The following is a 111297-nucleotide window of genomic DNA, read 5'->3' as shown; positions in this document are numbered from 1 at the left end:
CCGCGCACAGCTCCACCAGGTGCCCCCGGCACTGCGGGCAGCCGGCGATCCACTGCTCCCCCGCCAGTTCGGCCAGCCCCACCGGACCGCCCCGCCCGGCCAGCGGGTGGCCGGCCGGCAGCAGGCCCACCAGCGGGTCGTCCAGCAGCGGGGTCACCACCAGGTCGGACCAGTCGGTACCGGCCGACAGCTGCTGCGCCTCCAGGTTCGCCTCGGCCCGCGCCTCCCGCGGCGAGCCGTGCGCGGGCCCGGGCGCCGCGGCCGCACCGTCGGACTGCGGGTAGCGGAAGGCCAGGGCGATCTCGCACTCGCCGCCGCGCAGCATCGCCAGCGACTCCGGCGGCTCGGCCTCGACCAGCGACACGCGCACCCCCGGATGGCTGTCCCGCAGGCGGGCGACCGCGGGCGGCACCAGGGTGGAACTCGCGGTCGGGAAGGAGACCAGCCGCACCCGCCCGGCCCGCAGCCCGGCGATCGCGGCGACCTCCTCCTCGGCGGCCGAGAGCCCGGCCAGGATTCCGGTGGCATGCTTGAGCAGGACCCGCCCGGCCTCGCTGAGCTGCATCCCACGGCCCGAGCGGACCACCAGCGGGGTGTCCACCGACTTCTCCAGGGCCTTCATCTGCTGGCTGATGGCAGGCTGCGTACACCCCAGCTCGCGGGCGGCGGCGGAGAAGGAGCCGGTGCGGGCGACGGCACGCAGGACGCGCAGATGGCGGGCCTCGATCATGCCTCAGTTATAAGGCAATCTTTGCATTCTGCAAAATTCTACTGATAGTTGAAGCCTGGAGCACCGCCCCGCACGACCGGAGGCCCGGCCCGCTGCCCCTCGCGGGGTTGCGGACCGGGCCTCCGGTCAGGCGTTCGGCGTCAGTGCGAGTGGCCGTGGCCGCCGTGGGAGTGACCGGCCTCGGCCTCCTCCTCCTTCTTCTCCACCACGAGGGTCTCGGTGGTGAGGAGCAGGGAGGCGATCGAGGCGGCGTTCTCCAGGGCGGAGCGGGTGACCTTGACCGGGTCGATGACGCCGGCCTTCACCAGGTCGCCGTACTCGCCGGTGGCGGCGTTGTAGCCCTGGCCGATCTCCAGCTCGGAGACCTTGGAGGTGATGACGTAGCCCTCCAGGCCGGCGTTCTGGGCGATCCAGCGCAGCGGCTCGTGCAGCGCCTTGCGGACCACGGCGACACCGGTGGCCTCGTCACCCGACAGGCCCAGGCCGTCGTTCAGCACCTTGGCGGCGTGGACCAGGGAGGCGCCACCACCGGCGACGATGCCCTCCTCGACCGCGGCGCGGGTCGCCGAGATGGCGTCCTCCAGGCGGTGCTTGCGCTCCTTCAGCTCCACCTCGGTGGCGGCGCCGACCTTGATGACGCAGACGCCGCCGGCCAGCTTGGCCAGGCGCTCCTGCAGCTTCTCGCGGTCCCAGTCGGAGTCGGTCGCGGCGATCTCGCCCTTGATCTGGGCGACGCGGCCGGCCACGGCCTCGGAGTCACCGGCACCGTCGACGATGGTGGTGTCGTCCTTGGTGATGGTCACGCGGCGGGCGGTGCCCAGCACGTCCAGACCGGCCTGGTCGAGCTTGAGGCCGACCTCCTCGGAGATGACCGTGCCGCCGGTCAGGACGGCCAGGTCGCCGAGGATCGCCTTGCGGCGGTCGCCGAAGCCCGGGGCCTTGACGGCGACGGCGTTGAAGGTGCCGCGGATCTTGTTCACGACCAGGGTCGACAGCGCCTCGCCGTCGACGTCCTCGGCGATGATCAGCAGCGGCTTCGAGGCACCGCTCTGCAGGATCTTCTCCAGCAGCGGCAGCAGCTCCTGGATGGAGGAGATCTTGCCCTGGTTGATCAGGATGTACGGGTCCTCCAGGACCGCTTCCTGACGCTCCGCGTCGGTGACGAAGTACGGCGACAGGTAGCCCTTGTCGAACTGCATGCCCTCGGTGAAGTCCAGCTCCACGCCGAAGGTGTTCGACTCCTCGACGGTGATGACACCGTCCTTGCCGACCTTGTCGATCGCCTCGGCGATCAGCTCGCCGACCTGGGCGTCCTGCGCGGAGAGGGACGCGACGGCGGCGACGTCGTCCTTGCCCTCGATCTCGCGGGCGACGGACAGCAGGTGCTCGGAGACGGCGGCGACGGCCTTGTCGATGCCCTTCTTCAGGGCGGCCGGGCCGGCACCGGCGGCGACGTTGCGCAGACCCTCGTTGACCAGGGCCTGGGCCAGCACGGTGGCGGTGGTGGTGCCGTCACCCGCGACGTCGTTGGTCTTGGTGGCGACCTCCTTGACGAGCTGCGCGCCAAGGTTCTCGTACGGGTCGTCCAGCTCGACCTCACGGGCGATGGTGACACCGTCGTTGGTGATGGTCGGGGCGCCGAACTTCTTGTCGATGACGACGTTGCGGCCCTTGGGGCCGATGGTCACCTTGACGGTGTCGGCCAGCTTGTTGACACCGCGCTCCAGCGAGCGGCGGGCGTCCTCGTCGAACTGCAGGATCTTCGCCATGTTCCCTATTCCCTCGGGGCTGCGGCCGGCCGACCGGCCGCCGAACTACGTGAACCAACAACCACGCCCCGGGCCCCTGTCACTTGGGACACGGATCCGGGGCGGGTCGGAACGTCTTACTTCTCGGTGCTGTTACTTCTCGATGATGGCGAGAACGTCGCGAGCCGAGAGGACGAGGTACTCCTCGCCCTGGTACTTCACCTCGGTGCCGCCGTACTTCGAGTACAGGACGATGTCACCGACGGCGACGTCGAGCGGCAGACGCTGGCCGTCCTCGAAGCGGCCCGGGCCGACGGCCAGGACGACGCCCTCCTGGGGCTTCTCCTTGGCGGTGTCCGGGATAACCAGGCCGGAGGCCGTGGTGGTCTCGGCGTCGAGCGGCTGGACCACGATGCGGTCCTCGAGCGGCTTGATGGCAACCTTGCTGCTGGTGGTCACGTCCGAGCTCCCCTTCGGAGATTACGGGGTTTTCTAACGGGTAGGGGCGAACCTGCGGGCCTGCCGTCGCGGGGGTCAGACACACGTCTTCGCGTTAGCACTCCCCCACTGGGGAGTGCCAAGGACGACCATAGGCTGCCGTTAGCACTCAGTCAACCAGAGTGCCAACGGCGCGCCCGGCGGACTCGGGTCGCGGATGAGTAGCCGTACTCATGTGCGGGGCGCGGGCCCGCGGCAAGACTCCTGACATGACATCGATTCCGCTGCGCGTCGGCCCGTCCCGGCTCAAGGACGTGGCCCTCGCCCTGCTGGCAGTGCCCCTGCTCGGCGTCGTGCTCCCGTTCGCCGTCTTCTACCTCACCGTCTGCCTCGGCAGCGGTGCCGGCTCCGGGGACGACGGGGACGGGCGCATCTGGGCCTTCCTGGGTATCGGGATGATCGCCGCCCCGGTGGCCGCCCTCGTGGCGAGCGTCGTCGTGGCCGTGCGCAGCCGGCGGTCCGGCTACCAGTTCCTGACGGTCACCGCCGCGCTCTCGCCCTTCCTGGTCCCGGCGGTCCTCTCCTCGGGCATCCTGTGGCGGTGAGCCCGGCCGAGGACGCTCCTGCGCGTCCGCGGTTGCCCTGGGCGGTGGACCTGCTGGTGGCCGTGGTGGCGATGGTGTCGCTGGTGGTGGCGGCCGTCCTGGTGGCGCTGGTGACCGGCATCTACATGTGGGGCCACCCCGACCACTCGACGGCCGCCGCCGACACGGCGCTGGCCCTCGTCTTCGCGGTCCCGGCCGGGCTGGGCGGATGGTCGGCGTGGGGCAGCCGACGGCTCGGGTACCGGATCACGCCGGTCGCCGCCCTGGCGACGCCGCCCGCCCTGGCGTTGCTGCTCTGGCTGATCGACTGACCGGCGAGAATGAGCTCGTGGACACCGAGAACCTCCAGCCCCTGCTGACCCCCCAGGGCCAGGCCCTGCTCGCCGAGCTGCGCGAGTTCGCCCCCGAGGAGGAGCTGGCGCTGGCCACCCGGCTGCGGCGGGAGCACCCGGCGGAGCTGGTGTCGGCGGCGTTCGGCCAGGCGCGGCTGCGGCAGCGGGCGCGGGCGAAGTTCGGGGCGGACGCCGACCTGATGTACTTCACGCCCAACGGCGTCGAGCAGTCCACCCGGCGCAGCGTGGCCGAGTGGCGGGCGCGCCGCTTCGCCGGGTTGGGCGTACGGCGGCTGGCGGACCTGTGCTGCGGCATCGGCGGCGACGTGCTGGCGCTGGCCCGGGCCGGGATCGAGGTGCTGGCCGTCGACAGGGATCCGGCGGCCTGCGCCGCCACCGCGGCCAACGCCGCCGCGCTGGGCGTGGCCGACCTGGTCGAGGTGGTCTGCGCGGACGTCGCCGAGGTGGACGTGACCGGCTACGACGCGGTGTTCACCGACCCGGCCCGGCGCACCTCGCGCGGCCGGGTGTTCGACCCGGAGGCGTACGCCCCGCCGCTCTCCTGGGCCATCGAGGCCGGACGGCGGACCCCGATCGGCGCCCTGAAGGTCGCCCCGGGCATCCCTCACGAGGCCGTTCCCGCGGACGCCGAGGCCGAGTGGGTGTCCGACCACGGGGACGTCAAGGAGGCGGTGCTCTGGTTCGGCACCGGGGCGGACCGCCCGCACCGCGCAACGCTGCTGCCGCAGGCCGCCAGCCTGACCGGCGGCGATCTTCCCGACCCCCCGGCCGGCCCGGTCGGGCGGTACCTGTACGAGCCGGACGGCGCGGTGATCCGGGCCCACCTGGTGGCCGAGGTGGCCGAGCAGGTCGGCGGCCGGCTGATCGATCCGAAGATCGCCTACCTGACCTCGGACCGGCTGGTCGCCACCCCGTACGCGCACGCCTTCGAGCTCACCGACGTGCTGCCCTTCCACATCAAGAAGCTGAAGGCGCTGCTGCGCGAGCGCGGGGTCGGCACGGTGGTGATCAAGAAGCGCGGGATGGCGATCACCCCGGAGGAGCTGCGCCGTCAGCTCAAGCCCTCCGGGCCGAACACCGTCACGGTGATCCTCAGCCGCACCGACAACGGGCCGCTGATGATGCTGGGACAGCCGGTGAGGACGCCTCAGGAGGCCGGCGGCTGGATGTAGTCGTCCAGCCGGGCCACCGAGAAGCCCTGCTCCTGGATCCGGGCCAGCAGGTCCGCGAACATCTGGGTCATCGTGGCGCCCTTGAGCTCCTTGGGGCCGCGGAAGTGCGCCAGGATGATGTCGCCGGGCTTCAGCTTCTTGTCGCCCGCCTGGTACTGCATGTCGTGGATCTGCATCGACTCGCGCCAGAGCACGATCGCGCGCGGACCGCACTGCTGCACCGAGGTGTTGAGCGTCGGGGTGTTGGCGCCGTCGCCGAACGGCGGGCGGAACAGCAGCGGGGCGGTGCCGTACTGCTGGGTGAGCGCGGCCTGGTCCTCGCAGATCTCGGACTTCTGCTTGTCCGGCGGAAGCTTGCTCATCACCGGGTGGGTGACGGTGTGGTTCTGGATGTGGTTGCCGAGGGCCTGGAGCGGCTTGAAGTAGCCGTAGTCGTTCTTGACGATGTCCTTGGTCAGGAACATCGTGATCGGCACCTTGAGGTCGGTCAGCATCTCGACGAACTTCGGGTCCTTTTCGGCACCGTCGTCGATGGTGATGAAGACGACCTTGTCGGTGGTCTTCACGTCGCTGAACACCGGTACGGTGCCGGTGCGTTCGAGCTTGATGGGCTTGTCGGCGGGCGGCGCGGGGGCCGGGGCCAGCGGCTTGAGGTTCCACTTCGCCCAGGCCGCGGCGTCGCCCTCGGCCGGTGCCGCGCCGGGCGTGGTGGCCGCGGCGCTCGGCGCGCCGCCACCGCCGGACGGCTGGGGCGCCGCCGACGCGGCCCCGGTCCCGGCCGGTGCGGCGGTGCCGCCCCCGTTGTCGCCGCAGGCGGTGGTGAAGGCCAGCAGCGCCAGCGCCCCCGCCGCGTACGCCCTGGTCCTGGTCCTGCTCCGCCCGTCCCTGTTCACCGCACCGCGCTCCCGGTCCCGTCCAGCTTTCTCTCAGCTATGCACGGTAGCGGCCGTCGCGCGGTTCCCGAGCACGACCTACTCGACGTACTCGCTGGTGAAGGACCAGCGGTGCACCGGGCGGCCCAACAGCTCGGCCGGCGGGTCGGCGACCGGCGCGGGTACGCCCTCCCACCAGGTGATCAGCAGGACCCGCTCGCCGGGCGCGGAGAACAGCTCGGTCCGGGTCAGCCCGGCCGCGCCGCGCAGCGCGGGCAGCGCGGACTCCCGCAGCCAGGCGGCGAGTTCGGCCGCCCGGCCGTCCGCCGCGCGGGCCTCCCACATCGCGGCGACGGTCACGCGGCGCCCCCGCCGAGGGCGTCGTAGGCCTGACCGTGGACATGGGTGTGCGGCACGTGGACGTCGGTGACGGGCAACGAGGAGTCCGCCGACAGGTCGAAGGCGGAGGGGGCGCGGTCCCGCCACACCATCTCGGAGCCCAGCGCCGCCACCATCGCGCCGTTGTCGGTGCACAGGCCCGGCCGGGGCACCCGCAGCCGGATGCCGGCCCGGTCGCAGCGCTGCTGGGCCATCTCGCGCAGCCGGGAGTTGGCCGCGACGCCGCCGCCGATCATCAGGTGGTCGACGCCGTTGTCCTTGCACGCCTTGACGGCCTTGCGGGTGAGCACGTCGGTGACCGCCTCCTGGAAGGAGGCCGCGACGTCCGCGATCGGCACCTCCTCGCCGGCCCGGCGCTTGGCCTCCACCCAGCGGGCCACGGCGGTCTTCAGGCCGGAGAAGGAGAAGTCGTACTCGGGGTCGTTCTTCCCGGTCAGGCCGCGCGGGAAGTTGATCGCCTTCGGGTCGCCCTCGCGGGCCGTCCGGTCGACGATCGGGCCGCCCGGGAAGCCCAGGCCGAGCACCCGGGCGACCTTGTCGAAGGCCTCGCCGGCCGCGTCGTCGATGGTCGCGCCGAGCGGACGGACGTCCGTGGTGATGTCCTCGCTGAGCAGCAGCGAGGAGTGCCCGCCGGAGACCAGCAGGGCCATCGTGGGCGAGGGCAGCCGGCCGTGCTCCAGCTGGTCGACGCAGATGTGCGAGGCGAGGTGGTTGACCCCGTACAGCGGCTTGTCCAGCGCCCAGGCGTACGCCTTGGCCGCGCTGACGCCGACCAGCAGCGCACCCGCCAGGCCGGGGCCGGCGGTGACGGCGATGCCGTCCAGGTCGCCGGCCTTGACCCCGGCGGTGTCCAGGGCGCGCTGGATGGTCGGGACCATCGCCTCCAGGTGGGCGCGGCTGGCGATCTCCGGGACGACGCCGCCGAAGCGGGCGTGGTCGTTGACGCTGGAGGCGACCGCGTCGGCCAGCAGCGTGGTGCCGCGCACGATGCCGACGCCGGTCTCGTCGCAGGAGGTCTCGATGCCGAGGACGAGCGGTTCGTCAGCCATGGGGGGTGTCCTCAATGTCCTTCGGGTCGGTGCTGTCGGTGCTGGGGTGTTCGAGGCGCATCACCAGCGCGTCGATGTCGGCGGGCTGGTAGTAGCCGCGCCGGATGCCCACCGGTTCGAAGCCGTGGCGCTCGTACAGCCGCTGGGCGCGCTGGTTGTCCACCCGCACCTCCAGCAGCAGGTCGGCGCAGCCCCGGCGGGCGGCCTCGTGGATCAGGTCGGTGAGCAGCGCCGTGCCGAGGCCGGCGCCCTGGTGGCGCTCGTCGACCGCGATGGTCTGGACGTCTCCCTCGCCGGCGACGGTCATCAGACCGGCGTAGCCGACGATCGTGCCGTCCGCGGCGGTGGCGACCGAGTAGTGGCGGGTGCCGCCGGGGTGGGCCTCGGCGAGCTCGGACCAGAACATTCCGTGGGACCAGGCGTCCTCGGGGAACAGCCTGCGCTCCAGGTCCATCACCGGCTCGATGTCCCACCAGCGCATCGGGCGCAGGGTGGTGCCGTGGTTCACGCCGGGAGCACCGCCTTGCCCCCCAGAACCGTCTTGTAGCCGACCGGGACCTGGGCGTCCGGGCGGCGCAGGTACAGCGGCACGTTCGGCAGCAGCTCGCGCCCGGCGGCCAGCTCGGCGGCGGCGAAGCCGGCCAGGGCGCCGGCCGAGACGTGCTCGGGGCCGTGCGCGCCCGGGAAGGCCTCGGGGTAGAGCAGCGCGCCGGCGCCGACCGAGCGGGCCGCAGGCGTCAGCTCGGCCGGGCGGTCCACTCCGGGGCCCTCGGTGCGGCCGCCGTCGGCGTCGTACGAGGCCCAGTAGACCTCCTTGCGGCGCGCGTCGGTGGCGACGGTGAACGGCTGCCCCGCCAGGCCCTCGGCGCGGGCCTGGAAGGCGATCGCGTCCAGGGTGCAGACGCCGTGCACCGGCACGCCGAGCGCGTGGCCGAGCGCGGCGGCGGTCACCAGGCCGACCCGCAGGCCGGTGTACGGGCCGGGGCCGACGCCGACCGCGATCCCGGTGAGCCGGTGCTTGTCCGCACCGGCGGCCCGCAGGACCTGGTCGATCGCGGGCAGCAGCAGTTCGCCGTGGCGCCTGGCGTCGACCTGGTGGGTCTCGGCGAGGACCGCCGTGCCGTCGTGGACGGCGGCGGTGACGGCGGGGGTAGCGGTGTCGAACGCGAGCAGCAGCACGGGTCAAGGTTAGACCGACGTTGGGCCGACCGGCCGATCGAGCTGGTGTCCCCCTCCGGAACACACGTGCAAGGGCGCTGCCGACCGGCCGGGGGGACCTGGCACGATTAGGGCGGTACGAACAGCGAACAGCGGCGGGAGCGGGCACGTGGCGAAGATGGGTCCTGGAGTGGTGGTCACGGGGCTGACCCTGGGGGCCCTGGCGGTGGTGAGTCTGCTGGCCTTCCAGGCCAACGGCGCCCAGGACCGCGCGGGCGGAGCCCGTCCGACCGTCGCCTCGACGACCACCGGCCCGGCCGCCTCCGCGACGCCGAGCGCTTCCGCCACCCCGACCGTCCCGCCGCTGCCGGCCTCCTCGGGCAGCGGCACCCGGGTGGTCTACTCGGCCGGCAGCCACTTCGTCTGGCTGGTCGACCCGAAGAAGAACCCGCAGGTCGCGGCCGCCTTCCCGGTCACACCGGGGTCGGTGGAGCCCACCCCGGGCAGCTACTCGGTGTACAGCCGCACCGCGGCCGGCACCGGTACGGACGGCCGGAAGATCGAGCACGTGGTGCGCTTCGCCCAGCAGAACGGCGTGGTGTTCGGCTTCGGCGCGGTCCTGGACGACGCGACCCCGACCGCCGACCCGAAGGCCAAGACCGGTGGCATCCGCAGCAGCCGCGCCGACGGCCAGCTGCTCTGGGACTTCGCGTCGAACGGCACCAAGGTGGTCGTGATCGCCTGAGCCCGGCCCCGCCGCCCGTACGGCGGGCGGCGGGTGGGGCGGGTGCTGCGCGGAGTAGGTGCTACGCGGCCCGGGGCGTCTCCGCCTCGGGCTCCTCGGCCTGCCGGGGCCGCGGTTCGGGCGGGGTGGACACCGCCTCGGCGGCCGCGCAGGCGGCCAGCAGCGCCCGCATCGGCTCACCCGCGGCGCGGTGGGCGGACTCTCCGGCCCCGGTGGTGCGCGCGGCGCGCTCCGGGGCGGGGGTGGTGCTCGACATGGCGCCTCCCTAGTTAGGCAGACCTAACCGCAGCACCCATCCCACCACGCCCGGCACCCCGCTCGCAACACCTTGCCGACAGCCTGTCGGCAAAACGGCGGAACGGTCGACCGGCGCCGGACGCGCCTCAGGCCAGCTTCGCCAGCTCCACGCCCGCCCAGCGCTCCCCGAGGCCGGTCAGCACCACCCGGCGCGGATCGTGGTCCTCCCCGGCGGTGTCGCCGATCGCCCTCTCGATCCGCACCTCCAGCCGGTCCTCGGACAGGCGCTCGACCTTGCCCTCGCCCCACTCGACCACGATCACCGACTCCGGCAGCGAGACGTCCAGGTCGAGGTCCTCCATCTCGTCCAGGTCCCCGCCCAGCCGGTACGCGTCCACGTGCACCAGGGCCGGGCCGCCGACCAGCGAGGGGTGCACCCGGGCGATCACGAAGGTCGGCGAGGTCACCGCCCCGCGGACCTGCAGCCCCTCCCCCAGGCCCCGGGTCAGCGTGGTCTTCCCCGCTCCCAGCTCGCCGGAGAGCAGCACCAGGTCCCCCGGCCGCAGCAGCGCGGCCAGCTCCCGGCCGAGCCGGCCCATCCGCTCCGGGGTGGGGACGGTGAGAGTGGCGTGCGAGCCCATGCGCGTGTCTTGCCCTTCGGTCGTCCGTAACGGCGGGCCGAACACCGGCCGCCACCGCTACCGTGCCACACCGGCGCACCCCGCCGCGGCGGGTGGGGGGCTCAGACGGGGTCGACGGCCGGATCGTGCGCCGCCGCGCCCCCGGCACCGTCCACGGGCGGCTCCTCGGCGAGTGCGAGGACGGCCGGGGACAGCGGCGCGGCGCCGGCGAAGTCGGCGGCCCGGCGCAGCAGCAGCGCCAGCTCGCGGTCGACCGGCTCCGGGCGCTCCAGCAGCACCAGGTGCCCGGCCCCCTCGACCAGCACGAGCTCGGCGCCCGGCAGCCGCTCGACCATCGCCTCGCTGTGCGCCGACGGGGTCAGCAGGTCCTTCGTCCCGGCCAGCACCAGGGCCGGCAGACCGTGCAGGGCCGCCAGCGCCGCGTACTTCTCGTGGGCGCCGAACACCGGGTAGAACTCGGCCACCACGTCGATCGGGGTGGCGTCCAGCAGCTGTTCGGCGAAGCGCACCACGCCGGGATCGACGTCCCGCCCCCCGAAGGAGAACTTCCGGTAGAACACGGCGGCGACGTCCGAACCGATCCGCCGGCTCGCCTCCACCAGCTCGACCTGACGGCCCAGCAGCTTCACCACGCCGGGCGCGACCCTCTTGAACAGCTTGGCCCCGACCGTCGGCAGACCGAGGCTCACCTCGTTCCAGTCCCCCGCCAGGGTGCCCACCAGCGCGACCCCGGCGACGCGCTCCCGGAACAGCTCCGGGTGCTGGTCGGCCAGCGCCATCACCGTCATGCCGCCCATCGAGTGGCCCACCAGCACCAGCGGCCCGGTCGGCGCGACGGCGTCGATCACCGCCTTGAGGTCGCCGCCCAGCTGGTCGATCCCGGCCGGCTCGCCCGCCAGGTAGGAGCGGGAGCGCTCGGAGCGGCCGTGGCTGCGCTGGTCCCAGAAGACCAGCCGCAGGCCCTCGCGCAGCGCCGCGCGCTGGAAGTGCCAGCTGTCCTGGTTGAGGCAGTAGCCGTGGCTGAACACCACGGTCAGCGGCTCGGGGCGGTCACCCGCCGACTCGCCGCCGTCCGACTCGCCGCCGTCCGGCTCGTCCCAGCCCGTGCCGTCCAGCTCGACGTACAGCTCGGTGCCGTCCGGCGCGGCCACCGTCCGCGGGCGCCCGCGCAGCGAGCCGTACGGGGCCGCCGCCTCCAGTTCGGCCCGAGCCCGGCGGCGCATCGCCCGGCCGACCGTCAGCCGCTCCATCGCCACGCCCGCGGCCGCGCCGGCCGCCAGCACACCGACCGAGATCCCGATCAGACCGGCCCGGCTCACCCCGGTGCCGGCCGCGCCGGCCGCCTTGGCCACCGCCGCCACCGGGCTGGTCCCGTCCGGTGCCTCGGTCATACCGTGCGGCTCCCGTCGTGGCTGCCGCCCAGGTAGCGGCGGGGCACCCGGGCGCCGATCCGGGTGATGATCTCGTACGAGATGGAGCCGCTGGCGCGGGCCCAGTCCTCCGCGGTCGGCTCACCGCGTTCACCGTTGCCGAACAGCAGCACCTCGTCGCCGACCCCGGGGGTGTCGCCGCCCAGGTCCACCACGAACTGGTCCATCGCCACCCGGCCGGCCACCGTGCGCCACTTGCCGCCGATCTGCACCGGGCCGGTGCCGCTGGCGTGCCGCGGCACGCCGTCGCCGTAGCCGACCGGGACCAGGCCGAGCGTGGTCGGGCCGGGCGTCACGTAGTGGTGGCCGTAGCTGACCCCGTGGCCGCCGGGCACGTGCTTGACCAGCGCCAGCCGGGCCGTCAGCGCCATCACCGGGCGCAGCCCGAAGTCGGCCGGCGAGCCCGCCTCCGGCACCGGCGACAGCCCGTACGCGGCCAGCCCGGTGCGGACCAGGTCGAAGTGCGACTCGGGCAGCAGCAGGGTGGCCGGGGAGTTCGCGAGGTGCCGGACCTCGGGCCGCAGCCCGGCGGCCTCGGCGTGCGCCAGCGCGGCGCGGTAGGAGTCCAGCTGGGCCCGGATCGACGGGTGGCCGGGCTCGTCGGCGGCGGCGAAGTGCGACCAGACGCCGACGGCCTTCAGCAGCCCCTCGGACTCGGCCCGCCGCACCTCGGCCACCAGCTGCGGCCAGTCGTGCGGCTGGCAGCCGTTGCGGCCGAGGCCGGTGTCGGCCTTCAGGTGCACGCGCGCCGGGATGCCGGTCTCCCGAACGGCCGTCAGCAGCTCCTCCAGCGCCCACTGCCCGCTGACCGAGATGTCCAGGTCCGCGCGCAGCGCCTCGCGCCACGGCCCGCCGGGCGTCCACAGCCAGCACAGGATCCGGGCCTGCTCGGGGCGGATGCCCGCGGCCCGCAGCGCCAGGGCCTCGTCGGGCGTCGCGCAGCCGAGCCAGCCGACCCCGTTCGCGACCGCCTCGCGGGCGCACTCGACCGCGCCGTGGCCATAGGCGTCCGCCTTGACCGCGAGCATCACCGCCGCGCTCCCGACGCGCTCCTGCAGGGTGGCGAGGTTGCCGCGCAGGGCGGCGAGATCGATGGTCGCCTCGGCCCGTACGCCGTCGGTGAGGGTGGCCGTGCCGGTCGTGTTCGCAGTTGTCATCAGGGTCAGTCTCCCAGACGTCCCGGAGTCCTCGCCGAACGGCCCGTCGGCGCGGCGATCGGCACCGCGTCCTCCGCCACCCCGCCGACCTGCGGCAAACGGCCCCTCCGCCCGGGTACGGACGCGGCGGACCGGCGTTCCGGTTCCGCCCGGGGGCTCTCCGGCCGCGCCGGCTACGCCTGGCGAACCGCGCGCCAGACCGCCGGCAGGGCCTCGGCGACCGCGAGGGCCGTCACCGGCGCGCCCGGGTCGCCCGCCGCCTCCCGGGCGGCCAGGCCGTGGAGGTAGGCGGCGAGCGAGGCGGCGTCCAGCGGGGACAGGCCGGTGGCCAGCAGGGAGCCGGCCAGGCCGGCCAGCACGTCGCCGCTGCCCGCGGTGGCGAGCCAGGAGGTGCCGGTGGGGTTCACCCGGACGGCTCCGCCCGGGTCGGCGACCACGGTGGTGGAGCCCTTCAGCAGCACGGTGGCCCGGTAGGCGGCCGCCAGGCGCCGGGCGGTGGCCAGCCGGGCGGCGGCCAGGTCGTCGGCGGCGGGCGGCGCGCCGCCCTCGGCTCCCGCCAGCAGCCGGGCGGCCTCGCCGGTGTGCGGGGTGAGCAGGGTGGGCGCCGTCCGGCCGGCCAGCGCGTCCGGACCGAGCCGGCCCAGCTCGGTCAGCCCGTCCGCGTCCACCAGCACCGGGACGTCGCTCGCCAGCGCCTCGGTCAGCGCCTCCCGCGCCCCCTCGCCGCCACCCGGCCCGACCACCCAGGCCTGCACCCGCCCGGCCCCGGCCGGTCCGCCCTCGGTGACCAGCGTCTCCGGGAAGCGCCGCACCACCTCCTCGGCCGCCGTACCGACGTAGCGGACGGCGCCCGCGCCGCCCCGCAGCGCCCCGGAGACCGCCAGCAGCGCCGCCCCCGGGTACCGCGCCGAACCGGCCGCCACCCCGACCACGCCGCGCCGGTACTTGTCGCTCTCCGCGCCCGGCAGCGGCAGCAGCGCCGCCGCGTCCGCGTGCTGCAGGGCCGTCACCTCCGGCTCGGGCAGCGCCAGCCCGATGTCCACCAGCTGCACGGCGCCCGTGTACTCGGCCCCCGGGTCGATCAGCAGCCCGGGCTTGTAGGTGCCGAAGCAGACCGTGACGTCCGCGCGCAGCGCCTCCCCGGGCACCTCGCCGGTGTCGGCGTCCACCCCGCTGGGCAGGTCCACCGCCACCACGATCCCGCTCCGCCCGGTTCGGGCGTACGGCACGGCCTCCGGGCGCAGCCCGCCCCGGCCGCCGATGCCGACGATCCCGTCCAGCACCAGGTCCGCGCGCGAGAAGTCGGCCAGGCCGACGTCCTGCTCCGCGGTCACCCGTCCGCCCGCCGCCCTCAGCGCGGCCAGCCCGCCCGGGTGCGCCTTCTCCGGCGCGAGCAGCACCGCCGTCACCCGCGCCCCGCGCCGGGCCAGCGCCGCCCCGGCGTACAGGGCGTCACCCCCGTTGTCCCCACTGCCCGCCAGCACCGTCACCCGGCTGCCGTACACCCGCCCCCGACGCCGCGTCAGCAGCCGGGCGCAGGTCGCCGCCAGCCCGGCGGCCGCCCGCTGCATCAGGGTGCCCTCCGGCAACCGGGCCATCAGCGCGGCCTCGGCGGCCCGGACGGTTTCCACAGGGTGTGCATGACGCATGGGGAGAACTCCTTCAGCGGTCGGCTACCGCCGACGCTAGCCCGCGCCACCGCCCCGTGGGAGCCGGGCCTGCGGCACACTTTCGAGTGACAACCACTTCGATCCCCCACCGGTGTCGGTCCGTACGCCTGCTTTGTGGCTCGGCACGGACCCACAGGAGGGAGAAGGGCCATGGTCGCCATGCCAGCTGTCGAGGGCCCGCTGGGCCGGGACAACCTCCTCCAGGCATTCCTGGAGCTGGACACCCCACCTGGCTACAAGGCAGAACTCATCGAAGGGGAAATCTTCGTGACGCCACCGCCGGACGGAGAACACGAGACCGCGTTCTCCCTGCTCGCCAAGCAGTTCTTCCGCAAAGCCGCGATCGACCTGGATCTCTCCGGCAACAAGGGGCTGATCGTGCCGACCGGCCGGTTCATCCCCGACGGAACCGTCAGCCCGGTCGACCACTTCCTGAACGCCGATTCGTGGGCCGACGCTGCCGGCGTATTGCTTGTCTTCGAGGTCACGTCCACCAGCCCGCGCCGGGACCGCGAGCAGAAGCGCCGCGGGTACGCCGCCGCAGGCATTCCGTGCTACCTGCTGGTCGATCGCAGCGCAGGAACGGTAACGCTGTTCACCAAGCCTGAGGACGGCGACTACACGGAGAAGGAACCGGTCCCCTTCGGCAAGTCGATCGACCTCCCCGCCCCGTTCTCGTTCACGCTCGACACGGCGCCCCTGCGGTAGGACGCAGCCACCGCAGGGGCGCCGTGAGAGGCCGGGCGACTACTCGACGGTGACCGACTTCGCCAGGTTGCGCGGCTGGTCGACCTCGTGGCCCTTGGCCGTGGCCAGCTCGCAGGCGAAGACCTGGAGCGGGACGGTGGAGACCAGCGGCTGGAGCAGGGTCGGGGTGACCGGGATGCGGATCAGGTGGTCCGCGTACGGGACGACGGCCTCGTCGCCCTCCTCGGCGATCACGATCGTGCGGGCGCCGCGGGCCCGGATCTCCTGGATGTTGGAGACGATCTTGTCGTGCAGGATCGACCGCCCGCGCGGCGAGGGCACGACCACCACGACCGGCAGCCCCTCCTCGATCAGCGCGATCGGGCCGTGCTTGAGCTCGCCCGCCGCGAAGCCCTCGGCGTGCATGTAGGCGAGCTCCTTGAGCTTGAGCGCACCCTCCAGGGCCACCGGGAAGCCGACGTGGCGGCCGAGGAACAGCACCGAACGGGCGTCGGCCAGCGAGCGGGCCAGCTCGCGCACCGGCTCCATGGTCTCCAGCACCTGCTCCACCTGCTTCGGCGCGTCGCCGAGCTCGCGGATGATGGTGAAGATCTCGTCGCCCCACTTGGTGCCGCGCACCTGGCCCAGGTACAGGGCGACCAGGTAGCAGGCGACCAGCTGGGTCAGGAACGCCTTGGTGGACGCGACCGCGACCTCCGGCCCGGCGTGGGTGTACAGCACCGCGTCGGACTCGCGCGGGATGGTGGAGCCGTTGGTGTTGCAGATCGCCAGCACCTTGGCGCCCTGCTCCCGGGCGTGCCGCAGGGCCATCAGGGTGTCCATGGTCTCGCCCGACTGCGAGATGGCGATGACCAGCGTGCCCGGGCCCATGATCGGGTCGCGGTAGCGGAACTCCGAGGCGACCTCGACCTCGCAGGGGATGCGGGTCCAGTGCTCGATCGCGTACTTGGCGATCATGCCCGCGTGGAACGCGGTGCCGCAGGCGACGATGACGACCTTGTCGACCGAGCGCAGGTCCGCGTCGGAGATCCGCAGCTCGTCGAGGGTGAGCCGGCCGTCGGTGCCGATCCGGCCGAGGAGGGTGTCGGCGACGGCCTTCGGCTGCTCGGCGATCTCCTTGAGCATGAAGTAGTCGTAGCCGCCCTTCTCGGCGGCGGAGGCGTCCCAGTCGACGTGGTACTCGCGCACCTCGGCCGGGGTGCCGTCGAAGTTGGTGACGGTCACGCCCTCCCGGCGCAGCTCGACGACCTGGTCCTGGCCCAGCTCGATCGCCTCGCGGGTGTGCGCGATGAACGCGGCCACGTCCGAGGCCAGGAAGTTCTCGCCCTCGCCGCGGCCGACCACCAGCGGCGAGTTGCGGCGGGCGCCGACCACCACGCCGGGCGCGTCCGCGTGGACGGCGACGAGGGTGAAGGCGCCGTCCAGCCGGCGGCAGACCGTCCGCATGGCCTCGGCCAGGTCACCGTCGTACACCTCGCCGAGCAGGTGGGCGACGACCTCGGTGTCGGTCTCGGAGCGCAGGGTGTGGCCGCGCTCGGCGATCTCCGCGCGCAGCTGGGCGAAGTTCTCGATGATGCCGTTGTGGACCACGGCCACCCGGCGGTCGTCGTCCAGGTGGGGGTGGGCGTTGGCGTCCGTCGGGCCACCGTGGGTGGCCCAGCGGGTGTGGCCGATGCCGGTGGTGCCGCCGGGCAGGGGCGACTCGGCGAGCGACTTCTCCAGGTTGGCGAGCTTTCCGGCCCGCTTGTCCGTGACGAGACCCCACTGCCCCTGGGAGTCCTGCGCCTGCACCGCGACACCGGCCGAGTCGTAGCCCCGGTACTCCAGTCGCTGCAGGCCCGCGATTACTACGTCGAGGGCGGACTGCGCGCCCACGTATCCAACAATTCCGCACATGCGTGCCAGCATAAGGGCCGTTCTGTGGCCCTATTCCCGTCTCGCACGCTCCCCCGCGAACGCTGCGTGACCGACACCACAACCACGGTGAACACCGCTACGGCTCACAATGGAGCATGTGCTGACCGAACTCTGTACGCGGGGCGCTGCCACGCCCGGCCCGTCCCCGTCCCCCTACGTGGACCTCAGCCGGGCCGAGTGGAGCGCGCTGCGCGAGCGTACGCCGCTGCCGCTGACCGCCCAGGAGGTGGAGCAGCTGCGCGGCCTCGGCACGGCCCTCGACCTCGACGAGGTGCGCGACGTCTACCTGCCCCTGTCCCGGCTGCTCAACCTGTACATCCACGCCACGCACGACCTGCGCGGCGCACTGGGCACGTTCCTGGACACCCCGGACACCGAGCGCACCCGCACCCCGTTCATCATCGGCGTGGCGGGCTCCGTCGCCGTCGGCAAGTCCACCACCGCCCGGCTGCTCCAGGCCCTGCTGGCCCGCTGGCCCGAGCACCCCCGGGTCGAGCTGGTCACCACCGACGGCTTCCTGCTGCCCAACGCCGAGCTTCGCCGCCGCGGCCTGATGGCCCGCAAGGGCTTCCCGGAGTCGTACGACCGCCGGGCGCTGATGCGCTTCGTCGCGGACGTGAAGGCGGGCAAGGAGCGGGTCACCGCGCCGGTGTACTCGCACCTGGTGTACGACATCGTGCCCGACGAGCGGCTGACCGTGGAACGCCCGGACATCCTGATCGTCGAGGGCCTGAACGTCCTCCAGCCGGCCCTGCCGGGCACCGACGGCCGCACCCGGCTCGCGGTGGCCGACTACTTCGACTTCTCGATCTACGTCGACGCCCGCACCGACGACATCGAGCACTGGTACCTGGACCGCTTCCGCAAGCTGCGGCAGACCGCCTTCCAGGACCCGAACTCCTACTTCCGCCGCTTCACCGAGGTGCCGGAGGAGGAGGCGATGGAGTACGGCCGCCAGGTCTGGCGCACCATCAACAAGCCCAACCTGCTGGAGAACGTGCTGCCCACCCGCGGGCGGGCGACGCTGATCCTGCAGAAGGGCCCGGACCACAAGGTCCGCCGGGCGCTGCTGCGCAAGCTCTGAGGCACCGTCGGGCCACGCGGCGAAGGGCCCCCGCCCGAGGCGGGGGCCCTTCGGCGTGTCCGGGGCTCAGCCCAGGTGGGTGCGCACCGCCTCGGCCAGTCGCTGGGCGACCGTCTCGGCCTGCGCCGGGTCGGCGGCCTCGACCATCACGCGGACCAGCGGCTCGGTGCCGGAGGGGCGCAGCAGCACCCGGCCGGTGGCGCCCAGCTCGGCCTCGGCCGCGGCGACGGCGGCGGACAGCTCGGTGCTGGTCCGCACCCGGCTCTTGTCCACGCCCTTGACGTTGATCAGCACCTGGGGCAGACGGGTCATCACAGCGGCCAGGTCGGCCAGCGGCTGCTTGGTGGCGGCCAGTCGGGCGCCCAGCATCAGGCCGGTCAGGGTGCCGTCGCCGGTGGTGGCGTGGTCCAGCAGGATGACGTGGCCGGACTGCTCGCCGCCCAGCGCGAAACCGTGCTCCTTCATGGCCTCCAGCACGTAGCGGTCGCCGACGGCGGTCTCCACCAGGTCGATGCCCTCGCGCTCCATCGCCAGCTTGAAGCCGAGGTTGGACATCACGGTGGCCACCGCGGTGTTGCGGCGCAGGGTGCCGGCCTCCTTCATGGCGACGGCGAGGATGGCGATGATCTGGTCGCCGTCCACCTCGTTGCCCTCGGCGTCGGCGGCCAGGCAGCGGTCGGCGTCGCCGTCCAGGGCGATGCCGAGGTCGGCCTGGTACTCCTTCATCGCGGCGCGCAGCCGGTCGAGGTGGGTGGAGCCGACACCGTCGTTGATGTTGAGGCCGGTGGGCTCGGCGCCCAGGGTGTGCACGACCTCGGCGCCGGCCCGGGCGAAGGCCTCGGGGGCGACGTAGGCGGCGGCGCCGTGGGCGCCGTCGATGACGACCTTGATGCCGTCCAGGCGGTTGGGCAGCACGCCGATCAGGTGGGCGACGTACTTGTCGAAGCCCTCGGTGTACTCGCGCACCCGGCCGACGGCCGCGCCGGTCGGGCGGTTCCAGTCCTCGCCGTCGACGGTGTGCTTGCGGTAGTGGGCCTCGATCGCGTCCTCGATCCGGTCGTCCAGCTTGTGGCCGCCGCGGGCGAGGAACTTGATGCCGTTGTCCGGCATGGCGTTGTGGCTGGCGGACAGCATCACGCCGAAGTCGGCGCCGAGCGCGCCGGTGAGGTAGGCGACCGCCGGGGTGGGCAGCACGCCGACCCGCAGGACGTCGACGCCGGAGCTCGCCAGGCCGGCGATGACCGCGGCCTCCAGGAACTCGCCCGAGGCACGGGGGTCACGGCCGACCACCGCGACCGGCCGGTGCCCGTCGAAGGCACCGGCCTCGCCGAGCACGTGGGAGGCCGCGACCGACAGGCCGAGCGCCAGCTCCGCCGTCAGGCCCTCGTTGGCCACACCGCGTACGCCGTCCGTACCGAAGAGTCGTCCCACTGTCCCGTCCTCCATCACCATGCTCGGAACCCACCGATGATCCCGGCCGCCCCACGTTGGCCGGGGAACACGTCGCCCCGGAGTACACGAGGTACTCCGGGGCGACGGTTTGCGCAACCAGGGGGTGCGCCGCCAGGGCGGACCGCACCCCCGGGGACGCGATTAGCGCTTGCTGTACTGCGGCGCCTTGCGGGCCTTCTTCAGACCGGCCTTCTTGCGCTCGACGGCGCGGGCGTCACGGGTCAGGAAGCCGGCCTTCTTGAGGGCGCCGCGGTTGTTGTCCACGTCCGCCTCGTTCAGGGCACGGGCGACGCCGAGGCGCAGCGCGTAGGCCTGGCCGGAGACGCCGCCACCGCTGATGCGGGCGACGACGTCGTAACGGCCGTCCAGCTCAAGGAGCTTGAAGGGCTCGTTCACGGTCTGCTGGTGCACCTTGTTGGGGAAGTAGTCCTCAAGGGTGCGACCGTTGATCTTCCACTGGCCGGTGCCGGGGACGATGCGCACGCGGGCGATCGCCTCCTTGCGACGGCCGAGGCCGGCGCCCGGGGTGGCCTCGCCGAAGCGGCCGGCCAGCGACTCGGAGGTGTAGCTCTCCTCGGAGGTGTACTCGCCCTCGACGACGTTCTCGTCGAAGTCGACCTCAAGGGTTTCAGTGGTCTCGGCCACGGTGTTCCTCAGCTCTTTTCAGTGTTGGGGGGCTTGGTGGCCGAATTACTGCGCGACCTGGGTGATCTCGAACGGCACCGGCTGCTGGGCAGCGTGGGGGTGCTGGTCGCCCGAGTAGACCTTGAGCTTCGAGAGCATCTGGCGGCCCAGGCTGTTCTTGGGGATCATGCCCTTGATGGCCTTCTCGACGGCCTTCTCGGGGTTGTTCGCCAGCAGGTCGTCGTAGCGCACCGAGCGCAGACCGCCCGGGAAGCCCGAGTGGCGGTAGGCCAGCTTCTGGGTCTTCTTGTTACCGGACAGGTGCACCTTGTCGGCGTTGATGATGATGACGAAGTCACCAGTGTCAACGTGCGGCGCGTAGATCGCCTTGTGCTTGCCCCGGAGGAGGTTGGCGGCCTGGGAAGCCAGGCGGCCGAGCACGACGTCGGTCGCGTCGATGACGTGCCACTGACGCTGGACGTCGCCGGGCTTGGGGCTGTACGTACGCACGGTCGTAGCCTTCGCTTTTCAGTGAGTGAGTCCTGACAGGAGCACCCGGACGGAAGAGCAGCCTGGCCAACCTTGGACGCAATTCAAGGGGGACCGCTGGTCGTCGACCTGATGTCTCCGGCGTACCGACCTCTCACGTGAGATAGAGCGAGCCAATACGCACATCAAGCGTCCAGGTTACCGGGCGGGCGGGAAGCGGTCAAAAATCGCCCGGCACCCGCCCTCCCGTCACTCAGCGTTCGCGCTCGACCCGGGTGACGTCCCAGACCGGTTCGGGCGACTCGAAGACCCGCCCGTCCGCGCCGAACACCAGGAAGCGGTCGAAGCTCCTGGCGAACCAGCGGTCGTGGGTGACGCACAGCACCGTGCCCTCGAAGGCCTCCAGCCCGGCCTGCAGCGCCTCGGCGCTCTCCAGGTCCAGGTTGTCGGTCGGCTCGTCGAGCAACAGGGCCGTCACGCCGTCGAGTTCGAGCTTGAGGATCATCAGCCGGGCCTGCTGCCCGCCGGACAGCGACTCGAACTTCTGCTCCTCCTGGCGGTCCAGCTCGTACCGGCGAAGAGCGCCCATCGCGGCGCCGCGGCTGAGCGCGTGCTCCTCCTCGATGATCGACCGGACGGTGCGGCCGAACAGCTCCGGGTGCGCGTGGGTCTGCCGGAAGTGGCCGGGGACGACCCGGGCGCCGAGCTTCCAGTCGCCGGTGTGCTCGACCGTCGTGTCACCGGCCAGCAGCCTCAGCAGGTGGGACTTGCCGGCGCCGTTGGCGCCCAGCACCGCGACCCGCTCGCCGTAGAAGACCTCCAGGTCGAAGGGCTGCATCAGGCCGGTGAGCTCCAGCCGCTCCATGGTGAAGGCGCGCACGCCGGTGCGCCCGCCCTTGAGCCGCATGGTGATGTTCTGCTCGCGCGGCGGCTCCTCCGGGCGCCCGGCCTCCTCGAACTTCTTCAGGCGGGTCTGGGCGGCCGCGTAGCGGGTGGCCAGGGCGTGGCTGACGGCCGCGGCCTGGCGCAGGGTGACGACCAGCTTCTTGAGCTTGGCGTGCTCCTCGTCCCAGCGCCGGCCCAGTTCCTCGAAGCGCGCGAAGCGGTCCTTGCGGGCCTCGTGGAAGGAGTCGAAGCCGCCGCCGTGCACCCAGACGCTGCTGCCGGCCGCACCGGACTCGACGGAGATGATCTTGTCGGCGGTCTTCGACAGCAGTTCACGGTCGTGCGAGATGAACAGCACGGTCTTCGAGGTGGCCTTGATGGCCTCCTCCAGCCAGCGCTTGGCCGGGACGTCCAGGTAGTTGTCCGGCTCGTCGAGCAGCAGCACCTCCTCGGGGCCGCGCAGCAGCGCCTCCAGCACCAGCCGCTTCTGCTCGCCGCCGGAGAGGGTGTTCAGACCGCGCCACTGGGCCTTGTCGAAGGGCACGCCCAGGGCGGCCGTGGTGCAGACGTCCCAGTCGGTCTCGTAGTCGTAGCCGCCGACGTCCGCCCAGTCGGAGAGCGCCTGGGCGTAGGCCATCTGCGTCTTCTCGTCGTCCTGGGCGATCATCGCCAGCTCGGCGGCGTCCACCGCGCGGGCCGCCTTGGCGATCCGCTCGGGGGCGACCGAGACCAGCAGGTCGCGCACCGAGGCGTCGGCCGGCAGCGCGCCCGGGGTGGCGGACCGGTCCTCGCGGCCGGTGGTGCCCACGAACTGGCGCATCACGCCGAGCCCGCCGCTGATCGTCACCGACCCGCCGTGCGGCTGGATGTCCCCCGCGATCATGCGCAGCAGGGTGGTCTTGCCCGCCCCGTTGGCGCCGACCAGGGCGACCGCGGCGCCCTCGCCGACCCGGAAGGACGCGTCGTCGAACAGCACCCGCCCGTCCGGCAGGTAGTACTCCAGGTGCGAAATCTCGACGTGTCCCATGGGAAGGATTGTCCCAAGCCGACGCCCCGGGCCAAAACGGATTACGAGGCGGCGGGCTGCCCGGGCAGGGTGCGCATCCGCCGGGCCTGACGGTTGCGCTCGGCGAGCTGGTCGTCCGGCGGGTAGCCGACCTCCTCCAGGGTGAGCCCGTACGGCCGGATCACGTTGACGGCCGAGTTGCGGACCCCGCCGGCCAGCACCTCGCCGGGGAACTCCACCGGCCGGTGTCCGTCGCCGACCAGCAGCATCGCGCCGACCAGCGCCCGGACCATGTTGTGGCAGAACGCGTCGGCCCGGACGGTGGCCACCGCGAGGGTGCCCTCCTGGCTCGCGTAGGTGTCCACCGGGACGCGGTCCCAGTGCAGCTCCAACAGGGTGCGGATGGTGGTGGCGCCCTCGCGCTTCTTGCAGTAGGCGGCGAAGTCGTGCTCGCCCAGCAGCAGCTTCGCGGCCGCGTTCATCTTCTCCACGTCCAGCGGCCGGTCGTGCCAGAGCACGTGCCCGCGCAGCAGCGGGTCGACCCCGCCGGGGTGGTCGGCGACCCGGTACGCGTACCGGCGCCAGATCGCCGAGAAGCGGGCGTCGAACCCGGCCGGCGCCTCGCCGACCCGGTAGATCCGCACGTCCCCGGGCAGCCGCCCGGCCAGCCGGCGCAGCAGCTTCTCCCGGTGCGCCTCCCACAGCTCGGCCGGCAGGTCGACGTGGGCGACCTGGCCACGGGCGTGGACCCCGGCGTCGGTGCGGCCGGCCACGGTCAGCGGGAACAGCTCCGGGCTGCGGGTGACGATCTGCAGTGCGGTCTCGATCTCCTCCTGGACCGTCCGGCGGCCGCCCTTCTGCCGGGCCCAGCCGGAGAACTCGGCGCCCTGGTAGGCGAGATCGAGCCGGACCCGGACGTACCCGTCCGCCGGGCCGTCCTTCACCGGCGGCTGCTCGGCGCAATCGTTGACCACTGCTTCTCTTCTCCCGGGGACCTCGGAAACAAGGAACGGGCCCGCTCCCCCATCGCTGGGAGAGCGGGCCCGCAACACACCTAGAGGTGTCAGGCCTGCTCGGCGGCCTCGGCCTCGTCGGCCTTGGTGCCCTCGTCGGCCTTGGCGGCGGCAGCGCTCTCGGCGGCAGCCTCCTTCGAGGCGCGCTTGGTGGCGGCCTCGGCCTCGCCGACGGCGGTCTGCGCGACGGTCAGCGCCTCGACCAGCTCGATCACGGCCATCGGGGCGTTGTCGCCACGACGGGGACCGATCTTGGTGATGCGGGTGTAGCCACCCGGGCGGTTCTCGTAGCGCGGCGCGATCTCGGTGAAGAGGGTGTGCAGCACCGACACGTCGGTGATGGTCTTGCGCACCAGGCGACGGTTGTGGATGTCGCCCTTCTTCGCCTTGGTGATCAGCTTCTCCGCCAGCGGGCGCAGGCGGCGGGCCTTGGCCTCGGTGGTGGTGATGCGGCCGTACTGGAACAGCTCACGGGCCAGACCGGCGAGCAGCAGCGGCTCGTGGTGCGGGCCACCGCCCAGACGGGCACCCTTGGTGGGACGCGGCATGGAATTACTCCTTGAATCTCCGACTGCGGCCGTACCAGGTACCGCAGCGGGCGTACGAGCACTGTGCCCGTACGGCTTTCATGACGACGGAGGCGGTTCCGGGGAACCGCCCCCGCGGTCAAGTCTCTCAGTACTGCTCGGTCTCCGCGTAACCCGCGTCGTCCAGGTCGTCGGCGCCGAAGGCGTCGGCGGCGGCGGTCGGGTCGAACCCGGGCGGGCTGTCCTTGAGGGCCAGGCCCATGCCGGCCAGCTTCGCCTTGACCTCGTCGATCGACTTCGCACCGAAGTTGCGGATGTCGAGCAGGTCGGCCTCGGAGCGGGCGACGAGCTCACCCACGGTGTGGATGCCCTCGCGCTTGAGGCAGTTGTAGGAGCGGACCGTGAGCTCCAGCTCCTCGATCGGCAGCGCCAGGTCGGCGGCCAGGGCGGCGTCCGTCGGGGACGGGCCCATGTCGATGCCCTCGGCGTCGATGTTCAGCTCGCGGGCGAGGCCGAACAGCTCCACCAGGGTCTTGCCGGCCGAGGCCATGGCGTCGCGCGGACGCATGGCGGGCTTGGTCTCGACGTCGACGATCAGCTTGTCGAAGTCGGTCCGCTGCTCGACACGGGTGGCCTCGACCTTGTAGGTGACCTTCAGCACGGGGCTGTAGATCGAGTCGACCGGGATGCGGCCGATCTCCTGGCCGGAGGCCTTGTTCTGGACGGCGGAGACGTAGCCGCGACCGCGCTCGACGGTCAGCTCCATCTCCAGCTTGCCCTTGCCGTTCAGGGTGGCGAGGACCAGCTCGGGGTTGTGCACCTCGACACCCGCCGGCGGGGCGATGTCGGCGGCGGTGACGACACCCGGGCCCTGCTTGCGCAGGTACATCACGACCGGCTCGTCGTGCTCCGAGGAGACGACCAGCTGCTTGATGTTGAGGATGAGGTCGGTCACGTCCTCCTTGACGCCCGGCACGGTGGTGAACTCGTGCAGGACGCCGTCGATGCGGATGCTGGTGACAGCGGCACCCGGGATCGACGACAGGAGCGTGCGGCGCAGGGAGTTGCCGAGGGTGTAGCCGAAGCCCGGCTCCAGCGGCTCGATCACGAACCGCGAGCGGAACTCGTCGACGACCTCTTCGGTCAGCGACGGACGCTGAGCGATAAGCATGGGGGGTAATCCTCCAGTTGTCTTCGGCACCCACTATTTGATGCCGACAGGACCAAGCGTACGGGCTCCTGCGCGCGGTGTTGAAATCAACGGCGCAGGAGCCCGTACGAGGTTTGAAGCAGGGACTGCGTGCCCGAAGGCGCTGCGTCAGACGCGGCGGCGCTTCGGCGGACGGCAGCCGTTGTGCGGGGTGGGGGTGACGTCCTGGATCGAGCCGACCTCCAGGCCGGTGGCCTGGAGCGAACGGATCGCGGTCTCGCGGCCGGAGCCCGGACCCTTCACGAAGACGTCAACCTTGCGCATGCCGTGCTCCTGCGCGCGACGGGCAGCGGCCTCGGCGGCCATCTGCGCGGCGAACGGGGTGGACTTGCGCGAGCCCTTGAAGCCGACGTGGCCGGCGGAGGCCCAGGAGATCACGTTGCCCGACGGGTCGGTGATCGAAACGATGGTGTTGTTGAACGTGCTCTTGATGTGCGCGTGGCCGTGAGCGACGTTCTTCTTTTCCTTGCGGCGGATCTTCTTCGCGCCGGCAGCCTGACGACCCTTGGGGGGCATAAGTCTGTTCTCCTACTGAGGTGGTCGGTCCGCTGACCCGCGGGCCGGAGGGATGTCCGGTTACGGGACGGACTACTTCTTGCCCGGCTTCTTCTTACCGGCGATCGCGCGACGCGGGCCCTTGCGGGTACGCGCGTTGGTGTGGGTGCGCTGGCCGCGGACCGGCAGGCCACGGCGGTGACGCAGACCCTCGTAGCAGCCGATCTCGACCTTGCGGCGGATGTCGGCGGCCACCTCACGGCGGAGGTCACCCTCGACCGTGTAGTTGGCGTCGATGTACTGGCTCAGCTTGACCAGGTCTTCCTCGGAGATGTCGCGAACGCGGACATCCGGGTTGACGCCGGTCTCGGCGAGGGTCTGCTGGGCGCGGGTACGGCCGATGCCGTACACGTAGGTGAGGGCGATCTCGATCCGCTTCTCACGGGGGAGATCAACGCCGGCGAGGCGTGCCATTCAAGGCTCCTGTGGTTCTTCAGAGGTCTGGCGTGCCACCTACTCCGACACCTCACGGTGAGGGAGCCCCGGCCTCTGACCGGGGGCGGCAGTCCGTCCCTCACGGGACGGATCGGGTGACCCGCTTATGACGTTTTCGCGTCGCGCGAAGTACTACGAGAAATGCTGGGGAGAGATCAGCCCTGGCGCTGCTTGTGGCGCAGGTTGTCGCAGATCACCATGACCCGGCCGTGGCGGCGGATCACCTTGCACTTGTCGCAGATCTTCTTGACGCTCGGCTTGACCTTCATGTTTCAGGTTCTCCGGGTCTAGATCTGACGTTCTTACTTGTAGCGGTAGACGATCCGGCCGCGCGTGAGGTCGTAGGGGCTGAGCTCCACGACCACCCGGTCGTCCGGCAGGATGCGGATGTAGTGCATGCGCATCTTGCCACTGATGTGCGCGAGGACCTTGTGACCGTTCTGCAGCTCGACCTTGAACATCGCGTTCGGAAGAGACTCGATCACGGTGCCCTCGATCTCAATGGCGCCTTGCTTCTTAGCCATGAACTGCGAGATCCACCTTCCGGGACCGGCTACCGTATGCGGAACGCTCGTGCGAACCTGGGTTCACCCCAGCCCCGAGGGGAAGAGGGCGTGCTGAAGCACGCTACGAGTGAGCCGACGGTCCATCCTACGCCAGCGCGCCCCACGGTCCAAAACGGGGGTACCGGAAGGAGTCCGCCGTCACACCCGGCCGCTCAGACCCCGGTGGTGACGACCAGGGGGTCGACGTGGGCGGTGCAGGCCGAGCAGCGGCGGGCGGCCTGGGGGATCTCGGTCAGGCACTCCGGGCAGGGGCGCATCGGGGCCTTGGGCTTCTTCGGCAGGTAGCGCGCGGTGGCCTTGGTGATCGGCAGCACGACGCAGAAGTACAGCACCGCGGCGGTCAGGAAGAACGCGATCAGCACGTTCAGGAACTGGCCGTACGGGAATTTGACCCCGCCGATGGTGGCCGTGTACGAGCTGAAGTCGCCGGCCGCGCCGACCACCACGCCCACCAGCGGGGTGAGGAACGCGGAAACGAAGCCGGTCACCACCGCGGTGAACGCGGCGCCGATGACCACACCCACGGCCATGTCGACGACGTTGCCGCGCATCATGAAGTCGCGGAATCCCTTGAGCACGTTGCTCTCTCCTGCTCGCTCGTAAGCCATGGACTGCCCTGCCAGCCGACAAAAATAGGACAAAAGCCCTGGAGGTCCAAACCTCCAGGGCTCTGATCCCTTGTCAGGGACGGCAGTTCACGGCCGCTGCGACCGCCGGACAGGTCCTAGGCCAGCGGGTCCGGAGCCGCGGTGATGCCCAGCTTGGCGAGTTCGGCCCTGCCGCCGTCGAAGGCGGTCAGCACCAGGGGGCCCTGCTCGGTGACGGCCACCGAGTGCTCCCAGTGCGAGGCCCAGGTGCCGTCGTTGGTGACGACCGTCCAGTCGTCGTCCAGCACGGTGGTGTGCGGGGTGCCCAGCGAGACCATCGGCTCGATCGCCAGCACGGTGCCGGGGACGAGCTTCGGGCCCTTGCCGCGGCCGCGCTCGACGTAGTTCAGCACGTGCGGCTCCATGTGCATCGCGGTGCCGATGCCGTGGCCGCCGTAGCCCTCGGTGATGCCCCACTTGCCCTTGGGCGGCAGCGGCTGGCGGCGGATGTAGCCCTCGATCGCCTTGGAGACGTCCACCAGGCGGTTGTTCTTCTTCATCTGGGCGATGCCGGCCCACATCGAGCCCTCGGTCACCCGGCTCAGCATCTCGACCTCCGGGCGGACCTCGCCGACCGCCACGGTGATCGCCGAGTCGCCGTGCCAGCCGTCCAGGATGGCGCCGCAGTCGATCGAGATGAGGTCGCCCTCCTGCAGCACCCGGTCGCCGGGGATGCCGTGCACGACCTCGTTGTTCACCGAGGCGCAGATCACCCCGGGGAACCACAGACCACCGTGGTGGGCGCGGAAGTTCGAGGTGGCGCCGTGGTCGGTGATCACCTTGTCGGCGATGTCGTTGAGCTCCTGGGTGGTCACCCCGGGAGCGACCGCCGCGCGGCAGGCCTTCAGCGCCTCGGCGACGACCAGCCCGGCCGCTCGCATCTTCGCGATCTGCTCGGGGGTCTTGATCTCCACCATCAGGGTCACGCCTTCCAAGTCCGGATTACCACTGCCTACCACCGTACGACGCCGAAACGGCCGGGCCGCCCGCTCCACGGGCGACCCGGCCGTACGTCGTACCTCGCTGAGGGACCTCAGCCGTTCTGCTTCAGCGCCTCGATCGCACGCTGGGTGACCTCGTCCACCTTGCCCAGGGCCGGGATGGTCACCAGGAGGCCCTGCTCCTTGTAGTAGCCGATGATCGGCTCGGTCTTGGAGTGGTACTCCTCCAGCCGCACCCGCACGGCCTCCTCGGTGTCGTCCGAGCGCTGGTAGAGCTCGCCACCGCACTCGTCGCAGACGCCCTCCACCTTCGGCGGGTTGTAGGCGACGTGGAAGACGTGGGTGTCGTTCTTGCGGCACAGGCGACGGCCCGCGATCCGCTTGACGACCTCGTCCTCGGGAACCTCCAGGTCCAGCACACCGTCCAGCTTGATGCCCTGCGCGGTGAGGAACCCGTCCAGCGCCTCGGCCTGGCCGAGGTTGCGCGGGAAGCCGTCGAGCAGGAAGCCGTTGGCGGCGTCCTCCTGGAGCATCCGGTCCTCGGCCATCCCGATGGTCACCGAGTCCGGGACCAGCCGGCCGCTGTCGATGTACGACTTCGCCTCAAGCCCCAGCGGGGTGCCCTGGCTGATGTTCGTACGGAACAGGTTGCCGGTGGAGATGTGGGGGATGGACAGGGTCGCGGCGAGCAGGTGCGCCTGAGTACCCTTCCCGGCCCCGGGAGGACCAACGAGGACGATACGCATCAGCGGAGGAACCCTTCGTAATTGCGCTGCTGGAGCTGGCTCTCGATCTGCTTCACAGTTTCGAGTCCGACGCCGACGACGATGAGCACGCTGGTGCCGCCGAACGGGAAGTTGGTCTGCTGTCCGAAGGCGACCAGGGCGATCATCGGGATCAACGCGATCAGGCCCAGGTAGAGCGAACCCGGCCACGTGATTCGGGTCAGCACGTAGTTCAGGTACTCGGCCGTCGGCCGGCCGGCCCGGATGCCCGGGATGAAGCCACCATACTTCTTCATGTTGTCGGCAACTTCTTCGGGGTTGAAGGAGATGGCCACGTAGAAGAAGGCGAAGAAGACGATCAGCAGGAAGTACGTCGCCATGTAGATCGGGTGGTCGCCCTTGACGAAGTTCTGCTTGATCCACACCGCCCAGCCCGCCTGGCTGTTGGTCAGCTGGACCACGAGGGCGGGGATGTACAGCAGCGACGAGGCGAAGATGACCGGGATGACACCGGCCTGGTTCACCTTGAGCGGGATGTAGGTCGAGGTGCCGCCGAACGCCCGGCGGCCGATCATCCGCTTCGCGTACTGGACCGGGATCCGGCGCTGGGCCTGCTCGACGAAGATGACCAGCATCACGACGATGACGCCGACCGCGACCACGGACAGGAACTCGACCCAGCCGCCGCCGATGGTGCCCGACTGCTTGATGGCCCACATCGAGGACGGGAACTGCGCGGCGATCGAGGTGAAGATCAGCAGCGACATGCCGTTGCCGATGCCGCGGTCGGTGATCAGCTCACCCAGCCACATGATGACCGTGGTGCCGGCCGTCATCGTGATGACCATGACGGCGATCCGGAACACCGAGGTGTCCGGCACGATCTGGTTGGCCAGCGGGCAGCCCGAGAACAGCGCACCGCTGGAGGCCGTCGCGACGATGCCGGTGCCCTGCAGCACGGCGAGCGCGATGGTCAGGTAGCGGGTGTACTGGGTGATCTTCGCCGTGCCGGCCTGGCCCTCCTTCTTCAGCGCCTCCAGTCGCGGGATCACGACGGTGAGGAGCTGGAGGATGATGCTCGCCGTGATGTACGGCATGATGCCGAGGGCGAAGATCGTCAGCTGGAGGAGCGCGCCACCGCTGAACAGGTTGACGAGTCCGAAGAGGCCGTTGTTCTTGGTCTCCTTCACGCACTCGTTCACGGCCGTGAAGCTCACGCCCGGAATCGGAATGTGCGAGCCCAGCCGGAACAGCACCATGATGCCCAGCGTGAACAGCAGCTTCTTGCGCAGGTCGGGCGTCTGGAACGCCCGCGCGAACGCACTGAGCACGGTGCCTCCTGCGCCTCCCGCGCGTCGTCGGCGGGAGGGTCGGTCCTGGAATGGGGAGTTTGCGGTTCGGGCTCCCGTACAGACGGCACAGGCGAGCCTACGCGCAGCCTACAAGGGAACTCCACGGACTCTAACAGTGCGCGGCCACTCGAAAGAAGCGCGTACGGCCGCTCCCCCACTCACGGGGGTACGGGATGCCCGGTTTTGCCACACAAAAGAACGAGGGGCGGTGCCACCCGATTTCGGCCCCGGAGTGAAAGGGCCGGTAAAAGCACGAGCCCCGCACCTCCCGGAGGAGGTGCGGGGCTCGAAGCCGTTTCGTCGGCGGGTTCAGCGGGCTCAGACGAGCTCGGTGACCGTACCGCCGGCGGCCTTGATCTTCTCGGCGGCCGAGCCGGAGACGGCGTCGACCGTCACCTGCAGCGCAACCGAGACCTCGCCGGTGCCGAGCACCTTGACGAGGGAGTTCTTGCGAACCGCGCCCTTGGCGACCAGGTCCTCGACCGTGACCTCGCCACCCTGCGGGTAGAGCTCGGCCAGCTTGTCGAGGTTGACGACCTGGAACGTGATCTTGAACGGGTTCTTGAAGCCCTTCAGCTTCGGCAGACGCATGTGGAGCGGCATCTGGCCACCCTCGAAGCGCTGCGGAACCTGGTAGCGGGCCTTGGTGCCCTTGGTACCACGACCGGCGGTCTTACCCTTGGAACCCTCACCACGACCCACACGGATCTTGTCGGTCTTGGCACCCGGGGCGGGACGCAGGTTGTGGATCTTGATCGGGTTGTCGCCCATGATCAGTCCACCTCCTCAACCGTCACCAGGTGACGGACCGTGTGGGCCATCCCGCGGATCTCGGGACGGTCCTCCTTCACCACGACGTCGTGCATGCGCTTCAGGCCGAGCGAACGCAGGGTGTCACGGTGGTTCTGCTTGCTGCCGATGTACGACTTGGTCTGCGTGATCTTCAGGCGAGCCATCAGGCGCTCACCCCAGCAGCACGCGCCCGCAGCAGAGCGGCGGGGGCCACGTCCTCCAGCGGCAGGCCACGACGGGCGGCGATCTCCTCGGGGCGGACGAGGCCCTTCAGAGCAGCCACGGTGGCGTGCACGATGTTGATCGCGTTGTCCGAGCCGAGCGACTTCGACAGGATGTCGTGGATGCCGGCGCACTCCAGGACGGCACGCACCGGACCACCGGCGATAACACCGGTACCGGGGGCGGCGGGCTTCAGCAGCACGACGCCGGCGGCCTTCTCACCCTGAACCGGGTGCGGGATGGTGCCCTGGATACGGGGGACGCGGAAGAAGTTCTTCTTGGCCTCCTCAACACCCTTGGCGATGGCGGCCGGAACCTCCTTCGCCTTGCCGTAACCGACACCCACGGTGCCCTCGCCATCGCCCACCACGACGAGCGCGGTGAAGCTGAAGCGACGGCCACCCTTGACAACCTTGGCGACACGGTTGATCGCGACGACGCGCTCGACGTAAGCGGTCTTCTCGACAGCCTGGGCGTTGCCCTGACCGTCACGCTTACGGTCGCGCCGCTCGCCACCCGTGCCGCGACCGGCGCCGCCTTCGCGGCGCTGGGGTCCAGCCATTGGAATTACCTCTCTCGTTTACGTCCGTCGACAGAGTCGACGAGCGGCTTAGAAGTCGAGCCCGGCCTCGCGAGCCGCGTCCGCCAGGGCGGCGATGCGGCCGGCGTACCGGTTGCCCGCGCGGTCGAAGACGACCGACTCGATGCCGGCGGCCTTGGCGCGCTCGGCGACCAGGCTCCCGACCTTCTTGGCCAGCTCGGTCTTGTCGCCCTCGGCGCCCTTGATGGACACGTCGAGGGTGGACGCCGACGCCAGGGTGTGACCCTTGGCGTCGTCGATGACCTGGGCGACCATGTGACGGTTCGAGCGCGTCACGACGAGACGCGGACGCACCTCGGTGCCGACGACGCGCTTGCGAACGCGGATCGCGCGGCGCTTGCGAGCGGCGCTCTTGTAGGCGTTGCCCTTGCCGATCTTGACAGAGACGCTCATCGCTTACTTACCACTCTTTCCGACCTTGCGGCGGATGACCTCGCCCGCGTACTTGACGCCCTTGGCCTTGTACGGGTCGGGCTTGCGCAGCTTGCGGATGTTCGCGGCGATCTCGCCGACCTTCTGCTTGTCGATGCCGTCCACGTGGAACTTGGTGGGCGACTCGACGACGAAGGAGATGCCCTCCGGCGCGGTGACCAGGATGGGGTGGCTGTAACCGAGCGAGAACTCCATGTCGGAGCCCTTCGCGTTCACGCGGTAGCCGACACCGCTGATCTCCAGCGACTTGCGGTAGCCCGCGGTCACACCGGTGATCATGTTCGCCACCAGCGTGCGGGTCAGGCCGTGCAGGGCCTTCGAGCGACGCTCGTCGTTCGGGCGGGTGACGAGCACGGTGCCGTCCTCGCCCTTGCCGATCTCGATCGGCTCAGCGACGACGTGGGTGAGGGAACCCTTGGGGCCCTTCACCGAGACCGTCTGGCCATCGATGGTGACGTCCACGCCAGCGGGGACCTGGATGGGCAGCCGTCCAATACGCGACATTGCTGTACCTCCGTTTCCCGAATTACCAGACGTAGGCGAGAACTTCTCCGCCTACGCCCTTCTTGGCGGCCTGCTTGTCGGTCAGGAGGCCGGACGACGTGGAGATGATCGCCACGCCCAGGCCGCCGAGCACCTTCGGCAGGTTGGTGGACTTTGCGTAAACACGCAGACCCGGCTTGCTGATGCGCTTGATGCCGGCGATGGAGCGCTCACGGTTGGGGCCGAACTTGAGCTCGATGGTCAGCTTCTTGCCGACCTCGCCCTCAGCGGGCTCCTCAACCTTGTAGGAGGAGATGTAACCCTCCTGCTGCAGGATCTCGGCGACGTGCGCCTTGATCTTGCTCGACGGCATCGCGACAGAGTCGTGGTACGCCGAGTTCGCGTTCCGCAGACGCGTGAGCATGTCTGCGATGGGGTCGGTCATGGTCATGATGGCCTCAGGCCTCTCTCGCCGTGGTTTCTCCGCGCCAGGTCCCCCTGCCGCACTCTTCCGAGTTCGTCAGGGGCACAAGCGCAGGGGACCTGCGACGTAGTAAGACTGGGTGCGAGCCCTCCCAGAAGAGGACCACGGACATCCATGGGGAAGCCGCGGCAGGGGGCCCGACCCCACTACCTTACGGGAATCCGTACGGCAGCCCAAAAATGAGCGGTGTGGGATCGGGCACCTCTGCGTCGCTAGCGGTACCTAGAGCTCTCGCCCTCTATGGGAAGAGGACTACCAGGAGCTCTTGGTCACGCCCGGCAGCTCGCCGCGGTGCGCCATCTCACGGAGGCAGACACGGCAGAGGCCGAACTTGCGGTACACCGAGTGCGGACGGCCGCAGCGCTGGCACCGGGTGTAGGCCCGGACGCCGAACTTCGGCTTGCGCTCGGACTTCGCGATGAGGGACTTCTTCGCCATTGGCTCACGCCTCCTTGAACGGGAAGCCCAGAGCGCGCAGGAGCGCCCGGCCCTCGTCGTCGGTCTGAGCGGTGGTCACGACGGTGATGTCCATACCGCGCTGACGGTCGACCTTGTCCTGGTCGATCTCGTGGAACATAACCTGCTCGGTCAGACCGAACGTGTAGTTGCCACGGCCGTCGAACTGCTTCGGGGAGAGACCACGGAAGTCACGGATTCGCGGCAGGGCCAGCGAAACCAGACGGTCCAGGAACTCCCACATGCGGTCACCACGGAGGGTGACGTGGGTGCCGATCGGCTGGCCCTCGCGCAGCTTGAACTGCGCGATGGACTTGCGAGCCTTGGTCACGGCCGGCTTCTGACCGGTGATCGCGGTCAGGTCGCGGATCGCGCCCTCGATCAGCTTGCTGTCACGGGCTGCCTCGCCGACACCCATGTTGACCACGACCTTGACCAGGCCGGGGATCAGCATGACGTTCTCGTACGAGAACTGCTCCTGCAGCTGGCCCTTGATCTCGGAGTTGTAACGCTCCTTGAGGCGGGGGGCCACCTTCTCAACAGTCGTCTCAGACATCAGATGTCCTCACCGGTCCGCTTGGCAACGCGGATCTTGTTGCCCTGGTCGTCGAAGCGGTAACCGACGCGGGTGACGACCTTCTTGCCGTCCTTCTCCACGACCAGCTGGACGTTGGAGACGTGCACCGGGGCCTCGACGGTCACGATGCCACCCTGGGTACCCGGACCCGGCTTGGTGTGCTTCTTGACCCGGTTGACACCCTCGACCAGGACCTTGTTCTCGGCCGGCAGGGCCTGGATGACCTTGCCCTGCTTGCCCTTGTCCTTGCCGGTGATGACCTGGACCAGGTCACCCTTCTTGATCTTCATGCTGTTCGCCATGGGTTAGAGCACCTCCGGCGCCAGCGAGATGATCTTCATGAACTTCTTGTCGCGCAGCTCGCGGCCGACCGGGCCGAAGATGCGGGTGCCACGGGGGTCACCCTCGGTGTTCTTCAGCACGACAGCGGCGTTCTCGTCGAAGCGGATGTACGAGCCATCCGGACGACGGCGCTCCTTGACGGTGCGGACGACGACGCACTTGACGACGTCACCCTTCTTCACCGAACCACCGGGGATCGCGTCCTTGACGGTCGCGACGATGACGTCCCCGATTCCGGCGTAGCGGCGACCGGAGCCACCGAGAACACGGATGCAAAGGATCTCCTTGGCACCAGTGTTGTCGGCAACACGCAGTCGCGACTCCTGCTGGATCACAGCTTTCTCCTGATCGTCAACGAGAGTCGACGGGCCGGCCGCTGCTCACACCGGCGTCCAGGGACCCGGTGCACATACGGCCGTACCTCATCGGCTTCGTTACTTGGCCTTCTCGAGGATCTCGACGACGCGCCAGCGCTTCGTCGCGGACAGCGGGCGGGTCTCCGCGAGGAGGACCCGGTCGCCCACGCCGCACGCGTTCTGCTCGTCGTGCGCCTTCAGCTTGTTCGTACGGCGGATGACCTTGCCGTACAGAGCGTGCTTGACGCGGTCCTCGACGGCGACGACGACGGTCTTGTCCATCTTGTCGCTGACGACGAGACCCTCACGGGTCTTGCGGAAACCGCGCGTCTCGTTGGTGTTCTCAGTCATCAGGCGTTCTCCACCGTCTCGATGCCCAGCTCGCGCTCGCGCATCAGGGTGTAGATCCGCGCGATGTCCTTGCGGACGAGCTTGAGCCGTCCGTGGTTGTCGAGCTGCCCGGTCGCCGCCTGGAAGCGGAGGTTGAACAGCTCCTCCTTGGCCTCGCGCAGCTTGGCAACGAGACCCTCGTTGTCCAGCGAGCGAAGCTCAGCAGCCTTGGTAGCGGCCGACATCAGCTCTCACCGTCCTCGCGCCGGACGATCCGGCACTTCATCGGCAGCTTGTGCGCGGCGCGGGTGAGCGCCTCACGAGCAACCTTCTCGTTCGGGTACGACAGCTCGAACATGACCCGACCCGGGTGCACGTTCGCGATCCACCACTCCGGCGAACCCTTACCGGAACCCATGCGGGTCTCGGCCGGCTTCTTGGTGAGCGGGCGGTCCGGGTAGATGTTGATCCAGACCTTGCCGCCACGACGGATGTGACGGGTGATCGCGATACGAGCGGACTCGATCTGACGGTTCGTCACGTAGGCCGGGGTCACGGCCTGGATGCCGAACTGGCCGAACGCCAGCTCGGTGCCACCCTTGGAAGCGCCGCGGCGCTTCGGGTGGTGCTGCTTGCGGTGCTTGACCCGACGGGGGATCAGCATTGGGGTCAGGCCTCCGTTCCGGTGTTCTCAGCAGCCGGAGCCTCGACGGCCGCGGCCGCGGGGGCCTCGGCAGCGGCGGGACGACGGCCACGGCCACCGCGCTCGCCACCACGGCGCTCGCCACCGCGGGCGGGACGACCACCCTCGGGACGGGCCGGGCGGTTGCCCGAGCGGGCAGCGGCGTTCTCAGCGCGGACCTCGGCGATGTTCTTGACGTCGCCCTTGTAGATCCAGACCTTCACGCCGATGCGGCCGAAGGTGGTCTTGGCCTCGAAGAAGCCGTAGTCGACGTTCGCGCGCAGGGTGTGCAGCGGCACACGGCCCTCGCGGTAGAACTCCGAACGGCTCATCTCGGCGCCGCCGAGACGACCGGAGCACTGGACCTTGATGCCCTTGGCGCCGGACTTCATGGTGCCCTGCATCGACTTGCGCATGGCACGGCGGAAGGAGACGCGGGAGGACAGCTGCTCCGCGACGCCCTGAGCCACGAGCTGGGCGTCCAGCTCGGGGTTCTTGACCTCAAGGATGTTCAGCTGGACCTGCTTGCCGGTCAGCTTCTCCAGGTCGCCGCGGATGCGGTCGGCCTCGGTGCCGCGGCGACCGATGACGATGCCCGGGCGAGCGGTGTGGATGTCGACGCGGACGCGGTCGCGGGTGCGCTCGATCTCGACCTTGGAGATACCGGCGCGCTCCATGCCCTTCGTCATCATGCGACGAATGGCAACGTCTTCCTTGACGTAGTCCTTGTACAGCTTGTCGGCGTACCAGCGGGACTTGAAGTCCGTGCTGATGCCGAGGCGGAACCCGTGCGGGTTAACCTTCTGGCCCATTACCGGGTCCCTTCCTTGCTGCTGACGACCACGGTGATGTGGCTGGTCCGCTTGCGGATCCGGTAGGCACGGCCCTGGGCACGCGGACGGAACCGCTTCAGGGTCGGACCCTCGTCAACGTACGCCTCGGAGATGTAGAGGTCGTCCACGTTGGAGTGGTTGTAGTTGTGCGCGGCGTTGGCAATGGCGCTGTCGAGCACCTTGCCGACCGGCACGGTGGCGGCCTGCGGAGCGAAACGCAGGACGGCCTGGGCCTCCGTGGCATTCATGCCACGGATGAGGTCCACCACGCGGCGGGCCTTCATGGGCGTCACGCGGATGTACCGCGCCTGTGCCCTGGCTTCCATGGTTGTCCCCTTAATGGAGTAAGTCATTGAGTCGTTCTGGCGCTTAAAGCTCAAGCTTTAGCGGCGCTTCGACTTCCGGTCTTCCTTCACGTGGCCACGGAAGGTGCGGGTCGGAGCGAACTCGCCGAGCTTGTGGCCGACCATCGACTCGGTGACGAACACCGGGACGTGCTTGCGGCCATCGTGGACCGCGATCGTGTGACCGAGCATGCTCGGGGAGATCACGGAACGACGGGACCAGGTCTTGATGACGTTCTGAGTACCCGCCTCGTTCTGAGCGTCCACCTTCTTGATGAGGTGGCCGTCGATGAAGGGGCCCTTCTTGAGACTGCGCGGCATCTGACCTGCTCCTAGCGCTTCTTGTTGGTCTTGCGGCGGCGCACGATGAGCTTGTCCGACGCCTTGTTCGGGCGACGGGTACGGCCCTCGGGCTTACCCCACGGCGAGACCGGGTGGCGACCACCGGAGGTCTTACCCTCACCACCACCGTGCGGGTGGTCGATCGGGTTCATGGCGACACCACGCACGGTCGGGCGGACGCCCTTCCAGCGCATGCGGCCGGCCTTGCCCCAGTTGATGTTCGACTGCTCGGCGTTGCCGACCTCGCCGACGGTGGCGCGGCAGCGCGCGTCGACCAGGCGGATCTCACCGGAGGGCATGCGCAGGTGCGCCATGCGACCCTCACGGGCGAGCAGCTGGATGCCGGAACCGGCGGAGCGGGCCAGCTTGGCACCGCCACCGGGACGCAGCTCCACCGCGTGGATGGTGGTACCGACCGGGATGTTGCGCAGCGGCAGGTTGTTGCCCGGCTTGATGTCGGCGCCAGCGCCGTTCTCGATCCGGTCACCCTGCGCGATGCCGCGCGGCGCGATGATGTAGCGCTTCTCGCCGTCCGCGTAGTGCAGGAGCGCGATGCGCGCGGTGCGGTTCGGGTCGTACTCGATGTGCGCGACCTTGGCCGGCACGCCGTCCTTGTCGTGACGACGGAAGTCGATCACGCGGTAGGCGCGCTTGTGACCGCCACCCTGGTGGCGAGCGGTGACACGACCGGCGTTGTTGCGGCCGCCCTTGCTGTGCAGCGGGCGAACCAGCGACTTCTCCGGGGTGGACCGCGTGATTTCTACGAAGTCGGCCACGCTGGAGCCGCGACGGCCCGGCGTAGTCGGCTTGTACTTGCGGATGCCCATTTGGCTCTCTCGTCCTCGTCCTAATCGACGATCACGATCTCCTGATTCAGGAGACCGGACCACCGAAGATGTCGATGCGGTTGCCCTCGGCCAGCGTCACGATGGCGCGCTTGGTGTCCTTGCGCTTGCCAAAGCCCGTCTTGGAGCGCTTGCGCTTGCCCTGACGGTTGATCGTGTTGACAGCCTCGACCTTGACCGAGAAGACCGCCTCGACGGCCTGCTTGATCTGGGTCTTGTTGGCGCCCGGCGACACGATGAACGTGTACTTGTTCTCGTCGAGGAGCGAGTAGCTCTTCTCCGAGATGACCGGCTTCACCAGGACGTCACGGGGGTCCGTGAACGTCTTGCTCGTAACGTCGCTCATCAGGCGGCGCTCCCTTCGAGCTCGCCCTCAGCGGCAACGGCCTTGGCGGACGCGGCCGGACCGGCCACGAAACGCTCGAAGGCGGCCTGGGTGAAGACCACATCGTCGGAGACGAGCACGTCGTAGGTGTTCAGCTGACCCGCGTCCAGGATGTGCACGTTCGGCAGGTTGCGAGCGGACTTCAGGCCCAGCTCGTCCGAGCGCTCGACGACCAGGAGGACGTTCTTGCGGTCGGTGATCTTGCCGAACAGGCCCTTGGCGGCCTTGGTCGACGGCGCCTCGGTCGCGGTCACGCCGGTGATGACGTGAATGCGGTTGTGGCGGGCCCGGTCGGTGAGCGCACCGCGCAGGGCGGCGGCGATCATCTTCTTCGGGGTCCGCTGCGAGTAGTCGCGCGGCACGGGACCGTGCACGACGCCACCGCCGGCGAACTGCGGCGCACGGGTCGAGCCCTGACGGGCGCGGCCGGTGCCCTTCTGGCGGTACGGCTTCTTGCCGCCACCGCGGACCTCGCCGCGAGTCTTGGTCTTGTGGGTGCCCTGACGGGCCGCAGCGAGCTGCGCCACGACGACCTGGTGCATCAGCGGAACGCTGACCTTCGCGTCGAAGATCTCGGCCGGCAGCTCGATGCTGCCGGTCTTGTCGCCAGCCGGCGACAGGATGTCAATGGTGCTCATTTCCTCACAGCCCCTTCGCCGCGGTGCGGACGAGGACGAGGCCGCCGTTCGGGCCCGGGACGGCGCCCTTGATGAGCAGCAGACCCTTCTCCGCGTCGACCGCGTGCACGGTCAGGTTCTGGGTGGTCACACGCTCGTGGCCCATCCGACCAGCCATGCGCAGGCCCTTGAACACACGGCCCGGGGTGGCGCAGCCACCGATGGAACCGGGCGAGCGGTGCTTGCGCTGGGTGCCGTGACCGGCGCCGAGACCACGGAAGTTGTGGCGCTTCATGACACCGGCGAAGCCCTTGCCCTTGGAGGTGCCGGTCACGTCGACCTTGACACCCGCCTCGAACAGCTCGGCGGTGATCTCCTGGCCCAGGGTGTACTCGGACGCGTCCGAGGTACGGATCTCGACCAGGTGGCGGCGCGGGGTGACACCGGCCTTGGCGAAGTGGCCCGCGAGGGGCTTGTTCACCTTGCGGGGGTCGATCTCGCCGAAGCCGAGCTGGACGGCGCTGTAGCCGGCCGCGCTGTCGGCGGTGTGGACCTGGGTCACGACATTGGGCCCAGCCTTGACGACGGTCACCGGGACGACCCGGTTGTTCTCGTCCCAGACCTGGGTCATGCCGAGCTTCTCGCCCAGGATGCCCTTAATCTGCTTAGCCATCTTCGGTGCGCCTCTCAGAGCTTGATCTCGATGTCGACGCCGGCCGGCAGGTCGAGACGCATGAGCGAGTCAACCGTCTTCGGCGTGGGGTCGAGGATGTCGATCAGACGCTTGTGAGTACGCATCTCGAAGTGCTCGCGCGAGTCCTTGTACTTGTGCGGCGAGCGGATGACGCAGTACACGTTCTTCTCAGTGGGCAGCGGCACCGGGCCTGCGACCTGCGCACCAGTACGGATCACCGTCTCGACGATCTTCTTCGCCGAGGAGTCGATGACCTCGTGGTCGTAGGCCTTGAGCCGGATGCGGATCTTCTGTCCCGCCATGGCTACTCAGTAGTCCTTTGTCCTTAGTCACTTCACGACTCCCCTCCGGCCCCCGCGCTCGGGCGTGTCGCACTAGCGCTTGCAAAAAACCGGCGAAGTACTTCGTCGGTTTCGAACTTTCGGGGGTGAGGGGCCGCCGGGTCGAGGCCCCGCTCACGCTTCCCGGAAGATTCCCGTACTTTCGCCCCGCAGCTGCCGTGGCGTAGAACTCACGCTTGACGGCCATCACGGGAACGACGAGTACATGGGACTCGCTTCCAGTCCTCCCGGCGGGAGGCGCGCAGCATCGGCACTCAACCGAGCAACTTGGACATACTGCCACATGGAGCAGCCGGGATGCCAATCGGGGCCGGTGAGGCGTACCTCACCGGCCCCGATCGGGTGGTCCCGCAGCTCAGCCCTTGCGCCAGAGCACCCAGCCGCGGTCCATGTCGTACTTCGCGACGTGCCAGCCCGGCAGCGGCTTGGGCCAACTGGACTGCGGCGTGGCGCCCTTGTCCTTGGAGACGGTCAGCAGCATCGCGTTGGCCTTCTCCGGCGGGGTGTTGCCGTACTTCACGTTGCTGGTCCAGACCCGGCCCCAGTAGACCTCGAAGGCCAGCGACATCCGGACGCCCCAGTCGAGGTCCCAGTCCAGGATCACGTTGTCGCCCTTGCCCAGCCCGGCTTCCTTGGCCAGGCCGACGGCCTCGTACTTGCGGAACTTGGAGTGCGAGTCGGCGATGTTGTTGGTGACGGTGACCGTCGCGTAGGCGGCGAAGACCGCCAGGCAGGCCACCACGGCCGCCACGACCCGGCGACCACCGGCCACCCGCAGCAGCAGGCAGGCCGCGAGCACGGCGAGCGCACCGAAGGTCGTACGGCCCATGTGCAGGCCGTCGTAGGTCGAGGAGAGGAACTGCGCGTCCGGCACGGTCCACGGGATGACCCAGGCGTTGAGCTTGGAGCCCGCGTACTCGGTGACCGACAGCCCGGTGATCCCGATGACCACCACGCCGGCCAGGGCCAGCCGCAGCAGCGAGCGCGTGCCGGCCCGGAACAGCGGCGCCAGGCCGACCACCAGGAACACCGGCACCAGTACGGCGCAGTACCGGGCGTACACCCAGTTGTCGATGCGCTCGTTGTCCGCCAGGCCCGCGGCGGAGGCCAGCGCGGTGCCGCAGAGCATGGCGACCATGCAGAAGGCGACCACCCGCTCGGCCGCCGAGGACCGGCGGCGGAACACCGCCACCACGCACAGCACGAAGGCGACCGCCCCGAGGCCGTAGGACGACGTGAAGAAGTACCAGAGCTCGCCGAGGGTGCGGACGATGATCGTGCCGGTGTACTTGCGGTCCTCAAGGTTCTCGAAGACCTTGTTGCCGACACCCGCCCCCGGCACGTCCTTGAACTGGCTCGTGACGAAGCGGTCCAGCAGCTTGGCGCCCAGGAAGGCCACACCGAGCGCGCCGATCCCGGCCAACGAGGCGAGCCGCGGCGCCCAGCCGATGGCCAGCACCACGACCAGGGCCAGTGCCGTCAGCGCCACGACCACGCCGCCGCGGTCATGGGTGGCCATCGAGTAGCCGGCGGCCAGGCTCATCGCCACCGCGTGCAGCGAGCGGCGGCGCGCCGAGCCGGGCGAGAGCCAGCCGTGCATCCCGATCAGCCAGATCAGCAGGAGCACCGGGAGGACGGTGTCCGTCATGACGAACTGGGAGTAGAAGATCACCGGTGGCACCAGCGCGACGGCGGTGCCCGCGAGGTACGCCTGCGGCCGGGACAGGCCCAGGCGGCGCGCCGCCACGAAGGCCAGCGGGAAGACCAGCGCGTTGAGCACCGCGTTGATGCCCATGATCAGGTGGTACGCGGTGTTCGGGTTGTCCGCGATCCGCAGCGCCGGCGAGATCAGCAGCGAGTAGCCGCCGGGGATGATCACGCCCGTCGGCATCTCGGTCGTCGGCCGACCGGCCAGCACCCGCGCGATCGCGAGGTAGCCGTCCTCGTCCGCGTGCACCGAGGGGTAGTAGTTGTGGATCGACAGCACCAGCCGGAACGCCGTCTGCCCCAGGTAGCCGAGCAGCAGGGCCACCGGCCAGAACCAGCGGTGGGTGGCCAGCGCCCCCAGTCGGACCACGAGGGCCGAGGGCGTCGCCTTCTCGGCGGCCCCGGTCGCGTTCCCGTCACCGCCCTCTCCCCATGCCCGCCCGTCGGGCTCGTGGGCGGAATCGATCAACGGCTGCACCGGGGCACTTCCCTCGTTGTTGGAACCAGCACTTGTCATGTCCTGCTTGCAGGTGCGCCGCGCATCACCCGCACGCACCCCCACTCCTTGGATCGCTCGCGAAGTCTGTCACGCGGCCTGAGGTGGAGCCAGTGTGATCATCCGGCGCACGAAGCCCGGCCGCGGCCCCGGTGCGGCCCTGTCAGCTGCTGCGGACGGCGCGGCCGACCATGGCACCGGCGTGGGCGAAGTCCCCCGCGCCGAGGCGTCCGGCGGCCACCATCAGGGCGTGCAGCCGGGAGGAGAGGTGCAGGTCGGCCGAGCGGGCCGCCGCGTTCCAGCCCTTGGCGCGCAGTTCCTTGGCGATCAGGCCGTAGTAGCGCAGCTCCTCGTCGAAGCGCTTGCCGTCCTTGACCCGGGTCGAGGAGTCGCTGGCCTGGTGGCGGCGGTAGCGGAACACCTCGCGCTCGTCGACCAGCAGGTTGCCGCCCTCCATCAGCATGTCGACCATGAAGGCCAGGTCATGGACGGCGTCGATGTCCGGGCGGTACGGGATCTTCGACAGCGCGGACTGCCGGTAGAGCAGCGACGGGGTGTACAGCCAGTTGCCGGACAGCAGGCTCTTCACCGCGTCCTCGCCGCTGATCAGGCCGGCCTTGCGGGCCGGGGCGGCGATCCGGCGCTTGACCTTGTCGCCGATGCCGAGCGACGGCACCAGGACCCCGTCGCTGTCCATCACCTTCACGCCCGGCTGGACCGCGATCGCGTTCGGGTCGGCCTTCATCCGCTCTAGGACGACGTCGAGGTAGTTCGGCTCCAGCAGGTCGTCGGCACCCATCATCGAGACGAACTCGCGCTCGGCCAGGGTGGACGCCTTGTAGGTGTTGCCGTTGGGGCCGAGCCGCTCCTCGTTGCGGACGTAGCGGATCCGCTCGTCGTTCAGGCCCTCGATGTACTCCAGCGCCCGGTTGCCCGGGTACTGGTCGTCCACCACGGTCAGCCGCCAGTCCTGCTGGTGCTGGGCCCGGATGCTGTCGATGGTGGCGAACAGGTACTCCGGGTCGCCGTAGTACGGGATGACGAAATCGACGCTCATGGCGGCGCCGCACCTCCTGGTCCTGGATCATGCTTCGGTGCCGCCCGGCCGCGGCCACCGGGCGAGCCAAGTCAAACAGGTCCGCGGTTCCGGTGCGTCGACCGGGGTCGGGGCCGGGCCTCGCCGCGAGTGGCTGAGGGCCGGCCCCGGACGGGGCCGGCCCTCAGCCACTGGTACTGCGCCGTCGTGAACCGGCCGGGATCAGCGCTCGGAGCCGACCGGGGCGTTGAGCCGGTCGTTGTTGTGGCGGACGCCCTCGGTGATGGCCACGGTGCGGGCCAGGTCGGTGATCTTCTTCTCCAGCGAGCGGAAGCGCAGGTAGGTGTTGAGGGTCAGGAAGCCCATGGCGATGACCATCAGGTAGAGCACCAGGTCGGTGCCGCGGCCGACGCCCAGCGCGGTGGCCAGCTTGGTCACACCGCTCGGCCACAGGATCGCGACCACGTTGACGATCACGAAGAGCGTGAAGGCGATGCGCTTCCACGCCCGGGTGTTCGCCTTGTCCCAGCGCCAGACGAAGACGAGCGCCATGGCCACCGCGGCCACGACCAGGATGAGCTGGATCCAGAGGTGGTTCATCGGCCGTTACGCTCCCGCAGCGAGATGTCGAAGAGGATGTTCACGCCGTTGATCAGGGACTGGCCCTTGGCGCGCGAGTAGTCGGTGTACAGGATGTCCACCGGAACCTCGGCGACCCGGAGGTCCGAGCCGGCGAGGAAGGAGACGATCTCCGAAGCGTGCGCCATGCCGTTCATGGTGATCTTGATCCGGCTGGCGGCCTCGCGGTTCATCACCCGCAGACCGTTGTGCGCGTCGGTGAGCTTGAGCTTGCGGGCCGTCGGGCTGACGGCGGCGGCGGTGCGGAGCACCACCCGCTTGATCCACGGCACCTGGCCGGTCTGCTCGATGAACCGGGAGCCGAGGACGATGTCGGCCTCCCCCTCGCGCAGCAGCGCCACCATCTTCTCGACGTCGGCGGTCTGGTGCTGGCCGTCCGCGTCGAAGGTCGCGAAGTACTCGGCGCCCTCCTGGGCGAGCGCGTACTTGAGGCCGGTCTGGAGCGCGGCGCCCTGCCCCAGGTTGACCGGGTGCCGCACCAGGTGGGCGCCGGTCGTCATGACGTGCTCGGCCGTGTCGTCGGTGCAGCCGTCGTCGATCACCACGATGTTCGGGAAGGTCTTGCGTGCCCCCTCCACGACGTCGGCGATCACCTGGCCTTCGTTGTAGGCCGGGATCACCAGCCAGACGTTGTCATACTCGGACACAGGTGCTCCATGCTTGGCGAACGGCACGGCGGCCCGTGCCTCGGGTCTGTCTATCGGTGATGGTCATGGCGTCGGGGCCCACCCTCAGGAGGTCCGCAGCGGCTGTGCTGCGGACCGGTCTGCCGACACGGCGGCGGGGCGGGAGGGGAAGGCACGGTACAGCGACCACAACATCAGGACGGCACTGACCAACGAGCCCGCCAGGTACGCGAGCTCCGCCCGGAGACCCACGTTGCCCGGTGCGAGCGCGACAGCCACCAATGCTACGGAACCTGCGGTCCAGCCCACCAGTTGACGACGGTGCTGGGCGCTCGACATCAGCGCCTGGCCGAAGACCGTCGCGAGGACGTAGCAGAGCGTCCCGAACACCAGCCAGGTGAAGTCCAGCGGTCCGAGCACGTCCTTCGCGTTGAACAGCAGCGGGTTGAGCTCGGAACCGAGCACGATCACCGGCAGGCCGCCGCCGATGCACATCGCGGCGACGATGGCGGTGGTGCGGGTCAGCACCTTGCGGAACTCGCCGTGGTCGCCGGCCGCGGCGGCACCGGAGAGCGCGGAGACCATCGAGGCCTGCAGGGCGCTGTAGGCGAACAGCGGCGCCCGGGCCATCACCACGGCCTGGCCGACCGCGAAGACCAGGGCGTCGGAGGCCTCGGAGTGCTTCGGCGAGAGCAGGCGCACGCAGACCACGGTCGCGTTGACCACCAGCTGGCTGAGCATCACCGAGGCGATCAGCAGACCGAGGCCGCTGGTCAGCTGCTTCCAGGAGACCTCCGGCCCGGGGGTGCGGTCGGCCAGGGTGTCGCGCAGGCCGATCAGCGAGGCCAGCAGCGGGGAGACGAAGAGGATCAGGCCGAAGACCATCGCCGAGTGCAGGCCCACCGCCGCCGCCGCACCGGCCAGCCCGATGCGCAGGCCGCCGTCGACCGCCAGCTGGGTGCCGTACGGGCCGAACAGGCCCAGGCCCGCCAGCGCCCCGCGGGCGACCGAGCTCACCGCGAGGCCGGCCAGGCCGCCGGCCAGCGCGACCACCAGGCTCCGGTCGCCGCTGAACAACTGGTCGGCGACCGGACGGGCGGCGACCGCCAGCAGCGCGCAGACCCCGACCAGGATGGCCATGGCGAGCAGCAGCATCCGCCGTACCGCGGGCAGCGCGCCGTGTCCGGCGACCTTGCGGGCGGCCACCAGCCGGGTCAGCTCCAGCTCGACCGGCTGGAAGAGCCCCCACCCCACGGACATCACGATGGTCCAGAGCATCGTCACCCTGGCCGCGCCGACGGTGCTCAGGCTGTAGCCCACGAGCGCCATGTAGACGTACGCCGAGGCTCCGAGCACGACCGTGCCACCGACCACGAGCCGCGCCCCCGGGGGGAGTACCCCAAGCAGCTTGGCGATCGGGTTCTTCATCACATGACCACCGAATTCACCGGCCGGCCGTGCCACACGCCTCCGCACGAGGCCGGCCAAGCCGTGCGATTGCTGTGAATAGTAGCGGGTGGCCGTGAATGCTCAGTGCGCACGGGCGTTCCCTCGGACGTCATCTCAGACGGTTCCGGGGAAGGTGCGGCCCCACGGCTGGGTCCACAGGATCCCCTGATCGCTCAGCACGTTGACCGTGAGGCCGCCCTTGGCCAGGTCCCGCTTGATCCGCTCACCCACGGAACGGTCGGCGGTCAGGATGGTCGGCGTCGGGTGCGGCGCGGGGAGCTTCTCGATGGCGCCCTTCAGCCTGCCGAAGGAGCGCTGGTAGTCCTCCTCCTTCACCTGCGGACCGCCGATGTCCACCCAGTGGATGTCGTACAGCGCCTTCATGTCGCCGCCGCGCCGGTTCATCAGCGAGGCGAGCCAGGTGGCCTTGAGGTTCTTGACGGAGTCGTTGGAGACCAGCGCGATCACCGGTCCGTCGCCGCGCAGGACCTTCAGGCCGTCCATGCCCTCGGGGCCCATGTCGGTCTCGAACCCGCCGCGGCCCCAGGCCACCAGCGGGTTGTTGGACCACGCGGACGGGGCGTCCTTGGTGGCCAGGAAGCCCCACTGCACGTTGGCGAAGAGGCTCAGTGCGGCGGCGACGGTCAGCCCGGAGAGCGCCAGCTCGCCCAGGCGCCGGGCCAGTGCGTTGCCGGTGCGCCGGTGCGGCGTCTGCAGCATCGCCCCGACCGCGCCGATCGAGATCAGGGCGACCACCACGCCGACGGCCGTCATCTTGTGGAAGTAGTACGAGTACTTGCCGATGGTGTTCAGCTGGTAGACCGCGAAGGCGCTGAGCAGGCCGCCCGTGCCGAGCAGCACCACCAGGTGCTGCCGACCGGTGGCGGTGCGGCGGTTGCGCGGCATGGCCGCCGCCAGCAGCCCGAGCAGCCCGCCGCCGATGAGGATCGAGCGGTCCGCGCCGACGCTCGGGCCGCTCATGTTCGACGCGCCGGCCACGTCCAGGTTGCCCATGACCGAGAGGACGCTCGGCAGCGCGGCCACGCCCAGCGCGCACGCCAGCGCGCCGAGGATCCACCACCAGCGCCCGGCGAACCTGCGCCGGTGCACCACCAGCGCTCCCAGCAGGGCCACCCCGACGAACGCGCCGTAGATGTTGTACGTGTAGGTCACGGTGATCAGCCCGGCCGCGGCGGCCAGCACGAACTCGGTGCGGCCCATCGCCGGACGGATCAGCACCGCGAGCGCGAGCGCGATCAGCAGCAGGCCGATGAAGGTCGAGTCGAAGCCGTGGGCCAGCAGGTCCAGGTAGTTGCTCGCGAACATGATCGCGCCGACGGTCGCGCAGACCGCCGCCGCCCGCCAGCCGCGCAGCCGCGGTCCGCCGATCCAGCGGGCCGCCCACACCAGCGCGGTGCAGAACAACGCGTACGCCACCAGCAGGTACAGGAAGTACCGGTTCATGGTGTGGATCATGTCGCCGGGGTCGGCGGCGGAGTGGACCAGGGAATCGGTCCAGGCCAGCAGGAAGTGCGAGCCCTGCGGGTAGGTCACCTCGGACGGCGGTATCAGGTAGGACCTGGCGGCTTCCTGGTGGAGGAAGTCGTAGCCCCCGACCCCCTGGATGCCGGAGAAGAAGGAGAAGTGCGACAGCCGGTCCTCCGCCGTGGCGAAGTAGGCGACCCGCTCGGCCGCCGAGGCGCCGTCGACCGGGTGGAACAGGTAGTGCCACATCCCGGCGAAGGTGCCCAGCACCAGCAGGTCGGACCAGCGGAAGCGCAGCGGCAACCGGGGGGCGCGCCCGGCGGCCCATGCGGCCGCGGTCAGCACGCTGAACATCACACCGGTGGTGGCCGTCGGCGACAGGCCCCAGGGCCAGAGCGAGAAGACCAGGCCGAAGGTCAGCACCGAGCCGGCCAGTATCAGCCCGGCGACGAAGAGCCGGTCGAGCAGCACGCCGCCGACCCTGATCACGGCGGCGACCGCGAGCAGCAGCAGCGGCAGCAGCACGACGCCCAGGTGCAGCGCGACCAGGCCGGCCGGCACCAGCCAGGACAGGGCGAGCCCGCCTGCCAGGACGAACGGGCTGCGCCGCGGCCGTCTACCGCCGGTGGGCGGGGGCGAGGGCGGGGGTTCCGATGGCACGGTCCCGCGCCGGATCGCGCTGTCGGGTGAGCTGTGCGTGGTCGACACGGTGCCGTGCCCCTCCGGTCAAGTCCCTGCCGCCCGTCTCCCCCCTTGCGGGTCCGGACTTCCGCCACCGTCTGCGGGCAGGCTGCCAGCGGTCAGCATACCGAGAGTGTCATTGGTCCAGACCGAGCAGGGCCTCGGGATCGCCCGCGAACCACCGCGCCGGGGCAAGGCCGGCGGCGCCGGACGGCCGACGGGTCCGACCGGATCCCTGGTCAGGACCCGGACGGTCCGGACTCCCCTCCGCGGAAGACCCAGACCTTCAACAGCACGAACCGGGCCACCGTGGCCAGCCCGTTGGCGACGATCAGCCCGCCGACCTCCACCGGCCTGGAGGCGTGCGGCACCACCCGGTCCAGCAGGGCGAGCACGCCCGAGCTGAGGCCGAGCCCGATCAGGAAGGCCACCGCGCCCTGCAGCTGGTGGCGGACCATGCCCCGCGAGCCGACCACCCCGAAGGTGTACCGGCGGTTGGCCGCGGTGTTGGCGACCGCGCTGACGGCCAGGGCGATCAGGTTCGCGGTCTGCGGGTCGGTGAACCACCGCGCGACGACGAACAGCCCCAGGTAGAAGACGGTGCTCAGGACGCCGATGACCAGGAAGGACGGCAGCTGGCGGCGGCGCCCGGGGGTGGGGGTGGCGGGTTCGCCGGTCAGGGTCACCGGCCCCGGCCCCGCTCGTCATCCTCGGCCGAGTCGTAGCCGACGAAGTAGGTCGGGCGGGCCTGCACCGCGGAGTAGATCCGGCCGACGTACTCCCCCAGCAGTCCGACGCAGATCAGCTGCACGCCGCCGAGGAACAGCATCCCGATGAACAGCGAGGACCAGCCGGGCACGGTCGACCCGAGCGCGTAGGAGACGGTGGCGTGGATCCCGAGCGCGATGCAGACCACGAAGCTGACCAGGCCGAGGTAGGTGGCCAGCCGCAGCGGGGCGGCGGAGAAGTTGGTGATGCTGTCCAGCGCGAGCCGCACCATCTTGGACAGCGGGTAGTGGGTGCCGCCGGCCACCCGCTCCTCGCGGACGTACACCACCTCGCCACTGGGGAAGCCGAGCCAGGGCACCAGCAGCCGGTAGACCGGCTGGTGCTCGGGCAGCTGCTTGAGGGCGTCCACGGCGTTGCGGCTGAGCAGCCGGAAGTCGCCGGCCTGGTTGGGCATCCGCTTGCCGACCAGCTTGCGCATCAGCCAGTAGTACGCGCCGGCCGTCCGGCGCTTGAAGGCGGTGTCGGTGCCGCGGTCCCCCCGCACGCCGTAGACCACGTCGAGGCTCTGCTCGCGGGCCAGGGAGAGCATCTCGGGGATCTTCTCCGGCGGGTCCTGCAGGTCGGCGTCGATGCTGACCACGTAGTCGCCGAGCGCCCGGTGGATGCCCGCGGTGAGCGCGGCCTGGTGGCCGGAGTTGCGGGCGAAGCGGACGATGCGGAACTCCGGCCAGTCCTGCCGGATCTTCTGCATCAGCACGGGTGTGGCGTCCCGGCTGCCGTCGTCCACCCCGACGACCTCGTAGTCGACGCCCAGCCCGTCCAGGATCGGACGCAGCCGCTCGACGGTCAGCGGGAGTGCCTCCTGCTCGTTGTAGATCGGCATCACGACCGACAACAGCGGTGCGGTAGACATGCGTTGGGTCCCACTTTCCGCGACGGCGGGGGCTGGATGGTGAGCCGACCATAACAGTCGGCCATGAGCTGTCCGTGAGAGCGAGTGCGCCCAGGTGAACGCCCGGTTGGACGCCGAAGGGCCCCACGCACCGCGAGGTGCGTGGGGCCCTTCGGACGAGCCTGACGAGGCAGGCAGGTCAGAGCGTCAGATTACTTGACGATCTTGGTGACCTGGCCGGCGCCGACGGTGCGGCCACCCTCACGGATGGCGAACTTCAGGCCCTCCTCCATGGCGACGGGCTGGATCAGCGCGACGGTCATGGCGGTGTTGTCGCCCGGCATGACCATCTCGGTGCCCTCGGGGAGGGTCACGACGCCGGTCACGTCCGTGGTACGGAAGTAGAACTGCGGGCGGTAGTTGTTGAAGAACGGGGTGTGGCGGCCACCCTCGTCCTTCGACAGGATGTAGGCCTGGGCCTCGAAGTCGGTGTGCGGGGTAACCGAACCCGGCTTGATGATGACCTGGCCGCGCTCGACGTCCTCGCGCTTGATGCCACGGAGCAGCAGACCGACGTTCTCACCGGCCTGGCCCTCGTCGAGCAGCTTGCGGAACATCTCGATGCCGGTGACCGTGGTGGTGGTCTTCTCGGTCTTGATGCCGATGATGTCGACGGTCTCGTTGACCTTGAGGATGCCGCGCTCGATGCGACCGGTGACGACGGTGCCACGACCGGTGATCGTGAAGACGTCCTCGATCGGCATCAGGAACGGCTGGTCCACGGCGCGGGCCGGGGTGGGGATGTTCTCGTCGACCGCGTGCATGAGGCCGAGGAGCTTCTCGCCCCACTCCTTGTCGCCCTCAAGGGCCTTCAGGGCGGAGACGCGGACGACCGGCAGGTCGTCGCCCGGGAACTCGTACTCGGAGAGCAGCTCGCGGACCTCAAGCTCGACGAGCTCCAGGATCTCCTCGTCGTCCACCATGTCGGCCTTGTTCAGGGCGACGACGATGTACGGAACGCCGACCTGGCGGGCCAGGAGGACGTGCTCCTTGGTCTGCGGCATCGGGCCGTCGGTGGCGGCGACCACCAGGATGGCGCCGTCCATCTGGGCAGCACCGGTGATCATGTTCTTGATGTAGTCAGCGTGACCCGGGCAGTCGACGTGGGCGTAGTGACGCGCCTCGGTCTGGTACTCGACGTGCGCGATCGAGATGGTGATACCGCGCTGACGCTCCTCCGGGGCCTTGTCGATCTGGTCGAACGGCGTGAAGGGGTTGATCTCCGGGTACGCGTCGTGCAGCACCTTGGTGATGGCCGCGGTCAGCGTGGTCTTGCCGTGGTCGATGTGACCGATGGTGCCGATGTTGACGTGGGGCTTCGTCCGCTCGAACTTCGCCTTGGCCACTGAGTCCTCCTGAGGACAGTTCCTGTACGCCGTGCTGACGTCAGTTGGTCTTTGATACGGGCCCGGCCCGGATGCCCGAGGCACCTCGCGCCGTCCCGAGGGTGGGGGGCCGGAGGCCCCGGGAGGATCCGGACGGATCCTCCCGGGTCGCCTCCTAATAGCCTAAGGGGTGTGAATCATCCCGAATATCGGGACGTCACTCGCCCTTCGACTTGGCGATGATCTCCTCAGCCACGGCCTTGGGGACCTCGGCGTACGAGTCGAACTGCATCGAGTAGCTCGCGCGACCAGAGGTCTTGCTGCGCAGGTCACCGACGTAGCCGAACATCTCGGAGAGGGGCACCAGCGCCGTGACGACGCGGGCACCGTGACGCTCGTCCATGGACCGGATCTGGCCACGGCGAGAGTTGATGTCGCCGATCACATCGCCCATGTAGTCCTCGGGCGTGGTGACCTCGACGGCCATCATCGGCTCAAGAAGGACCGGCTTGGCCTTCCTGGCGCCTTCCTTGAAGGCCATCGAACCGGCGATCTTGAACGCGAGCTCGGAGGAGTCGACGTCGTGCGACTGGCCGTCGAGCAGCTTCACGCGAACGCCCTGGAGCGGGTAGCCGGCGAGGACACCGAACTCCATGGCCTCCTGGCAACCGGCGTCGACCGACGGGATGTACTCGCGCGGGACGCGGCCACCGGTGACCAGGTTGACGAACTCGTAGCCCTCGGCCTGCTCAAGCGGCTCGATCGCGATCTGCACCTTGGCGAACTGACCGGAACCACCGGTCTGCTTCTTGTGGGTGTAGTCGATGCGCTCGACGGCCTGACGGATCGTCTCGCGGTACGCGACCTGCGGCTTGCCGACGTTGGCCTCGACCTTGAACTCACGGCGCATACGGTCGACGAGCACCTCAAGGTGCAGCTCGCCCATACCCGCGATGATGGTCTGGCCGGTCTCCTCGTCCGTGTTGACCTGGAAGGACGGGTCCTCCTCGGCGAGACGCTGGATGGCGACACCCAGCTTCTCCTGGTCACCCTTGGACTTGGGCTCGATGGCGACGCGGATGACCGGGGCCGGGAAGTCCATGGACTCCAGGATGACCGGGTTCTTCTCGTCGGCCAGCGTCTCACCGGTGGTGGTCTGCTTCAGGCCCATGACGGCGACGATGTCGCCGGCGCCCACCGACTCGATCTCCTCACGCTTGTTCGCGTGCATGCGGTAGATCTTGCCGATGCGCTCCTTCTTGCCCTTGACGGCGTTCAGCACCGAGGTGCCGGACTCCAGGCGGCCGGAGTAGATCCGGACGAAGGTGAGCTTGCCCAGGTGAGGGTCGGACATGATCTTGAACGCCAGCGCGGCCAGCGGCTCGTCGTCCGAAGCCTTACGGGAGATGGTGGTCTCCGGGTCGTTCGGCTTGGTGCCCTCGATGGACTCGATGTCCAGCGGCGACGGCAGGTACTTGACGACCGCGTCGAGCAGGGGCTGAACGCCCTTGTTCTTGAAGGCGGTACCGCAGAAGATCGGGGTGAAGTCCGAGTTCAGGGTGCCCTTGCGGATCGCGTCCTGCAGCAGCTCGACCGGGATCTCCTCGCCCTCAAGGGCGAGCTCCATGATCTCGTCGCTGACGTTCGAGACCGTGTCGATCAGCTGCTCGCGGTACTCCGCGGCCTGCTCCTGCAGCTCGGCCGGGATGTCGACGACGTCGTACATCTCGCCCTTGGCGGCCTCGGCGGACCAGACCAGAGCCTTCATGCGGACCAGGTCGACAACGCCCTGGAAGTCCGCCTCGGCACCGATCGGCAGCTGCATCACCAGCGGGGTGGCGCCGAGGCGCTCCACGATGGTGTCGACGCAGAAGAAGAAGTTCGCGCCCGTGCGGTCCAGCTTGTTGATGAAGCAGATGCGCGGGACGCCGTAGCGGTCAGCCTGCCGCCACACGGTCTCGGACTGGGGCTCGACACCGGCGACACCGTCGAACACCGTGACGGCACCGTCGAGGACGCGCAGCGAGCGCTCCACCTCGACGGTGAAGTCGACGTGACCCGGGGTGTCGATGATGTTGATGGTGTTGTCGACGCCGTCGACCGTCCAGTGGCAGGTCGTCGCGGCCGACGTGATCGTGATGCCGCGCTCCTGCTCCTGCTCCATCCAGTCCATGGTGGCAGCGCCATCGTGGACCTCACCGATCTTGTACGAGACACCGGTGTAGAACAGGATCCGCTCGGTGGTGGTGGTCTTGCCCGCGTCGATGTGCGCCATGATCCCGATGTTGCGGACCCTGGCGAGGTCAAGGGAGGTTGCAGCCATGGTGGCTCGTTCTCTCTCTGTCTAGTGACGGGGTACGGACTACCAGCGGTAGTGCGCGAAGGCCTTGTTGGACTCGGCCATCTTGTGGGTGTCCTCGCGACGCTTCACGGAAGCGCCCAGGCCGTTGCTGGCGTCGAGGATCTCGTTCATCAGGCGCTCGGTCATGGTCTTCTCGCGACGGGCGCGGGAGTAACCGACCATCCAGCGCAGCGCCAGGGTGCTGGCGCGGCCCGGACGGACCTCGACCGGAACCTGGTAGGTCGCGCCACCGACACGGCGGGACTTGACCTCAAGGGCCGGCTTGACGTTCTCCAGCGCGCGCTTCAGCGTGACGACCGGGTCCGAGCCGGTCTTCTCGCGGACGCCCTCAAGGGCGCCGTACACGATCCGCTCGGCGGTGGAGCGCTTGCCGTGCAGCAGGATCTTGTTGACGAGCTGGGTGACGACCGGGGAGCCGTAGACCGGGTCGATGATGACCGGGCGCTTCGGGGCGGGGCCCTTACGAGGCATTCTTACTTCTCCTTCTTGGCGCCGTAGCGGCTGCGGGCCTGCTTGCGGTTCTTGACACCCTGGGTGTCGAGCGAACCGCGGATGATCTTGTAGCGGACACCAGGAAGGTCCTTCACACGACCACCGCGAACCAGCACGATGGAGTGCTCCTGCAGGTTGTGGCCCTCGCCCGGGATGTAAGCGGTGACCTCGATCCCGCTGGTGAGGCGCACACGGGCGACCTTGCGGAGAGCCGAGTTCGGCTTCTTCGGGGTGGTCGTGTACACACGCGTGCAGACCCCACGGCGCTGCGGGGAGCCCTTCAGCGCGGGAGTCTTGTTCTTCTCGACCTTGTCCTGCCGGCCCTTTCGGACCAGCTGCTGGATCGTAGGCACCGTTTCTCCGTTTTCTGTGTGCCAAGGCTTGGTGGAACTAACCTGCGGTGTCTCCCTCGCACACGACCCCGTGGTCGACCCACGCGGTCGGGTGTGTTGGGCTATTCCGACACGGAATCCCATGAGCTGATGTACAGCGACGGCGCTCTACGCGCGGTGCGCTGGAGGGCGCTCCGGCTCGGCGCGGCGACCGGTGTGCATGCACGCACAAGGACCCGGGGACACCCCAGGCACAAGGTCAGAGCGTACCTAGCGCATGGGGCTCGGTCAAAACAAATGCAACGCCGCAGGTCGCGGCCTTCGGCCGGGTGTCGCCCCGGTGTCCCGTACGCGACCGGCCGGTGTCGGGCCGCCCTTCACCCGCTCTACCACAGTCGACGGGCGCCCGCCAGCGGAGCGGCGGCGGGGCCGGGGCGGGGTGCGCTACGCCGTGCCGAGCAGGATGATCAAGAACCAGAAGGCGACGCCCAGGTAGCCGAGCACCAGGCCGAGGACGGCCGCCCAGTCGCCGTCCATGTTGCGCTCGCGGATGTGGGACCGGGCGATGTGGCCGGTGATCACCGCGGGCAGCACCGGCAGCACCAGGAAGCCGGTCAGACCGCACACCAGGGAGACCACCGCCAGCACGCTGGTCGGCCGGGCCTGCGGCACCGGCGGCGGCACCAGGAAGGTCGCCGGGACGGGCTGCGCGGACTGCAGCGGCGCCGTCATCGGCCCGGTCGGGAGGTCCGCCACCAGCGCGGCCAGTTCGCCGTAGGTCAGCGCCCGGGCCGCGGCCTCGTGGCGCTGCTCGTACTCCTGAGCGGACAGCCGGCCCTCGGCGAACCCGGCCTTCAGCACGTCCACCGTCCGGTCGCGGTCCGCGTGGCTCGCCCGCATCGCCGCCTGCGGTGACGGCGCGGGCTGCCAGCCGGCGGCCCGCCGGTGGCCGTGCCGATCGGCGGGACCGGGCTCGCCCCACGGTTGTACGGACATCCGCCACCTCCCGGCAGCGCGGCTCCCCGCGCGCTCACTGGTCCTCATAGTGCAGGACGAACAAGGGAACTGAGTAGTTGCGGGATCGAACCGGCGGCCTCCGGAGGCCACCCTCCCGGGCGGCCCGGCCCGGCCGGCGGGCACGCTCAGAGGATGCTCAAAGCGGGCGACAGCCCGTGGCCGCGGTGACAGGCTGAGCCCCGGAGCACCTGTCCGACCACCCGTTCGACCACCCACGACCACAGACAGAAGGCCGCCATGCAGGCGTCAGCACCGTCGCCCTCCGAACCCGAGCCCGCCGGCCACGGCGGACCGGACACCCCGTCCGCCGTCAGCATCCAGGGACTGTGGAAGCACTTCGGCAGCCAGGCCGCCGTGGCCGGGCTCAGCCTGGAACTGCCCGCCGGGGCGTTCATCGGCCTGGTCGGGCCGAACGGCGCGGGCAAGACCACCACGCTGTCCATGGTCACCGGCCTGCTCCGGCCCGATCAGGGCACCGTACTGGTGCACGGCACCGACGTGTGGGCCGACCCGGTCACGGTCAAGGCCCGGATCGGCATCCTCCCCGAGGGACTGCGGATGTTCGAGCGGCTCAGCGGGCGCGAGCTGCTCCAGTACACCGGCCGCCTGCGCGGCCTGCCCGCCGCCGAGGTGGACCGCCGCACCGAGGAACTGCTGGCCGTCCTGGACCTCGCCCGGGACTCCGACAAGCTGGTCGCCGACTACTCCACCGGCATGCGCAAGAAGATCGGCCTGGCCGCCGCGCTGCTGCACAACCCCGACGTGCTGTTCCTGGACGAGCCCTTCGAGGGCGTCGACCCGGTCTCCGCCCAGACCATCCGCGGCGTGCTCAAGAGGTACGCGGCGGCCGGCTCCACCGTCGTCTTCTCCAGCCACGTGATGGAACTGGTCGAGCAGCTCTGCGACTGGGTCGCCGTGGTCAACGCGGGCCGGGTGATCGCCCAGGGGCCGCTGGACGCCGTCCGCGGCGGGCGCAGCCTGCACGAGGCCTTCCTGGAGCTGATCGGCGTCCGGGAGGACGACGGCCAGGCACTCGGCTGGCTCGGCGGCGGACACTCCGGGAGCGCCCGGTGACCGGGGCGGCGGTTCCCGACGGGCGGACGGTGGTGCGCGGCCTGGTCGCGCTCAAACTGCGGCTGCTGCGCAACGGGCTGCGCCGCAGCCCCGGCCGGACCGCCGTGTACGTCGTCGGCGGCGTGCTCGGCCTGCTCCTCGCCGGTGGCGTGGCCCTCGGCACGGCCGTGCTGAACGGGCGCTACGCCGGGTCCGGGGACACCGGGGTGATGCTGCTCGGCGTGCTCACCCTGGGCTGGGCGGCGCTGCCGCTGTTCCTGTTCTCCAGCGACGAGAGCGCCGACCCGACCAGGCTCACCATGCTGCCGCTGCGGCCCGGCCCGCTGCTGCGCGGCTCGCTGCTGGCCGCGCTGATCGGGCCCGGCCCGCTGATCAGCCTGGTCCTGGTGACCGGTGCCGTGCTCTCCGGCGCGGTGGGCGGCGCCTCGGCCGCGGCCGCGGTGGTCGGGGTGCCGCTCGCGCTGCTCTGCCTGGTCACCCTCTCCCGGGCGGTCGCGGCCGGGAACGCCCGGATGCTCTCCAGCCGGCGCGGCAAGGACTTCGCGATCTTCGGCGGGCTGGCCTTCGCCCTGCTCGTCCAGGCCGCCAACATCGGCTCGCAGAGCATCTTCGGCCGCCGGCACGGCGAGGACATCGACCTCAGCCCGCTGAAGCCGATAGCCGGGGTGCTGCGCTGGATCCCGCCGATCAGCGCGGCGGACGCCCCGCGCACCGTCGGCGAGGGCCACTACGCGCTCGGGCTGCTCCAGCTGGCCGCGGCCGGCGCGCTGCTCGTCCTGCTGCTGCGGTGGTGGCGCGCCAGCCTGCAGGAGCTGATGGTCACCGCCGACGCCTCCACCGTGGAGGTGGCACGCGGGGTGCAGAGCTCGGGCGGCTGGCGCTTCCTGCCCGCGGGCCGCACCGGCGCGGTGATGCAGCGCCACCTGAGGTACGCCTGGCGCGAGCCGCGGGCCAAGGCGGCGCTGTTCACCAGCGTCGGGATGACGCTGGTGGTCTGCGTGCTGTCGGTGGTGCAGGGCTGGTCGAGCGTCTACCTGCTGGCGATGACCGGGACCTTCCTCGGGCTGCAGATGCTCAACCTGTTCGGCATGGACGGCTCCGCGTTCTGGATGGTCGCCGCCACCCTGCGCACCCCCGCCGACGCCCGGGACGAACTGCGCGGCCGGGCGTACGCGGTGCTGTCGTACGCCGTCCCGGTCACGGTGGTGCTCGGGCTGGTGCTGGCCGCCGTGACCGGGGACTGGGCCGGGCTGCCGGCCGCGGTCGGCCTGGCGGCGGCGGTGCTCGGCTGCGGCATCGCGCTCGGCTCGGTGTTCAGCGTGCTGGCGCCGTACACCATGCCGGCCGACAGCAACCCGATGCGCAACGCCGCGCCGGGGCAGGGCGGGCTGATCCTGCTCAACCAGTTCGGCTCGATGGTCGGTGTCGCGGTGCTCGCCCTGCCGGTCGGCGGCTACCTGTTCTGGGCGCTCGGCTCGGACGGGCCGACCTGGCCGCTGCTGCCGCTCGGCCCGCTGTACGGCGGCCTGGTCGCCACCCTCGGCATCCGGCTGGCGGCCTCCCGGCTGCTGGACCGGATCCCGGAGATCATGGCCAAGGCCGTCGAGCGGTAGGCCCCGGCTCCCCCGGCCCGCCCGCTCGGTCCCTCCGGCATCATGGGCCGGAGGGGCCGAACCGTCGAGGAGAGCAGGGACACACCGTGGGCAAGCGCGCGCAGCAGGGCGACGGGAACGCCGGGCCGCTGCTGGAGCAGGCGGTGCGGTCGGTGCTCACCGCCACCGAGGAGGGGCTGGACCTCGCGCTGGACACCGGGGCCTCGCTGCTGGCCGCCTCGGTCGGGCAGTGGCCGGCGGTCAGCCGGGCGCTGCTGGGGTACGCGGACACCGCGGTGGGCCGCTGCTGGTCGGCCGGGTGGCGCCCCGCCGACCTGGTGCGGGTGGTGCGGCGCGGGCTGAAGCCCGTCCACCTGGCGCTCGCGGTGGACCTGATCGCCGCCGAGGGCCGCCGCCACCCCGCCGCGGCCCTCGACCGTCGCTGGCAGGAACAACTGCGCGAGCTGGAGACCGAGGTCTGGTGGCCGGCCGACGAGCAGTACCTCGGGGCCTTCGCCCACCGGCACCGGCTGGACCGCTTCGCGCTCGCCACCGCCTTCCTGGAGCTGCTGCGCAGCTGGGGACGGCTGCCTCCGATCGCGCCCGTCGGCCCCGCCCCCGGCGCGTCCGCGGCGGCCCCGCGCCCCACCGGCCCGGTGACCGGCGAGCCCCGGATGCTGGCCCGGATCCGGGCGCTGCTGGCCAAGGCCGAGTCCACCGAGTATCCGGAGGAGGCCGAGGCGCTGACCGCCAAGGCCCAGCAGCTGATGGCCCAGCACAGCATCGACGAGGCGCTGGTGGCCGCCGCGGCGGCCGACCGGAACACCCCGGCGGCGCTGCGGATCGGCGTGGACAACCCGTACGAGGGCCCCAAGACGATGCTGCTGGACGCGGTCGCGGCGGCGAACCGGTGCCGGGTGGTGTGGGCGAAGGAGTTCGGCTTCTGCACCGTGATCGGCTTCGACGGCGACCTGGACGGCGTCGAACTGCTCTACACCTCGCTGCTGGTGCAGGCCACCCACGCGCTCAACAAGGCCGGCTCCGGCAAGGACTCGCGCAGCAAGGCGTTCCGGCAGTCCTTCCTGGTCGCGTACGCGGCGCGGATCCGCGAACGGCTGACCGCCGCCACCGAGCGGACCACCAGCGCCGCCGCGGCCGGCCGCCACCTGCGCGAGGACGGCACCGAGGAGCAGTTGCTGCCCGACGCCCGGCTGCTGCCCGCGCTGGCCGCCCGCTCGGCTGCGGTCGACGAGGAGGTCGGCCGGCTGTTCCCGAAGCTGGTCTCGCAGCGGGTCCGGGTCAGCGACGGCGAGGGCTGGGCCGCCGGCCGGGCCGCGGCCGACCGTGCCGCCCTGCACGGGCGGGGCGAGATCCACAACTGACGGCCCGCCTGATAGAAACGACCCCGCCACGACGAAGGGGGATCCGACTTGACTCCTCCCCCGCTTGGGGGCGGGGGATTCCTGGCTCACGCTGCCGCGACGTCCGACGGACGTTGCGGTCTTCCGCGATCGGCACCAGCCGGGTTGAGACCAGCCCGGACGAGCATCACGCGCGCGGAGTTCTTGTCCCTGGAGGACGAGACCCCGCACGCGGTGCACGTATAGATCCGTTCGGAGAGGGGGAGGCGGTGCTTGGCTCTCGCACCGCAGTGCGCGCAGTCCATCGTGGTGTGCGCGGGGTTGACCAGGTGCACGGTCCGGCCGTGCTTGCGGGCCTGCTCGATCAGGGCCGTCTTGGTCGCGCCGATGGCGGCGTCGGCGGCCTTGCGGGCCATCGTGGTACGGCCGAGGAACGTCGGCCGGAAGTCCTCCACCGCCAGGGCGTCATGGTCACGGACGACGGATTTGGCCCACTTGCGGGCGGTGTCCCGGCGCTGGTTCGCGACCTTCCGTTGCAGCTTCGCGGCCTGCCGCCGGGCCTTGCGGTAGCCCTTGGTCTGCGCCTTGCCCTTCGGCTGGAGCCGTCGGGCCATCTGGCGCTGGTAGTGGGCGAGTTTCCGCGCAACGCTCTTCCCATGCTGGGAGTGGGGGAGGTCGTGGTCGCCGCTGGTCGTGGTGGCGATCTCCTTGACGCCCCAGTCGATCCCGATGGCGCGGCCCGTGGCGGGCAGCGGCTCGACGGCCGCAGGGACCACGAAGCTCGCGTACCAGTGCCCGATCGCGTCCTGGTACACCCGGACCGAGGAAGGATCACCCGGAAGATCCCGCGACCACACCACCGTCACCACGATGCCGCCCGCGAGGTGCAGACGACCGTCCTTGATCCGGAAACCACGCCGTGTGTAGTTCAGCGACGCCCGCGCCTCGCGCTTCCTCTTCGACTTCGGCATCCCGGCACGCCGACTCACCGGAAGCCCCGCCTTGATGTCCTTGAGCGCCTTGGCGCGGGACTTCGCGAAGTCCCGGACGGTTTGCTGCTGCGGAACCGACGCACCCTCACTCAGCCACGCCATCGCCCCGCGCGCCTGTGTCAGGAGCTTGTCCAAATCGGCCGGTCCGCAGCTGCGCTGCGCCTCCGGATCGGTCCGGTTGTGCAGATGGACCTTGCGCGACATGTGGACGCATTCATTCCACACCCACCGGCACCTGCCCCACTCCGCGCCCAGCAGCCCGGACGTGGTCGACGACACACGTAGGCGGTAGATGTACCGGGCATACCCGGCCTCCTCCACTACCTGTCGCATCGTCATGACCCACAAGTTAGCCGACCCCACTGACAACGAGAGAGGCCCGTACAGATGCGCAGAGAACTCCACCGCTTCGCGGCTCCGCTCCAAGTACCCATTCCCCTCCCAGCTGAAGCCGAGATCACCCTGGGAGAAATCCGGTGACGGAGTCGGCGGCGGAGTCGGGCTACCGGGACCGGGTGCGCGGTGCGCTGCTCGGCGGCGCGATCGGTGACGCGCTGGGCTGGCCGGTGGAGTTCCAGCAACTGCACCAGATCCAGGAACGGTTCGGGCCTCAGGGCGTGACCTCGCTGCCGGCCGGGAGCGGCCCGGTCGAGGTCACCGACGACACCCAGATGACGCTGTTCACCGCCGAGGGCCTGATCCGCGGCTTCGTCCGCGGCTGGACGGGCGGCGGCGGCTCGGTGCCGGAGGCCGTGCACGGCGCCTACCGGCGCTGGTTGCGGACCCAGTACCAGGGCGCGCCGGACACCGAGCCCCAGCCCCGCCCGTACGACGGCTGGCTGCTGGGCCGGCCGTTCCTGTACGCGCGGCGGGCACCGGGCAACGCCTGCCTGAGCGGGGTCTCCGAGCACCCCGAGTTCGAGGCGCCGTCCGCGATCGGACGGCCCGGGCCGATCAACCCGGGCTCCAAGGGCTGCGGCACGGTGATGCGTTCGGCGCCGTTCGGGCTGGCCAGGCTCGGCGTGGAGCAGTCCTTCGGGCTGGCCGTGCAGTGCGCCCAGCTCACCCACGGCCACCCGACCGGCTACCTCGCGGCGGGTGCCTTCGCGGCGCTGGTCGAGCGGCTGGCGGCCGGGACGGAGCCGTGGGCGGCGGTCGGCGAGACGGTGGAGCAGATCCGCGAGCTGCCGAGCTCCAAGGAGACCGTCCAGGCGCTGGCCCGGGCGGTCCGGCTGGCCCAGGAGGCCGAGCCGGTGGCGGAGACGGTGGAACGGGTCGGGCTCGGCTGGATCGCCGAGGAGTGCCTGGCCATCGCGGTGTACTCACTGCTGGCGGCCACCCTCGACCCCGACCCGGTGCGCACCGCGCTGCTGCTGTCGGTGAACCACTCCGGGGACAGCGACTCGGCGGGCGCGGTCTGCGGCAACCTGGTCGGGGCCGCGTACGGCGCCTCGGCGCTGCCCGGCGAGTGGGTGCGGGCGATCGAGGGGCGGTCCGAGCTGCTGACGGTCGCGGACGACCTGCTGGTGCTGTTCGGCAGCCGCGAACCGGCCCACCCGGCGCTCGGCGGGCGCTACCCGGCCTGGTGAACAGCCTGGCGAGCGGCCTGGCGAGCGGCCCTACTTCGCCTGCGGGTCGGTGACCTGGCCGAGGAACAGCGGCCGTCCGGTGGAGGTGTCCCGGACCAGGAACAGGAATGGCCGGTCGATGTGCAGCTGGGCGGGATCGTGCGGAGCGGGCGCCGCGCCGGCGACGATCCCGACGCCGCTGCCGGCCGCCGCGACCGTGCCCTCCTCGTCGACCTGGACGGTGGTTTTCTGGACGACCGTGCTGACGGCGAGCGGCTCCTTGGCGATGCCGCTGAGGTCGGCGTGGTCGAAGACCGAGTGGACGCCGAGCGAACGCAGCGCGGGGGTGAGCTCGTTGGACGTGTCGAAGCCGAAGCGCGGCAGCTGCAGGTCGACGGGCCGCTCGGCGAGGGCGCCGAGGATCCGGTCGAGCTGGGGCTGGTCCAGTCCCTTGGTGAAGGCCGCGAAGCCGCCCTGCGCGGGGACGATCAGGTCCATCGCCAGGTTGCCGTCCGCATAGGGGAGTTCGACGGCCTGCCAGGGCTCTCCGACGATCCCGCCGGAGCCGTCGGCGTACTTGAACCCGCCGGTCTGGCTCATCGTGGAGACGTTCGGGGTGGTGCCGTCCAGCTTGTGGAACGGGCGGTCGGCGGTGTGCCCGGGCTTGAACTCGGAGGCCCACTTGGCCTTGAGGTAGAGCGCGTCGGTGAGGACCAGCCGGGTCTCCGGGTTGATTGCCTTCGAGGCGAAGAGGTCCCTGATCCGGCCCTCGGTGGCCTTCTCCACGGCCGCGTTGACCGCCTTGCGGCTGCCTTCGGGGTCCTTCCTGAAGTCGGTGGTGTGCACCCCGGCGTCGAAGGCGGCCGCCAGCGTGGCCAGGTAGTCGGGCTCGACCGGGAAGCCCTGCTGCGTCCAGACCTCGTCGGCCTGGTGCAGGGTGAGCCGGTCCCCGTTCTTCGTCCGCTGGTCGAGCGCGCCGACGGCGAGCGCGTACTGCTTCGGGTCGAGGCCGGTGTGCAGGGCCTTGGCGAGTTCGTCGGCGGTCGCGCCGCGCGCCCCGGGCATCAGCATCCCGAGCACGGTGGCCAGCCCGACGGGCGAGACCACCGTGTTGCGCCCGGCACCGTCCGGCGTCGTGGTGAGAGCGTGCAGGAGGTCGAGCCCGAAGGCGTCGGTCGCTTGCGCGGCGGCGGTCACCTGGGCCGGGTCCACGGCGGGCCGGCTGACCGGCGCGGAGGCTCGCAGCTCCGTGCCGGTGGCGGCGCCGGTGCTGCCGCAGCCGCCGAGCAGCGGCGCGGCGAGCACGGCGGCGAGGAGCAGGGCGGCGCGACGACGGTTTCCGGTGCGGCTGTTCGTCATGGCCCTTCGACGCGCCGCCCCGGGTTCGGGTTCCGGTGCCGTCGCCCGGCTCTCAGTCCCAGAGGGCGCCGAACTCCAGCAGTTCGTCCCGGTGCTCGATCCGCTCGACCCACTCCTTCGGCCAGACCGACTCGCCGTGGTGGGCGCCGGCGAAGGCGCCGGTCAGGCAGGCGAGGGAGTCGGAGTCGCCGGAGCTGTACGCGGCCCGGCGGACGGCGGCCACCGGGTCGCCGGGCAGCAGCAGGAAGCAGAGCAGGCCGGTGCCGAAGGCCTCCTCGGCGACCCAGCCCTCGCCGGTGGCCAGGCAGGGATCGGCTTCCAGGTCCGGTGCGGCGAGCGCGGCCTGCAGTTGGTCGAGGACCTTGAGGCAGTCGTCCCAGCCGCGGGCGAGGACGGCCTGCGGGGAGGCGCCGTACCAGCGGTCGGCGAGGTCGCCGAGCCAGAACTCGTCGTAGCGCTCGCGGCTCGCCAGCGCGTACGCCCGCAGCACCGCGGGCAGTCCGGCGGGCGGGACGCCCTCGGCGAGCTTGCGGACGGCGTAGGCGGTGAGGTCGCTGGCGGCGAGGGCGGTCGGGTGGCCATGGGTGAGCGCGGACTGCAGTTGGGCGGCACCGGAGAGCTGCCGGGCGTCCAGCTCGCGGATCAGCCCGACCGGGGCGACCCGCATGTTGGCGCCGCAGCCCTTGGAGCCGACGTCGCTGGCCTGCTGCCAGCGGTACTTGTCGTGGCTGAGCCGCTCGCAGGCGCGCAGGCAGGTCATGCCGGGGGCCCGGTTGTTCTGCGGGGAGCGCCACCAGTCGACGAACTCCTCGCGGACCGGCCGCTCCAGGCGCAGCGGGGTCAGGGTCCCGCGCGACAGGGCGGTGCGCAGGCCGCGGGCGAGGGCGAGCGTCATCTGGGTGTCGTCGGTGACCAACGCCTTCTCCGGCAGCGGGAGTCGCCGCCAGTCGGGCTCGACGGCGGCGATCTCCGCGACGCTCTTGAACTCGGTCACCCGGCCGATCGCGTCGCCGATCGCCAGCCCCAGCAGCGCCCCCGTAGCCTTGCCCACGGCCTTCTCCCCCCTCGGTCCTCGGTCCTCAGACCTCGACCAGCAGTTCCTTGAGCCCTCGGATCACGTAGCCCGGGTTCCACTCGGGCTCGCGGACCAGCCGCAGGCCCGGGGCCCGGCGCAGCAGCGTGCCGAAGGACTCGGTGAGCTCCAGTCTGGCGAGTGGCGCGCCCAGACAGAAGTGGATTCCGGCGCCGAAGGTGATGTGCGGGTTGTCGGTGCGGCCGAGGTCGAGCCGGTCGGGGTCGGCGAAGCGCTCCTGGTCGCGGTTGGCGGAGCCGAAGAGCAGGGCGATCTCCGCGCCGCGCGGCACCGTGACGCCGCGGACCTCGATGTCCTCCAGCACCCAGCGCTCGAACATCTGCAGCGGGGTGTCCCAGCGCATCAGTTCCTCGACGGCGGTGGGCAGCAGCCCCTCCACGTCGCCGCGCAGCCGGGCGAGTTCGCCGGGGTTGCGGAACAGCGCCCACCAGCCGTTGCCGGTGGTGTTGACGGTCGCCTCGTGGCCGGCGTTGAGCAGCAGCACACAGGTGGAGACCATCTCCTGCTCGCTGAGCGCGTCGGAGCCCTCCTGGGCCTGGATCAGCGCGCTGATCAGGTCCGCACCCGGGTTCGCCCGGCGCTCGCGGATCAGGGCGCGCAGGTAGTCGGAGAACTCGGTGCTCGCGGTGACGGCCCGGCGGGCGGCCTCCTCGCTCGGGTTGAGCTCGAACATCCCGGTGATGTCGGCGGACCAGGGGCGCAGCAGGTGCCGGTCGCCCTCCGGCACGCCGAGCATCTCGGCGATCACGGCGACCGGCAGCGGCTCGGCGACGGCGGCGATCAGGTCCCCGCCGCCGGCCGCGAGCAGCCCGTCGACCAGTCCGCCCGCGAGGCGCTGGACGGTGGGCCGCAGCCCCTCGACCATGCGCGGGGTGAAGGCCTTGGAGACCAGACGGCGGATCCGGGTGTGGTCGGGCGCCTCCAGGTCGAGCAGCCCGTGGTCGTTGAGGGTGTGGAAGGGCTCGTGCGCCGGGTCGGGCTCGGGGCGGCCGAACTCCTGGTGGCTGAACCGGTGGGTGTAGGTGCGGCCGAGCCGCCGGTCGCGCAGCAGGGCGCTGACGTCCTCGTGGCGCGAGACGAGCCACTGGTTCGTCGGCTCGTGGTACACCACCGGCGCGTGCTCGCGCAGTTCGGCGTACGCGTCGTACGGGTGGGCCACGAATGCCGCCGACCAGGGGTCGAACTTCGCCGTCGTCGTCATCGGTCGATCACTCCAGGCCGTGAGGGGGAGCCGGAAGGATCATCGTACGCACGCGGTGCGTCCGTTCCGAGACCCTTCCGGCCCCTGCTCTCAGGCCCGTTCCCGCAGCAGCCGTCGCACCAGCTCCGGCAGTGCGGTGGAGATCGGCTCGCGGATCACCTCGGCCGCTGCCTCGTCGTACGGGGTCGGCTCGGCGTTCACGATGATCAGCTCGGCCCCGGTCTCCACCGCGATGAGCGGCAGCCCGGCCACCGGAAACACCTGGAGGCTGGTGCCCACCGCGATGAAGAGGTCACAGGCCTTGGCGACCGCGTCGGCCTGCTGGAGCACCACCGGATCCAGCGCCTCCCCGAACATCACCGTGCGCGGGCGCAGGATCCCGCCGCACTCGCGGCAGGCCGGATCCGGCTCCCCCGCCGCGACCCGGGCCAGCGCTCCGTCCATCGGCCCGACCACCCGGCAGCTCGCGCACTGCACCTCCCGTGCGGTGCCGTGCAGTTCGAACACCTTGCGGGCGGGCAGACCGGCCCGCTGGTGCAGCCCGTCCACGTTCTGGGTCAGCACCCGCACGGGCAGGCCGGAGCGCTCCAGATCGACCAGCGCCCGGTGCCCGGCGTTCGGCTCGGCCGCCATCGCGCCGGCGTCACGGCGCATCAGCCAGGCCCGCTTCCGCACCTCCGGATCGGCCAGGTAGGGCCCGATGGTCACGAGCTCCTGGGCCGACGGATCCCGCTGCCAAAGCCCTTGCGGGCCGCGGTAGTCGGGGATGCCGGAGTCGGTCGAGATGCCCGCGCCGGTGAGCACGGCGATCAGGGGGCGCTTGGCGTTCATACCCGGACGGTACGGGCGCCGGGCCGGCCGCGGCCAGCGAAAATCGCCGGCCCGGAAATCCGGGTGCGCCCGGCCGACTCCCCCCGCACACTGGGCCGGTCACCCACCGTTGCCGTGAAGGAGCCCCGTGCAGGGAGCAGTCAGCGTCTCGCCCGCCCAGGTCCCCGAGCTGCTGCTCGGCCTGGCCACCGTCCGCCCGGTGTTCCTCTGGGGGGCTCCCGGGATCGGGAAGTCCTCGCTGGTCAGGGCGTTCGCCGAGTCGCTGGGCCTGGAGTGCGTGAGCCTGGTCGGCACCCAGCTCGCCCCGGAGGACCTGATCGGCGTCCCGCAGCTCACCCCCGAGGGCCGCTCCCGGTTCTGCCCGCCCGAGCAGATCGCCCGCGACGAGCCGTACTGCCTGTTCCTCGACGAGCTCAACGCGGCCTCGCCGGACGTCCAGAAGGCCTTCTACTCGCTGATCCTGGACCGCCGGATCGGCTCGTACGAGCTGCCGCCCGGCTCGATCGTGATCGGCGCCGGGAACCGCGCCACCGACGGCGCGCTCGCCCGCCCGATGGCGTCCGCGCTGCTCAACCGCATGGTCCACGTCCACCTGCGGGCCAGCGCCGAGGACTGGCTGCGCTGGGCGGCCGGCGCCGGCATCCACCCCTGGATCGTCGACCACCTCACCGACCGGCCCGACCACCTGTGGTCCGCCCCGCCCAAGACCGAGGAGCCGTTCTCCACCCCGCGCGCCTGGCACATGCTCTCCGACGCGCTGCACTCCTTCGGCCCCACCCTGGACGAGGAGACCCTCAAGGTCATCACGTACGGGCTGCTCAGCGCGCAGCACGCGGTCGCCTTCTGCGGTTACGCCAAGATCGTCCGCAACTCCTACGGCCTGGAGGCGATCCTCAAGGGCGACGCCCGCTGGCCGCACCGGCTGGAGGACCGCGACCTGCTCTACTACCTGGCCGACGCCTTCCGCGGCCGCCTGGTCAAGGAGCTGCCCGCCCGCAAGGAGCACGCCTCCGGGGCGCAGCGGCAGACCGCCTTCCGGGCCAAGTCCCTGCTGGTGCAGCTGGCCGAGATCTCGGTGGAGGTCGCCCAGACGGTGATCGCCGACGGCGCGGACGGCAACCCGGTGCTGCCGTCCTGGTTCCTGATCGAGGCCGCCCGGGACATGCCCCGGCTGGTCGAGGCCCGCCGGTGAAGGCGGTGAAGGGGGTGAAGCCCTCCGCCGCGAAGAAGCCGGACCCGGGCACCGAGGCCTTCACCGAGGGCATCCGCCTGCTGCGCGGCAACCCGGCCTTCGCCGCCCTGCGCGCCGACCTCTGCCGCACCCAGGACTGCACCACCGCCCCGCCGGACGGCTGGGCGGTGGTCGACTCCGACGGCACCGTGCACGTCAACCCGCGCCGCCGGGCCGAACCCGAGGAGTGGGCCTGGGTGGTGGCCCACTGCCTGCTGCACCTCGGCTTCGGCCACCTCCCGGCCGCCCGCGGCACCCGGGTCCAGCCCGACCCGCACGAGGCCGCCGCCCGCTGCGCGGTGGTCAACCGCTTCCTCGCCACCTTCCCCGTCGGCCGCGCCCCGGTCCCGCTCCCCCACGAGTACCCGGGCGGCGACGAGGAGGAGCTGGCCGCCCGCTGGCGCCGTGACGGCCTGCCCGCGGCCGGAACCGCCGGGACGGCCGGTACCGCCGGCACCGGCGAGCGCGACCAGCTGCTGGTCGAGTGGCGCGGCCACGGCCGGGCCCCCGAGGACTGGCAGACGGCCTTCGCGGCCGCGCTCACCCGCACCATGTCCGCCGCGATGGACCGGGCCGGCGGCCGGATCGACGCCGCCACCGGCGAGCGCCTGCCCGAGCGGCCGTGGAACAGGGCGCTCAACTGGTTCGTCTCCTCGTTCCCCCTGCTCGGCGGCATCGCGGCCGGCCTCACCGTGGTGGCCGACGCCGAACTCGCCCGGGCGCACGACATCGCCGTCGCCGCCGTCAACGCCGAGGTCGGCGAGATCTACGTCAACCCGCTGCGCCACCACTCCGACGAGGAGTGGCGGTTCGTCCTCGGGCACGAGATCCTGCACGCCGCCCTGCGGCACGGCGAGCGCCGTGGCGGGCGGGACCCGTTCCTGTTCAACGTCGCCGCCGACTACGTCATCAACGGCTGGCTGCTGGAGATGGGCGTCGGCGAGATGCCCGACGGGCTGCTGCACGACCCGCGGCTGAAGGGCCTGTCGGCCGAGGAGGTTTACGACCGGATCGCCCGCGACGAGCGCCGGATCCGCCGCCTCGCCACCCTGGCCGGCAAGAACCGCCCGGACGTCCTCGGCGAACCGCTGGTGCGCGGCCGGCGCACCTACGTGGACCTCGACGACTTCTACCGGCGCGGGCTGCAGCAGGGTTTCGAACTGCACCAGCGCGGACGCGGCCTGCTCCCGGCCGGGCTGGTCGAGGAGATCCGCGCGCTCGCCCACCCCCCGCTGCCCTGGGACGCCCGACTGGCGCGCTGGTTCGACGAGTTCGTGCCGAGCCCGGAGCCGCTGCGCAGCTACTCCCGCCCGGCCCGCCGGCAGTCCGCCACCCCGGACATCCCCCGGGCCGGCCGCTACCGCCCCGAGGAGGAGGTCCCGCGCTGCACCTTCGGGGTCGTCCTGGACACCTCGGGCTCGATGGACCGGACACTGCTCGGCAAGGCGCTCGGCGCCATCGCCTCGTACGCCGCCGCCCGGGACGTCCCGGCCGCCCGGGTGGTGCACTGCGACGCCGCCCCGCACGACGCCGGGTACCTTCCGGTCGAGGAGATCGCCGGGCGGCTCCGGGTGCACGGGCGCGGCGGCACCGTCCTCCAGCCGGGCATCGACCTGCTGGAGCGGGCCGAGGACTTCCCGCCCGGGGCGCCGGTCCTGGTGATCACCGACGGCGAGTGCGACGTGCTGCGTGTGCGCCGCGAGCACGCCTTCCTCGTCCCGCGCGGCGCCGGGCTGCCGTTCACCCCGCGCGGGCCGGTGTTCCGGATGAGCTGACGGCCCACCGCCCGGTCGGGCCGGTGCCGGTCAGACCAGCGCCGGGCGCAGGGCAGTGCCGGTCAGCCCAGGGCCGGGCGCGGGGCGGTGGCCGGGCGGGTCAGCGGGGCGAGGGCGACGAGGTAGCAGGCGGCGGCGAGCGGGATGAAGGCCAGGTCGGCCGCCGTGGCGACCGTACCGACCAGCATCAGCACCGGGCTCCACCAGCAGCGCAGCGCGCGGCCCGCCCCCACCGAGGCGGCGACCAGCAGGGCCAGCAGGCCGACGTAGAACAGCAGCGGGCCGACCTGGTACACGGCCGGGAGCACCCCGGGGACGTCCTGGATCCGCCCGAACAGGCGCGACTGCTCGTCCTTGGTCGCCGAGACCACGCCGACGTACAGGTCGATCCCGATCTGCACCAGCGAGGCCAGCAGGCCCGCGAACGCCGTCCCCAGCGCGGCGTTCGCGGCCGCCCGCCCGACCGCGGTGCCGCGCGGGGCGAGCAGACCGCGCAGGGCGAGCAGCACCGGCACGAACAGCAGCAGGCCGGCGAACATCGCGGTGTGCCCGGCGGTCCAGCCGGGGCCCGGCTGCCGCGAGCCGGGCACCAGGCGGATCCCGCCGTAGAGGGCCATCAGGGCGGGGGCGCCGACGGCGGCGCAGCCGGCGAGGCGGCTGTTGCGAAGGGCGTTCATGCGAGGTTCTCCCATGGTGTCCGGTGCCTGCGGGCACTGCCGTGTCCGCCGGCCGGGGTCCGTTCCGACACCCCGGAGCCTTCCGTCCGAGCCCCTCGTCGCGGATCGCCCGCACCGGCGAACCCGGCCCCTCCCCCGTGCGGGGGAGTGCCTCAGGACTCCCCCGCCACCACCGCTCCGGCCTCGTACGCGAACACCACCGCGTGCACCCGGTCGCGCAGCCCGAGCTTGCTCAGCACGTTGCTGACGTGGGTCTTCACGGTGTGCTCGCTGACCACCAGTTCGGCCGCGATCTCCGCGTTGGACAGCCCGCGGGCGATCAGCCGCAGCGTCTCCTGCTCGCGCACGGTCAGCTGCTCCAGCAGCTTGGACGGCGGCCGCACCGCCCGCTCCGGGCTGCCCGGCCGGCGGGCGGCGAACTCGCCGATCAGCCGCTTGGTCACCGAGGGGGCGAGCAGCGCCTCCCCCGAGGCGACCATCCGCACCCCGTGCGCCAGGTCGTCCCGTCGGACGTCCTTCAGCAGGAAGCCGCTGGCGCCCGCGTACAGCGCGTCGAAGACGTAGTCGTCGACATCGAAGGTGGTCAGCATGATCACCTTGGTGGCCGGGAACTCCGCGCAGACCCGGCGGGCCGCCTCCAGGCCGTCCATCACCGGCATCCGGACGTCCAGCAGCAGCACGTCGGGGTTGTGCGCGCGCACCGCCTCGACCGCCTCGGCGCCGTCGCGGGCCTCGGCCACCACCTCGATGTCCGGCTGGGCGTCCAGGATCATCCCGAACCCGGCCCGCACCAGCTCCTGGTCGTCCGCGACCACCACCCGTATCGGCGTCATCCGCCCACCCTCTCCACCACGCCCGCCGGCCCCAGCGGCAGCCGGGCACTCACCAGGAAACCCCTGCCCTCCGGCCCCGGACCGGCCTCGGCCCGGCCGCCGCAGGCCGCCGCCCGTTCCCGGATGCCGACCAGCCCCCGGCCGCCGGACCAGCCGGCCACCGTACGGTCGGCGGTCAGCGGCACGCCGCGGCCGTTGTCGGAGACCACCACCTCCAGCACCCCGCCGGAGCGCCGCACCCGGATCGCGGCCCGGTCGGCCCCCGAGTGCTTGACCGTGTTGGTCAGCGCCTCCTGCACGATCCGGAACGCGGCCGCCTCCACGTCGGCGGACAACGCGCCCAGCCCGTCGGCGAGTTCGAGCTCGACCCTCAGGCCGGACCGGCGCACCCGCTCGGCCACGTCCGCGAGTTCGGCCAGCCGGGGCTGCGGCGCCAGCTCCCGGCCCGCGTCCGGGTCCTTCAACACCCCGAGCACCCGCCGCAGTTGGACCATCGCGTCCCGGCCGGAGTCGGCGATGGTGTCGAAGGCGCGGATCGCCCGCTCCGGGTTGTCGCGCACCACCAGCGGCCCGGCCTCGGCCTGGATGACCATCAACGAGACGGCGTGCGCCAGGATGTCGTGCATCTCCCGGGCGATCCGGGCCCGCTCCTCGGCGACCGCCTGGGCCGCCTCGCTGGCCGCCCGCACCCCGGCCTCCCGCGCCCGCTCCGCCTCCACCCGGACCAACTGCCGCTGGGTGCGCACCAGGGCGCCGAAGACGAACGAGCCCGCCGAGGTGAGCACGCTGAACAGCGCGCCGTTCGGCGAATGGGTGCCGACCACGTTGCCGACGACCGTGACGGCCAGCACCGACCAACGCGCCCGGTCCGAACACCGCTCCGCCACCGTGTACAGGCCGAGGACACCGGCCAGCGGCACCTGGGCGTTCGCCGAGTGCGCCAGCACGGACAGCATGATCTCGGCGGCGCTGCACAGCGCCAGCACGGTCAGTGGTGCCCTGCGCCGCCAGGGCAGCGGCACCGCGGTGGCCACCGCCAACAGGTAGACCCACGTGGGCCAACGGGTGTCGTCGTTGTAGACCGCCCATACCGCGATCCCTGCCGACACCAGCGCCAGAGACGAGTCCAGCACGTACGGGCTCAGCCCGGTCGTCCATGTCCGCCAGCGCGCGACGCGCTCCACCGCCGTACCTCCCCCGTACCCGGGGACCCCGCCCCCGCGCAGAAGATCATGCCCTACCGGCAGAACCTCCGGCACCGCCCGGTCAGGCACCGCTGACCGTCACACCGCCGGTCTTCGCCCGGGCGGTGATGCTGTGCGCCGCGCCCGGCTGCGAGGGGATGCTCACGTCGATCCCGCCCGTCGTGGCCTGTGCGTCCACCGTGTACGCCTCCCCGGACGGCACCTTCAGATTCACCCCACCGTTCGAGGTCGTCGCCTCCAGCTTCGACGGCGCGCCGGCGAAGTCGGCCCGCACACCCCCGTTCACGGCGGCCAGCCGCACCTGGGGAGAGGTCAGCCCGCTGGCCTCGACCCCGCCGTTCGTCACGTCGGCCTCGGCGTCGGCGGCCAGCCCGGACAGCTTGATGCCGCCGTTCGTCTCCTTGACCCGCACCTTGGTCCCGGCCGGCACGTTGACGGTGTACCCGATCCCGCAGGAGTCGCAGTCGTACGTCAGCCGGAGCACGCCGTCCTTCACCTCGTGGGTGCTCTTCGGCGCGTCCCCCCGGTAGTTCTGGTCCTCGACCACATGCACCGCCTCGCCGCCGCCGGTCACCACCACACCGCCGTTCTGCCCCTCGATCACCAGTTCCTTGACCTGCTCGGCCACGCCGTAGCCGACCGTCCGGTGCTCCTGGTCGTCCCCGATCGGCAGACAGCCCGACATCCCGACCAGCACCCCCGCCGTGATCGCCACCGCGCCCAGCACCCGCTTCATGTCCGGCCCCCTTCGCAAGCCCCGTCATCCCGACACCGAGAAGCCTCCCTCGACCGGACCCTGCGCCACCTCCCTCGCCGGAGCGGTTCCCGCCGCTCCCCCGCGAGGGGGATGGCGGGCAATTCACCGATTCACCGGCGCGGACGCCGCTTCGCCGGTAGCTTGTTTGCCCGCACTCAACCTCTCCGAGCCCACCGCGCCCAGGCGCTGACGACAAGGGCTGATCAGGCATGGCCAACACGCCGCCCGGCGGACCAGGTCCCGCGACCGGTCACGGCCTCGACGACCGCGTGCCCTTCCTGGCCCGGCTCGACCACGCCGACCGCACCGCGCTGCTCGCTCTCGGCCGCCGGCTCGACTACCCCGCGCGCACCACCGCGCTGCGCGAAGGCGAACCCTCCGACCACGTCCTGCTCGTCCTGGGCGGCTGGCTCAAGGTGACCGCCGCCGCCGAGAACGGGTACGAGGCGCTGCTCGCCCTGCGCGGGCCGGGCGACATCGTCGGCGAGTCCGCCGCCCTCAGCGGCCGGCCCCGGGCGGCCACCGTCACCGCGCTGGAACGGGTCCAGGCCGCCGCCGTCGACCGGGCCGCCTTCACCGCCTACCTCCAGCGCACCCCCGCGGCCTCGATGCAACTGCTGGCGTTGTCCACCGACCGGCTGCGCGCCGCCGACCACCACCGGCTGAAGTTCGCCTCGCTCACCGTCAGCGAACGGCTCGCCGACCTCCTGCTGGAACTCGCCCGCACCCACGGCCAGCGCACCGCCGAGGGCATCGTCGTGTCCGTCCCGCTCAGCCAGCAGGAACTGGCCGGCTCGGTCGGCGCCTCCCGGGAGGCCGTCGCCCGGCTGCTCAGGTCACTGCGGGACCGCGGCATCGTCGTCACCAGCCGCCGCTCGCTGGTCATCGCCCGCCCCGAACTGCTCCGGAGGCCCGGTCAAGTCCGCTGATCCGCACCGAGGTTCTGTGCACACCGTCACAGAGCGAGTGCCTCATCGGCGCTCACACCGACACGCCCGCAACGGGCAGGCTGAGGCCCGACGACGAACCGAGAGGCGACCATGACCGACCCGGTGAACCACACCATCCTGCTGCTGGACATCGAGCAGTTCGGCAGGCGGGACGACGTCGAGCAGGCGTTCATGCGCCGGATGCTCTACTCCGTCCTGCACGAGACGCTGCGCAGCGCCGGGGTCGAGCCCGCCGACCAGCGCCTGGAGGACCGTGGTGACTCCGTGATGGCCCTGATCAGCCCCACCGTCCCCAAGCCCCGGCTGCTGCACGCGCTGATCAACGAGACCCCCGTCCTGCTGCACGCCAACAACCGCCTCGCGGCCGCCGGCGCCCGGGTACGGCTGCGGATCGTGCTCGCCTCCGGCGAGGTCGCCGTCCAGGAGCTCGGCGGGGCACTCGGCGGCGCCGTCGGCTGGGACCTCAACCAGGCCTTCCGGCTGCTGGACTCCACCGCCCTGCGCGACGCGCTGCGGCACCGGGACGGGCCCTGCGTGCTCGGCGTCTCCGACGCGCTGTACCAGGGCATCGTCCGGCACGGCCACGGCGGGCTGCTGCCGGAGGCGTTCCACCGGGTCACCGTCCAGGGCAAGGAGGGCGACTTCACGGCCTGGCTGCACGGCGAACCCGCGCCCGCGCCGGTGGAAGCCCCGAGCACCGTCCCGGCCGCCTCGCCCACCCCCGCACCGGCCACGGCTCCCGCCCCGGCCCCCGGCCCCGCGCCCGCGCCCGCGCCCGCGCCCGCTGAGAGCCGCACCCCCGCCACCTTCCAGTTCCTCGGCGGCACCCCGACCTTCGGCGGCAACCTGATCGGCGGCGACCAGCACATCGTCTCCGGCGGCGAGGTCCACGGCGACGTCAACACCGGCAACACCGTGGGCGGTGAGCGATGACCGCCACCGCCGAACCGGACGCCGCCGCCCAGCCGCTCGACCCCGACGAGCTCCAGGAGGCCCCGCCCGAGGAGCCCCAGAACGCCCTGGAGGCCGTCCAGGAGCTGCTGGAGCACGTCCCGGACGGCTTCGCCGGCCGCAACAACCTGTTCGCCGGCGGCAATCCCCACTTCGGCGGCGACCTGATCGGCGGGGACCGGCACACCGTCTCCGGCGGGCAGGTCCACGGCGACGTCGTCACCGGCCCGAAGACCACCGTCTACCAGTTCGGCTCCGCCTTCGGCGCCCCACCGCACGCCTCCGGCGAGGTCCCCGCCGAGGAACTCGCCGCCCTCACCACCGTCTTCCGCCCCGGACCGGCCTTCCAACAGGCCCTCCAACAGCTGCGCGAGCACCGCGTCCTGATCCTCACCGGCCGGGCCGACACCGGGCGGCGCTCCGCCGCGCTGATGCTGCTGCACACGCTCGGCATCCGCCGGATCCGCAACCTCGACCCCGGCGTCCCACCCACCGCGCTGCTCACCGGCGCCGAACCGGCCCCGGGCTACCTGCTCGCCGACTACACCACCTCCCGCACCCGTCCACTGCTCCGGCCCGACCTCGACCGCCTGCGCGAGACCCTCGCCAAGCAGGACGGCTACCTGGTGGTCACCACCACCCGCTCCGCCGCGATCCGCGAACTCCCCAGCGTCGACTGGCAGCCGCCCGACCCCGGGCTCGTCCTCGGCGCCCACCTGGACGCCCTGCGGGACGGCCTGCCCTCCGGCCGGCACCTGCTCTCCCTGGAACCCGTCGAGGAATTCCTGGCCAAGTACCCGCCGATCCGCGAAGTCGCCGAGTTCGCCGTCAAGTTGGCCCGCTACTCCCCCGAGACCGACCACCCCTCCGACCTCGCCGACTTCGGCCACGGCATCGTCCAGGAGAAGGTCGGCCGCTGGTTCGGGGACGACAAGCTCCCGCTCCAGGAGAAGGCGTTCCTGATCTCCCTGGCCGTCTTCGACCACGCCCCGTACACGCTCGCCGCCGAGTGCGCCGACAAGCTGTTCCGGCGCCTGGAGACCATCCGCACCGCCGGGGAACCGGACGGCATCCCGCCCTTCGGCAGCTCGGTCGAGGAGCGCATGGCCCTCGCCCGCGCCGAACTCACCGAGGAGACCGAGCAGACCCCGTGGGGCCCGGTGCCGCAGCGGATGGCCTCCTTCCTGGACCCCCGCACCTCGCCCGTCCTGCTGCGCGAGGTCTGGACGAGCCACCCCTCCGCCCGCCCCGCGATCACCGGCTGGCTCAACGCCCTGGCCACCGACTCCCGCGCCCTGGTCCGTACCCGGGTCGCCTCCACCACCGCGCTGCTGGCCTCCGTCGACCTCTCCGCCACCATGAGCGGGCTGCTCGGCCCCTGGTCCGGCGCCAAGGACTTCCGGCTCTGCCTCCAGGCCGCCAACAGCCTCGCCCTCGCCTACCACGCGGGCACCGCCGCCGTCCCGCGGATCCTGCGCAGCTGGGCCGGCGACGACAGCGCCCGCCGCCGCTGGACCGCCATCCGCTGCTACGCCCTGCTCGGCCCGCTCCTGCCCGCCCAGGCCCTGGAGGCCTTCGTGCTGGCCGCCGAACGGCTGGGCGACGGGGAGCTCGACCAGCTCGCCGCCCGGTTCGAGCACGGCGGCCGGCCCCCGGCGGCCGAGCAGGCCGACCGCTTCCAGGTGCTCGGCCTGCTCGAAGCGGCCGAGCTGCTGCTGCTCTCCGCCGAGGCCGAGCAGGTGCTGCGCGCCCTGGTCCGCTGGCTCAGCGGCCCGGCCGCCCTGCGGCAGCTGGCCCTGGCGGTCTTCCTGACCGCCGCCCAGCGCACCGAGGACACCGCCGTGGGCCGGCCGCTGCTGCTCGACTGGTACGCCCGCAGCCCGCGCCCCGAGCCGGGGAGCGTGGTCAGCGTCACGGTGCTCGCCGCTCCCGAGGAGCCCGTCCCCGTCCGCTCGCTGCTGGTCGCCCTGTGGCGCACGGCACTGGACGACCGCCGCTACCGCGACGCGGCCCTCGGGGTGCTGCGCGGCTGGCTGATCGGCGCCGCCGACCAGCCGGAGACCACCGCCCGGCTCACCGAACTCTTCGACGACCTGGCCGTCACCGAGCGCGACCGCCAGCGGCTCGACCACCTCGTCCGCACCGTCCGCACCGGCAGCCCGGAGACCCCGGTCCTGCCCGGCGGCTGAGGCCGAACCACCCGAACCCGTCCCGATCCTGGAGCACCCGCGCATGTCGGTACGACACCGCCCCGACTTCCCCGCCGGCGACCTCGTCGACCCGGTCCTGACGGTCCACCCGCTCGGCCGGGCGCTCGGCCTGCCCAAGCGGCCGAACGCCCGGGCCGACTCCGCCCTGGTCCTGACCACGCCGTCCGGTGACCACCAGGTCTACCTGCCGCCGCACCGCCCCGGCTTCAGCGACCTGGTGGGCCGCGGCTACCAGGCCGCCTTCGAGGTCGACCTCGGCCTGCACCACCTGCGGGCCGAGGAGCGGCTGCCCGGCCGGGACGACGTCGGCGCCTTCGAGGCCGTGGTGGAGATCGACTGGCAGGTGTCGGCGGCGGAGCTGGTCGTGGCCAGCCGGGTCCGGGACGTCCCGGCGCTGCTCGTCCCCCGGATCCGGCAGCGGATGCGGGCGGTCACCCGCCATCTCACCACCGACCGGAGCGGCGAGGCCGAGACCGCCGTCCAGCAGGCGCTGGACGAGTACCCCGTCGCCGAGGCGGAGGGCCTGCGGGTGCGCTGCGCCGTCCAGCTGGACATCGACCAGGCCGCCCGCGAACAGAAGGAGCGGCTGCGCGGCTACCACTTCGACACCCAGGCGCACCCGCACGCCCTCCGGCAGGTCGAGGAGTCCCACGAGATCCTCGCCGCGAAGGCGAAGTTCTACCAGTACCACCTGGAGCAGGGCGGGGTCACCGCCTGGGCCCTCCAGGTCGCCGCCCACCCCGAGGACCTGAAGGAGGCCCTCAAGTACCTGAAGGACGAGCAGCGGGAACTGGTCCAGGGCCAGCTCCACGTGATCGAGCGGCTGCTCGACCGGAACGCCCTGGAGGAGTTCGAGCTGGAGGGTCCGCGCCAGGACGCCAAGGCCGCGCTCGAAGCCCTCCTGCGGCAGCGGCCCGCCGGCCCGGCCTCGCCCGGCCCGGGCGGACCCAGGCTCGACAAGGGCCCGAACCCTCCGCTCACTCAGTGACCCCGAGGAGCCCGCCGTGACCGGCCCACCCACCACCACCGCGTCCTCCGGTGCCCCGCCGGCACCTCCGCCCGGCACCGCCCTGCTCGCCGAACTGCGCACCGAGATCGCCCGCGCGGACAGCAAGGCCGCCGTCCTGGTCGCCGCCCTCGGCGTGATCGTCGGGGTGCTCGGCGGCCTGCTCACCAGCACCGGCTGGGCACCGCAGCAGCTGTCCGGCGCCGCCAAGGTGCTGCTCGCCCTCGGTGGGCTCGGCATCGCCATCTCCCTGGTCGCGCTGCTGTTCGCGGTGCTGCCCCGCTTCCGCCGCAGCAGCTGGCGGCCGGGCCGCCCGCTCGGCTACTTCGGGGACATCCGGCTGGCCGCCGAACAGGGAATGCTCGCCGACGCCCTGGCCGACACCGAGCGACTGGCCGCCGAGGCCGTCCGCGCCGCGCTCGCGGAGAACAGCCTGATCGTCTCGCGGAAGCACTCCTGGGTCCGGGTCGGCATCCTCGCCTTCGGCGCCGGCCTGTTCCCGCTGGTCACTGCCCTGTTCCTGGGCTGAACCGGCTGCGCACGCCCCGACCAGCACCGCCGGCACCGCCCGCACCGCCCGCACCGCCCGCACCACCCGCACCACCCGCACCGTCCTGCACAGCCCAGCACCGTACGGACGCCGCCGCGCGCGCGTCCCGTCCCCGAGGACCTCGCCATGACCGAACCGACCTACCCGGACGCCCCGCCGCCGCAGTACCCCGGCACCCCGCCCCAGTACCCGACCGTGCCGCCGCAGCACCCGACCGTCCCGCCGCAGCCCCCGCAGGGCGCTCCCCAGTACCCGGGCGCCGCGGCCCCGCCGCAGTACCCGGCCGCCACCCCGCAGTACCCCGCCACGGCCGTGCCGCCCCAGTACCCCACCGCGGCCCCGCCGCAGTACCCGGCCGCCACCCCGCAGTACCCGACCCCCACCCCACCCCCGCAGCAACCGCCCCGCATCCCCGCCCAGGGCTTCGCCCCGCCGCCCGCCCCGCCGCGGCCGCCCGTCCTCGACCCCACCCTCGACATCGACCTGCACACCGGCCGGATCCACCTGGCCGCCCGCCAGCGCGGCGCCGACGCCACCGCGATCGGCCAGCTGGTGCTCCAGCTCCCGCACTTCCTGTGCAGCCTGCTGGTGATCGGGATCATCTCGATGTTCCTCGCCGAGCCCTTCAACTACCTGCTGATCGGCGCCTGGATCGCCTCCGGCGCACTGGTCTTCCACCGCCCGACCGAGAAGCTCCTCGCCCGCTACCTGTTCCGGATGCGTCCGGCCCTGCATTCCGAGCTGACCAGGCTGGAGCCGATCTGGCACCAGGTGACCGCCAAGGCGGGGGTGAACCCGGACACGTACGACCTGTGGATCGAGGACCACAAGGCGATCAACGCCACCGCGGCCGCCGGCCACATCGTCGGCGTGACCCGCTACGCGCTGGAGACCCTCCCCGACGCCCAGCTCGCCGCCGTGCTCGCCCACGAGCTCGGCCACCACCGCGGCGGTCACGCCTGGGCGACCCTGCTCGGCTACTGGTACTCGATGCCGGCCCGGATCGCCTGGGCGGCGTTCCGGATCGCGGCGGTGATCGCTTTCCAGATCGCCTCGGTGTTCTCGCTGCTCGGCGCCCTGGTGGTCGGGCTGGTCTCGGTCGTCCTGGTGGTGGCGGTGGCCCTCTCCTTCCCGCCGCTGCTGCTGGTCCTGGTCACGCCGTACCTGCTCGCCGCGGTCGGACGGCGCTCCGAGCTGCGGGCGGACGTCCAGGCCGCCGAACTCGGCTTCGCCGACGCCATGATCGAGGTCTTCCACGGCTTCCTGCGGGACGAGGAGCAGGCCATGGCGATCGCCGCGCGGGAGAACGGCGGCCGGGCCGTCCGCCCGGGTCTGGGGCAGCGCCTGCTCTCCACCCACCCGGACACCCACACCCGGATCCGCCGTCTGGAGGACTGGCGGGCGGCCGCGGCAGCCGCCGCCCGCTAGGACAGGTCCCAGGGCCTGCCCGGCGTCGCTCGCCCGGCAGGATCCGCCGGGCAGGCGCCGGCCGGGAACGCCGCAGGGCGGCCACCCCGTGAGGGGTGACCGCCCTGGCGATCAGTGGCCGTTGCCGGCCGCAGACGTGACTCAGCCGGTGTACGGGCCGTAGTCGTAGTCGTCCAGCGGGACCGCCTGGCCGGAGCCGGCGCCGAAGGGCGACAGGTCGTAGTCGTCGTAGCCGACGGCCGAGTACATCGCGGCCTTGGCCTCCTCGGTCGGCTCGACCCGGATGTTGCGGTAGCGGGGCAGACCCGTACCGGCCGGGATGAGCTTACCGAGGATGACGTTCTCCTTGAGGCCCAGCAGCGGGTCCGACTTGGCGTGGATCGCCGCGTCGGTGAGGACCCGGGTCGTCTCCTGGAAGGAGGCGGCCGACAGCCAGGACTCGGTGGCCAGCGAGGCCTTGGTGATACCCATCAGCTGCGGACGGCCGGAGGCGGGGTGACCGCCCTCGGCGACCACACGACGGTTCTCCTGCTCGAAGCGGCCGCGCTCGACGAGCTCGCCCGGGAGCAGCTCGGCGTCGCCCGACTCGATGATCGTCACGCGGCGGAGCATCTGCCGGATGATGATCTCGATGTGCTTGTCGTGGATCGACACACCCTGCGAGTTGTAGACCTTCTGGACCTCGGCGACCAGGTGGACCTGGACGGCACGCTGGCCCATGATCCGCAGCACGTCGTGCGGGTTGGTGGCACCCATGGTCAGCTTCTGGCCGACCTCGACCGCCTCGCCCTCGCTGACCAGCAGCTTGACGCGCTTCGAGACCGGGTAGGCGATCTCGTCGCTGCCGTCGTCCGGCGTGACGACCAGCTTGCGGGTCTTCTCGGTGTCCTCGATGCGGACCCGGCCGGCGGCCTCCGAGATCGGGGCCACACCCTTGGGGGTACGGGCCTCGAAGAGCTCGACGACACGCGGCAGACCCTGGGTGATGTCGTCACCGGCCACACCACCGGTGTGGAAGGTACGCATGGTCAGCTGGGTACCGGGCTCACCGATGGACTGGGCGGCGATGATGCCGACCGCCTCGCCGATGTCGACCAGCTTGCCGGTGGCCAGCGAGCGCCCGTAGCACATGGCGCAGGTGCCGACGGCCGACTCACAGGTCAGGATCGAGCGGGTCTTGACCTCGCTCACACCGTGGCGGATCAGCTCGTCGATCAGGACGTCGCCGAGGTCGGTGTTGGCGGTGGCCAGCAGCTTGCCGTCGACGGTGATGTCCTCGGCGAGCATGCGGGCGTACACGCTGGTCTCGACGTCGTCGGCCTTGCGCAGCACGCCGTCGGCGCCCACGGAACCGATCGACAGCTTCAGGCCGCGCTCGGTGCCGCAGTCCTCCTCGCGAATGATGACGTCCTGGGAGACGTCGACCAGACGACGGGTGAGGTAGCCGGAGTCGGCGGTACGGAGGGCGGTGTCGGCCAGACCCTTACGGGCACCGTGGGTGGAGATGAAGTACTCCAGCACGGACAGACCCTCACGGAACGACGCCTTGATGGGTCGCGGGATGGTCTCGTTCTTGGCGTTCGACACCAGACCACGCATACCGGCGATCTGGCGCATCTGCATCATGTTTCCACGAGCACCCGAGTCGACCATCATGAAGATGGGGTTCGTCTTCGGGAAGTTCGCGGCCATGGCGTCCGCGACCTCGTTGGTCGCCTGGGTCCAGATGCCGACGAGCTCCTGCTTGCGCTCGTCGTTGGTGATCAGACCGCGCTCGTACTGCTTCTGGACCTTCTCCGCCTTCGCCTCGAAGCCCTCAAGGATCTGGGGCTTGCTCGGCGGGACGATGACGTCCGAGATCGAGACGGTGACACCGGAACGGGTCGACCAGTGGAAGCCGGCCGCCTTCAGGTTGTCCAGGGTCGCCGCGACGGTGACCTTGGGGTAGCGCTCCGCCAGGTCGTTGACGATCGCGGAGAGCTGCTTCTTGCCCACCTCGTAGTCGACGAACGGGTAGTCCTCGGGCAGCAGCTCGTTGAAGAGCGCGCGGCCCAGGGTGGTGGTCAGGCGGAAGGGCTCACCCTCGAACCAGCTCGACTGGCCCTCCTCGTCCACCGGCGGGGTCCAGCCGCGCGGCGGGACGGTGCCGGCGCCGAGGCGCAGCTCGATCGGGGCCTGGACGTCCAGCTCACGGGCGTCGAAGGCCATGATCGCCTCGGCGGTCGACGAGAAGGTGCGGCCTGCGCCCTTCACGTTCTCGCGGTCCGAGGTCAGGAAGAACAGACCGAGCACCATGTCCTGGGTCGGCATGGTGACGGGGCGACCGTCGGCCGGCTTCAGGATGTTGTTCGAGGACAGCATCAGGATGCGGGCCTCGGCCTGCGCCTCCGCGGAGAGCGGCAGGTGGACGGCCATCTGGTCACCGTCGAAGTCCGCGTTGAACGCGGTGCAGACGAGCGGGTGGATCTGGATGGCCTTGCCCTCGACCAGCTGCGGCTCGAAGGCCTGGATGCCGAGGCGGTGCAGGGTGGGCGCACGGTTCAGCAGGACCGGGTGCTCGGCGATGACCTCTTCGAGCACGTCCCACACGACCGGGCGGGCACGCTCGACCATGCGCTTGGCCGACTTGATGTTCTGCGCGTGGTTCAGGTCGACCAGGCGCTTCATCACGAACGGCTTGAAGAGCTCCAGCGCCATGGCCTTCGGCAGACCGCACTGGTGCAGCTTGAGCTGCGGGCCGACGACGATGACCGAACGGGCCGAGTAGTCGACTCGCTTGCCGAGCAGGTTCTGGCGGAAACGACCCTGCTTGCCCTTCAGCATGTCGCTGAGGGACTTCAGGGGCCGGTTGCCCGGGCCGGTGACCGGACGACCGCGGCGGCCGTTGTCGAACAGCGCGTCGACGGCCTCCTGGAGCATGCGCTTCTCGTTGTTCACGATGATCTCGGGGGCACCGAGGTCGAGCAGGCGCTTCAGGCGGTTGTTGCGGTTGATCACGCGGCGGTACAGGTCGTTCAGGTCGGAGGTCGCGAAGCGGCCACCGTCCAGCTGCACCATCGGACGCAGGTCCGGCGGGATGACCGGGACGCAGTCCAGGACCATGCCGTTCGGCTTGTTGCTGGTCTGCAGGAACGCGGAGACGACCTTGAGGCGCTTCAGCGCACGGGTCTTCTTCTGGCCCTTGCCGGTGCGGATGATCTCGCGGAGGCGCTCGGCCTCCTCCGCCAGGTCGAAGGTCTCCAGGCGGTCCTTGAGGGCCGCGGCGCCCATCGAGCCGGAGAAGTAGGTGCCGAAGCGGTCGCGCAGCTCGCGGTAGAGCAGCTCGTCGCCCTCCAGGTCCTGGACCTTGAGGTTCTTGAAGCGGGCCCACACCTCGTCGAGGCGGTCGAGCTCGCGCTGCGCGCGGTCGCGCAGCTGCTTCATCTCGCGCTCGGCGCCCTCGCGCACCTTGCGGCGCACGTCGGCCTTGGCGCCCTCGGCCTCCAGCTCGGCCAGGTCGGTCTCGGCCTTCTTGGCGCGGGCTTCGAGGTCGGCGTCGCGGCGGTTCTCGATCTGCTGGCGCTCGACCGAGACGTGCGCCTCCAGGGACGGCAGGTCGCGCTGGCGGCGCTCGTCGTCGACCCAGGTGATCATGTAGGCGGCGAAGTAGATGACCTTTTCGAGGTCCTTCGGCGCCAGGTCGAGCAGGTAGCCGAGGCGGGACGGCACACCCTTGAAGTACCAGATGTGGGTGACCGGGGCGGCCAGCTCGATGTGGCCCATCCGCTCACGGCGCACCTTGGCGCGGGTCACCTCGACGCCGCAGCGCTCGCAGATGATGCCCTTGAAGCGGACGCGCTTGTACTTACCGCAGTAGCACTCCCAGTCCCGGGTCGGGCCGAAGATCTTCTCGCAGAAGAGGCCGTCCTTTTCGGGCTTCAGGGTGCGGTAGTTGATGGTCTCCGGCTTCTTGACCTCGCCGTGCGACCACTGGCGGATGTCGTCGGCGGTGGCCAGGCCGATGCGGAGCTCGTCGAAGAAGTTGACGTCAAGCACTGGTCGTCAAGCCCTCTTTCGTGATTCGAGAGTTTGTCTGTGGTCTGAGGGGGGCCTGGGGGCGGGCCGGCCGCGCTCCGCTTGATCCGCAAGCGCGAGCCGGCCCGACCTCCGTCAGACCTCTTCGACGCTGCTCGGCTCGCGCCGGGACAGGTCGATGCCGAGCTCCTCGGCCGCGCGGAAGACGTCCTCGTCGGAGTCCCGCATCTCGATGGACTGGCCGTCCGAGGACAGCACCTCCACGTTGAGGCAGAGCGACTGCATTTCCTTGATGAGGACCTTGAAGGACTCGGGAATGCCGGGCTCGGGGATGTTCTCGCCCTTGACGATGGCCTCGTAGACCTTCACGCGGCCGAGGACGTCGTCGGACTTGATGGTGAGCAGCTCCTGCAGCGCGTACGCGGCGCCGTACGCTTCGAGGGCCCACACCTCCATCTCACCGAAGCGCTGACCACCGAACTGCGCCTTACCACCGAGCGGCTGCTGGGTGATCATCGAGTACGGACCGGTCGAACGGGCGTGCAGCTTGTCGTCGACCAGGTGGTGCAGCTTGAGGATGTACATGTAGCCGACCGAGACCGGCATCGGGAACGGCTCGCCGGAGCGGCCGTCGAACAGGCGGGCCTTGCCGGTGGAGTTCACCAGGCGCTCACCGTCACGGGTGAGGGTGGTGTTGTCCAGCAGGCCGGTGATCTCGTCCTCGCGGGCGCCGTCGAAGACCGGGGTGGCGAGGTTGGTGCCGCCCTGGACGGTGTCGGCGCCGATCGCCTGCAGGCGCTGGGCCCACTCGTCGGCGAGACCGGAGACGTCCCAGCCCTGCTTGGCGAGCCACCCGAGGTGGATCTCCAGGACCTGTCCCGGGTTCATTCGGGACGGGACACCCAGCGGGTTGAGGATGATGTCGACCGGGGTGCCGTCCTCCAGGAAGGGCATGTCCTCGACCGGGAGGATCTTGGAGATGACACCCTTGTTGCCGTGGCGGCCGGCGAGCTTGTCACCGTTGGTGATCTTGCGCTTCTGGGCCACGTAGACGCGGACCAGCTGGTTCACACCCGGGGGAAGCTCGTCGCCCTCCTCGCGGTCGAACACGCGGACGCCGATGACCTTGCCGGACTCACCGTGCGGGACCTTCAGCGAGGTGTCGCGGACCTCACGGGCCTTCTCGCCGAAGATCGCGCGGAGCAGGCGCTCCTCGGGGGTCAGCTCGGTCTCACCCTTCGGGGTGACCTTGCCGACGAGGATGTCACCGGTGACGACGTCGGCACCGATCCGGATGATGCCGCGCTCGTCGAGGTCGGCCAGGACCTCCTCGGAGACGTTCGGGATGTCCCGGGTGATCTCCTCGGGGCCGAGCTTGGTGTCACGGGCGTCGACCTCGTGCTCCTCGATGTGGATCGAGGAGAGGACGTCGTCCTGCACGAGGCGCTGCGACAGGATGATCGCGTCCTCGTAGTTGTGACCCTCCCACGACATGAACGCCACGAGCAGGTTCTTGCCGAGGGCCATCTCGCCCTCGTCGGTGCACGGGCCGTCGGCCAGCACCTGGTTGACCTCGACCCGGGCGCCCTCGTCCACGAGCACCTTCTGGTTGAAGGCGGTGCCCTGGTTGGAGCGGGTGAACTTGGCGGCGCGGTACGTGGTGTACGTGCCGTCGTCGTTGGCCACGGTGACGTAGTCGGCCGAGACCTCCTGCACCACACCGGCCTTCTCGGCGGTGATGACGTCGGCGGCGTCGACGGCGCAGCGGTACTCCATGCCGGTGCCGACCAGCGGGGCCTCGCTCTTCAGCAGCGGCACCGCCTGGCGCATCATGTTGGAGCCCATGAGCGCGCGGTTGGCGTCGTCGTGCTCAAGGAACGGGATCATGGCGGTCGCGACCGACACCATCTGGCGCGGCGAGACGTCCATGTAGTCGATCTCGGTGCCGGGGATGTAGTCGATCTCGCCACCACGGCGGCGGACCAGGACGCGCGGCTCGGCGAAGTGCAGGTCCGCGGTCAGCGGGGCGTTCGCCTGGGCGATGACGTAGCGGTCCTCCTCGTCGGCGGTGAGGTAGTCCACCTTCTCGGTGACGACACCGTCGACGACCTTGCGGTACGGGGTCTCGATGAAGCCGAAGGCGTTGACCCGGCCGTACGAGGCCAGCGACCCGATCAGACCGATGTTCGGGCCTTCCGGGGTCTCGATCGGACACATGCGGCCGTAGTGCGAGGGGTGCACGTCACGGACCTCGAAGCCGGCGCGCTCACGGGAGAGACCACCGGGACCGAGGGCGGACAGACGGCGCTTGTGGGTCAGGCCCGACAGCGGGTTCGTCTGGTCCATGAACTGCGACAGCTGGCTGGTGCCGAAGAACTCCTTGATGGAGGCGACGACCGGCCGGATGTTGATCAGGGTCTGCGGCGTGATCGCCTCGACGTCCTGGGTGGTCATGCGCTCGCGCACGACGCGCTCCATGCGGGCGAGACCCGTACGGACCTGGTTCTGGATGAGCTCGCCGACGTTGCGCAGGCGGCGGTTGCCGAAGTGGTCGATGTCGTCGACCTCGACCACGATGTCGCGGCCGGTCTCGTCACGCCACTCGGTCTCACCCGCGTGCAGCTTCACCAGGTACTTGATCGCACCGATGATGTCGGGCTCGGTGAGCACGCCGGAGTCCAGCGACTCGGCGTTGCCCAGCTTGCGGTTGAGCTTGTAACGACCGACCTTGGCCAGGTCGTAGCGCTTCGGGTTGAAGTACAGGTTCTCCAGAAGCGTCTGCGCGGCCTCGCGCGTCGGCGGCTCGCCCGGACGCAGCTTGCGGTAGATGTCCAGCAGCGCGTCGTCCTGGCCCTGGGTGTGGTCCTTCTCCAGGGTGTTGCGCATCGACTCGTACTCGCCGAACTCTTCGAGAATCATCTCGTTGGTCCAGCCGAGAGCCTTCAGCAGCACGGTGACGGACTGCTTGCGCTTGCGGTCGATGCGGACGCCGACCATGTCGCGCTTGTCGATCTCCATCTCCAGCCAGGCACCACGCGAGGGGATGACCTTGCAGGAGTAGATGTCCTTGTCGGACACCTTGTCCAGGGTGGAGTCGAAGTACACACCCGGGGAGCGGACCAGCTGCGACACGACGACACGCTCGGTGCCGTTGATCACGAACGTGCCCTTGTGGGTCATGAGCGGGAAGTCGCCCATGAAGACCGTCTGAGACTTGATCTCACCGGTCTCGTTGTTGGTGAACTCGGCCGTGACGAAGAGCGGAGCCGCGTACGTGAAGTCGCGGTCCTTGCACTCGTCAATGGAGTTCTTCGGCGGCTCGAAACGGTGGTCGCGGAAGGTCAGGGACATCGACCCGCTGAAGTCCTCGATCGGGGAGATCTCCTCGAAGATCTCCTCCAGACCGGACTTGGTGGGGACGTCCTGACCGGACTCCAGCGCCTGCTCGACCCGGGACTTCCAGGCCGCGTTGCCGAGCAGCCAGTCAAAGCTCTCGGTCTGCAGGGCCAGGAGGTTCGGGACCTCAAGGGGCTCCTTGATCTTCGCGAAGGAGACGCGGAGCGGGGCGGTGGATGCGGCGGAATTGTTCGAGGCGTTGCGCGGCGCGGCCAAGAGGGGGGTCCTTCCGAGGGCTCGGAGCTCACTACGCGCGTACCAGCCGGGCCTGCTTGGGCTTGGACCCGCCTTCCTCGCCACTGGCCTCCGCCGGGGTGGAAATCCCAGGTCAGAGCCGCTTTGCGGAGGCGGTGCCAGACCCCTTCAGGGCAACGCAAACTCCGGGCGACGAGTCACGGAGCAGCTAACAGGCAGCGCAAAGGGACAGTGTAGCCAAAGGCCACACTGCTGTCCAGCTCTGATTCGGAAACCGAATCGGAGACTCCTCCCGGTAGCCGGGGGCGCGGACGCCCACCGGGTACTGCTCTAACTCACGTGGAGTCATTTCCCGCCGGAGCCACTGGTTATGCATCCAGCGGCGAACCAACCGGGCGGACTCGCGCCTTGAGAATCGCGCGCCTCGCCAGGTTCGTCAAGGGCCCGCCGGCGGCGCGGACCTCGACCCGTCTATCGGCCCGGAGCCCCCCGGCGTTACAGAAGCCGTGGTCGGGACCACTGTCGACGATGGTGATCACCATACTCCTCGACGCCGACAGTACCGAGTGAGCGATCGGCCACACCGGTGGTTCCCGGCCTGCCCGCCCGGCCTGCGCCCGGGAACGCAAAAGGCCGGGCCGACCACCCACAAGGGTGATCGGCCCGGCCTCAGGCCCCCTCAGAGGGGGCGAGAAGTCACTTGACGGTGACCTTGGCGCCGGCACCCTCAAGGGCGGCCTTGGCCTTCTCGGCAACGTCCTTGGCAACCTTCTCCAGGACCTTGGCACCAGCGGTGTCAACGAGGTCCTTGGCCTCCTTCAGGCCGAGGGAGGTCAGGGTGCGCACCTCCTTGATGACCTGGATCTTCTTGTCGCCGGCCGACTCAAGGATGACGTCGAACTCGTCCTGCTCCTCGACGGCCTCGGCCGGGGCACCGGGGACACCGGCGGCGGCAACGGCGACCGGGGCGGCGGCGGTGACGTCGAACTTCTCCTCGAAGGCCTTCACGAAGGCAGCGAGCTCGATGAGGGTGAGCTCCTCGAACTGCGCGAGCAGCTCGTCCTGGGACAGCTTCGCCATGATTGGCGTCCTTCCACTAAATCGGCAGGTGGTGCCGGATGTACGGGTTGGCGGGCGTACGGGCCCGCAGCGAGGCGTGAGCCTGCCGAATTACTCGGCGGCCTCGTCCTCGGCGGCGGGAGCCGGCGTACCGGCACCGCCCTGCTCGACCTTGTCGCGCAGCGCGTCCACGGTGCGGACGAGCTTCGACGGCAGGGCCTGGAAGAGCGCGGCAGCCTGGGACTGCTTGGCCTTCAGGGCACCCGCCAGCTTGGCGAGCAGCACCTCGCGGGACTCAAGGTCCGCGAGCTTCTTGATCTCATCGGCGGACAGCGCCTTGCCGTCAAGGACACCGCCCTTGATGATGAGAGCGGGGTTCTCCTTGGCGAAGTCACGCAGAGCCTTCGCCGACTCCACCGGGTCACCGGTGACGAAGGCGACAGCCGTCGGACCGTTGAACAGGTCGTCCAGCTCGGAGATCCCGGCCTCATTGGCCGCGATCTTGGTCAGCGTGTTCTTCACCACGGCGTACTCGGCGTTGTCGCCGAGCGAGCGACGCAGGGTCTTGACCTGCTTCACCGAGAGACCGCGGTACTCGGTGAGCAGCGCCGCGGAGGAGCCACGGAACTTGTCCGTGATCTCGGCGACGGCGGCAGCCTTGTCGGGCCTGGCCATAGGCTTACGCCTCCTTCCGTGATGTCGAAGTCCGGCCGACCGCGAAAGTCGACCATTCACGCCTCGAACCGACCGGACGGAAGGAAAGCCCTTGCGAAATGCAATGAGCCCCGGTGCGCAGGCGCACGGGGCTCTCAGCGACCTCAACGGGCGGTAGCGCGAACGCGTCACCCGGAAGTCGAAGCTCCAGACACACCTGCGCGGGCTGCCTGCGACGAAGCGCAGATCCTTCGGCCACCTGCTCCCTGACGGGCGCGGCGACAACCAGCGGTCTTTGGCTTCCGCAACAGTAACCGGAGCCGTCCGCACGACGCAAATCGCCCTCGGACGGGTGAACCCGGGCGGGCCGGGAGCGGCTCAGCGGGCCAGTGGGGAGACCGTCCGGACCCCGGTGTCCACGGTGTCCGTCTCGGCCGGGGCCTGGGCCGAGAGCAGCGGGCCGGCGGGGTCGGAGTAGACGACCGAGTCGTCCGCCCGGCCGCTGTCGCCGTTGCCGGTGCGCTGGAGCCGGACCAGCTGGTCCTTGTCGTTCAGCCAGAGGTCCAGGGTGAGCGAGATCGAGCCGCCCGGGGCCAGCGCGGCCCGCAGGTTGTCCCGTCGGGCCTGGGTCAGCCCGGTCTGGGCGGCCGCGTACTTCTCGGCGGTGGTGGTCACCCGGTAGTGCTCGACGGTCGAGTCCTCGTACTTCTCCTCGCCGACGAAGGTGCCCTCCACCCCGTCCGCGGTGGCCGCGGCCAGCGCCTCGACCGGGTTCAGCAGGTCGACCAGCCCCGCGTACGGGATCTCCTTGTGCCCGTCCGGGTCGGCCGGGACGGTGAAGCGCTCCCAGTGCCTGCCGCCGTTCCTGGCCGCCGTGGCGGCGTCGCCGCCCTGGTAGGCGACGGTGTCCACGACGATCAGCTGCTCGGCGTCCGCCGGGGTGGAGCGCTTGATCTGCAGCGCCGTCTTGGGCGCCCAGAACAGCGGACCGGAACCGGCGTCCGCGCCCAGCCGGTAGCTGACCTTGGCCCGGCGGGCGGTCTGCATGGCCAGCTCGGCGGAGAGCAGCACGCCGTGCGGCGAGCGGTCGGTCGGCTTGGCCGGACCGGTCGGGGTGGCGGTGGTCGGGGAGGCGCTGCTCGCGCTCGACCCGGCGGACGGCGTGGCGGGCGCGACGTCGCCCCCGCCGCAGCCGGTCAGTCCGCTCGCGAGCGCGGCGACGACGGCCAGTGCCGCCAGCCGCTGCCGTCCCGGCATCGTCCGTTCCTCTCTCACCGGGCCACCTTGCCATCCGGACCCGGATCCGCCGGTGGCGGCCCCCCGGCCGGACCCCACCGGCCCCGGCCCGTCCACCGGTCGGACGAGTCGGGCCGCAGCGGGGACCGGGGTCAGCTGTCGGTGCCGGCGGCGTTCTTGCCGAGCTTCGCCAGCTCGGTGATCTCGATCGTGTCGGACCGGTCCGGCGCGGTCGTGTTGACCGCGGTGCCGTAGTCCGAGTAGGTGACGGTGACCTTCATCGCGCCGGCCTTGGTGTCGGCCTGCTCGGTCCGCTTCACCACGAGCTGGTCGGCGTCCACCCAGACGTCGATGGTCTCGCTGGTGATGCCCATGGCGGCCAGCGACTTCTTCAGCTGGTCGACCTGCTCGGTGGTGAGGCCGCCGTTGGCCTTCGCCATGTTGGCCACGTTCAGCACACCGGTGTAGTGGGTGGCCGGCTTGCCGTTCACCGTCTCCTGCCCGACCTCGCTCACGGCGCCGGAGGCGATCAGGGTCCGCACCCCCTCCACGGGGTCGGCCTTCTTGAACTGGTCGGAGGTGCCGGCACCGCCGGCCGCGCCGCCCTTCAGCTTGGCGACGTCGTCGAAGCCGATGTGCACCCAGTGCCGCCCGTCGGACGCCTTCAGGGCCTCGCCGCCGAGCTTCATGTACATGCCGTCCGGAACGAACCGGTAGACGAACGCCGTGCTGCCCATGCTCTCGGTCATCTTCTCGGCGTTCGGCGTGCCGGACAGGTCCATCGTCATGTCGCCCTGGAGACCGCCGTCCCAGCCCATGGCGCCGTCGGCCTTCATGGTGATGCTGCCGATGGTGATGTCCTCGGTGACCTTGGCGGACTTGGCCGCCCCGGTCTTCTTGGTGACCTGCTCCAGGAAGACCGCCGGACTCACCTTGACCGGCGGGGCCGCCTGGGTGGTCACGGCGGCGGCCGTGGCCGGCGCGGCCGGGGCGGCGTTCCTGCCGGCGGAGTCACTGTTGTCGTTGCAGGCGGTCGCGGTCAGCGCCAGCGCGCCGAGGACGACGGCGACGGCGGCCTTGCGGGTTCCAGCCATGGTGTTCCCCCCTTGAGAACTCCCGGGCGCGCGGTGCGCCCGGGGCGGTAGCCGGTGGTTGCTGCGGAAGCTCCCGGCGCAGCGCCGGTTCGGGTCCCGGGCGGTTCCGGTGTCGGGCGGTTCGGGTACCGGGCCGGATCAGCCGAACAGCTTGAGGAGGTCGGCCTGGGAGCCGAGGTCACCGGCGGCGGGCGCCTCGACCTTGCTGCCCTTGCCCAAGTCGGAGTACTTGACGGTGACGGCCTTCGCCTGGCCGTTGGTGTCGCCGTACTCCTGGTACTTGACGAGCTCCTGCTTGTCGTTCAGCCAGAAGTCGATGGTGAGGGTCTTGCCGTCCTCCTCCAGCGTCTTCTGGACGGACTGGCGCTGCTCCGCCGAGAGCGCGGTCATTCCGGCCACCAGGGTGGCGGTCTCCTCGACCGCCCGCAGGTGGGTGGTCTGGACGCCGTCGACGCTCTCCTGGCCGACCTTGGTCAGCTTGCCGCTCCCGGCCGCGATGGTGAGCTGGACGACCGGGTTGGTCATCTGGCCCATCACCACGAAGGCGCCGCCCATCTCCTCCGTGGAGGGCACCTTGACCCAGTGCTTCCCCTGCAGGGCCGCGGCGTCGTCGCTGCCGACGTAGGCGTCGGCGCCGATCACCCGGATCTTGAGCTTCTTGCCGTCCATGTCGCTGGACACGTCCAGGGCGACCTTGCCCGGGTCCTTCCAGTCGACGGTGCCCGAGCCGCCCGGGCTGGTCGGGTCCGGGGAGGTCATGGCGACCTTGCCGTTGCCGGCCTTCTGCATCACCAGGGCGGCGGCGGTGAGGGCGGCCTTCGGGTCCGCGGTCAGCCCGGCCGGGACCGACCCGGCGTCCTTGGTGTCAGCGGCCGACTTGTTGTCGCTGCCGCCCTTGCTTCCGCAGGCGGTGGCGCCGGCCAGCAGGACGGCGGCGGTCGCGACGGTGGCGGCGAGACGCACGGCACGCATGGAAGTACCCCCCGTAAGCTCTTCGGAAGAGCTGATCCTCAGCTCCTTCTCATGCGGACTCTAACGGATCGCCCGGACGGACCCGCACCGGATATCCCGTCCGCTCATCCGGCCGCCGTGGCCGGCGTCGTGTCCCCCGGTCCGGGGGCTGAGACGTCCGTGGTGGTCACCGTGGTTCCGGCGCTTCCCCGCGTCGTCTCCCGCAGTCGCAACAGCCGCCGGCCTGGGCCGACCCAGACGTCGTAGCCGATCTGCGCGACCCCGCGCTGCCGGTACCAGTCGACCACCGCGGCCAGCCGCTGGGGGCTCAACTCCCCGTCGGCGCCGAAGTAGTCGGCCACCGGGGCGGCGCCCTGGTAGTGGGCGGCGGTCACCCCGGCCAGCTGCTCGCCGCCGAGCGAGCCGAGCCGGTCCGTCCGGGCCATCGCGTACGCCCGGCCGCCCGGGTTGGTGACCAGTGTGCTCATCCAGCCGCCCGCGTAGCCGCCGGGGTCGATCCCGGCCTTCGGGTCGAGCGACTCCGCGGTGGCGCGGTCCGCGTGCTTGGGCGCGACGCCCTGGTAGACGAGGTCGATCGCGCCGTCGTGGAGGGTCAGCCGTCCCGTGCCCAGTTCGTCGGTGACGGCCAGCGCGGCCTCGTCGCGGTCCCCCCAGACCAGCGTGCCGCCCGCCGTGCGCCGGCCGTCCGGGCCCTCCCGCACCACGTCGATCCGGGCGCCGCCGGTGTCGTCCAGCGCCTGGGCGGCCGCGAGCACCACCTGCTTGGGCGGCACCGGCGCCGGCTCACCGGGGACCTGAGTGCCGGGGGCGGCCAGCATGCTGCAGCCGGTGGCGGTCCCGAGCAGCAGCAGGGCCGCCGCGAGCGCGGTGGGGCGAAGGGCGGGCGGCACGGCACACTCCGGCGGTCACAGGTTCTCCACATGAACTGACCGGCAGAGCGTACGACGACTCGGTCAACCGTTCCCATCCGCCCGTGTTCCGATCCCGCAACCGTTTCCGCGGCCGGTCGCACCGCCGGGGCCGGACGGGGCCGGGAACGAACGACGGCGGGCCCGCACCCCCGGTGAAGGGGGTACGGGCCCGCCGTGCGGACTGCTCTAGAGCGCTGGGGCTCAGACCGCGGCCGGGTCCTCCTCGACGAGGAGGTTGCGGGTGCGGTTCGGGTCCACCTGGATGCCGGGGCCCATGGTGGTCGAGAACGCGGTCTTCTTGATGTAGCGGCCCTTGGCGGCGGACGGCTTGGCGCGGAGCACCTCGTCCAGCGCGGCGGCGTAGTTCTCGACCAGCTGCTCGTCGGTGAAGGAGGCCTTACCGATGATGAAGTGCAGGTTCGAGTGCTTGTCGACGCGGAACTCGATCTTGCCGCCCTTGATGTCGTTGACAGCCTTGGCGACGTCCGGGGTCACGGTGCCGGTCTTCGGGTTCGGCATCAGACCACGGGGACCGAGCACGCGGCCCAGGCGGCCGACCTTGCCCATGAGGTCCGGGGTGGCGACGACGGCGTCGAAGTCCAGCTTGCCCTTCGCGACCTCGTCGATCAGCTCGTCGGCACCGACGATGTCGGCACCCGCAGCACGCGCGGCCTCGGCACGCTCGCCGGTCGCGAAGACCAGGACCCGAGCGGTCTTACCGGTGCCGTGCGGGAGGATCACGGTGCTGCGGACCATCTGGTCGGCCTTGCGCGGGTCGACGCCCAGACGCATGGCGACCTCAACGGTGCCGTCGAACTTGGTGGTGCTGGTCGCCTTGGCGAGGCGGACGGCCTCAAGCGGGGCGTAAAGGCGCTCGCGGTCGACCTTGGCGTCCGCGGCCTTCAGAGCCTTGCTGCGCTTCACTGCTGCTCCTGAATGGTGATGGGAGTTGTGGTGCTCGACGGGCCTGCGCAGGCCCTACCACGGGGGACGGCTGAGCCGATCAGTCCCTGACGGAACGGGGTGATCAGCCCTCGACGGTGATGCCCATCGACCGGGCGGTGCCGGCGATGATCTTCTCCGCCGCGTCCAGGTCGTTGGCGTTCAGGTCGGGCATCTTGGTGGTGGCGATCTCGCGGACCTGGGCGCTGGTGAGCTTGGCGACCTTGGTCTTGTGCGGCTCGCTGGAGCCCTTCTCGACACCCGCGGCCTTCAGGATGAGGCGCGCGGCCGGCGGCGTCTTCGTGATGAAGGTGAAGGAACGGTCCTCGTAGACCGTGATCTCCACCGGCACGATCATGCCGCGCTGCGACTCGGTCGCAGCGTTGTAGGCCTTGCAGAACTCCATGATGTTGACGCCGTGCTGACCCAGCGCGGGGCCGACCGGCGGCGCCGGGTTGGCCGCACCGGCGTTGATCTGGAGCTTGATAAGCCCCGTGACCTTCTTCTTCTTGGGAGGCATGTCTCTCCGGGTCCTTCCGAGAGGTGATTGCTGGTGCGTGCGGAACCGGGGCGACACCCGGTCGCCAGCACACACATCGGACCAGGCTAACGCGTCGGCGCCGCTGGACCAAAACGGATTCGGGGCGGGGGCCCTCGGCCCCCGCCCCGGATCCGAAGACCGTGGGACTAGTTCTTCTGGATCTGGTCGAAGGAGAGCTCGACCGGGGTCTCCCGGCCGAAGATCTCGACCAGGCCCTTGACCTTCTTCGAGTCGGGGTTGATCTCGTTGATGGTCGCCTGGAGGGTCGCGAACGGGCCGTCGGTGACGGTGACCGAGTCGCCGACCTCGAAGTCCAGCACCTGGATCTCGGTCGGCTTGACCGGGGAGGGCTTGCCGGCCTCCTTGGCGGCCTGGCGCTCGACGTCCGGGGCGAGCATCTTGACGACCTCGTCCAGGGTCAGCGGGTACGGGTCGTAGGCGTTGCCGACGAAGCCGGTGACACCGGGGGTGTTGCGCACGACGCCCCAGGACTCCGGGGTGAGGTCCATGCGCACCAGGACGTAACCGGGGAGCTTGTTCTGCCGGATGGTCTTGCGGTCGCCGTTCTTGATCTGGACGACCTCCTCCTGCGGCACCTCGGCCTGGAAGATGTACTCCTCGACGTTCAGCGAGACGGCGCGCTGCTCCAGGTTCTGCTTCACCCGGTTCTCGTAGCCGGCGTAGGTGTGGATCACGTACCACTCGCCCGGCATGAAGCGCAGGTCCTCGCGGAACTTGGCGACCGGGTCGACCTCGTCCTCGGCCTCGGCGGGCTCCTCGGCCTCCTCGGCCTCCTCGCCGGCGAGCTCCTGGTCGTCCTCCACGTGCAGCGCGGACTCCTCGGCGGCCTCGCCGGCCTCGGCCTCGTCGTACGCCTCGACCTCGTCCTCGTCGCTGTCCGCGGCGTCGACGATCTGCTCGGCGGACTCGGCGTCGTCAGCCAGCTCGGCCGCGTCCAGCTCGGCGGCGACATCCGCCTCGCGGACGGTCTCGTCGGCGTCGTACAGGGGGGACTCAGACACGGTGGCTGCTTCTTTCCTGGAGATGGTGAAGGTGGCGCGCTCCGAAACCGGACCGGCGCGCGGCCGCTCGCGCGGGCGCCAGGAGAGGTCTCGGAGACTTCAACAGTACCGAGTCCACGGTACGCGCGCGTACGTCCGCCGCCGACAGCTCGACCCGGACCGATGATTCGGCCCGGGTCGGGAGGTGGTTCGGAGGTGGGGCTCGATCAGCCGAAGACCAAGAGGCTCAGCTTGGCGAAGCCGTAGTCGAGGCCGTAGACGAAGCCCATCACGACCACGACGAAGGTCACCACGACGGCGGTGTAGTTGGTGAGCTCGCTCCTGGTGGGCCAGACGACCTTGCGCAGCTCGGCGATGATCTGGCGGTAGAAGAGGCCCATCCGCGCGAAGAGGCCCTTCTTGGCCCGCTTGCCGGACTTCTTCTGCTTGCCGGACTTCTTGTCGCCCTCGACAGCGGCGGTCTCGGCAGCGCCGTCGGTCCCCTCGGGGTTGCCGCTCTCAGGCGTTGCGGTGGAGCCCGTGGTCTCCGTCACTCGTCCTCACCTGAATCCGGGTCCGGCCGAACATCGCCTGCGTACCCGTTTCAGGCACGAGCGGTCGGCTTAAGCGGTGCTGATCGGTGCCCTCTCCGCATCAAGCCCGCTCGCTCTGTGGAGCGAACGGGCTGAGTACGGATCAAGCAGCAGGGCAAGAGGGACTCGAACCCCCAACCGCCGGTTTTGGAGACCGGTGCTCTACCAATTGAGCTATTGCCCTACGGAACCTCTCGGCCCCTGGTGGCGACCAACCTACCGCATCTCCCCCCGCCGTCTGTACAGGCGGTGAAAGCTCCGGTCTTTTTCGGCGGGCCGTCGAGGAGCGAGTGTACGTGGTCGGAGGCTGTTTGGTCGAACCTCTTCTTCCGGGGCCGCCGCCCGCCCGGCGGATGTCCGGCCGGGCGCGGCGATCACCGGCGGATCGTCGGGGGTCGCGATGCGGACGGAGCCGTACGGATGGTGAAACCGCGATGACCGGTCCGTCCCGGTTCTGCGACGATGCAGGCATGAGCGCTTCCACCCCGCAGCCCGACCCTTCCATCCGCCCCGCCGACCGCCGGGTCTCCGCCCGGATCGGCGCGATCGCCGAGTCCGCGACCCTCGCCGTGGACGCCAAGGCCAAGGCCCTCAAGGCGGCCGGCCGTCCGGTGATCGGCTTCGGTGCCGGCGAGCCCGACTTCCCCACGCCGGACTACATCGTCGAGGCGGCCGTCGAGGCCTGCCGCGACCCGAAGAACCACCGTTACACCCCGGCGGGTGGCCTGCCCGAGCTGAAGGCCGCGATCGCCGCCAAGACGCTGCGCGACTCGGGCTACGAGGTGGACGCCTCCCAGGTGCTGGTGACCAACGGCGGCAAGCAGGCGATCTACGAGGCCTTCGCCGCGATCCTGGACCCGGGCGACGAGGTCATCATCCCGGCCCCGTACTGGACCACCTACCCGGAGTCGGTCCAGCTGGCCGGCGGCGTCCCGGTGGAGGTCGTGTCCGACGAGACCACCGGCTACAAGGTCTCGGTCGAACAGCTGGAGGCCGCCCGCACCGAGAACACCAAGGTGGTGCTCTTCGTCTCGCCGTCCAACCCGACCGGCGCGGTGTACACCGAGGCCGAGGCCGAGGAGATCGGCCGCTGGGCGCTGGAGCACGGCCTCTGGGTGCTCACCGACGAGATCTACGAGCACCTGGTCTACGGCGACGCGAGCTTCACCTCGCTGCCGGCCCTGCTGCCCGAGCTCGCCGACAAGTGCATCGTGGTCAACGGCGTCGCCAAGACCTACGCGATGACCGGCTGGCGGGTGGGCTGGGTGATCGGCCCCAAGGACGTGATCAAGGCCGCGACCAACCTCCAGTCGCACGCCACCTCGAACGTCTCCAACGTGGCCCAGCGCGCCGCGCTGGCCGCCGTCGCGGGCGACCTGGACGCGGTGGCCGAGATGCGCGAGGCCTTCGACCGCCGCCGCAGGACCATCGTGCGGATGCTCAACGAGATCGAGGGCGTCCTGTGCCCCGAGCCCGAGGGCGCGTTCTACGCGTACCCCTCGGTCAAGGGCCTGCTGGGCAAGGAGATCCGCGGCCGTCGCCCGCAGACCTCCGGCGAGCTGGCCGCGCTGATCCTGGACGAGGCCGAGGTCGCGGTCGTCCCGGGCGAGGCCTTCGGCACCCCCGGCTACCTGCGGCTCTCCTACGCGCTCGGCGACGCCGACCTGGTCGAGGGCGTCAGCCGGCTCCAGAAGCTGCTCGGCGAGGCCCGCGACTGACGTCAACCCGACGTTCGGGATTCACCCGGCACACCGCCCTCTTCACCCCCTCGGGGGACGGAAAGAGGGCGGTTCCCGTTTGGGGGCCGCATACGGCAGTATCGGAAAATGGAACGCCTGTTGAACCCGCGAGACGTCAGGGGCCTCCCGAAGGCCCACCTGCACCTGCACTTCACCGGCTCGATGCGGCCCGCCACCCTGCTGGAGCTGGCCGACAAGCACGGCGTCCGGCTGCCGGAGGCCCTCAGCTCCGGCGAGCCGCCCAAACTGCGGGCCACGGACGAACGCGGCTGGTTCCGCTTCCAGCGCCTGTACGACACCGCCCGCTCGGTGCTCCGCGACGAGTCGGACATCCGCCGGCTGGTCCTGGAGACCGCGGAGGACGAGCGGCGGGACGGCTCCCGCTGGCTGGAGATCCAGGTCGACCCGACCTCCTACGCGCCCCGGCTGGGCGGACTGATCCCCGCACTGGAGCTGATCCTGGACGCGGTGGAGCACGCCGCCGCGGCCACCGGGGTGGGCATCCGGGTGCTGGTCGCGGCCAACCGGATGAAGTCCCCGATGGACGCCCGGACGCTGGCCCGGCTCGCCGTCCGCTACGCCGACCGCGGCGTGGTCGGCTTCGGCCTCTCCAACGACGAGCGCCGCGGCCTGGCCCGGGACTTCGACCGGGCCTTCGAGATCGCCCGCAAGGGCGGGCTGCTGGCCGCCCCGCACGGCGGCGAGCTGGCCGGCCCGGAGTCCGTCCGGGACTGCCTGGACGACCTGGGGGCGGGCCGGATCGGCCACGGCGTCCGGGCCGCCGAGGACCCGCGGCTGATGGCCCGGCTGGCGGACCGCCAGATCACCTGCGAGGTCTGCCCCGCCTCCAACGTCTCGCTCGGCGTCTACGAGCACCCCGAGGAGGTGCCGCTGCGCCGGCTGTTCGACGCCGGGGTGCCGCTGGCGCTCGGCGCCGACGACCCGCTGCTGTTCGGCAGCCGGCTCGCCGCCCAGTACGACCTGGCCCGGGACGCCCTGGGCTTCAGCGACGCCGAACTCGCCGAACTGGCACGGCAGTCGGTGCGCGGCTCGTGCGCGCCGGAGGACGTCCGCAAGGAACTGCTGGCGGACATCGACGCCTGGTTGGTGGACGGGCACGCCCCTACAGCTTGACGCCCACCATCACCGGCTCGTTCACCAGCTCCACCCCGAAGGCCTCGCGGACCCCGTCCCGGATCTCCCGGGCCAGGGCCAGCAGGTCCTCGGCGGTGGCCGAGCCGCGGTTGGTGAGCGCCAGGGTGTGCTTGGTGGAGAGCGTCGCCGGGCCGTCGCCGTAGCCCTTGCCGAAGCCCGCCCGGTCGATCAGCCAGGCCGCCGAGGTCTTGGTGCACCCCTCCGGGGCCGGGTAGGCGGGGGCGTTCTCGGTGCCAGGGCGGGTACGGAAGGACTCGTACTGCGCCGCCGTGAGCACCGGGTTGGTGAAGAAGGAGCCGGCCGACCAGGTGTCGTGGTCCGCCGGGTCCAGCACCATCCCCTTGCCGGCCCGCAGTCCCAGCACCGCCTCGTACGCCTCGACCAGCGGCACCGGCTCGCCCTGCTCGACGCCGAAGTGCCTGGCCACCTCGGCGTACTTGACCGGGGTGGAGAGCCCGGCGCGGTCCGCCAGGGCGAAGCGCACCCGCAGCACCACGTAGCGGTCCGGCTCGGCCTTGAAGCGGCTGTGCCGGTAGGAGAACGCGCACTCGGCGTTCGTGAGGGTGACCACCTCGCCGGCCGCGCGGTCGTACGCGACCACCTCGGTGACGGTCTGGGCCACCTCCTGGCCGTACGCGCCGACGTTCTGCACCGGGGTCGCGCCGGCCGAGCCGGGGATGCCGGCCAGGAACTCGATCCCGGCCAGGCCGTGCTCGCGCACCGCGCGGGTGACCGCCTCCGACCAGACCTCGCCGGCCGCCAGCTCCAGCACCGTGCCGTCCAGGGCGAAGCCGGTGGTGGCGATCCGCAGCACGGTGCCGGGGAAGCCGGCGTCGCCGATCACCAGGTTGGAGCCGCCGCCGAGGACCAGCAGGGGCTCGCCCGCCGCGTCCGCCTCGCGGACGGCGGCGATCACCTCGTCGTCGGTGTGGGCGGTCACCAGGCGGCGGGCCGGGCCGCCGAGCCGCAGCGTGGTCAGCGGGGCGAGGGGGGCGTCGTTTTCTACCAGCACGCCCACCAGCGTAAGGGGACGGGGGCGGCCGCCCGGCCGCCCCCGGTGGACCGCCCCCGGCGCTCAGGCCTTCGAGGCCTCTGCCGGGACCGGCTGCCCCTCCTCGACCGCCGCGGACCGCTCGATCACCGCGGCCTGCCCGGCCTGCCCGGCGGGGACGGCCCCGGACGCCTTCGTCCGGCGCGGCAGCACCAGCGCGCAGACCGCGCCCGCCAGCACCAGAGCGGCGCCGACGTACAGCGCGGGCACCATCGCGTGGACGAAGGTCCCCGCCGAACCGTCGCCGCCGCGCGCCGAGAACACCGCCGACAGCACGGCCACCCCGAGCGCGCCGCCGACCTCGCGCAGCGCGTTGTTGGCACCGGAGGCGATGCCCTGCTCCTCGGGCCGGACGCTGTCCATCACCATGGCGGCGGTCGGCGCGAAGTACATCGCCATCCCGACGCCGCACATCACCACGGCGGGCACCACCGGGGAGTACTCGTAGTACCCGAGCCCGTCGTTGATCGCCGCGTACAGCGCCAGGCCGACGCCCTGGAGCGTCAGTCCGACGAGCACGATCGGACGGCCGCCGAAGCGGTCGGCCAGGATGCCGGCGACCGGCGCGACGATCAGCCCCACCCCGGTCCACGGGAGCATCCGGATACCGGCCTCCTGCGGGGTGTAGCCGCCCACGGTCTGGAGGTGCTGGCTGATCAGGAAGATCGAGCCGAACATCCCGAGGAACATCAGCAGGCCGGAGGCGTTGACGGCGGCGAAGGTCCTGTTGCGGAACAGCCGCATCGGCAGCATCGGGTGCCTGGCGCCGCGCTGCTCGTACCGCACGAAGGCGGTCAGCAGCACCAGGCCGCCGGCCAGCGCGGCCAGCACCAGCGGGCTGGTCCAGCCGTCCGGGTTGCCGCGGATCAGTCCGAGCACGACGCCGAACAGGCCGAGGCTCACCAGCACCGTGCCGACCGCGTCCAGGGCCGGGCCGGCCCCGTGGCTCTCGCGCAGCCGCAGGGCGGCCAGCGGCACCAGGGCGACGCCGACCGGGACGTTCACCCAGAAGATCCACTGCCAGGAGAAGTGCTCGGTCAGGGCGCCGCCGATCAGCGGGCCGGCCGCGATGGCGAGGCCGTTGACCCCGGCCCAGATGCCGAAGGCCATCCCCCGCTTGACCGCCGGTATCGCGGCGGTCAGCAGGGTGAGGGTGAGCGGCATCGACACCGCGGCGCCGACGCCCTGGAGGGCGCGGGCGGCGATCAGCGCGCCGATGCCGGGCGAGAGCGCGGCCGCGGCGGAGCCGGCGGTGAAGAGGCTGAGGCCGACCAGGAACATCCGGCGGCGGCCGAACCGGTCGCCGAGCGCCGCGCCGAACATCAGCAGCACGGCGAAGGACAGGGTGTAGGCGCTGACCGTCCACTCCAGGTCGGACAGTCCGCCGCCGAGCTCCTCGCGGATGGACGGCAGCGCGGTGGTGACGACCAGGTTGTCCAGGGCCGCCATGAAGCCGGCCAGGCTGGTGATCACCAGGGTCCAGACGCCGGTGCGTCCGAGGCCCGGTCTCCCGGTCGCGAGCTCCGCCGCGTTCTTCGTCGTGATCTCCGTCATGACTCCACTTCCCCCAGAGTTTCCCAGATAGTTATTGATCACTAACTTTCGAGCCCCGAAAAAAGGGCCGCGCGGCCCCCGCCGCACGGCCCCCGCCGCGCGACCCACTACTCCTCGCGCTCGCCGAAGCCGTCCCAGATGCGGTGCTCCCGGGGGAAACCCAGCGCCACCAGGGTGTTGATCAGCATCCCGTAGGCGAAGAACTCCGTGGTGCCCTGGACGTCACCACCGACCCGCTCCCGGACCCGCTCGAACAGGTCCCCCCACAGCTGCCGGGCCATCGCCCCGATCTCGTCCTCACCGGCCATCCGGGAGGCGAACACCGAGACGTAGAGCTGCATCTGCATCATGAGCTGCTCGCGGTCCTCGACCAGGCCCATGTACGCCTCGGACATCGCCGCGGCGGCCTCCTCCCCGGTCAGCCCGACGGACGCCTCGTCGAAGACCCGCCAGGTCTCCTCGATGCAGCGCTCGGCGGCGGCCGTGAAGATCGCCCGCTTGCCCGGGAACAGCCGGAACAGGTACGGCTGCGAGACGCCCACCCGGCGGGCGATCGCCTCGGTGGAGGTGCCCCGGTAGCCGTGCCTGGCGAACTCGATCACCGCGGCCCGGACCACGCTCTCGCGCCGTTCCTCCGCACTCATCCGCATGCTCGTCTTCGCCACGGAAGCCAAGTTAGTGACCAATCACTATCCCTGCAAGCCCGAAAAAACCGCCCCGGAGCCCGTCGAGCGGGCCCCGGGGCGGCTGACCTCGGAGAACGGCCCGGGAAGAGGCCGAGGGGTTCGAGGCCTCAGGCGAGCCGGACGACCGCCTTGGACATCCCGAGCACCTTCTGCCCGCCGGAAGTGGCCAGCAGGTCGATCTGCACCTTGCGGTCGTCCAGCTTCTTGGCGACCTTGGCCGAGACCTCGATCACCGCGCCGACGCCGTCGTTGGGCACCGGCACCGGCCGGGTGAAGCGGACGCCGTACTCGACCACCGCGGCCGGGTCGCCGACCCAGTCGGTGACCACCCGGATCGCCTCGGCCATGGTGAACATGCCGTGCGCGATGACGTCCGGCAGGCCGACCTCCAGCGCGAACTTCTCGTTCCAGTGGATCGGGTTGAAGTCGCCGGAGGCGCCCGCGTAGCGCACCAGTGTGGCGCGGGTCACCGGGAAGGACTGCGCCGGCAGCTGGGTTCCGACCTCGACCTCGTCGTAGTTGATCGCCATCGCGCTCACTCCCCCGCCTCGTCGGCGGCCCGGGCCACCAGCGTCATGATCGCCGTCACCACGTGCTCGCCGGTCTCGTCCGCCACCTCACCGCGCACGGTGAGCACGTCGTTGCCCGCCAGCGACTTGATGTTGTCGATGGTGACCGCGACCGTCAGCCGGTCGCCGGCCCGCACCGGGCGGGTGTACCGGAACTTCTGGTCCCCGTGCACCACCCGGCTGTAGTCGAGGCCCAGCTCCGGGTCCTCGACGACCTGGCCGGCCGCCTGGAAGGCGATCGCGAACGGGAAGGTCGGCGGGGCGATCACGTCCTGGTGGCCCAGCGCCTTCGCGGCCTCCGCGTCGGTGTACGCCGGATTGGCGTCGCCGATCGCGATCGCGAACTCGCGGATCTTCTCCCGGCCGACCTCGTAAGGATCGGTGGGCGGGTAACTACGCCCGATGAAGGACGGGTCGAGCGCCATGGCAGCTCCTCGGAACGCGGATGGAAACGCGGACGGGTACGAAAAAAGACTCCGGGCCGCACCCCCTGTTGAGGGATACGGCCCGGAGTCGAAGACCTGAATTCACACAGGCCCGGCGCCCTGCGACAGGGTCAGCGGGTCTCGCGGTGCGCGGTGTGCGAGTTGCAGCGGGGGCAGTGCTTCTTCATCTCAAGACGGTCCGGGTCGTTACGCCGGTTCTTCTTGGTGATGTAGTTCCGCTCCTTGCACTCCACGCAGGCCAGCGTGATCTTCGGGCGGACGTCGGTGGCAGCCACGGGAGTGCCTTCCTTGGACAACGAATAAGAACACAACAAGAGTAGCCGACCGGGAGTGCGATCTCCCGACCGACTACGCGGGGTAGCGGTGACCGGACTTGAACCGGTGACACAGCGATTATGAGCCGCTTGCTCTACCAACTGAGCTACACCGCCACAGTGATCAGCAGCACAGCCGAAGCTGACTGCCTTTCACCAGAGCCCCCATGCGGAATCGAACCGCAGACCTTCTCCTTACCATGGAGACGCTCTACCGACTGAGCTATAGGGGCGAACGAGGAAGAGATTACACGTTCCGCGCCCAGAGGTGAAATCCGTATCCCGGGGCGAAGACCGCAGGTCGGCGAGGTGCACGGACGACCGATCCAAGGCCGGGCGTTCGATCGCCCCACGAGCCGCGCGCCCCGAGCCGATACGACTATTGCCCGCCTCCCGGCGGCCCGCCCCCGTGCGCCATAGGCTCGACGCTCATTGGCCAGGGCACGAGAAGGAGCCGTCGATGGACAGCGCAGCCGCCGACGGGCCGCACTCCGGGCCCGGCCCGGCGGCCAACCCGCTCGGGCACGGCCCGGTCCTGCTCCTCACCGGGGCCCGGCTGGCCGACGGGCGGGTGGTGGACGTCCGGATCAGTGGAGACCGCATCCAGGCGGTCGGCACCGTCGGCAGTCTCGGCCCGCTGCCCGCCCTGCCCGGCACCCCCACCGTCACCACCGGCGCCCGGATCGACCTCCGGGGCTACCTGCTGCTCCCCGCCCCCGCCGAGGCGCACGCCCACTACGACACCGCCTTCTCCGCCGCCCTGCCCACCCCGCCGCCGGACACCCCCGCCGACCTCACCCGCCGGGTCACCGAGGCCGCGCTCACCTCGCTCGGCTACGGCGCCACCGCCCAGCGCACCCACGTACGGATCGGCGACGTGCACGGGCTGGGCCGCCTGGAGGCGGTGCTCACCGCCCGCCAGGCACTGCGGGGGCTGGCCGAGCTCCAGGCGGTGGCGATGCCCCGCCTGCTCACCGGCCGGGCCGGCGCGGACGGGCGCGCCCAGCTGCGCGAGGCCCTCAAACTGGGCGCGACGGCGGCCGGCGGCTGCCCGGAACTGGACCCGGACCCGGCCGGGTACGTGCAGCTGCTGCTGGAGGCCGCCCGGGAGGCGGACTGCCCGGTGGACCTCCACACCACCGCCGCGGACGCGGCCCAACTCGCCCGACTGGCGAGCGCCGTGGCACCGCTGCGACCGCGGGTGACGCTCGGCCCGTGCGGGGCGCTGGCCCGCGGCGCGTCCACCGTGCTGGCGACCAGCGGGGTGCGGGTGGTCTGGCTGCCGCAGAACGGCGGCTGCACCGGGCTGGAGGGCCGGCCGTCCGGTCTGCGTCCGGGACTGGTGGGGGAGTTGGCCGCGGCCCGGGTGCCGCTGGCGGCGGGCAGCGGCGCCCTGCGGGACCAGTCCAACCCGGTCGGCCGGGCCGACCCGCTGGAGTCCGCCTATCTGCTGGCGGCGGGCGGGGAGTTGGAGCCGGAGGCGGCGTACGACGCGGTGGCGAACCAGGCCCGGGCGGCGCTCGGGCTCCCTCCCGTCCGGGTGGACGCCGGATTCCCGGCGGAGCTGCTGGCGGTGCGCGGGGACAGCCTCGCCGGGGCGCTCGCGGGCGGGCACAGCCGGCTGGTGGTGCACAGCGGCCGGGTGGTCAGCCGGACCAGCGCGGTCCGGGAGTTCGCGGACACGGTGGCGCTGGCGCTGCCCCGGCAGTGCGGCGGCACTGACTGCTGAACGTGTGGGCCGAAGGGAGCGCGGGCCGAAGGGGCGCAGGTTAGAGGCGCGCAGGCCAGAGGGGCGCGCGCCTTGCGTCGCACGCCCCTCCCCCACCTGCTGGCCGTCCTCGGGGACGGCGGCCGGAGCGGTCCCGGACTTCCCCCACACGGAGCGGGAACCGCTCGTTCCGGCACCGACCCTATGACCGCGGACCACCGCAGCCGACCGGCCTTGACACTCTCCTGTCGCTCAACGAGCCCCTCTTGACGGTCCGTTGACACACCACGGGCGCTACGGCAGGTAGCGGTAGCCGATCCCCGGCTCGGTGATCAGGTGGCGCGGGCGGGCCGGGTCGCGCTCCAGTTTGCGGCGCAGCCCCGCCAGGTAGACCCGCAGGTAGTTGCCGCGCGCCTCCTGGGCCCGGCCCCCACACCTCGCGCAGGATCTGCCGCCCGGGCACCAGTCGGCCGGGGTTGGCGAGCAGCAGACCGAGGATCCACCACTCGGTCGGGGTGGGCCGTACCGGGCCGCCCGGGCCGAGCACCGTGGTGGCCGCGAGGTCGACGGTGTGGTCGCCGATCACCGGCCGTTCCGCCGGGACCCCGCCCAGCGGCCGGCGCAGTACCGCCCTTAGCCGGGCCAGCAGTTCCTCCATCAGGAACGGCTTGGTGAGGTAGTCGTCGGCGCCCGCGTCGAGAGCGCCGATCTTGTCCGTGGCGCCCGAGCGGCCGGAGAGCACGATGATCGGCATCGGGCCGCGGGTGCGCAGTCCGCGCAGCACCTCCATGCCGTCGAGGTCGGGCAGGCCGAGGTCGAGCAGGACGGCGTCCGGGGCGGAGTGCGTCGCCCGGTCGAGCGCCTCCCCGCCGCTGGCGGCGGTGCGGACGGCGTACTGACGGGCGCTGAGGTTGATCCGCAGGGCGCGCAGGATGGCCGGTTCGTCGTCGACGATCAGGATCTCGCTCATTGCGGTGGCTCCTCCCCGGTGACGAAGTGCTCGGCGGCGAAGTGTTCGGCGGCGAGTGCTCGACGGCGGGCTGTTCGGCGGCGGACTGTTCGGCGGCGAAGTGCTCAGTGGCCGCGTGCTCGGCGGCCTGCCCGGCGGCCGCGGGCAGGGTGAGCAGCATGGTGGTGCCGCCGCCGGGGGTGTCCTCGACCTCCAGGCTGCCGCCCATGGTCTCGACGAGGCCGCGGGAGTGGGCGAGGCCGAGGCCGACCCCGGTGGTGCTGTCGGTGTCGCCGAGGCGCTGGAGGGGCAGGAAGACCCGGTCACTTCTGCTCGCTGATCGCCTTGTTGAGCAGGACGACGTTGACGCCCTCGTCGCCGAGGAAGCCGAGCGAGCGGCCCTCGGTGTACGTGCCGATCAGCTGGTTCAGCGTGTCGGCCGGGGTGTTTGACGGGGCCTTGACGGGATTGGCTGGTGGGACGACGAACGGCGCAGGACGGCAGCTCGCCGTCCGGGACCGTACGCGGTCCTCCCCCCTCGTTTCCTCCACCGCTACATCCGCATCCGCAGGCGGCAGACCACCGCGTCGGTGTGCCGGCGCAGGGCGCGGTCGATCACGGCGCCGCCCCGGTTCTGCAGCGCGCGCTGCCACCAGTGGGCCGGCTCGACCTCGGGGATGAGCACGGTGAGCCGGTCGTAGGCGCGCTCCTCGCCGAGCCGGTTGACGAACGCGGCGATCGGCGGGCCGAGCCGCCGGTGGTCCTCCGGGATCTCCACCAGCGGCACCCCGGGCTGCCACAGCTCCCAGTCCCGGCGCAGCGCCTCCGCGTCGGCCGGGTCGTGGACCACGGTGACCGCCATGACCTCGTCGCCGAGCGAGAGGGCCGCCGACAGGCCGTCCCGGGTGAGCCGGGTGATCGCCGTCACCGGGACCACCACCAGGCTGCGCCGGCGGCTCACCGCGCCCGGCACCCGGCCGAGTTCCAGGCGTTCGCCGATCCGCCCGTAGCTGCGGTGGATCGCCTCGAACAGCACCACCAGCAGCGGCAGGGCCACCACGATGCCCCAGGCGCCCTCGGTGAACTTGGTGCCGGTGACGACCACGGTGGCGACGCCCGTCAGCAGTGCGCCGAAGCCGTTCAGCGCGGCCTTGCGCCGCCAGCCGTCCGGGCGGTGCAGGTGCCAGTGCCGGACCATCCCGACCTGGCAGATCGTGAAGCCGACGAACACCCCGATCGAGAACAACGGCACCAGGCTGTTGACGTCGCCGCCGGAGCCGGCCAGCAGAGCGGCCGAGACCGCGGCCAGGAACAGCACGCCGTAGCGGTAGACCTGGCGGTCGGCGCGCAGCGCGAAGACGTGCGGGAGGTGGTTGTCCCGGGCGAGCAGGTCCATCAGCACCGGCAGGCCGCCGAAGGAGGTGTTGGCGGCCAGGCCGAGCAGGACGACGGTGGCGAACTGGACGACGTAGAAGCCGGTGCCGTGGCCGAGCGAGGCGTCGGCGAGCTGGGCCAGCACGGTGACGCCGTCGACCGGCTGGAGGTGGAAGCGGCCGATCAGCACGGCCAGGCCGATCAGCATCACGCCGAGCAGGGCGCCCAGCGCGACCTCGGTGTGCTGCGCCCGCTTCACCCGCGGGGTCCGGAAGGAGGGGACGGCGTTGGCCACCGCCTCGACGCCGGTCAGCGCCGAGCAGCCGGCCGCGAAGGACTTGAGCAGCAGCAGCGCGCCGACCGCGGTGGCGTTCTCGGCGAGCACCGAGGCGTGGCCGGCGGCGGCCTCGGTACTGACCGGGCCGTCCCGGAACAGACCGACCACGATGATCGCCAGGATCGAGAGCACGAACACGGCCGTCGGCACCATGAACCAGCGGGCCGACTCGGCTATCCCCCGCAGGTTCACCGCGGTGACGAGCGCGAGTACGCCCAGGCAGAGCCAGACCCGGTCGCCGTACAGACCTGGGAGCGCGGAGGTCAGCGCCGCCACGCCGGCGGTCACCGAGACCGCCACGTTCAGGACGTAGTCGATCACCAGCGAGGCGGCCGCGGTCAGCGCCGTCCGACGGCCCAGGTGCGCCTTGGCGACCGCGTAGGAGCCACCGCCGTCCGGGAACGCCGCGATCACCTGCCGGTAGGACGCCACCAGCACCGCCAGCAGCACGGCGATCGCCACCGTGACCGGCAGCGTGAACCCCAGCCCGTACGATCCGGCCGCGGCCAGCACCAGCACGATCGACTCCGGCCCGTACGCCACCGAGGCCATCGCGTCCAGCGAGAGCGCCGCCAGTCCGCCCATCGCGGTGAGCCGGTGCCGCTCGTCACCCGCCCCGGTATCCGGCGGTTCGTCGGCCGTCACGGCCGGGGTGGAAGTGGCGCTGGACATCGGACGGGACCTCCGCAGTCGGTAGTTGCACCGAATCCTGCGGTCCGCGCGCCCGCGCGCCAGCCGTCCCCTACGCGTTCCTGACGCCGCCGCCTGGGGCCTTGACGCGTCCTTGACGGGGGCCGTACGGCGGGAGGAGCTGTTGGCGGGGGTGGGGGAGCCGTTGTCCCGGCGGGCGCCGGTTGGGAAGACGATCAGCTCGAAGGACTCCCACCCCCGGGCCCCACTCTGCTGCCTCACCACAGTAATTGCAAGCTATGCGCAATAACTGCCGACGCGGCCCTGCTGCGCTTCGGCTCCGCCCCGCCGGTCCCCGACGGCCCCTGGTAACGCTGAGCGATCGGCCCTCCCAGCGTCGGCGCTCACTGGCCGGCTGAAGCGCTGGGTCACACCGATCCTGGTCCGCCCCTGGTCCGGAACCGCTGGTCAGGACTGGGATCCGGGCGGAACGAGGTGAGACAAACCACGCAAAACAACCATCCGGCGTGACCGGCGTTCGAGCACAACGAAACAGCCCCTGATCTGCGTTTCCGCAGATCAGGGGCTGTTTCCTATCCTGTGGCTGGTGCAGGGTTCGAACCTGCGTAGCTTTCGCGACAGATTTACAGTCTGCTCCCTTTGGCCGCTCGGGCAACCAGCCAGGATCTTCGTCTCGCCGGGCTCTCGCCCCGTTCGACTTGGTAAACCATACCTGATCCCGGGGGGTGCTCCGCCACTCGATAGGTCACGCGATGATCAAGGACCGCGGCGCGGCTGTCACGGGCGGGGCCGGGGTGGCGCTGGATAGGCTGGGGCGGCGGGCGCCCGGTGGGGCGGGCCGCGTCAGTGAAGCCAGAGCATCAAGGAGACCAACACCCATGGCCGACTCCAGTTTCGACATCGTCTCGAAGGTCGAGTGGCAGGAGGTCGACAACGCGATCAACCAGACCTCCCGTGAGATCGCCACCCGCTTCGACTTCAAGGGCGTGGGCGGCGAGATCAAGCGCTCGGGCGAGAAGATCGAGATGAAGGCCAACGGCGAGGAGCGCGTGCGGGCCATCCTGGACGTGCTGCAGACGAAGTTCGTCAAGCGCGGCCTCTCGCTGAAGGCCCTGGACGCCGCCGAGCCGCAGCTGTCCGGCAAGGAGTACAAGATCTTCGCGGACATCAAGGAGGGCATCACCACGGAGGATGCCAAGAAGGTCGCGAAGATCATCCGGGATGAGGGTCCGAAGGGCGTCAAGGCGCAGGTCCAGGGCGACGAGCTGCGCGTCAGCTCCAAGAGCCGCGACGACCTCCAGACCGTCCAGGCCCTGCTCAAGGGCAAGGACCTGGACTTCGCGATCCAGTTCGTGAACTACCGCTAGTCGACCCGTCGCGCCCCCCCCCCCGGGGGGGGGGCGGCCCGGCCCCCCGCCCCGGGTGTTTGTGGGGGGGCCCGTAGGGTAGGGGGGGGGGGGGAGCCCGGGGGTGGCCCGGGGGGGGC

Annotated in this window: 114 protein-coding genes, 4 tRNA genes and 2 pseudogenes (1 of these 120 only partly in view); 22 read left to right on the top strand and 98 right to left on the bottom strand. The window is 71.1% G+C overall.

What is annotated here, in order from left to right; translation table 11 throughout:
* From ACIRVF_RS02900 to groES, 3 genes are all read right to left on the bottom strand, one after another.
* Window positions 1–730, bottom strand: the 5' portion of a protein-coding gene (locus tag ACIRVF_RS02900) for a LysR family transcriptional regulator (RefSeq protein ID WP_402812685.1). It extends 269 nt beyond the left edge of the window; the window shows 730 of its 999 coding nt (coding positions 1–730); its start codon is at window positions 728–730; the stop codon falls past the left edge of the window.
* 140 nt (window positions 731–870) lie between these two features.
* Window positions 871–2499, bottom strand: a complete 1629-nt coding sequence (gene groL, locus ACIRVF_RS02895) for a chaperonin GroEL (protein WP_402812683.1) — start codon at window positions 2497–2499, stop codon at window positions 871–873.
* Window positions 2500–2631: 132 nt separating this feature from the next.
* On the bottom strand, window positions 2632–2937 hold the full coding sequence (gene groES, locus ACIRVF_RS02890; protein WP_014136232.1) for a co-chaperone GroES: 306 nt from the start codon (window positions 2935–2937) through the stop codon (window positions 2632–2634).
* A 248-nt stretch (window positions 2938–3185) separates the two neighbouring features.
* On the opposite strand from groES, the gene ACIRVF_RS02885 reads away from it, so the two are divergent.
* Genes ACIRVF_RS02885 through ACIRVF_RS02875 form a run of 3 tightly spaced genes read left to right on the top strand, consistent with a single transcriptional unit; the run spans window position 3186 to window position 5046 of the window.
* Complete coding sequence (locus tag ACIRVF_RS02885) at window positions 3186–3521, top strand: hypothetical protein (RefSeq protein ID WP_402812681.1); 336 nt, start codon at window positions 3186–3188, stop codon at window positions 3519–3521.
* Window positions 3518–3832, top strand: a complete 315-nt coding sequence (locus ACIRVF_RS02880) for a hypothetical protein (protein WP_402812679.1) — start codon at window positions 3518–3520, stop codon at window positions 3830–3832. Before ACIRVF_RS02885 ends, ACIRVF_RS02880 begins: the two co-directional genes overlap by 4 nt.
* 17 nt (window positions 3833–3849) lie before the next feature.
* Window positions 3850–5046: a methyltransferase domain-containing protein gene (locus tag ACIRVF_RS02875; protein WP_402812676.1), complete on the top strand. Its 1197-nt coding sequence runs from the start codon at window positions 3850–3852 to the stop codon at window positions 5044–5046.
* Here the strand turns inward: ACIRVF_RS02875 and ACIRVF_RS02870 are convergent.
* From ACIRVF_RS02870 to tsaB, 5 genes are all read right to left on the bottom strand, one after another.
* Window positions 5022–5939 carry a polysaccharide deacetylase family protein gene (locus ACIRVF_RS02870; RefSeq protein ID WP_402812673.1) on the bottom strand — a complete coding sequence of 306 codons (918 nt, stop codon included), beginning with the start codon at window positions 5937–5939 and terminating at the stop codon, window positions 5022–5024. The two genes, ACIRVF_RS02875 and ACIRVF_RS02870, sit on opposite strands and share 25 nt — an antisense overlap.
* Window positions 5940–6017: 78 nt before the next feature.
* Window positions 6018–6278, bottom strand: coding sequence for a hypothetical protein (locus tag ACIRVF_RS02865; RefSeq protein WP_402812670.1), 261 nt, complete (start codon window positions 6276–6278; stop codon window positions 6018–6020).
* Window positions 6275–7366, bottom strand: coding sequence for a tRNA (adenosine(37)-N6)-threonylcarbamoyltransferase complex transferase subunit TsaD (gene tsaD / locus ACIRVF_RS02860; RefSeq protein WP_402812667.1), 1092 nt, complete (start codon window positions 7364–7366; stop codon window positions 6275–6277). Before tsaD ends, ACIRVF_RS02865 begins: the two co-directional genes overlap by 4 nt.
* On the bottom strand, window positions 7359–7847 hold the full coding sequence (gene rimI / locus ACIRVF_RS02855; RefSeq protein ID WP_402812980.1) for a ribosomal protein S18-alanine N-acetyltransferase: 489 nt from the start codon (window positions 7845–7847) through the stop codon (window positions 7359–7361). Before rimI ends, tsaD begins: the two co-directional genes overlap by 8 nt.
* A 23-nt stretch (window positions 7848–7870) precedes the next feature.
* Complete coding sequence (gene tsaB / locus ACIRVF_RS02850) at window positions 7871–8545, bottom strand: tRNA (adenosine(37)-N6)-threonylcarbamoyltransferase complex dimerization subunit type 1 TsaB (RefSeq protein WP_402812665.1); 675 nt, start codon at window positions 8543–8545, stop codon at window positions 7871–7873.
* Between the two features lie 157 nt (window positions 8546–8702).
* Between tsaB and ACIRVF_RS02845 the strand changes: the two genes are divergently transcribed.
* The gene (locus ACIRVF_RS02845; protein WP_402812978.1) at window positions 8703–9269 is read left to right on the top strand and encodes a hypothetical protein; all 567 of its coding nucleotides are present in this window, start codon (window positions 8703–8705) and stop codon (window positions 9267–9269) included.
* Window positions 9270–9330: 61 nt separating this feature from the next.
* Here ACIRVF_RS02845 and ACIRVF_RS02840 read toward each other — a convergent pair whose 3' ends face one another.
* The 5 genes from ACIRVF_RS02840 to ACIRVF_RS02820 all read right to left on the bottom strand — a co-directional run bounded on the left by ACIRVF_RS02840 (window position 9331) and on the right by ACIRVF_RS02820 (window position 14383).
* Window positions 9331–9525 (bottom strand): hypothetical protein, encoded by a 195-nt coding sequence (locus ACIRVF_RS02840; RefSeq protein WP_402812663.1) that lies wholly within the window; start codon window positions 9523–9525, stop codon window positions 9331–9333.
* A gap of 127 nt (window positions 9526–9652) precedes the next feature.
* Entirely contained in the window at window positions 9653–10147 is a 495-nt protein-coding gene (tsaE, locus tag ACIRVF_RS02835) for a tRNA (adenosine(37)-N6)-threonylcarbamoyltransferase complex ATPase subunit type 1 TsaE (RefSeq protein WP_051825597.1), read from the bottom strand.
* Between the two features lie 101 nt (window positions 10148–10248).
* Complete coding sequence (locus tag ACIRVF_RS02830; RefSeq protein WP_402812658.1) at window positions 10249–11538, bottom strand: alpha/beta fold hydrolase; 1290 nt, start codon at window positions 11536–11538, stop codon at window positions 10249–10251.
* Complete coding sequence (gene alr, locus ACIRVF_RS02825) at window positions 11535–12734, bottom strand: alanine racemase (RefSeq protein ID WP_402812655.1); 1200 nt, start codon at window positions 12732–12734, stop codon at window positions 11535–11537. The genes ACIRVF_RS02830 and alr overlap by 4 nt, the downstream gene beginning before the upstream one ends.
* Window positions 12735–12907: 173 nt before the next feature.
* Window positions 12908–14383 (bottom strand): NAD(P)H-hydrate dehydratase, encoded by a 1476-nt coding sequence (locus ACIRVF_RS02820; protein WP_402812652.1) that lies wholly within the window; start codon window positions 14381–14383, stop codon window positions 12908–12910.
* Between the two features lie 171 nt (window positions 14384–14554).
* Here ACIRVF_RS02820 and ACIRVF_RS02815 point away from each other — a divergent pair, with 171 nt between their 5' ends.
* On the top strand, window positions 14555–15112 hold the full coding sequence (locus ACIRVF_RS02815) for a Uma2 family endonuclease (RefSeq protein WP_402812650.1): 558 nt from the start codon (window positions 14555–14557) through the stop codon (window positions 15110–15112).
* A 39-nt stretch (window positions 15113–15151) separates the two neighbouring features.
* On the opposite strand, the gene glmS is transcribed toward ACIRVF_RS02815, so the two are convergent.
* Window positions 15152–17008, bottom strand: coding sequence for a glutamine--fructose-6-phosphate transaminase (isomerizing) (gene glmS / locus ACIRVF_RS02810; protein WP_402812648.1), 1857 nt, complete (start codon window positions 17006–17008; stop codon window positions 15152–15154).
* A gap of 109 nt (window positions 17009–17117) precedes the next feature.
* Here glmS and coaA point away from each other — a divergent pair, with 109 nt between their 5' ends.
* Window positions 17118–18113, top strand: coding sequence for a type I pantothenate kinase (gene coaA / locus ACIRVF_RS02805; protein ID WP_402812646.1), 996 nt, complete (start codon window positions 17118–17120; stop codon window positions 18111–18113).
* 66 nt (window positions 18114–18179) lie between these two features.
* Here the strand turns inward: coaA and glmM are convergent, their stop codons facing one another.
* From glmM to ACIRVF_RS02560, 49 genes are all read right to left on the bottom strand, one after another.
* Window positions 18180–19544 (bottom strand): phosphoglucosamine mutase, encoded by a 1365-nt coding sequence (gene glmM / locus ACIRVF_RS02800; protein ID WP_402812644.1) that lies wholly within the window; start codon window positions 19542–19544, stop codon window positions 18180–18182.
* Between the two features lie 162 nt (window positions 19545–19706).
* On the bottom strand, window positions 19707–20210 hold the full coding sequence (gene rpsI / locus ACIRVF_RS02795; RefSeq protein ID WP_402812641.1) for a 30S ribosomal protein S9: 504 nt from the start codon (window positions 20208–20210) through the stop codon (window positions 19707–19709).
* Between the two features lie 45 nt (window positions 20211–20255).
* Window positions 20256–20699, bottom strand: coding sequence for a 50S ribosomal protein L13 (rplM, locus tag ACIRVF_RS02790; RefSeq protein ID WP_030055846.1), 444 nt, complete (start codon window positions 20697–20699; stop codon window positions 20256–20258).
* 232 nt (window positions 20700–20931) lie between these two features.
* Window positions 20932–22590 (bottom strand): ABC-F family ATP-binding cassette domain-containing protein, encoded by a 1659-nt coding sequence (locus ACIRVF_RS02785; protein WP_402812638.1) that lies wholly within the window; start codon window positions 22588–22590, stop codon window positions 20932–20934.
* A gap of 41 nt (window positions 22591–22631) precedes the next feature.
* The gene (gene truA, locus ACIRVF_RS02780) at window positions 22632–23543 is read right to left on the bottom strand and encodes a tRNA pseudouridine(38-40) synthase TruA (protein WP_396535676.1); all 912 of its coding nucleotides are present in this window, start codon (window positions 23541–23543) and stop codon (window positions 22632–22634) included.
* An 89-nt stretch (window positions 23544–23632) separates the two neighbouring features.
* Window positions 23633–24130: a 50S ribosomal protein L17 gene (gene rplQ / locus ACIRVF_RS02775; RefSeq protein WP_402812635.1), complete on the bottom strand. Its 498-nt coding sequence runs from the start codon at window positions 24128–24130 to the stop codon at window positions 23633–23635.
* A gap of 127 nt (window positions 24131–24257) precedes the next feature.
* Window positions 24258–25280 (bottom strand): DNA-directed RNA polymerase subunit alpha, encoded by a 1023-nt coding sequence (locus tag ACIRVF_RS02770; protein WP_030055844.1) that lies wholly within the window; start codon window positions 25278–25280, stop codon window positions 24258–24260.
* Between the two features lie 147 nt (window positions 25281–25427).
* Window positions 25428–25835 carry a 30S ribosomal protein S11 gene (rpsK, locus tag ACIRVF_RS02765; protein ID WP_014136257.1) on the bottom strand — a complete coding sequence of 136 codons (408 nt, stop codon included), beginning with the start codon at window positions 25833–25835 and terminating at the stop codon, window positions 25428–25430.
* 72 nt (window positions 25836–25907) lie between these two features.
* Window positions 25908–26288: a 30S ribosomal protein S13 gene (gene rpsM / locus ACIRVF_RS02760; RefSeq protein WP_097237495.1), complete on the bottom strand. Its 381-nt coding sequence runs from the start codon at window positions 26286–26288 to the stop codon at window positions 25908–25910.
* Between the two features lie 176 nt (window positions 26289–26464).
* Entirely contained in the window at window positions 26465–26578 is a 114-nt protein-coding gene (gene rpmJ / locus ACIRVF_RS02755) for a 50S ribosomal protein L36 (RefSeq protein ID WP_003956441.1), read from the bottom strand.
* Between the two features lie 33 nt (window positions 26579–26611).
* Window positions 26612–26833: a translation initiation factor IF-1 gene (gene infA, locus ACIRVF_RS02750; protein WP_003956442.1), complete on the bottom strand. Its 222-nt coding sequence runs from the start codon at window positions 26831–26833 to the stop codon at window positions 26612–26614.
* A 194-nt stretch (window positions 26834–27027) separates the two neighbouring features.
* Window positions 27028–27453 carry a large conductance mechanosensitive channel protein MscL gene (gene mscL / locus ACIRVF_RS02745; protein WP_402812976.1) on the bottom strand — a complete coding sequence of 142 codons (426 nt, stop codon included), beginning with the start codon at window positions 27451–27453 and terminating at the stop codon, window positions 27028–27030.
* 146 nt (window positions 27454–27599) lie between these two features.
* On the bottom strand, window positions 27600–28439 hold the full coding sequence (gene map / locus ACIRVF_RS02740) for a type I methionyl aminopeptidase (RefSeq protein WP_402812973.1): 840 nt from the start codon (window positions 28437–28439) through the stop codon (window positions 27600–27602).
* 116 nt (window positions 28440–28555) lie between these two features.
* A complete protein-coding gene (locus ACIRVF_RS02735) occupies window positions 28556–29209 on the bottom strand; it encodes an adenylate kinase (RefSeq protein ID WP_402812632.1) in 654 nt (217 codons plus the stop codon).
* The gene (gene secY, locus ACIRVF_RS02730) at window positions 29209–30519 is read right to left on the bottom strand and encodes a preprotein translocase subunit SecY (protein ID WP_380418015.1); all 1311 of its coding nucleotides are present in this window, start codon (window positions 30517–30519) and stop codon (window positions 29209–29211) included. The genes ACIRVF_RS02735 and secY overlap by 1 nt, the downstream gene beginning before the upstream one ends.
* Before the next feature lie 339 nt (window positions 30520–30858).
* The gene (gene rplO, locus ACIRVF_RS02725; RefSeq protein WP_030280790.1) at window positions 30859–31311 is read right to left on the bottom strand and encodes a 50S ribosomal protein L15; all 453 of its coding nucleotides are present in this window, start codon (window positions 31309–31311) and stop codon (window positions 30859–30861) included.
* Between the two features lie 2 nt (window positions 31312–31313).
* The gene (gene rpmD / locus ACIRVF_RS02720; protein WP_030055835.1) at window positions 31314–31496 is read right to left on the bottom strand and encodes a 50S ribosomal protein L30; all 183 of its coding nucleotides are present in this window, start codon (window positions 31494–31496) and stop codon (window positions 31314–31316) included.
* Entirely contained in the window at window positions 31496–32116 is a 621-nt protein-coding gene (rpsE, locus tag ACIRVF_RS02715; protein ID WP_207810342.1) for a 30S ribosomal protein S5, read from the bottom strand. The genes rpmD and rpsE overlap by 1 nt, the downstream gene beginning before the upstream one ends.
* A 48-nt stretch (window positions 32117–32164) precedes the next feature.
* Window positions 32165–32548, bottom strand: coding sequence for a 50S ribosomal protein L18 (rplR, locus tag ACIRVF_RS02710; protein WP_030280785.1), 384 nt, complete (start codon window positions 32546–32548; stop codon window positions 32165–32167).
* Window positions 32549–32551: 3 nt separating this feature from the next.
* Window positions 32552–33091 carry a 50S ribosomal protein L6 gene (gene rplF, locus ACIRVF_RS02705; protein WP_380418013.1) on the bottom strand — a complete coding sequence of 180 codons (540 nt, stop codon included), beginning with the start codon at window positions 33089–33091 and terminating at the stop codon, window positions 32552–32554.
* Window positions 33092–33113: 22 nt separating this feature from the next.
* Window positions 33114–33521, bottom strand: a complete 408-nt coding sequence (rpsH, locus tag ACIRVF_RS02700) for a 30S ribosomal protein S8 (protein WP_207810340.1) — start codon at window positions 33519–33521, stop codon at window positions 33114–33116.
* 285 nt (window positions 33522–33806) lie between these two features.
* Window positions 33807–33992: a type Z 30S ribosomal protein S14 gene (locus tag ACIRVF_RS02695; protein WP_030055830.1), complete on the bottom strand. Its 186-nt coding sequence runs from the start codon at window positions 33990–33992 to the stop codon at window positions 33807–33809.
* Between the two features lie 4 nt (window positions 33993–33996).
* Complete coding sequence (gene rplE / locus ACIRVF_RS02690) at window positions 33997–34566, bottom strand: 50S ribosomal protein L5 (RefSeq protein ID WP_030280779.1); 570 nt, start codon at window positions 34564–34566, stop codon at window positions 33997–33999.
* Window positions 34566–34877, bottom strand: coding sequence for a 50S ribosomal protein L24 (gene rplX, locus ACIRVF_RS02685; RefSeq protein ID WP_270151185.1), 312 nt, complete (start codon window positions 34875–34877; stop codon window positions 34566–34568). Before rplX ends, rplE begins: the two co-directional genes overlap by 1 nt.
* Before the next feature lie 15 nt (window positions 34878–34892).
* Window positions 34893–35264, bottom strand: coding sequence for a 50S ribosomal protein L14 (gene rplN / locus ACIRVF_RS02680; protein ID WP_030232481.1), 372 nt, complete (start codon window positions 35262–35264; stop codon window positions 34893–34895).
* A 99-nt stretch (window positions 35265–35363) separates the two neighbouring features.
* A complete protein-coding gene (gene rpsQ, locus ACIRVF_RS02675; protein ID WP_030280777.1) occupies window positions 35364–35636 on the bottom strand; it encodes a 30S ribosomal protein S17 in 273 nt (90 codons plus the stop codon).
* Window positions 35636–35860 carry a 50S ribosomal protein L29 gene (gene rpmC / locus ACIRVF_RS02670; RefSeq protein ID WP_030232478.1) on the bottom strand — a complete coding sequence of 75 codons (225 nt, stop codon included), beginning with the start codon at window positions 35858–35860 and terminating at the stop codon, window positions 35636–35638. The genes rpsQ and rpmC overlap by 1 nt, the downstream gene beginning before the upstream one ends.
* On the bottom strand, window positions 35860–36279 hold the full coding sequence (rplP, locus tag ACIRVF_RS02665) for a 50S ribosomal protein L16 (protein ID WP_030300385.1): 420 nt from the start codon (window positions 36277–36279) through the stop codon (window positions 35860–35862). Before rplP ends, rpmC begins: the two co-directional genes overlap by 1 nt.
* Window positions 36280–36284: 5 nt before the next feature.
* Complete coding sequence (rpsC, locus tag ACIRVF_RS02660) at window positions 36285–37109, bottom strand: 30S ribosomal protein S3 (protein WP_030280775.1); 825 nt, start codon at window positions 37107–37109, stop codon at window positions 36285–36287.
* Entirely contained in the window at window positions 37109–37456 is a 348-nt protein-coding gene (gene rplV, locus ACIRVF_RS02655) for a 50S ribosomal protein L22 (RefSeq protein WP_030280773.1), read from the bottom strand. The genes rpsC and rplV overlap by 1 nt, the downstream gene beginning before the upstream one ends.
* A gap of 57 nt (window positions 37457–37513) precedes the next feature.
* Window positions 37514–37795, bottom strand: coding sequence for a 30S ribosomal protein S19 (gene rpsS / locus ACIRVF_RS02650; protein ID WP_030280772.1), 282 nt, complete (start codon window positions 37793–37795; stop codon window positions 37514–37516).
* 11 nt (window positions 37796–37806) lie between these two features.
* A complete protein-coding gene (gene rplB / locus ACIRVF_RS02645; protein ID WP_030280770.1) occupies window positions 37807–38643 on the bottom strand; it encodes a 50S ribosomal protein L2 in 837 nt (278 codons plus the stop codon).
* Between the two features lie 46 nt (window positions 38644–38689).
* Window positions 38690–39007 (bottom strand): 50S ribosomal protein L23, encoded by a 318-nt coding sequence (gene rplW / locus ACIRVF_RS02640; RefSeq protein ID WP_030280768.1) that lies wholly within the window; start codon window positions 39005–39007, stop codon window positions 38690–38692.
* Window positions 39007–39684: a 50S ribosomal protein L4 gene (rplD, locus tag ACIRVF_RS02635; protein WP_402812624.1), complete on the bottom strand. Its 678-nt coding sequence runs from the start codon at window positions 39682–39684 to the stop codon at window positions 39007–39009. Before rplD ends, rplW begins: the two co-directional genes overlap by 1 nt.
* 4 nt (window positions 39685–39688) lie before the next feature.
* The gene (gene rplC, locus ACIRVF_RS02630; RefSeq protein WP_402812621.1) at window positions 39689–40336 is read right to left on the bottom strand and encodes a 50S ribosomal protein L3; all 648 of its coding nucleotides are present in this window, start codon (window positions 40334–40336) and stop codon (window positions 39689–39691) included.
* A 14-nt stretch (window positions 40337–40350) separates the two neighbouring features.
* A complete protein-coding gene (gene rpsJ / locus ACIRVF_RS02625; protein ID WP_012785157.1) occupies window positions 40351–40659 on the bottom strand; it encodes a 30S ribosomal protein S10 in 309 nt (102 codons plus the stop codon).
* A gap of 394 nt (window positions 40660–41053) precedes the next feature.
* Window positions 41054–42883, bottom strand: coding sequence for a hypothetical protein (locus ACIRVF_RS02620; RefSeq protein ID WP_402812618.1), 1830 nt, complete (start codon window positions 42881–42883; stop codon window positions 41054–41056).
* A 181-nt stretch (window positions 42884–43064) separates the two neighbouring features.
* On the bottom strand, window positions 43065–43958 hold the full coding sequence (locus ACIRVF_RS02615) for a glycosyltransferase family 2 protein (protein ID WP_046385840.1): 894 nt from the start codon (window positions 43956–43958) through the stop codon (window positions 43065–43067).
* Between the two features lie 201 nt (window positions 43959–44159).
* A complete protein-coding gene (locus ACIRVF_RS02610) occupies window positions 44160–44537 on the bottom strand; it encodes a DUF2304 domain-containing protein (protein ID WP_402812616.1) in 378 nt (125 codons plus the stop codon).
* A complete protein-coding gene (locus ACIRVF_RS02605) occupies window positions 44534–45223 on the bottom strand; it encodes a glycosyltransferase family 2 protein (protein ID WP_380418005.1) in 690 nt (229 codons plus the stop codon). Before ACIRVF_RS02605 ends, ACIRVF_RS02610 begins: the two co-directional genes overlap by 4 nt.
* Window positions 45224–45307: 84 nt before the next feature.
* The gene (locus ACIRVF_RS02600) at window positions 45308–46630 is read right to left on the bottom strand and encodes a hypothetical protein (protein WP_402812612.1); all 1323 of its coding nucleotides are present in this window, start codon (window positions 46628–46630) and stop codon (window positions 45308–45310) included.
* Between the two features lie 135 nt (window positions 46631–46765).
* Window positions 46766–48844, bottom strand: coding sequence for a hypothetical protein (locus tag ACIRVF_RS02595; protein ID WP_402812609.1), 2079 nt, complete (start codon window positions 48842–48844; stop codon window positions 46766–46768).
* A 212-nt stretch (window positions 48845–49056) separates the two neighbouring features.
* On the bottom strand, window positions 49057–49503 hold the full coding sequence (locus ACIRVF_RS02590; RefSeq protein WP_402812606.1) for a GtrA family protein: 447 nt from the start codon (window positions 49501–49503) through the stop codon (window positions 49057–49059).
* Window positions 49500–50459 carry a glycosyltransferase family 2 protein gene (locus tag ACIRVF_RS02585; RefSeq protein WP_402812603.1) on the bottom strand — a complete coding sequence of 320 codons (960 nt, stop codon included), beginning with the start codon at window positions 50457–50459 and terminating at the stop codon, window positions 49500–49502. The genes ACIRVF_RS02590 and ACIRVF_RS02585 overlap by 4 nt, the downstream gene beginning before the upstream one ends.
* A 191-nt stretch (window positions 50460–50650) precedes the next feature.
* Window positions 50651–51844 carry an elongation factor Tu gene (tuf, locus tag ACIRVF_RS02580; RefSeq protein ID WP_030280743.1) on the bottom strand — a complete coding sequence of 398 codons (1194 nt, stop codon included), beginning with the start codon at window positions 51842–51844 and terminating at the stop codon, window positions 50651–50653.
* A 196-nt stretch (window positions 51845–52040) separates the two neighbouring features.
* Window positions 52041–54146, bottom strand: coding sequence for an elongation factor G (gene fusA, locus ACIRVF_RS02575; RefSeq protein ID WP_402812601.1), 2106 nt, complete (start codon window positions 54144–54146; stop codon window positions 52041–52043).
* A gap of 39 nt (window positions 54147–54185) precedes the next feature.
* Window positions 54186–54656, bottom strand: a complete 471-nt coding sequence (gene rpsG, locus ACIRVF_RS02570; protein ID WP_030055803.1) for a 30S ribosomal protein S7 — start codon at window positions 54654–54656, stop codon at window positions 54186–54188.
* A 2-nt stretch (window positions 54657–54658) separates the two neighbouring features.
* Window positions 54659–55030, bottom strand: a complete 372-nt coding sequence (gene rpsL, locus ACIRVF_RS02565; RefSeq protein ID WP_014144289.1) for a 30S ribosomal protein S12 — start codon at window positions 55028–55030, stop codon at window positions 54659–54661.
* 423 nt (window positions 55031–55453) lie between these two features.
* The gene (locus ACIRVF_RS02560; RefSeq protein WP_402812598.1) at window positions 55454–56005 is read right to left on the bottom strand and encodes a DUF1707 and DUF4190 domain-containing protein; all 552 of its coding nucleotides are present in this window, start codon (window positions 56003–56005) and stop codon (window positions 55454–55456) included.
* Between the two features lie 258 nt (window positions 56006–56263).
* On the opposite strand from ACIRVF_RS02560, the gene ACIRVF_RS02555 reads away from it, so the two are divergent.
* The 3 genes from ACIRVF_RS02555 (at window position 56264) to ACIRVF_RS02545 (ending at window position 60074) form a co-directional block, all read left to right on the top strand.
* Window positions 56264–57100 carry an ABC transporter ATP-binding protein gene (locus tag ACIRVF_RS02555; protein WP_402812595.1) on the top strand — a complete coding sequence of 279 codons (837 nt, stop codon included), beginning with the start codon at window positions 56264–56266 and terminating at the stop codon, window positions 57098–57100.
* Entirely contained in the window at window positions 57097–58713 is a 1617-nt protein-coding gene (locus tag ACIRVF_RS02550; RefSeq protein ID WP_402812593.1) for a transporter, read from the top strand. The genes ACIRVF_RS02555 and ACIRVF_RS02550 overlap by 4 nt, the downstream gene beginning before the upstream one ends.
* An 86-nt stretch (window positions 58714–58799) precedes the next feature.
* Window positions 58800–60074 (top strand): DUF2786 domain-containing protein, encoded by a 1275-nt coding sequence (locus ACIRVF_RS02545; protein WP_402812590.1) that lies wholly within the window; start codon window positions 58800–58802, stop codon window positions 60072–60074.
* Between the two features lie 86 nt (window positions 60075–60160).
* Here ACIRVF_RS02545 and ACIRVF_RS02540 read toward each other — a convergent pair whose 3' ends face one another.
* Entirely contained in the window at window positions 60161–61384 is a 1224-nt protein-coding gene (locus ACIRVF_RS02540) for an RNA-guided endonuclease InsQ/TnpB family protein (RefSeq protein ID WP_402812587.1), read from the bottom strand.
* 137 nt (window positions 61385–61521) lie between these two features.
* Between ACIRVF_RS02540 and ACIRVF_RS02535 the strand changes: the two genes are divergently transcribed.
* On the top strand, window positions 61522–62634 hold the full coding sequence (locus tag ACIRVF_RS02535; protein ID WP_402812585.1) for an ADP-ribosylglycohydrolase family protein: 1113 nt from the start codon (window positions 61522–61524) through the stop codon (window positions 62632–62634).
* 30 nt (window positions 62635–62664) lie between these two features.
* On the opposite strand, the gene ACIRVF_RS02530 is transcribed toward ACIRVF_RS02535, so the two are convergent.
* The 4 genes from ACIRVF_RS02530 to ACIRVF_RS02515 all read right to left on the bottom strand — a co-directional run bounded on the left by ACIRVF_RS02530 (window position 62665) and on the right by ACIRVF_RS02515 (window position 67097).
* Window positions 62665–63972: a serpin family protein gene (locus ACIRVF_RS02530; RefSeq protein WP_402812583.1), complete on the bottom strand. Its 1308-nt coding sequence runs from the start codon at window positions 63970–63972 to the stop codon at window positions 62665–62667.
* A 52-nt stretch (window positions 63973–64024) separates the two neighbouring features.
* On the bottom strand, window positions 64025–65023 hold the full coding sequence (locus ACIRVF_RS02525; protein ID WP_402812581.1) for an ADP-ribosylglycohydrolase family protein: 999 nt from the start codon (window positions 65021–65023) through the stop codon (window positions 64025–64027).
* Window positions 65024–65051: 28 nt separating this feature from the next.
* Window positions 65052–66266: a cytochrome P450 gene (locus tag ACIRVF_RS02520; protein WP_402812578.1), complete on the bottom strand. Its 1215-nt coding sequence runs from the start codon at window positions 66264–66266 to the stop codon at window positions 65052–65054.
* 90 nt (window positions 66267–66356) lie between these two features.
* Window positions 66357–67097: an SIR2 family NAD-dependent protein deacylase gene (locus ACIRVF_RS02515; RefSeq protein ID WP_402812575.1), complete on the bottom strand. Its 741-nt coding sequence runs from the start codon at window positions 67095–67097 to the stop codon at window positions 66357–66359.
* A 127-nt stretch (window positions 67098–67224) separates the two neighbouring features.
* Here ACIRVF_RS02515 and ACIRVF_RS02510 point away from each other — a divergent pair, with 127 nt between their 5' ends.
* Together ACIRVF_RS02510 and ACIRVF_RS02505 are read left to right on the top strand one after the other, a co-directional pair.
* Window positions 67225–68289, top strand: coding sequence for an ATP-binding protein (locus tag ACIRVF_RS02510; protein ID WP_402812572.1), 1065 nt, complete (start codon window positions 67225–67227; stop codon window positions 68287–68289).
* Between the two features lie 14 nt (window positions 68290–68303).
* A complete protein-coding gene (locus ACIRVF_RS02505; RefSeq protein ID WP_402812569.1) occupies window positions 68304–70103 on the top strand; it encodes a hypothetical protein in 1800 nt (599 codons plus the stop codon).
* Window positions 70104–70165: 62 nt separating this feature from the next.
* On the opposite strand, the gene ACIRVF_RS02500 is transcribed toward ACIRVF_RS02505, so the two are convergent.
* The 4 genes from ACIRVF_RS02500 to ACIRVF_RS02485 all read right to left on the bottom strand — a co-directional run bounded on the left by ACIRVF_RS02500 (window position 70166) and on the right by ACIRVF_RS02485 (window position 73554).
* Window positions 70166–70780: a hypothetical protein gene (locus ACIRVF_RS02500; protein ID WP_402812566.1), complete on the bottom strand. Its 615-nt coding sequence runs from the start codon at window positions 70778–70780 to the stop codon at window positions 70166–70168.
* 152 nt (window positions 70781–70932) lie between these two features.
* Window positions 70933–71613: a response regulator gene (locus tag ACIRVF_RS02495; protein ID WP_402812563.1), complete on the bottom strand. Its 681-nt coding sequence runs from the start codon at window positions 71611–71613 to the stop codon at window positions 70933–70935.
* A complete protein-coding gene (locus tag ACIRVF_RS02490; RefSeq protein WP_402812560.1) occupies window positions 71610–72797 on the bottom strand; it encodes a sensor histidine kinase in 1188 nt (395 codons plus the stop codon). Before ACIRVF_RS02490 ends, ACIRVF_RS02495 begins: the two co-directional genes overlap by 4 nt.
* Before the next feature lie 82 nt (window positions 72798–72879).
* Window positions 72880–73554, bottom strand: a complete 675-nt coding sequence (locus ACIRVF_RS02485) for a DUF4097 family beta strand repeat-containing protein (RefSeq protein WP_033352653.1) — start codon at window positions 73552–73554, stop codon at window positions 72880–72882.
* 230 nt (window positions 73555–73784) lie between these two features.
* Here ACIRVF_RS02485 and ACIRVF_RS02480 point away from each other — a divergent pair, with 230 nt between their 5' ends.
* The 6 genes from ACIRVF_RS02480 to ACIRVF_RS02455 all read left to right on the top strand — a co-directional run bounded on the left by ACIRVF_RS02480 (window position 73785) and on the right by ACIRVF_RS02455 (window position 80670).
* A complete protein-coding gene (locus ACIRVF_RS02480) occupies window positions 73785–74504 on the top strand; it encodes a Crp/Fnr family transcriptional regulator (protein ID WP_402812555.1) in 720 nt (239 codons plus the stop codon).
* 111 nt (window positions 74505–74615) lie between these two features.
* Entirely contained in the window at window positions 74616–75458 is an 843-nt protein-coding gene (locus ACIRVF_RS02475; RefSeq protein WP_402812552.1) for a hypothetical protein, read from the top strand.
* Entirely contained in the window at window positions 75455–77665 is a 2211-nt protein-coding gene (locus ACIRVF_RS02470) for a hypothetical protein (RefSeq protein ID WP_402812549.1), read from the top strand. The genes ACIRVF_RS02475 and ACIRVF_RS02470 overlap by 4 nt, the downstream gene beginning before the upstream one ends.
* Before the next feature lie 43 nt (window positions 77666–77708).
* A complete protein-coding gene (locus tag ACIRVF_RS02465) occupies window positions 77709–78674 on the top strand; it encodes a hypothetical protein (RefSeq protein ID WP_402812546.1) in 966 nt (321 codons plus the stop codon).
* 16 nt (window positions 78675–78690) lie between these two features.
* Window positions 78691–79221 carry a Pycsar system effector family protein gene (locus tag ACIRVF_RS02460; protein ID WP_402812543.1) on the top strand — a complete coding sequence of 177 codons (531 nt, stop codon included), beginning with the start codon at window positions 78691–78693 and terminating at the stop codon, window positions 79219–79221.
* Between the two features lie 147 nt (window positions 79222–79368).
* On the top strand, window positions 79369–80670 hold the full coding sequence (locus ACIRVF_RS02455; RefSeq protein ID WP_402812540.1) for a M48 family metalloprotease: 1302 nt from the start codon (window positions 79369–79371) through the stop codon (window positions 80668–80670).
* A 141-nt stretch (window positions 80671–80811) separates the two neighbouring features.
* On the opposite strand, the gene ACIRVF_RS02450 is transcribed toward ACIRVF_RS02455, so the two are convergent.
* The 13 genes from ACIRVF_RS02450 to ACIRVF_RS02390 all read right to left on the bottom strand — a co-directional run bounded on the left by ACIRVF_RS02450 (window position 80812) and on the right by ACIRVF_RS02390 (window position 97462).
* Window positions 80812–84705: a DNA-directed RNA polymerase subunit beta' gene (locus tag ACIRVF_RS02450; protein WP_402812537.1), complete on the bottom strand. Its 3894-nt coding sequence runs from the start codon at window positions 84703–84705 to the stop codon at window positions 80812–80814.
* Between the two features lie 114 nt (window positions 84706–84819).
* Window positions 84820–88296, bottom strand: a complete 3477-nt coding sequence (gene rpoB, locus ACIRVF_RS02445) for a DNA-directed RNA polymerase subunit beta (RefSeq protein WP_380421360.1) — start codon at window positions 88294–88296, stop codon at window positions 84820–84822.
* A gap of 675 nt (window positions 88297–88971) precedes the next feature.
* Window positions 88972–89355: a 50S ribosomal protein L7/L12 gene (gene rplL / locus ACIRVF_RS02440; protein WP_402812533.1), complete on the bottom strand. Its 384-nt coding sequence runs from the start codon at window positions 89353–89355 to the stop codon at window positions 88972–88974.
* 90 nt (window positions 89356–89445) lie between these two features.
* Window positions 89446–90009, bottom strand: a complete 564-nt coding sequence (gene rplJ / locus ACIRVF_RS02435; RefSeq protein WP_030290437.1) for a 50S ribosomal protein L10 — start codon at window positions 90007–90009, stop codon at window positions 89446–89448.
* Window positions 90010–90366: 357 nt separating this feature from the next.
* On the bottom strand, window positions 90367–91245 hold the full coding sequence (locus tag ACIRVF_RS02430; RefSeq protein WP_402812530.1) for a hypothetical protein: 879 nt from the start codon (window positions 91243–91245) through the stop codon (window positions 90367–90369).
* Between the two features lie 131 nt (window positions 91246–91376).
* Window positions 91377–92318, bottom strand: a complete 942-nt coding sequence (locus tag ACIRVF_RS02425) for a hypothetical protein (RefSeq protein ID WP_402812527.1) — start codon at window positions 92316–92318, stop codon at window positions 91377–91379.
* A 138-nt stretch (window positions 92319–92456) separates the two neighbouring features.
* Window positions 92457–93290 carry a hypothetical protein gene (locus ACIRVF_RS02420; protein WP_402812525.1) on the bottom strand — a complete coding sequence of 278 codons (834 nt, stop codon included), beginning with the start codon at window positions 93288–93290 and terminating at the stop codon, window positions 92457–92459.
* A 104-nt stretch (window positions 93291–93394) separates the two neighbouring features.
* Complete coding sequence (locus tag ACIRVF_RS02415; protein ID WP_402812522.1) at window positions 93395–94180, bottom strand: hypothetical protein; 786 nt, start codon at window positions 94178–94180, stop codon at window positions 93395–93397.
* 222 nt (window positions 94181–94402) lie between these two features.
* Window positions 94403–95125 (bottom strand): 50S ribosomal protein L1, encoded by a 723-nt coding sequence (gene rplA, locus ACIRVF_RS02410; protein ID WP_030290441.1) that lies wholly within the window; start codon window positions 95123–95125, stop codon window positions 94403–94405.
* Window positions 95126–95228: 103 nt separating this feature from the next.
* A complete protein-coding gene (rplK, locus tag ACIRVF_RS02405) occupies window positions 95229–95663 on the bottom strand; it encodes a 50S ribosomal protein L11 (protein WP_153461023.1) in 435 nt (144 codons plus the stop codon).
* Window positions 95664–95830: 167 nt separating this feature from the next.
* A complete protein-coding gene (gene nusG, locus ACIRVF_RS02400; RefSeq protein ID WP_402812518.1) occupies window positions 95831–96706 on the bottom strand; it encodes a transcription termination/antitermination protein NusG in 876 nt (291 codons plus the stop codon).
* A gap of 206 nt (window positions 96707–96912) precedes the next feature.
* Window positions 96913–97239 (bottom strand): preprotein translocase subunit SecE, encoded by a 327-nt coding sequence (gene secE / locus ACIRVF_RS02395; RefSeq protein ID WP_380421353.1) that lies wholly within the window; start codon window positions 97237–97239, stop codon window positions 96913–96915.
* Between the two features lie 150 nt (window positions 97240–97389).
* Window positions 97390–97462 (bottom strand) — tRNA-Trp (locus ACIRVF_RS02390).
* Window positions 97463–97748: 286 nt separating this feature from the next.
* On the opposite strand from ACIRVF_RS02390, the gene ACIRVF_RS02385 reads away from it, so the two are divergent.
* Together ACIRVF_RS02385 and ACIRVF_RS02380 are read left to right on the top strand one after the other, a co-directional pair.
* The gene (locus ACIRVF_RS02385; RefSeq protein WP_402812513.1) at window positions 97749–98996 is read left to right on the top strand and encodes a pyridoxal phosphate-dependent aminotransferase; all 1248 of its coding nucleotides are present in this window, start codon (window positions 97749–97751) and stop codon (window positions 98994–98996) included.
* Between the two features lie 108 nt (window positions 98997–99104).
* On the top strand, window positions 99105–100151 hold the full coding sequence (locus ACIRVF_RS02380) for an adenosine deaminase (protein WP_402812510.1): 1047 nt from the start codon (window positions 99105–99107) through the stop codon (window positions 100149–100151).
* On the opposite strand, the gene ACIRVF_RS02375 is transcribed toward ACIRVF_RS02380, so the two are convergent.
* The 8 genes from ACIRVF_RS02375 to ACIRVF_RS02340 all read right to left on the bottom strand — a co-directional run bounded on the left by ACIRVF_RS02375 (window position 100141) and on the right by ACIRVF_RS02340 (window position 105025).
* On the bottom strand, window positions 100141–101184 hold the full coding sequence (locus tag ACIRVF_RS02375; RefSeq protein WP_402812507.1) for a UDP-N-acetylmuramate dehydrogenase: 1044 nt from the start codon (window positions 101182–101184) through the stop codon (window positions 100141–100143). The two genes, ACIRVF_RS02380 and ACIRVF_RS02375, sit on opposite strands and share 11 nt — an antisense overlap.
* Window positions 101185–101247: 63 nt before the next feature.
* On the bottom strand, window positions 101248–102777 hold the full coding sequence (locus tag ACIRVF_RS02370; RefSeq protein WP_402812505.1) for an MFS transporter: 1530 nt from the start codon (window positions 102775–102777) through the stop codon (window positions 101248–101250).
* A 107-nt stretch (window positions 102778–102884) separates the two neighbouring features.
* On the bottom strand, window positions 102885–103421 hold the full coding sequence (locus tag ACIRVF_RS02365; protein ID WP_402812971.1) for a TetR/AcrR family transcriptional regulator: 537 nt from the start codon (window positions 103419–103421) through the stop codon (window positions 102885–102887).
* A 149-nt stretch (window positions 103422–103570) separates the two neighbouring features.
* Window positions 103571–103993, bottom strand: coding sequence for a MaoC family dehydratase (locus ACIRVF_RS02360; protein ID WP_402812502.1), 423 nt, complete (start codon window positions 103991–103993; stop codon window positions 103571–103573).
* 5 nt (window positions 103994–103998) lie between these two features.
* Window positions 103999–104457 carry a MaoC family dehydratase N-terminal domain-containing protein gene (locus ACIRVF_RS02355; protein WP_402812500.1) on the bottom strand — a complete coding sequence of 153 codons (459 nt, stop codon included), beginning with the start codon at window positions 104455–104457 and terminating at the stop codon, window positions 103999–104001.
* 131 nt (window positions 104458–104588) lie between these two features.
* Window positions 104589–104753 carry a 50S ribosomal protein L33 gene (rpmG, locus tag ACIRVF_RS02350; protein ID WP_006604855.1) on the bottom strand — a complete coding sequence of 55 codons (165 nt, stop codon included), beginning with the start codon at window positions 104751–104753 and terminating at the stop codon, window positions 104589–104591.
* Window positions 104754–104836: 83 nt separating this feature from the next.
* Window positions 104837–104909, bottom strand: a tRNA-Met gene (locus ACIRVF_RS02345).
* A gap of 43 nt (window positions 104910–104952) precedes the next feature.
* Window positions 104953–105025 (bottom strand) — tRNA-Thr (locus ACIRVF_RS02340).
* Between the two features lie 227 nt (window positions 105026–105252).
* On the opposite strand from ACIRVF_RS02340, the gene ACIRVF_RS02335 reads away from it, so the two are divergent.
* On the top strand, window positions 105253–106521 hold the full coding sequence (locus ACIRVF_RS02335; RefSeq protein ID WP_402812497.1) for a hydrolase: 1269 nt from the start codon (window positions 105253–105255) through the stop codon (window positions 106519–106521).
* A 273-nt stretch (window positions 106522–106794) separates the two neighbouring features.
* On the opposite strand, the pseudogene ACIRVF_RS02330 reads toward ACIRVF_RS02335, so the two are convergent.
* The 5 genes and pseudogenes from ACIRVF_RS02330 to ACIRVF_RS02310 all read right to left on the bottom strand — a co-directional run bounded on the left by ACIRVF_RS02330 (window position 106795) and on the right by ACIRVF_RS02310 (window position 110472).
* Window positions 106795–107470: pseudogene (locus ACIRVF_RS02330) on the bottom strand (response regulator).
* Between the two features lie 136 nt (window positions 107471–107606).
* Window positions 107607–107774, bottom strand: a pseudogene (locus tag ACIRVF_RS02325) (ATP-binding protein); the annotation flags it as partial.
* Window positions 107773–108000, bottom strand: a complete 228-nt coding sequence (locus ACIRVF_RS02320) for a potassium-transporting ATPase subunit C (protein ID WP_402812494.1) — start codon at window positions 107998–108000, stop codon at window positions 107773–107775. The pseudogene ACIRVF_RS02325 and the gene ACIRVF_RS02320, both read right to left, overlap by 2 nt.
* A 2-nt stretch (window positions 108001–108002) precedes the next feature.
* On the bottom strand, window positions 108003–109832 hold the full coding sequence (locus ACIRVF_RS02315; RefSeq protein ID WP_402812491.1) for an APC family permease: 1830 nt from the start codon (window positions 109830–109832) through the stop codon (window positions 108003–108005).
* A 559-nt stretch (window positions 109833–110391) separates the two neighbouring features.
* Window positions 110392–110472 (bottom strand) — tRNA-Tyr (locus ACIRVF_RS02310).
* A 217-nt stretch (window positions 110473–110689) separates the two neighbouring features.
* On the opposite strand from ACIRVF_RS02310, the gene ACIRVF_RS02305 reads away from it, so the two are divergent.
* A complete protein-coding gene (locus ACIRVF_RS02305; protein WP_402812488.1) occupies window positions 110690–111178 on the top strand; it encodes a YajQ family cyclic di-GMP-binding protein in 489 nt (162 codons plus the stop codon).
* Window positions 111179–111297: the final 119 nt, after the last annotated feature.

The organism is Kitasatospora sp. NPDC101157 (genome assembly GCF_044768255.1).
GTDB lineage: Bacteria > Actinomycetota > Actinomycetes > Streptomycetales > Streptomycetaceae > Kitasatospora.
Note: the sequence above shows the minus strand (reverse complement) of the source record. Positions and strands in the feature narration are given on the sequence as shown.

What these genes read in the sequence shown, in the direction of transcription:
- groL (WP_402812683.1), bottom strand. Translation starts at nt 2,499, where the DNA reads ATGGCGAAGATCCTGCAGTTCGACGAGGACGCCCGCCGCTCGCTGGAG.
- ACIRVF_RS02885 (WP_402812681.1), top strand. Translation starts at nt 3,186, where the DNA reads ATGACATCGATTCCGCTGCGCGTCGGCCCGTCCCGGCTCAAGGACGTG.
- tsaD (WP_402812667.1), bottom strand. Translation starts at nt 7,366, where the DNA reads ATGGCTGACGAACCGCTCGTCCTCGGCATCGAGACCTCCTGCGACGAG.
- rimI (WP_402812980.1), bottom strand. Translation starts at nt 7,847, where the DNA reads ATGCGCTGGTGGGACATCGAGCCGGTGATGGACCTGGAGCGCAGGCTG.
- ACIRVF_RS02845 (WP_402812978.1), top strand. Translation starts at nt 8,703, where the DNA reads ATGGGTCCTGGAGTGGTGGTCACGGGGCTGACCCTGGGGGCCCTGGCG.
- ACIRVF_RS02840 (WP_402812663.1), bottom strand. Translation starts at nt 9,525, where the DNA reads ATGTCGAGCACCACCCCCGCCCCGGAGCGCGCCGCGCGCACCACCGGG.
- tsaE (WP_051825597.1), bottom strand. Translation starts at nt 10,147, where the DNA reads ATGGGCTCGCACGCCACTCTCACCGTCCCCACCCCGGAGCGGATGGGC.
- ACIRVF_RS02830 (WP_402812658.1), bottom strand. Translation starts at nt 11,538, where the DNA reads ATGACCGAGGCACCGGACGGGACCAGCCCGGTGGCGGCGGTGGCCAAG.
- alr (WP_402812655.1), bottom strand. Translation starts at nt 12,734, where the DNA reads ATGACAACTGCGAACACGACCGGCACGGCCACCCTCACCGACGGCGTA.
- ACIRVF_RS02820 (WP_402812652.1), bottom strand. Translation starts at nt 14,383, where the DNA reads ATGCGTCATGCACACCCTGTGGAAACCGTCCGGGCCGCCGAGGCCGCG.
- ACIRVF_RS02815 (WP_402812650.1), top strand. Translation starts at nt 14,555, where the DNA reads ATGGTCGCCATGCCAGCTGTCGAGGGCCCGCTGGGCCGGGACAACCTC.
- glmS (WP_402812648.1), bottom strand. Translation starts at nt 17,008, where the DNA reads ATGTGCGGAATTGTTGGATACGTGGGCGCGCAGTCCGCCCTCGACGTA.
- coaA (WP_402812646.1), top strand. Translation starts at nt 17,118, where the DNA reads ATGGAGCATGTGCTGACCGAACTCTGTACGCGGGGCGCTGCCACGCCC.
- ACIRVF_RS02785 (WP_402812638.1), bottom strand. Translation starts at nt 22,590, where the DNA reads ATGGGACACGTCGAGATTTCGCACCTGGAGTACTACCTGCCGGACGGG.
- rplQ (WP_402812635.1), bottom strand. Translation starts at nt 24,130, where the DNA reads ATGCCGCGTCCCACCAAGGGTGCCCGTCTGGGCGGTGGCCCGCACCAC.
- ACIRVF_RS02770 (WP_030055844.1), bottom strand. Translation starts at nt 25,280, where the DNA reads ATGCTTATCGCTCAGCGTCCGTCGCTGACCGAAGAGGTCGTCGACGAG.
- rpsK (WP_014136257.1), bottom strand. Translation starts at nt 25,835, where the DNA reads ATGCCCCCCAAGGGTCGTCAGGCTGCCGGCGCGAAGAAGATCCGCCGC.
- rpsM (WP_097237495.1), bottom strand. Translation starts at nt 26,288, where the DNA reads ATGGCACGCCTCGCCGGCGTTGATCTCCCCCGTGAGAAGCGGATCGAG.
- rpmJ (WP_003956441.1), bottom strand. Translation starts at nt 26,578, where the DNA reads ATGAAGGTCAAGCCGAGCGTCAAGAAGATCTGCGACAAGTGCAAGGTG.
- infA (WP_003956442.1), bottom strand. Translation starts at nt 26,833, where the DNA reads ATGGCTAAGAAGCAAGGCGCCATTGAGATCGAGGGCACCGTGATCGAG.
- map (WP_402812973.1), bottom strand. Translation starts at nt 28,439, where the DNA reads ATGGTGGAGATCAAGACCCCCGAGCAGATCGCGAAGATGCGAGCGGCC.
- ACIRVF_RS02735 (WP_402812632.1), bottom strand. Translation starts at nt 29,209, where the DNA reads ATGCGTATCGTCCTCGTTGGTCCTCCCGGGGCCGGGAAGGGTACTCAG.
- rplO (WP_030280790.1), bottom strand. Translation starts at nt 31,311, where the DNA reads ATGGGCGACAACCCGATCAAGATCCACAACCTGCGTCCCGCCCCGGGT.
- rpmD (WP_030055835.1), bottom strand. Translation starts at nt 31,496, where the DNA reads ATGGCTCGCCTGAAGATCACGCAGACCAAGTCGTACATCGGCAGCAAG.
- rpsE (WP_207810342.1), bottom strand. Translation starts at nt 32,116, where the DNA reads ATGGCTGGACCCCAGCGCCGCGAAGGCGGCGCCGGTCGCGGCACGGGT.
- rplR (WP_030280785.1), bottom strand. Translation starts at nt 32,548, where the DNA reads ATGAGCGTCTCTGTCAAGATCGGCAAGGGCAACGCCTACAAGAGCGCC.
- rplF (WP_380418013.1), bottom strand. Translation starts at nt 33,091, where the DNA reads ATGTCGCGTATTGGACGGCTGCCCATCCAGGTCCCCGCTGGCGTGGAC.
- rpsH (WP_207810340.1), bottom strand. Translation starts at nt 33,521, where the DNA reads ATGACCATGACCGACCCCATCGCAGACATGCTCACGCGTCTGCGGAAC.
- ACIRVF_RS02695 (WP_030055830.1), bottom strand. Translation starts at nt 33,992, where the DNA reads ATGGCGAAGAAGTCCCTCATCGCGAAGTCCGAGCGCAAGCCGAAGTTC.
- rplE (WP_030280779.1), bottom strand. Translation starts at nt 34,566, where the DNA reads ATGTCTGAGACGACTGTTGAGAAGGTGGCCCCCCGCCTCAAGGAGCGT.
- rplX (WP_270151185.1), bottom strand. Translation starts at nt 34,877, where the DNA reads ATGAAGATCAAGAAGGGTGACCTGGTCCAGGTCATCACCGGCAAGGAC.
- rpsQ (WP_030280777.1), bottom strand. Translation starts at nt 35,636, where the DNA reads ATGACTGAGAACACCAACGAGACGCGCGGTTTCCGCAAGACCCGTGAG.
- rpmC (WP_030232478.1), bottom strand. Translation starts at nt 35,860, where the DNA reads ATGTCGGCCGCTACCAAGGCTGCTGAGCTTCGCTCGCTGGACAACGAG.
- rplP (WP_030300385.1), bottom strand. Translation starts at nt 36,279, where the DNA reads ATGCTGATCCCCCGTCGGGTCAAGCACCGCAAGCAGCACCACCCGAAG.
- rpsC (WP_030280775.1), bottom strand. Translation starts at nt 37,109, where the DNA reads ATGGGCCAGAAGGTTAACCCGCACGGGTTCCGCCTCGGCATCAGCACG.
- rplV (WP_030280773.1), bottom strand. Translation starts at nt 37,456, where the DNA reads ATGGAAGCCAGGGCACAGGCGCGGTACATCCGCGTGACGCCCATGAAG.
- rpsS (WP_030280772.1), bottom strand. Translation starts at nt 37,795, where the DNA reads ATGCCGCGCAGTCTCAAGAAGGGCCCCTTCATCGACGGCCACCTCATC.
- rplB (WP_030280770.1), bottom strand. Translation starts at nt 38,643, where the DNA reads ATGGGCATCCGCAAGTACAAGCCGACTACGCCGGGCCGTCGCGGCTCC.
- rplW (WP_030280768.1), bottom strand. Translation starts at nt 39,007, where the DNA reads ATGAGCGACGTTACGAGCAAGACGTTCACGGACCCCCGTGACGTCCTG.
- rplD (WP_402812624.1), bottom strand. Translation starts at nt 39,684, where the DNA reads ATGAGCACCATTGACATCCTGTCGCCGGCTGGCGACAAGACCGGCAGC.
- rplC (WP_402812621.1), bottom strand. Translation starts at nt 40,336, where the DNA reads ATGGCTAAGCAGATTAAGGGCATCCTGGGCGAGAAGCTCGGCATGACC.
- rpsJ (WP_012785157.1), bottom strand. Translation starts at nt 40,659, where the DNA reads ATGGCGGGACAGAAGATCCGCATCCGGCTCAAGGCCTACGACCACGAG.
- ACIRVF_RS02615 (WP_046385840.1), bottom strand. Translation starts at nt 43,958, where the DNA reads ATGAGCGTCGATTTCGTCATCCCGTACTACGGCGACCCGGAGTACCTG.
- ACIRVF_RS02610 (WP_402812616.1), bottom strand. Translation starts at nt 44,537, where the DNA reads ATGAACCACCTCTGGATCCAGCTCATCCTGGTCGTGGCCGCGGTGGCC.
- ACIRVF_RS02600 (WP_402812612.1), bottom strand. Translation starts at nt 46,630, where the DNA reads ATGAAGAACCCGATCGCCAAGCTGCTTGGGGTACTCCCCCCGGGGGCG.
- ACIRVF_RS02585 (WP_402812603.1), bottom strand. Translation starts at nt 50,459, where the DNA reads ATGTCTACCGCACCGCTGTTGTCGGTCGTGATGCCGATCTACAACGAG.
- fusA (WP_402812601.1), bottom strand. Translation starts at nt 54,146, where the DNA reads ATGGCTGCAACCTCCCTTGACCTCGCCAGGGTCCGCAACATCGGGATC.
- rpsG (WP_030055803.1), bottom strand. Translation starts at nt 54,656, where the DNA reads ATGCCTCGTAAGGGCCCCGCCCCGAAGCGCCCGGTCATCATCGACCCG.
- ACIRVF_RS02560 (WP_402812598.1), bottom strand. Translation starts at nt 56,005, where the DNA reads ATGTCCGTACAACCGTGGGGCGAGCCCGGTCCCGCCGATCGGCACGGC.
- ACIRVF_RS02555 (WP_402812595.1), top strand. Translation starts at nt 56,264, where the DNA reads ATGCAGGCGTCAGCACCGTCGCCCTCCGAACCCGAGCCCGCCGGCCAC.
- ACIRVF_RS02540 (WP_402812587.1), bottom strand. Translation starts at nt 61,384, where the DNA reads ATGACGATGCGACAGGTAGTGGAGGAGGCCGGGTATGCCCGGTACATC.
- ACIRVF_RS02530 (WP_402812583.1), bottom strand. Translation starts at nt 63,972, where the DNA reads ATGACGAACAGCCGCACCGGAAACCGTCGTCGCGCCGCCCTGCTCCTC.
- ACIRVF_RS02520 (WP_402812578.1), bottom strand. Translation starts at nt 66,266, where the DNA reads ATGACGACGACGGCGAAGTTCGACCCCTGGTCGGCGGCATTCGTGGCC.
- ACIRVF_RS02515 (WP_402812575.1), bottom strand. Translation starts at nt 67,097, where the DNA reads ATGAACGCCAAGCGCCCCCTGATCGCCGTGCTCACCGGCGCGGGCATC.
- ACIRVF_RS02500 (WP_402812566.1), bottom strand. Translation starts at nt 70,780, where the DNA reads ATGAACGCCCTTCGCAACAGCCGCCTCGCCGGCTGCGCCGCCGTCGGC.
- ACIRVF_RS02495 (WP_402812563.1), bottom strand. Translation starts at nt 71,613, where the DNA reads ATGACGCCGATACGGGTGGTGGTCGCGGACGACCAGGAGCTGGTGCGG.
- ACIRVF_RS02485 (WP_033352653.1), bottom strand. Translation starts at nt 73,554, where the DNA reads ATGAAGCGGGTGCTGGGCGCGGTGGCGATCACGGCGGGGGTGCTGGTC.
- ACIRVF_RS02480 (WP_402812555.1), top strand. Translation starts at nt 73,785, where the DNA reads ATGGCCAACACGCCGCCCGGCGGACCAGGTCCCGCGACCGGTCACGGC.
- ACIRVF_RS02475 (WP_402812552.1), top strand. Translation starts at nt 74,616, where the DNA reads ATGACCGACCCGGTGAACCACACCATCCTGCTGCTGGACATCGAGCAG.
- ACIRVF_RS02470 (WP_402812549.1), top strand. Translation starts at nt 75,455, where the DNA reads ATGACCGCCACCGCCGAACCGGACGCCGCCGCCCAGCCGCTCGACCCC.
- ACIRVF_RS02465 (WP_402812546.1), top strand. Translation starts at nt 77,709, where the DNA reads ATGTCGGTACGACACCGCCCCGACTTCCCCGCCGGCGACCTCGTCGAC.
- ACIRVF_RS02455 (WP_402812540.1), top strand. Translation starts at nt 79,369, where the DNA reads ATGACCGAACCGACCTACCCGGACGCCCCGCCGCCGCAGTACCCCGGC.
- rplL (WP_402812533.1), bottom strand. Translation starts at nt 89,355, where the DNA reads ATGGCGAAGCTGTCCCAGGACGAGCTGCTCGCGCAGTTCGAGGAGCTC.
- rplJ (WP_030290437.1), bottom strand. Translation starts at nt 90,009, where the DNA reads ATGGCCAGGCCCGACAAGGCTGCCGCCGTCGCCGAGATCACGGACAAG.
- ACIRVF_RS02430 (WP_402812530.1), bottom strand. Translation starts at nt 91,245, where the DNA reads ATGCCGGGACGGCAGCGGCTGGCGGCACTGGCCGTCGTCGCCGCGCTC.
- ACIRVF_RS02425 (WP_402812527.1), bottom strand. Translation starts at nt 92,318, where the DNA reads ATGGCTGGAACCCGCAAGGCCGCCGTCGCCGTCGTCCTCGGCGCGCTG.
- ACIRVF_RS02420 (WP_402812525.1), bottom strand. Translation starts at nt 93,290, where the DNA reads ATGCGTGCCGTGCGTCTCGCCGCCACCGTCGCGACCGCCGCCGTCCTG.
- rplK (WP_153461023.1), bottom strand. Translation starts at nt 95,663, where the DNA reads ATGCCTCCCAAGAAGAAGAAGGTCACGGGGCTTATCAAGCTCCAGATC.
- ACIRVF_RS02385 (WP_402812513.1), top strand. Translation starts at nt 97,749, where the DNA reads ATGAGCGCTTCCACCCCGCAGCCCGACCCTTCCATCCGCCCCGCCGAC.
- ACIRVF_RS02380 (WP_402812510.1), top strand. Translation starts at nt 99,105, where the DNA reads ATGGAACGCCTGTTGAACCCGCGAGACGTCAGGGGCCTCCCGAAGGCC.
- ACIRVF_RS02370 (WP_402812505.1), bottom strand. Translation starts at nt 102,777, where the DNA reads ATGACGGAGATCACGACGAAGAACGCGGCGGAGCTCGCGACCGGGAGA.
- ACIRVF_RS02365 (WP_402812971.1), bottom strand. Translation starts at nt 103,421, where the DNA reads ATGAGTGCGGAGGAACGGCGCGAGAGCGTGGTCCGGGCCGCGGTGATC.
- ACIRVF_RS02360 (WP_402812502.1), bottom strand. Translation starts at nt 103,993, where the DNA reads ATGGCGATCAACTACGACGAGGTCGAGGTCGGAACCCAGCTGCCGGCG.
- ACIRVF_RS02355 (WP_402812500.1), bottom strand. Translation starts at nt 104,457, where the DNA reads ATGGCGCTCGACCCGTCCTTCATCGGGCGTAGTTACCCGCCCACCGAT.
- ACIRVF_RS02335 (WP_402812497.1), top strand. Translation starts at nt 105,253, where the DNA reads ATGGACAGCGCAGCCGCCGACGGGCCGCACTCCGGGCCCGGCCCGGCG.
- ACIRVF_RS02315 (WP_402812491.1), bottom strand. Translation starts at nt 109,832, where the DNA reads ATGTCCAGCGCCACTTCCACCCCGGCCGTGACGGCCGACGAACCGCCG.
- ACIRVF_RS02305 (WP_402812488.1), top strand. Translation starts at nt 110,690, where the DNA reads ATGGCCGACTCCAGTTTCGACATCGTCTCGAAGGTCGAGTGGCAGGAG.